Consider the following 82,784-nt stretch of genomic DNA (forward strand, 5'->3'; position numbering starts at 1 on the left):
CTCGTGGTGGCGCTGTTCTTCGGGCTCGACCCGTCCTTCGGGATGCTGCTGGTGCCGTTCATGGTGTTCTTCCTGGCGCTCGGGTTCGGGCTGTTCGGGATGTGGACTTCGTCGGTGGTGCCGTCGATCAACTCGTTCGACTACGTGATCACCGGGGTGGTGACGCCGCTGTTCCTCGTCGCGGGGACGTTCTTCCCGGTGGACGCGCTGCCGGACTGGGCGCGGTACGCGGCGCGGGTGAACCCGCTGTACCACTGCGTGGAGCTGGTGCGCCACGCGGTGTTCGGGCTGCGCCCGCTCGCCGACCTCGGCCATCTGGGGGCGCTGGTGGCGTTCGCGGGCCTGATGTGGATACTGGCGGTCCGGGGCATGCGGCGGCGGCTGATCGACTGATCGGGACGTCTTCCTGGATGATTGACCGGGCGCGTACCCTGTCTCTACGCTGACGCGAATCTTATTCACATTTCGCCAGGCAGAGAGGTCGGCCCGCATGAGCGAGGGCATCACCGAGCGGGACCGCGGCGCGCGGCTGTCCGCCTACGCCGCTTTCGCGGTCCAGGGACTGTGCTTCGCCTCTCTGGTGACGCAGGTGCCGCAGATCCAGAAGACGCACCACCTCAGCGACGGCACGCTCTCGCTCGTCCTGCTGATGGTGCCGCTGATCGCCGGCGTCGGCAGCGTCGTGTCCGGCGCCCTGTTCAAGCGGCTCGGCAGCGGGCTCGTCCTGCGGTTCGCGCAGCCCGCCGTCGCCGTCACCATCGTGCTGATCGGCGCCACCGGCGACAACGACATCGCCCTCTACGGCGCCGTCGCACTGTTCGGCCTCTTCGTCGGCGCGGTGGACGCCTCCATGAACGCGCAGGCCATCGCCGTGGAACGCCGGTACGGCGTCAGCCTGATCACCGGCTTCTACGCGGTGTGGTCCGTCGCCGGGATCCTCGGCGGCCTGTGGGCGTCCGCGACCAACAAGATGGACCTGTCCCTCCTCGTCGGCTTCGCGATCGCCGCCGCGATCGGCATCGTCGTGTCCCTCGCCACCGGCCTGCGGCTCTACCGCCGCGCGGAGGAGGGCGACGGGCCGTCCGCCGAGGAGCTGAAGGCCGCCGAGCGCAGCGTCCCGTGGCGCCCGATCCTGATCGTCGGCGCCGCGATGGCCGTCGCCTACCTCGCCGACTCCGCGATCTCCAGCTACGGCGCCAAGTACCTGGACGACGAGCTGTCGGCCAGTGCCTGGGTCGCCCCGCTCGGCTACGTCGCCTACCAGATCACGATGGTGATCAGCCGCGCCGTCGCCGACCTCGCGGTGCGCCGCTCCGGCCCGGTGCAGGTCGTCCGGCTCGGCGGCCTCGTGGGCATCATCGGCATGGTCGGCGTCGTCGCCGCGCCGAACGCCGCCGTCGCGATCGCCGCGTTCGCCGTCGCCGGCCTCGGCCTCAGCGTGATCGCGCCGGTCTCCTTCTCCGCCGCCGGCCGCGTCGACCCGACCGGCCTCGGCGTCGCCGTCGCGCGCGTGAACATCTTCAACTACGTCGGCTTCGTCCTCGGCGCCGCCGTCGTCGGCGCGATCGCGCCGGTCAGCCACTCCCACGGCCTGCGCCTGGCGTTCATCGTCCCGGCCGTGCTCATCGTGGTCGTCTTCATCACCGCGAAGGGCTTCGACCCGAAGCCCGTCGAAGGCGCCGACCCCAACGCCCCCGCCATGGAACGCCCCCTAGCCTGACCCCCACCCCCAACGGCCCCGAGCCTGAGCCCGCCGGCTCGAACCCCAACCCCGGGCGGTCCGAACCCCAGCCCGGCTTGAAGCTCAGCCCGGCGGCTTGAAGCCCAGCGGCTTGAAGCCCAGCGGTTTGAGGCTCAGCCCGGCGGCTTGAAGCTCAGCCACCATCACGGGCAGGCACGCGGAGCGAGCCCTGGCGAGCGCAGCGGGCCTGCCCGACGACGGACGAGGCGTTTCACGCGGAGCGCCAGCGGAGCGTGAAACGCCTCGTCCGTCGCAACGGGGGTTCCAGGGGGTCGCCCCCCTGGGCTAACACAGGGTTACACAGCTTCTTCCAGCGCGGTGACGGCCTTCTCGCCTTCGGTCTGGGCCTGCTCCGGTGTCAGGTCCTGGAGCGCCCGGCTCAGCGCCACCTCGGCGGCGTCGGCGGCGGCGCGCAGGGTGACGGCGTGCTCCTGGGCGCGTTCGAGGTCGCCCAGGCCGACGCAGTCGAAGGCCACTTGCGCGTCGTGACCGGCCATCTTCAGCTGCCGCGCGGCCTCTTCCAGACTCATCCATACCTCCTACACCGGGGATCGTGGTCCTACCCTTCCCTCCCTCTGGTAACCGCTTTGCCGAGCAGCTGCGCCGCCTTGACCAGGTGACTTTCGGCAATCCGGGCATAACCCAGCACGAGGGCGGGGGGTGCGCCGTCCGCCCGCTCCTTCGACCACATGTCGCGGGCGCCTGCGGCGGACACCCCGGACCGTGCGGCTCGCGCGAGGACGGTGTCCTCGTCGGCTCCGGGAGGGAGTTCCACATAGAGGTGGATGCCCGCTGAGACGCCGCGAACCGTCGCGCCGGGCAGGTTCTCGGCGAGCGCCGCGGCGAGGGCGTCGCGGCGGGACCGGTAGCGGCGCCGCATGGTGCGCAGATGGCGGTCGTAGCCGCCGCCGCGGATGAACTCGGCGAGGGCGTACTGCTCGATGACGGGCGCGCCGAGGTCGGTGTGGCCGCGGTGCTCGCGCAGCCGCGTGGCGAGGGCGGCGGGGGCGACGGCCCAGCCGAGGCGGAGGGCGGGGGCGAGGGACTTGCTGACGGAGCCGAGCAGCACGACGCGGTCGGGGTCGACGCCCTGGAGGCAGCCGACGGGCTCGCGGTCGTAGCGGAACTCGGCGTCGTAGTCGTCCTCGAGGATCAGGCCGTCGACGTCGCGGGCCCAGGCGATCAGCTGGGCGCGGCGGGACGCGGAGAGCACGACGCCGGTCGGGTACTGGTGCGCGGGCGTGACGAGCACCGCGCGCGCGCCGGTCCGGGCGAGGGCGGCGACGTCCACGCCGTCGCCGTCCACGGGGATGCGGACGATCCGCATCCCGGTCGATTCCAGCATCGGGAGCTGCCGGACGCTGGTGGGGTCCTCGACGGCGAGGACGCGGTGGCCGTCGGCGAGGAGCACCCGGACCAGCGCGGACAGCCCGTGCGCCACCCCGTTCATGATCACCACGCGGCCGGGGTCGGCGACGGCGGCGCGGACGCGGCCGAGGTAGCCGGCGAGCTCGGTGCGCAGCGGCCGCACGCCGCCGGGGTCGGGGTAGGTCAGCTCGTCGCTCGGGAGGGTGCGCAGCGCGGCGCGGGTGGCGGCGATCCAGCGTTCGCGGGGGAACGCGGACAGGTCGGGCTGGCTGGGCCACAGGTCGTAGGGCACGCCGGGGTCGGGCGGGATGTCGCAGGACGGGAGCGCGGCGGGGTCGTGGGCGGGGGCCGGGGCGGGGGGCGCGGGGGCGGGGTCGTCGGGGCGGGCGAGGGGGGCGATGCGGGTGCCGTCGCCGCGCCGGGCGATGAGGAACCCTTCGGCGGTCAGCTGCTCGTAGGCGGCCACGACGACGCCGCGGGACACCTCGAGGTCGCGGGCGAGGTCGCGGCTGGACGGCAGCCGGGTGCCCGCGGTCAGCCGCCCGGCCCGCACCGCCGCGCGGAAGCCCGCGGCGATCTGCGCGGCGAGCCGTCCCGCGCCGCGGTCGAGGGGGAGATGGAGGTCGGTCACATGTCTCTCAGCGCCGATCGGGCGTTCATGCGTCACTTGCCCGGGATTGGTCCATGATCGAAGGAGGGCATTGGCTCTGCCTTCCGGACCAAGCGGCTCGTAGCGTTCGGGTCATGAAGCTGATCTCGACCCTGCCCGGCGGGGGCGGCGCGGCCGCCGCCGGCGCCGCGATGTTCCTCGTCGGCACGCTGACCGCGGTGTCCGCGACGATCTCGGACTACCCCGTCTTCGGCGGCCAGGCCGTCCGGTACACGGTGGCCGCGCTGATCCTGCTGGCCGTGGTCCGGTGGCGGGGCGGCCCGGCGCGGCGTCCGACGGTGCGGGAGTGGGCGCTGCTGGCGGCGCTGGCGGGGACGGGCCTGGTCGCGTTCAACGTGTGCATCGTCGCGGCGACCCGGGACACCAGCCCGGCGACGATCGGCACGGTGATCGCGACGGTGCCCATCGTGCTGGCGCTGGTCGGGCCGCTGCTGGAGGGCCGCCGGCCCGCGCCGGCGGTGGTCGTGTCGGCGTGCGTGGTCGCGGCCGGGGCGGCGCTGGCCAACGGGCTCGGCGGCGGCAGCGTGCGGGGGCTGCTGCTGTCGCTGGGCGCGCTCGGCGGCGAGGTGTGCTTCTCGCTGCTGGCCGTGCCGCTGCTGCCGACGCTCGGCCCGGTGCGGGTCTCGGCGTACTCGGCCGCGATCGCCGCGCCGATGCTGCTGGCCGTCGGGCTGGTCACCGACGGGGCGTCCGTGCTGCGGATGCCGACCGGCGCCGAGTTCGCGGGGCTGACGTACCTGTCGGTGATCGTGACGGTGGTCGCGTTCCTGCTCTGGTACGGGGCACTCGGCCGGCTCGGCGCGGACCGGGCGGGGCTGTTCGCCGGGGTGATCCCGGTCAGCGCGGTCGTCACGACGGTGGTGCTCGGACTCGGACGGCCCGGGCCGGCGGACCTCGCGGGAGCGGCACTGGTGGCGCTGGGGGTCGTCCTCGGGCTGCGGCGCCGGGTCGTACCCTGTGAGGCGGCCCCCATCGGAATCGCGCGAGGATCTGCCTGAGATGCCTGAGTTCTCCTACACCGACCTGCTGCCGCTCGGCCCCGACGAGACCGACTACCGGCTGCTGACCTCCGACGGCGTGTCCACGTTCGAGGCGAACGGGCGGACGTTCCTGCAGGTCGAGCCGGAGGCCCTCCGACTGCTCACCGAGACCGCGATGCGCGACATCGCGCACCTGCTGCGGCCCGCGCACCTGGCGCAGCTGCGCCGGATCCTCGACGACCCGGAGGCGTCCCCGAACGACCGGTTCGTCGCGCTGGACCTGCTGAAGAACGCGGGCATCGCGTCCGGCGGCGTCCTGCCGATGTGCCAGGACACCGGCACCGCGATCGTGATGGGCAAGCGCGGCCAGCACGTCCTGACGGACGGCGGCGACGAGGAGCACATCTCGCGCGGCGTGTACGACGCGTACACCAAGCTGAACCTGCGCTACTCGCAGATGGCGCCGCTGTCGATGTGGGACGAGAAGAACACCGGCAGCAACCTGCCCGCGCAGGTCGAGCTGTACGCGGCGCCGGGCGACGCCTACAAGTTCCTGTTCATGGCCAAGGGCGGCGGCAGCGCGAACAAGTCGTTCCTGTACCAGGAGACCAAGGCCGTCCTGAACCCGAGGCGGATGATGTCCTTCCTGGAGGAGAAGATCCGCTCGCTCGGTACGGCCGCGTGCCCGCCGTACCACCTGGCGATCGTGGTGGGCGGGACGTCCGCCGAGTACGCGCTGAAGACGGCCAAGTACGCCTCGGCGCACTACCTGGACACGATGCCGACCGAGGGTTCGCCGCTGGGCAACGGGTTCCGCGACCTGGAGCTGGAGCTGCAGGTGTTCGAGCTGACGCAGAAGCTCGGCATCGGCGCGCAGTTCGGCGGCAAGTACTTCTGCCACGACGTGCGGGTGATCCGGCTGCCGCGGCACGGCGCGTCCTGCCCGGTGGCGATCGCGGTGTCGTGCAGCGCGGACCGGCAGGCCCTCGCCAAGATCACCGCGGAGGGCGTGTTCCTGGAGCGGCTGGAGACCGACCCGGCGCAGTACCTGCCCGAGACCACCGACGAGCACCTGGACGATCAGGTGGTGCAGATCGACCTGAACCGTCCGATGGCGGAGATCCGGGCCGAGCTGACCAAGTACCCGGTGAAGACGCGGCTGTCGCTGACCGGCCCGCTGGTGGTGGCGCGCGACATCGCGCACGCCAAGATCAAGGAGCGGCTGGACGCGGGCGAGCCGATGCCGCAGTACCTGCGCGACCACGCCGTCTACTACGCGGGCCCGGCGAAGACGCCGGAGGGCTACGCGTCGGGCTCGTTCGGGCCGACGACCGCGGGCCGGATGGACTCCTACGTCGAGCAGTTCCAGGCGGCGGGCGGCTCCATGGTCATGCTGGCGAAGGGCAACCGGTCCAAGCAGGTCACCGACGCCTGCAAGGAGCACGGCGGCTTCTACCTCGGCTCGATCGGCGGCCCGGCGGCGCGGCTCGCGCAGGACTGCATCAAGAAGGTCGAGGTCCTGGAGTACCCGGAGCTCGGCATGGAGGCCGTCTGGAAGATCGAGGTCGAGGACTTCCCGGCGTTCATCGTCGTGGACGACAAGGGCGGCGACTTCTTCGACATGGGGGCCGGGCAGGTGACCCTCATGCCGACCGTGCCGCCACGAAGGTGACGGAGCCCGGTCGACGGCCGGAGTCGCCGCAGGATTCAGAGCCGTTCCAGGTCCGTCGGCGCCCTGGAGTCCTCACCCGCGGACTCCAGGGCGCGGTCCAGCGGTCGTCTCCTGCCCGATCGCCTCAGCGATCGGGACATCTCTCAAATGATCAGGAACGTTCACGTCGATGATGACCGGCGGTTCGGCGCAACGTCCGCCTTGGAGGCCCGAACGACCTGCGTTCGTCCAGGTCCTTCTCTGCCCAGAGTTCTCGAAAAGTCCGACCGGTTCCGATCAGTTCCACGTCCGGCGAACCGGTAGCCGAACGGTTCGACCCCTCCAAACCAGGCACCCTCCTCGCGAAGCCTGCGCGAAGCGTCCAGGGACCGCGCCTGGATGGTGTCGAGCTCTCCCTCGGCGAAGGCGGCGATGATCCGGGCGAACATCTTCCCCATGGGGGTGGAGAGGTCAAGGGACTCGGAGGTCGAGACGACGACTTTCTCCCGCTCGTTGCACCAGTCGACGAGTTCGGCGAAGTGGCGGGAACGGCGGGTCAACCGATCGAGCCTCCAAACGTAGAGCACGTCGAACTCGTCGGCCCGGCGGGTCAACCACTTGCCCAGTTCAGGTCGCTTGAAGGGACTGACGCCCCCCGACACGTCCAGATCCTCCGCCCAGCCGACGATCGTGCCCATGACGGCCGGTCCGATGCTCCAGTGCTCGATGTGCTCCCGCTGACGCTGCGGCGAGCGAGGAGTCGACATGCGGGGTGTTCAGGGGCGGCAGGTCACATATTGGGACTAAATCCCATCTGGTCCAGACGTCTCCCCGATGACCGCGCGGCCACTCCGGTATCTTTTCCGCCATGTCTCAGTCAGAGCGCCTCGTGCTGGCGACGCGCTACCGGCTGGTCTCGGAAATAGGTCAGGGCGCCAACGGCACCGTCTGGCGGGGCCATGACGAGCTCCTCGATCGCGCGGTGGCGATCAAGGAGCTGCGGCTCCCCGAGGACCTTTCCCAGGACGACCGGGTGGTCTTCTTCCGCCGTACGCTGCGGGAGGCGCGCGCGCCCGCACAGCTGCGCACCCACTCGATCGTCGAGGTCTACGACGTCGTCACCGAGCAGGGACGGCCGTGGATCGTGATGGAGATGATCGAGGCGCCGAACCTCGAGCAGCTCATCGAGCGCGACGGCCCGCTGCCGCCCGAGCGCGTCGCGCACATCGGCCGCCGGCTGCTGGACGCCCTGAACACCGCGCACAAGGCCGGGATCGTGCACCGCGACCTGAAGCCGAGCAACGTGCTGCTGGACGGCGACCGGGTCGTGCTCACCGACTTCGGGCTGGCGTTCTCCTCGGGCTCGGCGAGCCTGACCAAGACCGGGCACTTCATGGGCTCCCCCGCCTACGTCGCCCCGGAGGTCGCCGCGGGCGAGAAGGCCACCCCCCGCTCCGACCTGTGGTCGCTCGGCGCGACCCTGTACGCCGCGCTGGAGGGCCGCCCGCCGTTCGAGCGCGACAACGTGATGGCGACGCTGAGCGCGCTGGCGAACGAGTCGACGCCGCCGCCGCAGAACGCGGGCGCGCTCGGCCCGGTGATCACCGGGCTGCTGGAGAAGAACCCGACGCGGCGGCTCAGCCACGCGCGCGCGGTGGACCGGCTGGAGCGCGCCATGGCCGGGCCGCGCGCCGCGCGCCGGCAGGCGACCCCCCGCTACCGGATGATGGCGGTGATCGCGCTGATCGGCGCGACCGTGGCGTCCTGCGGGATCGGCGCGACGGCGCTGATCGTCGGGATGATGCGGGAGAGCCCGGGGCCGTCCCCGACCTCGCATGCCTCGGTACCGGCCGGCCGGCCCGGCGAGGCCGCCCCGCCGGCCGGTGTCGCGAGCAGCACGCTGGTCGTGCGGGCCCGCACCGGCTCCTGCAAGATCTTCGTGTCGGTGCCCGGCACCGCGATGCGGGTGCTGAGCGACGAGACGCTCGCCCGAGGCGAGGCGCGCCAGTACGGCGAGGCCCACATCAACGCCGTGATCTACGACGCGTCCGCCTGCGACGTGTGGGTGAACGGCCAGGAGAAGCCGCTGGGCAAGGCCGGTGAGCGCGTCAGCTACACGGTGACGAAGGGCTCCGGGGGCTGACCGGAGCCGGTCCCGCGCGGGAATGCGCGGGCGCCCCGCGCCGCTGCCTTGAAGGACGGCGGTGACGATTGCGCGGGGGCTCCTCGGGGACGTCCCCCATGGAGGTGGCTTCATGTCGGAGCAGGAATTCCGGGTCGAGCACGACTCCATGGGCGAGGTCCGGGTGCCGGCGGCGGCGAAGTGGCGGGCGCAGACGCAGCGGGCCGTCGAGAACTTCCCGATCTCGGGCCGCGGGCTGGAGCCGGCGCACATCGCCGCGCTGGGGCAGGTGAAGGCGGCGGCCGCGGCGGTCAACGCGGAGCTGGGCGTGCTGGACAAGGACCTCGCCGAGGCGATCGGGGAGGCGGCCCGCGAGGTCGCGGACGGCAGGTGGAACGACCAGTTCCCCATCGACGTGTTCCAGACCGGGTCGGGGACGTCGTCGAACATGAACGCCAACGAGGTCGTGGCGACGCTGGCGCAGGAGCGGCTCGGCAAGCTGGTCCATCCGAACGACCATGTGAACGCCTCCCAGTCGTCCAATGACGTGTTCCCGTCGTCCATCCACATCGCGGCGACCGGCGCGGTGGTGAACGAGCTGATCCCGGCGCTGCGGCACCTGCGCGACGCGCTGGCCCGCAAGGCGGAGGAGTTCGCGACGGTCGTGAAGTCGGGCCGCACGCATCTGATGGACGCGACGCCGGTGACGCTCGGGCAGGAGTTCGGCGGGTTCGCGGCGCAGGTCGGGCATGGTGTGGAGCGGCTGGAGGCGGTGCTGCCGCGGCTGGCGGAGCTGCCGCTCGGCGGCACGGCGGTCGGCACCGGGATCAACACGCCGGAGGGGTTCGCCGCGCGCGTCATCGCGGAGATCGCGCGGGCCACCGGGCTGCCGCTGACCGAGGCGCGCGACCACTTCGAGGCGCAGGGCGCGCGGGACGGGCTGGTCGAGGCGAGCGGCGCGCTGCGCACCGTCGCGGTCAGCCTCAACAAGATCGCCAACGATCTGCGCTGGATGGGGTCGGGGCCGCGCGCCGGGCTCGCCGAGATCCGGCTGCCGGACCTGCAGCCCGGCTCGTCGATCATGCCGGGCAAGGTGAACCCGGTGATCCCCGAGGCGGTGACGCAGGTGGCGGCGCAGGTCATCGGGAACGACGCGGCGATCGCGTTCGGCGGCGCGGCGGGCAGCTTCGAGCTGAACGTGATGCTGCCGATGCTGGCCCGCAACGTGCTGGAGTCGATCAAGCTGCTGGCGAACGTGTCGCGGCTGCTCGCGGACCGCTGCGTGGACGGGATCGAGGCGGACGTGGACCGGCTGCGCGAGTACGCCGAGTCGTCCCCGTCGATCGTGACGCCGCTGAACCGCTATATCGGCTACGAGGAGGCGGCGAAGGTCGCCAAGCAGGCCCTCAAGGAGCGCAGGACGATCCGCGACGTCGTGATCGAGCGCGGCTATGTGGCGGACGGGAAGCTCACCGAGGAGCAGCTGGACGCGGCGCTGGACGTCCTCGGCATGACGAACGCGTCCCGCGGCTGAGGGCTCAGCGCCTCCTGGAGCCCTTCGGCGCGCGCGCGGCGGCACAAGCAAAGGCGCGGCGGATTAGGCCGTGAGACGGCGTCGTGGCGGCGCGGAGACGGAAAGAGGGGCCGGCCCACCGGGCCCGCCCCTCCTTCGTGCGCTCTAGTGCGTCGGCCTAGTACCAGCCGCTGGACTGCGAGTGCGCCCATGCACCGCAGGGCGTGCTGTAGCGGTCCTTGATGTAGCCGAGGCCCCACTTGATCTGGGTGGTGGCGCTGTTCTGCCAGTCGGACCCCGCGCTCGCCATCTTCGAGCCGGGCAGCGCCTGCGGGATCCCGTACGCGCCGGACGGGTTGGCCGCGTGGGTGTTCCAGTGGCTCTCCCTGTTCCACAGGTTCACCAGGCAGCCGAACTGGCCGGAGCCGCTCATGCCGTAGCTCGGCAGCAGCTTCTTGGCGATCTGCTGCGCCTCGCCCGCGGGCACCGGGTCGCCGGACGGGCCGCCGCTGCTCCCGCCGCCGGAGTCCTTCTTCTTCGTCGGCGTCGGGGTGGGGATCGGCTTGCCCTTGGCCTGCAGCTTCGGGCCCTTGGACGGGTCCTGACGGGTCGCACGGGAGGCGCGCTCGTAGGCCTCCTTGCGGCGCATCTGCTCCATGACCATGGGGTCGACCTTGGGTGCTGCGGCGGCGTCGGCCACCCGCTTCGGCTGGACGGTCTTGGTGCCGCCGTCACCGGACCCGCCGGTCATCGCGAACGCGGCGCCACCGCCGCCGAGCACGACCAGCGCGCCCGCGGCGACCGCGGCGATCTTCAGGCCGTTGCCGCCGGAGCGGCGGGCCGAGCCGCGCGAGGAGCGGGAGCCGCCGAGCCGGCGCGGGCCGCCGGGGCGGTGGCCGGAGCCGGCGCCGGCCGCGGCGCCGAAGGCGATCTCGTCGCGGTGCTCGCCGGCGTCCTGGCCGGCGGGGCCGGGCGCGCCCATGGCGAAGGCGCCGGTCGCGCCGGCCGGGGACTCGCCCTGCTCGACGGGCTGGAAGCCGAGGGTGTCGCCGGCGGGGGCCGCACCCGCGGCGGGCCGCACTCCGGCGACCTTGACGTCGGCGTCACCGGGCGCGGCCGGAAGGGGCTCGGCGGCACCGGTCAGGGGGGTCTCGGCGGCGGCCGGGGCCGCGTGCGACCACGGCTCCTCGGGGGCAAAGCTCTGTCGTTCGTCTCGCCTAGGGGACCCGGGACGGTCTCCGAACAAGGCGGTCCTTCCGACGGTCGCACGCGCATGGGCACGCGGGCGAGCTGCTTCCACCCCGGCCCGGCGGCGCGTCCGGCCTGCGGACGGCTCCGGGCCCCGAGCGGCCCGCGCCCGCGCGCTGTCACAGGGGGTGCGTGGCGGGCTGTGCCGCTCTGGGGGTGCTTACGAGGACACACAATGCCCGAGTCCGCGCCCTGCTCCGCAACCGAAACGAGATGAATGCTGCGCGTGGTGCGCTTGTCAACTCCCCGTTCGCCACCCCGAAAACGGGAGGAGACCTGCGGTTCTTCCGAGCCGCGGAGGTTCGTGTGACCTTCATCACACATCTACGATCCGGCGTTTAATGATCACTTTCCGTGGCGGAATCCGCGGCCTGCGGATTCCGCCGCGCGGCGCGCGGACGCCCCGCCGGCCCGCCCTCGCGGAGGGGCCGGCGGGGCGCCCGGTGCGTCCCGTCCCGCGGCCGTCAGGCCCCGACGTCGCCCAGCATGTCCGTCACCAGCGCCGCGATCGGCGACCGCTCCGAGCGCGTCAGCGTGACGTGCGCGAACAGCGGATGGCCCTTCAGCTTCTCCACCACCGCCGCGACGCCGTCGTGCCGGCCGACCCGCAGGTTGTCGCGCTGCGCCACGTCGTGCGTCAGCACCACCCGCGAGCCCGCGCCGATCCGCGACAGCACGGTCAGCAGCACGCCGCGCTCCAGCGACTGCGCCTCGTCCACGATCACGAACGAGTCGTGCAGCGAACGGCCCCGGATGTGCGTGAGCGGCAGGACCTCCAACATGTCACGCTCCACGACCTCGTCCATGACCTCCTGGGTCGTCACCGCCGAGAGCGTGTCGAAGACGGCCTGCGCCCACGGCGACATCTTCTCGTTCTCCGAGCCGGGCAGGTAGCCGAGCTCCTGGCCGCCGACCGCGTACAGCGGCCGGAACACCACGACCTTGCGGTGCCGCCGCCGCTCCATCACCGCCTCCAGGCCCGCGCACAGCGCGAGCGCCGACTTGCCCGTGCCGGCCCGGCCGCCGAGCGAGACGATCCCGACGTCGTCGTCCATCAGCAGGTCCAGGGCGATGCGCTGCTCGGCGGACCGGCCACGCAGCCCGAACACCTCCCGGTCGCCCTTCACGAGCTTCACCGACTTGTCCGGCAGCGTCCGGCCGAGCGCCGAACCGCGCTCCGACAGCAGCCGCAGGCCCGTGTGGCACGGCAGATCCCGCGCCTCCTCCAGGTCCGCGCCGCCCGTCTCGTACAGCTCCTCGACGAGCCCGGACGGCACCTCCAGCTCCCGCATCCCGGTCCAGCCGGACTCCACCACGGCGAGCTCGGCCCGGTACTCCTCGGCGGCGAGCCCGACCGCGGACGCCTTCACCCGCATCGGCAGGTCCTTGGAGACCAGCACCACGTCGCGTCCCTCGCGGGCCAGCCACGCCGCCACCGACAGGATGCGGGTGTCGTTGTCGCCGAGCCGGAAGCCGTCCGGCAGCACGCTCGGGTCGGAGTGGTTCAGCTCGACCCGCAACGTCCCGCCCTGGTCGCCGAGCGGCCCCTGCACCGACACGGCCTCGTCCAGCCGGCCGTGCTCCAGCCGCAGGTCGTCCAGGGTGCGCAGGGCCTGCCGGGCGAAGTAGCCGAGCTCCGGGTGGTGGCGCTTTCCCTCGAGCTCGGAGATGACGACGATGGGGAGCACGACCTCGTGCTCGGCGAACCGGGTCATCGCCCCCGGGTCGGCGAGCAGGACACTGGTGTCGAGGACGTACGTGCGCCGGTCCGGAACGGGCGTTCCGGCGGGGATCCCGGACTCGGGACGGCGCGGGGAGGTTGTGGCCACTCGATCTCCCTGACTATGGGGGATGTACCGGTGGCGCGACAGTCCGCCCCCGTGCGGCCGGTGCCCCGTGACAAGGGGCGGCCTGGGGCGGTGGTCCCTGCGTTGGAGGCGTCAGGAAGACCGTCAGGTACCGTAGCGCCGGTGCCGCGCGGCGTAGGAACGCATGGCCCGCAGGAAGTCGACCTTGCGGAAGTCCGGCCAGTGGACCTCGCAGAAGTAGAACTCCGAGTGGGCGCTCTGCCAGAGCATGAAGCCGGACAGGCGCTGCTCCCCCGAGGTGCGGATGACCAGGTCCGGGTCCGGCTGGCCGCGCGTGTAGAGATGCTCGGCGATGTGCTCCACCTCGAGGACCTCGGCGAGTTCCTCGATGCTGGTGCCACGGCTCGCCTGCTCGATGAGCAGTGAGCGCACCGCATCAGCGATCTCACGCCTACCTCCATACCCAACGGCGACGTTCACAATCAGGCCGGGAGCGCCGGATGTCGCCTCACCCGCGTCTTTCAGGACGCGGGCGGTCTTATCGGGCAGGAGGTCGAGGGCGCCGACGGGCTTGACGTGCCACCCGTCGTCGGCGAGCTTGCGGACGGTGTTCTCGATGATCTCCAGCAGCGGGTCGAGCTGGTCCGCGGGGCGGTTCAGGTTGTCGGTGGACAGCAGCCACAGCGTGACGTGCTCCACCCCGGCCTCGGCGCTCCACTGCAGCAGCTCGGAGATCTTGTCGGCGCCGCGCTGATGCCCGTGGTTGACGTCGGCCAACCCCATCGACCTGGCCCAACGCCGGTTCCCGTCGAGGATGACCCCGACGTGGCGGGGGGTGATGTCGGTGGGCAGCGACGCCTCGACGCGGTGCTCGTACATGCGGTAGACGGCGTCGCGGACGGCCGCGTACGGCCCGCTGTGGCGGATCGCGTTGGTCAGCCGGGCACCGGCGGACGAGCCGCGGCGCGCCCCGCCGTCGCGGGCCCTGCCGCCCTTCGCGGTCTGCTCGCGCCGTGACGTCCCAGTACGCCGAACCCCCATGTGGGCATCCCTTCGAGCGATCCTCCCGGATGGGAACGGACGCTCAATTATGGCCCGACGGCGACACTTTTCCCGCCGTTCCGGTGATGTCAGGCTAGCGCGGGGGACGCGAGGTCCAGCCGCGCCGAGCCGTCCCGGCCGTGCGGGACGTCCCCGACATCCCGGGCGTTCCAGGCGCTCCGGCCCGGTCGGCGTCGGCGAGCACGGCGGCCAGGAACCGGGCGAGGTCGGCGGAGGTGAGCACGGCGCGCACGCCCCGCCCGCTCGCGCCCCACGCCTCGATCACGGCCCGGCGCGCCACCCGCCACCGCCCGGCGGCGGACCGGTGCCGCCCGACCCACATCGAGGACGTCCGCAGCGTGCAGCGCAGCTCGCCGGTGCTCATCACGTCGCCGCGGTCGCGGTAGCGGAAGGCGAACAGCTCGGGCTCGCGGGCGGCGGCGCCGTGCGGCGGGTCGGGGAAGCGGTCGTCGGGGTCGGGCCAGCGGGCCGCCTGCGGCGAGCCGTCGGCGCGGGCGGCCTCGACGCGGCGGGCGAGGTCGGCCAGGAAGTAGCCGCACCGCTCCCCCACGGCGCCGAAGGAGTCGCCGTCGCGGCGCAGCTCCAGGGTGACCTCGAACGGGGTTCCGCCGCGGTCCAGCGAGGCGATCGGGACGACGTCCAGCACCGAGCCGTCCAGGCAGCGCAGCGCCCTCACGCTCCGTCCCCCTCCCGGCGGCGTACCGGCGCGGCCGATCCGCGCTATCCCCGCACATTAGGCGAGGTCAGCACCATGATCACACCCCGTGGACGTCGTGATCGCGTAATGCTCGCCGGGACGGCCGGCCTCAGGGCTTCGGACCGGCGGCGCGGGCCCGCTCCACGTGCTCCAGGGCGCTGCGCAGCTCGCCGAGCCACTCGTCGGTGTTCTTGCCGACGAGCCGGACGCACCAGGCGAGCGCGTCGCTGCGGCTGCGGGCCACCCCGGCCTCGACGAGGGTGTCCAGGACGCGGCGCTCGGGCTGGCGGAGCCGGGTCATGACCGGCACGGACAGGGTCGTGAACATCTCCCGGCGGCCGCCGCACTCGACGCCCCAGGAGACCTTGTGGCCGAAGGCGTGCTCGGCCTCGCGCGCGATGGCGATGCGCTGGTCGCGGGTGTCGGCGCGGAACCGCTGGACGTGCCCGGCGACCAGCGCGTCGCGCTCGGTCTCGGAGGCGTCCTTCGCGGCCTGCGGCTCGGGCAGCCGGCCGACCACGCTGACCTCCTCGCGGTCGACGACGACCTCGGGCGCGCCCTCGAACCAGCCGTCGGGCAGCCGCCCGGCGAACCAGCCGCGCAGCCGGTCCGCCGCTTCGCTCGTATTCATGTAATCAAAATTACAACGCCTTCGGACGACCCACCAGCCCCCGGCGCGATTGACATCGACCATCTTTTGAGAGCTACTCTCATTTCATACAGACTCTCGTTTGGAGGTATGTCTCATGAAGGTGGGATACGAACGGCGCTGGTGGGGGCTCGGCGCCCTCGCGCTGTGCATGCTGGCGCTCGGCTTCGACATGACGATCCTCAACGTCGCGCTGACCACGCTCTCGGAGAAGCTGCACGCCGGCACCAGCGAGCTGCAGTGGATCGTCGACTCCTACCTGCTGGTGTTCGCCGCGCTGCTGCTCCCGGCCGGGCTGCTCGGCGACCGCCTCGGCCGCAAGCGCATGCTGCTCGCCGGGCTCGCGATCTTCGGCGCGGCCTCCCTCGCCGGCGCCCTGTCCGGCGGCACCGGCGGCGTCATCGCCGCGCGCGCCTTCATGGGCCTCGGCGCCGCGATCGTCACCCCGCTGTCCATGTCGATGCTCCCCGCGATCTTCCCCGCGGAGGAGCGCACCCGGGCCGTCGCGGTCTGGTCCTCGGCGACCGCCCTCGGCCTGCCGCTCGGCCCCCTCATCGGCGGCTGGCTGCTGGAGCACTACTCGTGGGGCTCGATCTTCCTGCTGAACGTGCCGATCGTCCTCGTCGGCGGCATCGCGCTCGCCCTGACCATGCCCGAGACCCGGGACCCGGCCGCCCCCAAGGCCGACGGCACCGGCTCCCTCCTGTCGATGGGCGGCCTCGTCGCCCTCGTCTACGGGGTCATCGAAGCCCCCGTGCGCGGCTGGGGCCACCCCGTCGTGCTCGGCGTCCTCGCCCTCGCCGCCGTCCTGCTCGCCGCGTTCGTGCTGTGGGAGCGCCGCGCCCCGCACCCGATGATGGACGTCCGGCTGTTCCGCGACGCCCGCTTCAGCTGGGCGATGGTCGCCGCCGTCACCGCGAACCTGCTCATGGGCGGGCTGCTGTTCGTGTTCCCGCAGTACCTGCAGGCCGTCCTCGGCAACGACGCGTTCGGCACCGGGCTGCGGCTCATCCCGATGCTGCTCGGCCTCATGGCGGGCGGCCTCACCACCGACCGGATCGTCCCGCGCACCGGCCACAAGCCCGTCATCGCCGCCGGCCTCGCCGTGCTCGCCGCCGGCCTCGGCTGGGGCGCCTTCACCGAGGCCGGCGACCCCTACGGCTCCATCGTCCCGTGGCTGCTGCTGGTCGGCCTCGGCTGCGGCCTGTCCCTCATCCCCGCGATGGACGCGCTGATGGCCGCGCTCCCCGCCGACCAGGCCGGCCGCGGGTCCGGGCTCGTCCAGACCCTCCGCCAGACCGGCGGCACCCTCGGCGTCGCCGGGCTCGGCAGCCTGCTGTCGGCCGTCTACCGGGACCGCGTCGCGACCGGCGGGCTGCCCGCCGCGGCGGCGGACGCCGCGCACGACTCGGTCGGCGGCGCCGTCGCGGCCGCCGCGAGGCTCCACGACGGCGCGCTGCTGGTGTCCGCCCGCGACGCCTACGTCCACGGCATGGACGCGGTCCTCGCCGCCTGCGCCGCCGGGTCGCTGGCCGTCGCCGTCCTCCTCCTCGCCTTCCAGCCCGGGCGGCGGCGTGCGGACGCCGCCGCCGATGAACCACAATCGACGCATGAGCACGTCGCACCCTGAGCACGCCCTCGACCGCCTGGAGGAACGGCTCGCCCGGCTGCCGCTGAGGGAGCGCAAGAAGCTGAGGACCCGGAGGGCGATCCAGGACCACGCCCTCCGGCTCTTCACCGAGCAGGGCTACGACCAGACCACCGTCGAGCAGATCGCCGCCGCCGCCGAGATCTCGCCGAGCACGTTCTTCCGCTACTTCCCCACCAAGGAAGACGTCGTCGTCACCGACGAGTACGACCCGATCATGGCGGAGATCTTCCGCGACCAGCCGCCGGAGCTCTCCACGATCGAGGCGCTGCGCGCGACGCTCCGCGAGATCCTGCCGCAGATGCTGGACGTGGACCTCGACGTGGTCAACACCCGGCTGCGGCTGACCGCCGAGGTCCCCGCGCTGCGCAGCCGCACCTTCGAGTCGATGCGCGAGGGCACCTCCGCGATGCTGAGCGAGGCCGTCGGCGCCCGGGTGGGCCGCCCGCCCGCCGACCGGGAGGTGCAGGCGTTCACCTGGGCCGTCATCGGCGTCATGCAGGCCGCGATGTACCAGTGGATCGACGGCAACGCCACCGCCCTCGACATGCCGGAGCTCATCGACCGCAACCTGGAGTTCCTCAGCCGCGGCTGCCCGCTTTAACGCCCGGTTCGAATCTCAGCCGCCGTCACGGGCAGGCACGCGGAGCGAGCCCTGGCGAGCGGAGCGGGCCTGCCCGCCGACGGAGGAGGCGTTTCGCGCGGAGCGCTAGCGGAGCGGGAAACGCCTCCTCCGTCGCAACGGGGGTTCCAGGGGGTCGCCCCCCTGGGTTAACCCGCTATGCGGGCGGCTGTTTGGGGGCTGACTCTGACGGCGCCCTTGAGGTTGCGGGTGTAGACGTTCTGGATCATCACGTCTAGGCCCGTGCGGGGTGCGACGACCATCTTGCCGTTGCCGATGTACAGGGCGATGTGGGAGATGTAGCCGGGCGCGGTCGGGTCGTTGGCCCAGATCAGCATGTCGCCGGGGACGGCCTTGCTGTAGGGGATGACCCAGCCGGCGCGGGCCTGGTCGGCGGCGACGCGCGGCAGGCGGATGCCGGCCCGCGCGAACGCGTACTGCATCAGCCCGGAGCAGTCGTAGCCGCCCTCGGCCTCGGACTCGCCGCCCCACACGTACGGCCAGCCGATCCGCGAGTACGCCGCCTTGATCACGGTCTGCACCTGGGTCGCGGTCATCACCTGGCCGTGCGAGGTGGGGGCGTTGCCCGAGCCGGCCTTCGGAAAGTCGAGCTGCGGGTTCACCGCGACGGCCTTGGCGTGCTTCGGCAGCACCTTCTTCAGCTTCTTGATGAAGGCGGCCGGCTTGGTCTTCGGGACGCTGATCAGCATCGCGTTGCCGGTCGGCATGCCGAGGCCCTGCGCGGTGGCGTGCGAGATGACGGCGTCGACGTCGCCGATGCCCATCGTGGCGTACGCGCCGACGCGCAGGTTCGACTGGTGCTGGTTGCCGCCGACGGGCACCTGGCTGCCGAGCTTGACGCCGCCGTCGCTGCCCATCGTGAAGGAGATGGCGACGTCGCCGGCGGCGACGTTGCGCCACAGCGGGTCGGACTGGGCGGTCGGCTTCGGCGTGTAGTTGCGGAACGTGGACGGGTCGACGCCCATCAGGCCGACGCGCTTGCCGGCGACCATGCCCTGCACGGCGTCGACGACCTCGACGCCCTTCACGCCCTTGGCGGCGCGGATCCTGGCGATGGTCGCGGCGGGCAGCGTGGCCGGGGCGGCGACGAGCACGTGCGGGGTGAGGCGCTTGCCGAGCGGCGCGACCGCGCTGGGCGAGAGGCCGGTGCTGCCGGACGCGGCGACGTAGCGGGCGCGCTTCTCCTGCGGGGAGGGCGCGGGATCGCCGCCGTCGTGGCCGCGGGCGATGAGGACCGCGGTGTTGGCGGCGAGCGTGGTCAGGACCGAAACGCCGATGATCGTCGGGAGGATCCGGCGGTTCGGCTTCCGCACTGCCACGCTCCTTTGAGGTCGGCCTTCCCGGCTCCCACGACTATGACCCAGAGGAGCGGCAACCGTCCAGATACCCGGCGCACCAGCGGGCACCCGTGCCCGCCGGGCCCCATCGGGTCAGCCCCGTCTCCGCTACCCATTGGTAACACCAAGCGGGAACGAGAGCAAGGTCACGGTGCCACAAAATGGACGGCTAATCCAATTGCCCACGTAGTTCGCGGGTCAGCTCGGCGGGCGTCGTGACGGGCAGCCGGCAGGTGAACATCCGGCACACGTACGCGGCGGGCGCGCCGTCCACCGGCTCGCGGCCCTCCAGCAGCGGGACGCCCTCCGTGCCGGGCTCGCCGACGCTCACCACAGCGCCGGGTGCGGGCGACATCAGCGCGGTGCGGTGCAGCGCGCGGGTCCGCTCGTCGTCGCGGCCGCCGATGATCGCGATCTCCACCGGCCCGGCCGCGTGCGCCTCGGCGACCGCGAGCCCCCAGCCGGCGAACCGGGCGTGCTGCTCGGCCAGCGGCCCGACCGGGCCGAGCGCCGCCTCCGCCGCCTGCCGGTGCCAGTCCGACCCGGTCAGCGCCGCGAACGACAGCAGCGCCCCGGCCGCCGCGAACTGCCCTGAAGGAGCGGCGTTGTCGGTCGGGTCCTGCGGGCGGCGGAACAGCCGCTCGGCGTCGTCGGCGGTGTCGTAGAAGCCGCCCGACCCGTCCGCGAACCGTTCGAGGACGGTGTTGAGCAGCTCGCCCGCCAGCCGCATGTGCGACGGGTCGCCGGTGACGCCGTGCAGGGCGAGCAGGCCCTCCGCGACGTCCGCGTAGTCCTCCAGGACGCCCGCGTTCCCGCCGGCGGCGCCGCCGCGCGAGGTCCGGGCGAGCCGCCCGTCCCGCTCGTGCACGCCGATCAGCAGCCGCGCGACGTCCTCGGCCGCGCGCACCAGGTCCGGGCGGTCGAACAGCGCCCCGCACTCGGCCAGCGCCGCGATCCCGAGGCCGTTCCACGCGGCGACGACCTTGTCGTCCCGCGCCGGGGGCACCCGGTGCGCGCGGGCCTCCAGCAGCAGCGTCCGGACGCGCTCGTACCGTTCGGCGTCGTCGGGGTCGCGCAGGAGCTGCAGCACCGACGTGCCGTGCTCGAACGTGCCCGTCACCGCGAACAGCCGCTCGGCGTACGCGCCGTCGTCCTCACCGAGCACCTCGCGCAGCTGCTCGGGCGTCCAGACGTAGTACTTGCCCTCGACGCCCTCGCTGTCGGCGTCCAGCGCCGACGCCAGGCCGCCTTCGGGCGTCCACAGGTCGCGCAGCATCCAGTCGCACGTCTCCAGCGCGACGCGCCGCGCGAACGGCGAACCGGTCAGCCGCCACCAGTGCGCGTACACGCGGGCCAGCAGCGCGTTGTCGTAGAGCATCTTCTCGAAGTGCGGGACGACCCACTGCGCGTCCACCGAGTACCGCGCGAAACCGCCGCCGAGCTGGTCGTACATGCCGCCGCGGGCCATCGCCTCGAGCGTGTGCCCGGCCATCGCCAGGGCCTCGGCGTCGCCCGTGCGGGCGTGGTGGCGCAGCAGGAACTCCAGTGCCATCGACGGCGGGAACTTCGGCGCCCCGCCGAACCCGCCGCGCGCCGCGTCGTAGGACTGCGCCAGCACCTTCACGGCGTGCGCGAGCCGCTCCGGGCCGGGCGCCTCGCCGCCCGCGAGGGCCGTCCCGCGCGAGGTCAGCGCGGCGACGACCTGCTGCCCCTGCCCGGCGACCTCGTCGCGCTGCTCCGTCCACGCCTTGCGGACGGCCTGCAGCAGCGCCTGGAACTGCGCCCGCGGGAAGTACGTTCCGCAGTAGAAGGGATGCCCGTCCGGCGTCATGAACACGGTCATCGGCCAGCCGCCCTGGCCGGTCATCGCCTGCGTGGCCTCCATGTAGACCGCGTCGATGTCGGGGCGTTCCTCCCGGTCCACCTTGACGTTCACGAACATCTCGTTCATGAGACGGGCGGTCTCGCCGTCCTCGAAGGACTGGTGCGCCATCACATGACACCAGTGACATGCCGCATATCCCACGGAGAGCAGCACCGGGACGTCCCGCCGGCGCGCCTCGGCGAACGCCTCGGCGCTCCACTCCCACCAGTCCACCGGGTTTCCGGCGTGCTGCAGGAGGTACGGGCTGGTGGCGTCCTTGAGCCGGTTCATGCCCCCGATCCTGCCCGATCCGGCGGCCGCTGCACGGACCGGGCCCGCCGCGTTTCGGCGGGCCGCCGCAGGCCACGACGGCCCCTATGATGACGTCCCCGACCACCGTGTCCGTCCGCGGACGGACAGTGACCTCGACACGCGCCAGGACTTCGACTCGTGCCCCCCGCTCCCGCACACGATGAAGTTTGGAGCTTCACCCATGACCGAGACCCGGCCCCCGCTCCCCGCCTCCCTCGACGACGTCGACGGCTGGTTCCCCAAGGTCGACCAGCGGCTGTTCACCTGGTTCCTGGACCGCCAGGAACGCCTCGGCCAGCCCGGCGACCTCGTCGAACTCGGCTCCTACCTCGGCAAGAGCGCCATTCTCATGGGGCGCCACCTGCACGACGGCGAGACCTTCACCGTCTGTGACCTGTTCGACTCGCAGGCCCCCGACGACTCCAACCAGGCCGAGATGGAGAAGTCGTACGCCACCCTGACCCGCACCGCCTTCGAGGCGAACTACGGCGCCTTCCACGACCGCCTGCCGGAGATCGTGCAGGCGCCGACGTCGGCGATCCTCGACCACGTCCGGCCCGAGACCTGCCGGTTCGTGCACGTCGACGCGTCCCACCTGTACGAGCACGTGCGGGGCGACATCCAGGCCGCGCACGTGATGCTGCCCGTCGAGGGCGTCATCGTCTGCGACGACTACCGCTCCGAGCACACGCCCGGCGTCTCCGCCGCCGTCTGGGAGGCGGTCGCCGTCGAGGGCCTGCACCCGGTCTGCGTCACCCCGCAGAAGTTCTACGGGACGTGGGGCGACGTGAAGCGGATCCAGGACGACCTGCTGGCCTGGCTCGGCGACCAGGACGACCTCTGGCACGAGGTGCAGCAGGTGGCCGGGCGCGGGCTGCTGCGCGTCAAGGGCCGGCCCGCCCCGAAGACCAAGAAGAGGAACGAGGTGCGCGACCTCAAGGAGCGCCTCGCCCGGGTCGAGGACCAGCGGGCCCGCGCGCAGCACGAGCTCGACTCGGTCCGGCACTCGCTGAGCTTCCGGGTCGGCCGCGCCGCCACCGCCCTGCCGAGGGCGATCCGCCGGGGCGGCCGGCGGCACTAGCCGTCCAGCGCCGCCAGCGCGGTCTCGATCGCGCGGTGGAAGGTGGGATAGGCGTAGATCATCTCGCGGAGGGCGCCGGTGGGGGCCTCGGTGTGCACGGCGACGGCCAGCGCGCCGAGGACCTCCCCGCCGGCCGGCCCGGCCGCGGTCGCGCCGACCAGCACGCCCCACTCCGTGCTCTCCACGAGCTTGATGAAGCCGTCGTTGCCGACCTTCTGGATCCAGCCGCGCGTCGACTCCGGAATCGGCGCGAGGCCGGTGCGGACCGGCAGGTTCTGGTCGCGGGCCTGCGCCTCGGTGAGCCCCACCGAGCCGATCTCGGGGTCGGTGAACGTCACCCGCGGGACGGCCCGGTAGGCGGCCTGCGGCCCCTCCTCGCCGAGGATGTCGCGGACCGCGACGGACGCCTGGTACATCGACACGTGCGTGAACGCGCCCTTGCCGGTGATGTCGCCGATCGCCCACAGCCCGTCGGCGGCGCGCATGTGGCCGTCCACGTCGACCTGCCGCGCGTTCTCGTCCAGGCCGACGGCGTCCAGGCCGAGGCCCTTCAGGTTGGGGCGGCGGCCCGTCGCGACGAGCAGCCGGTCGGCGGTCAGGGTCTCCTCGCCGAGGTGCAGGTTGAACTGCCCGTTGGCGTACGAGGCGGAGTTGACCTTCGCGTCCGTCCGCACGCCGATGCCCTCGCGCTCGAACACCTTGCGCAGCAGCTCGCTCGACTCCGGCTCCTCGTTCACCACCAGCCGGCCGGCGGCCTCGACGACCGTCACCCGGCTGTCGAAGCGGGAGAAGACCTGCGCCATCTCCACGCCGACGACGCCGCCGCCGAGCACGAGCAGCGACTCGGGCACCTCGGTGGCCTGCACGGCCTCCCGGTTCGTCCAGAACGGGACGTCGGCGAGCCCGTCGACCGGCGGCGCGGACGGCGAGGTGCCGGTGTTCAGCAGGATGCCGCGGCGGGCCCGGAAGACCCGGTCGCCGACCGCCACCTCGCGCGGCCCGGTGATGCGGCCCTCGCCGCGCACCAGTTGCGCGCCCTTCCCGGTGAGCCGGTCGGCGGCGGCCGTGTCGGTCCACGAGTCGGTCGCCTCGTCGCAGATCCGGGCGGCGACCGGAGCCCAGTCGGGCCGGATGATCGAGTCGCCCGCCATCCCGGGGATGCGGGTGCCGTCGGCGATCAGTCCCGCGGCGCGCACCATCATCTTCGTCGGGACGCACGCGTAGTACGGGCACTCCCCGCCGACCAGCCGGGACTCCACGGCCGCCACGGACAGCCCCGCCTCGGCCAGCCGGCCCGCCGCGTCCTCCCCGCCGGGCCCGAGACCGATGACGACGACATCGACTTCTTCAGCCATGCCCGGAGTACTGCCCAGGTTGGGCGGGGTCTCACTGTGGCGGGCGAGGTTTTGCGGCCCGCCGGGGCGGCAGCGGGATCCGGTCCAGGTCGTGGACGAGGGTGACCTCGCCGCCGAACTCGGCGGCCGCCTCGTCCGCGAACCGGTGCTCGTCGTCGGCCCGGTAGCGCTCGGAGAAGTGGGTGAGGACGAGGTGCCGCGCGCCGGCGTCCGCCGCGATCCGGCCCGCCTGCCCCGCCGTGAGGTGCCCGAACCGCGCGGCGAGCGGGGAGTCCTCGTCGAGGAACGTCGACTCGATCACCAGCATGTCGACGCCGTCCGCGAGGTCGCGCACGCCCTCGCAGCGGCGGGTGTCCATGATGAACGCGACCTTCTGCCCGGGGCGCGGCGTGCTGCACTCGTCCAGGGTGACGGTCCCGCCGTCCGGCATGGTCACCCGGCCGCGCTCCTGGAGTTCGCGGACGAGCGGCCCCCGTACGCCGTTCGCGGCGAGCCGCTCGGGCAGCATCGTGATGCCGTCGGGCTCCTCGACCCGGTACCCGTAGGCCTCGACCGGGTGCGACAGCCGCCGCGCGACCAGCGAGAACGGCGCGCCCTCCAGGTCGAGGGCGGTCCGGTCGCCCGACACCGGCCACTCCCGGATCACCTCGGTGTCGTGGAACGCCGACGCGTGCCGCAGCCGCTCCCAGTACTGCGCGCCGCTCGCCGGGAACACCGCGTTCACCGGGTGCTCGACGCCGTCGCGCGCGATCCGCTGGACGATGCCGGGCACGCCGAGGCAGTGGTCGCCGTGGAAGTGCGTGACGCAGATCCACGTCACGTCGTGCGCGGCGACCCCGGCGTGCGCCATCTGCCGCTGCGTCCCCTCGCCCGGGTCGAACAGCACGCCCTGCCCGTCCCAGCGCAGCAGGTAGCCGTTGTGGTTGCGGGCCTTGGTGGGGACCGCGCTGGCGGAGCCCAGGACGATCAGATCGCGTACCGACATGCCCCCATGGTGCCGGGTGCGGGGGCATGCAAGCGCTTGGTTATTCTGACCGCGTCCTGGACCGATGCGAGCAAGGGAGAGCCGCGTGGCCGGAAGCAAGCGCGACAAGATCAAGATGACCGCCGACGAGACCGCCGCCTACCTCGCCGGCAACTTCAAGGTCCAGGTCGCCACCATCGGCAAGGACGGCGAGCCGCACCTCGTCACCATGTTCTACGCGCTGCTCGACGGGAAGATCGCGTTCACCACCTACCACTCGTCGCAGAAGGTCGTGAACCTGCGCCGCAACCCGACGATGACCTGCCTCGTCGAGGACGGCGTCGAGTACAACGAGCTGCGCGGCGTCGCCCTCTACGGCCGCGGCCTCGTCATCGAGGACCGCGACGAGCTGCACAAGGTCGGCTACGTCGTCGGCTCCCGCATGGCCGGGCTGCCCGTCCCCGAGATCGGCGAGCCCATCGACCCCGGCATGGCCGCCGGCATCGAGCAGGCGATGTCCAAGCGCGTCCTCATCGTCATGGACCCCGACACCATCGTCAGCTGGGACCACTCGAAGGCGTGATCCCGTCCCGGCGGCGCGCCGCCGCCTCAGCCTTGCCGGTGGGGACGGAGTCGTAGAGCGCGATGGCGCGGTCGAGGGCGGCGCCCTCGGCCGCGGCGTCGCCGCGCCGGCGCGCCGCGTCCGCGAGGTGCACGAACGTGTCGCCCTCCCGCTCGGGCGACTCCTGCGCCCGGACGATCTCCAGCGCCTGGCCGAAGAAGTTGGTCGCCGCGACGGGGCGCCCGGCGCGCAGGTACGCCTCGCCGAGCGTGGTGAGCGCGCGGGCGCGGTCCGGGTCGTCGGAGAGCGCGGCGAACTCGTCCGGCAGCGGGCCGAGCAGCCCGATCGCGCGGTCGAGGGCGCCCGACTCCAGCAGCGCCCGGGCCAGGTTGTGCCGCGCGAGCAGCACCGTGCGGCGGTCGCCGTCCCGCTCGGCAAGCCGCAGGCCCTCCTCCAGCGCCTCGACGGCCTCCGCCCACCGCTCCCGGTGCAGCAGCGCCAGGCCCTCGGCCTCGAGCTCCGCCTCGCCCGCGGCGGCGCCGGCGAGGTAGTGGTCCAGGACGCGCCGCAGCGCCGCGTCCCGCTCCTCCTCGCCGTCCTCGCGGGCGGCCCATTCGCGCGCGTAGTCGCGGACGGGCCCGGGCAGCCGGTACCGGCCGCCGCCCGCGTCGGCGACGAGGCCCCGGCCGGCGAGCGTGCCGAGCAGGTCGCGGGCGGCGGACGCGGGGACGTCCGCGACGGCGGCGGCCGCACCGGCGTCGAAGTCGTCGCCGGGCTGCAGGCCCAGCAGCCGGAGCAGCCGGGCCGCGTCCGGCGGGAGCGACCGGTAGGAGTCCTCGAATGGCGCGCGCACGTCGGGGTCCTTTCCCGGCGCGGCGGCCCGCAACCGGTCGGGCCGGCGCCGGGGCATCCCGAGGCTCAGCGCCCGGCGGGCTCGGCGGCCTCCGGCGGCCCGGCGGGCTCGCCGAACGGGACCGAGGCGGACGGCATCGCCGGCACGCCGAGGACGCGGCCGCGCCGCCGGTAGGCGCGCACGTCCCACAGCGCCAGCGCGGCCACCGCGATCGTCGCGCAGACGTGCAGGGTCAGCGGGTTCAGCGCGAACGAGATCGCCGCGAGGCCCGCGAGCGCGACCAGCGTGGCGAGCCGGGCCCGCGTGAAGTCGCCGAACACGGCCCGCTTGAACAGGGCGTGCCCGAACACGAACAGGGCCGGGCCGCCGGTCGCGACGGCGGCGAACCCGGCGGTCATGTGCCCGCCGGGGTGCGCCATCACCATCTCGTCCGCGACGGCGCCGACGATGATGCCCGCGACCATCACGATGTGGATGAAGGTGTAGGCGGAGCGGCCGAGCCGCCCCGGGTCCGCGGATGCGGCGATCCGCTCGCCGGCCTTCTCCGCCGTGTGGTCGAAGTAGATCCACCAGAGCGCGACGGCGCCGGCGAACGCCGACACGAACCCGGCGGCGACCGCCGCGCGAGGCGTGTGACCGCCCAGCGTCGTGCCGGTGACCAGCAGCGACTCGCCGAGCGCGATGATGACGAACAGCTGGCAGCGCTCCGCCATGTGGCCGCCGTCGATCGTCCAGTCGGCGGTGCTGGAGCGGCCCAGCAGCGGCGTCGCGTACCCGTGCCACGGCGCGAGGTACTCCAGCGCGACGGCCGGCAGCCACAGGCCCGCGCGGACGTCCGCGGCGTCCACGAGCGCGCCGCCGATCCACAGCGCGGCCGACACCGCCTGCCAGAACAGCACCCGCTGGAAGTTGCGGCCGAGCTCGTGCGCCCAGGTCGCGGCGACGACGAAGACCGTCCGGCCCACCTGGAGGATCACGTAGGCGGCCGCGAACCACACCCCGTCGCGGCCGAACGCGCCCGGCAGCATGGCCGCCATGAACAGCCCGGCGACCATCACGCCGACCAGCATCAGCCGGATCGCCGGATGGTCGGGGTCGAACCAGTTGGTGGTCCAGCACGTGTACATCCACGCCCACCAGACCGCGAGCAGGAGCAGCAGCGTCTCGCCGGCGCCCCGGACGGTCAGGTGCTCCAGCAGCCGGTGCGACAGCTGGGTCACCGCGAACACGAAGACCAGGTCGAAGAAGAGCTCGAAGAAGGTGACCCGCGCCGCGCCGGTGCGCGGCCGCAGCAGGGCGTCCGCCCTGGACGGCCGGGCTCCGGGCACGGCGGGACCGGCGGCGTGCCCGGGGTGCGCGTCGCTCATGGGGGGATGACCGGCCGGTGCGCCGCGCTAGGCGGTGCCGGCGGACTCCTCGCCCGCCTTGCGGTCGGCGGCCGCGGCGGCCTTGGCCGCCTGCGCCCGCTCCCAGTCCTGCTGCTTGAGGTCGGCCTCCCGGGGCGCCTGGATCTTCTTCATCTGCTTGTTCATCGAGCGGACGAGGAACACCAGCGCGACCAGCAACGCCAGGAACACCGCGAAGCCGAGGAGGCCGGGGCTGACCGTGTCGTTGTTGAGCGGAATGGCGTGGGCGAGCGGAAGCACTACAGACACACCTTCTCCCGGATGCCGGCGAACAGGTCGCCCTCCGGCAACTCGGTGTCGACCAGGGACCTGGCCAAATGGTAGTCCTCGGTCGGCCATGCCTCGCGCTGGACGTCCAGCGGGACGCGGAACCAGAACCCGTTCGGGTCGATCTGGGTCGCGTGCGCGAGCAGCGCGGCGTCACGGGTCTCGAAGTGGTCCGCGCACGGCACCCGGGTCGTGACCTCCCACTTCGCGCGCTTCTCCTTCTCCTGCTCGAAGCGCTCGATCCAGTCGTGGTAGGGCGACTCCAGGCCCGCCTTCTCCATCGCGGTGTGCAGCGCGAGGATGCGGTCCTTGCTGAACGTCATGTGGTAGTAGAGCTTCAGCGGCTGCCACGGCTCGCCCGAGTCCGGGTAGCGCTCCGGGTCGCCGGCGGCCTCGAACGCCTCCACCGACACCTCGTGGCACTTCACGTGGTCGGGGTGCGGGTAGCCGCCCTTCTCGTCGTAGGTCAGCATCACGTGCGGGCGGAACTCGCGGACGGCGCGCACCAGCGGCTCGCTCGCGGTCTCCAGCGGCTCCAGCGCGAAGCAGCCCTCCGGCAGCGGCGGCAGCGGGTCGCCCTCGGGGAAGCCGGAGTCGACGAAGCCGAGCCAGCGCTGCCCGACGCCGAGGATCTCCCGGGCGCGCGCCATCTCCGCCTCGCGCACCTTGCCGATGTCGGCCTTGACCTCGGGGCGGTCCATCGCCGGGTTGAGGATGTCGCCGCGCTCCCCGCCGGTGCAGGTGACGACCAGGACCTCCACGCCTTCCGCGACGTACCTGGCCATCGTGGCCGCGCCCTTGCTGGACTCGTCGTCGGGGTGCGCGTGCACCGCCATCAGGCGCAGCGGCTCGGCACCCCCGTCCGGCCCGGCGCACGTCGTATCGTCGATGACCTCGGACACCTGGGGTTCTCCCTCTCAGCGAGCGGTTCGTGGCGTGAAAACGGACCCCGGTACGGAGCACCCGCGCCTACAGACGAGAATTGTCCCTGACAACGTCCGCACACCGCACGGAGATTCCCCGCGATGACAACGAGCGTGTCGGCGCCCGAGGCGCCCGCCGAGCCCAAGCGGGGCCGGCTCGGCCTGGTGATCATCGGGATCGTCTGCGCGGTGGCGGCGGGCGGCTTCGGGTTCATCGCCGCGCACGTGGGGCAGACTCCCGGCATCGACGCGCAGCTGATCACCTACGACGCGGGCCCGTCCTCCATCGAGGTGAACTTCTCCGTCGCCAAGCCGAAGGGGGACGTGGTGCACTGCACGCTGCAGGCCCTCGACGCGGACATGACCGTGATCGCCAAGCGGGACGTCACGGTCCCGGCCGGCACGGCGAAGGCGGGCATGACGGAGACGCTGCCGACGCCGGGCAAGGCGACCAGCGCCCAGCTGCAGGGGTGCCGCAAGGCGTGACGCCGCGGCGGCCGGACGGTTGGCCCGGTTCGTCCGTTCGGCGAGTGAAACCCGGTTGGCCGGTTGCGCACGCCGAGTTCAGGGAACCTTTACCCGCACACACCGGATAGGCTAGAGGTTTCACCCGGCCGCACTTCATGTCGATGTGGCGCCCGCCCGGGAGGGCCGGCGAGGATCGCAACATGTGGATGAGGAGTACCCGTGACCGAGACCCGCGCTGACAACGTCACCTGGCTGACCCAGGAGGCGTACGACCGGCTCAAGTCCGAGCTGGACCACCTGTCGGGCCCGGGCCGCATCGAGATCGCTCAGAAGATCGAGGCGGCGCGGGAGGAAGGCGACCTGCGCGAGAACGGCGGCTACCACGCGGCCAAGGAGGAGCAGGGCAAGATCGAGGGCCGGATCCTCCAGCTCCAGGGCATCCTGGAGAACGCCCGCGTGGGCGAGGCGCCGCGCACCGAGGGCGTCGTCGGCCCGGGCATGACCGTCACGGTCGTCTTCGAGGGCGACGACGAGGAGGTCACGTTCCTGCTGGCCTCCCGCGAGGAGGTCGGCGCCCCCATCGACGTCTACTCGCCGAAGTCGCCGCTCGGCGCGGCGATCAACGGCAAGAAGGTCGGCGACAAGGCCACCTACTCGCTGCCCAACGGGCGCAGCATGACCGTCGAGATCCTCGACGCCACCCCCTACGGCGGCTGACCGCCGCCGCGACCGCCGCTCCCCCCGAGCGGCGTCACCGGCCGGGAGAGCACACCGCGGTCCGCCGCCCCGCTCAGCGGGGCGGCGGACCGTCGCTTTGCGCGGATCCGGCCACCTTCCGCATCAGCGGGAGGGTGCGGTAGGGGATCTGGGTCGCCAGCGAGATGACCGACGAGGCGCGCTCGACGCCCGCGACGTCCACGATCACGTCGATGACGCGCTGCAGGTCGGCGTTGCTGCGCGCGACGACGCGGCAGAGCATGTCGCCGGGGCCGGTGATGGTGTGCGCCTCGATCACCTCCGGGACCTGGGCGAGCCGGCGGGCGACGGGGTCGTGCCCGCCGGCCTGCCGCAGCTGCACGGTGACGAACGCGGTGACGCCGTAGCCGAGCGCGGCCGGGTCGAGCTCGGGGCCGAACCCGGCGATGACGCCGTCGCGCGACAACCGGTCCAGGCGGGCCTGGACGGTGCCGCGGGCGACGCCGAGGCGGCGGGACGCCTCCAGCACGCCGACGCGGGGCTCGGCGGCGAACATCTCGATCAGCCGGCCGTCCAGCTCGTCGATGGGCACGGCGTCCTCCCCGGGCTCGTGTGGTCCTGGTCACGGTGTACAGGGTTACCGGTCGTTTCCGTGGATGACTGTACAGAGTGCTCAGTGATTTCGACGACTCTTGCGCACCTTGTAGGCGTATGCCCAGATTGGTGGGCATGGATGAGTTTCCGGTCAAGGGCATGGACGCCGTCGTGTTCGCCGTCGGCAACGCCAAGCAGGCGGCGCACTACTACTCGACCGCGTTCGGGATGCGCCGGGTCGCCTACCGCGGCCCCGAGAACGGCAGCCCCGACGAGGCGGTGCACGTGCTGGAGTCGGGCGGCGCCCGGTTCGTGTTCCGCGGCCCGGTGAAGGCGGGCACGGAGATCGGCCGGCACATCGCCGAGCACGGCGACGGGATCGTCGACCTCGCGATCGAGGTGCCGGACGTCGAGCACGCCTACCGGCACGCGCTCGCCAAGGGCGCGACGGGCATCGAGGAGCCGCACGTCCTGGAGGACGAGCACGGCAAGGCGACGGTCGCGGCGATCGCCACCTACGGCGAGACCCGGCACACACTGGTCGACCGCTCCAACTACACCGGCCCGTACCTGCCGGGCTTCGAGGCCGCCGGCCCGATCGTCGAGCCGCCGGAGAAGCGCTTCTTCCAGGCGATCGACCACTGCGTCGGCAACGTCGAGCGCATGGACGAGTGGGCCGAGTTCTACCACCGCGTCATGGGCTTCACCGACATGGCCGAGTTCGTCGGCGACGACATCGCCACCGAGTACTCGGCGCTGATGTCCAAGGTCGTCGCGGACGGCACCCGGAAGGTGAAGTTCCCGCTGAACGAGCCGGCGGAGAGCCGGCGCAAGTCGCAGATCGACGAGTACCTGGAGTTCTACGGCGGGCCGGGCGTGCAGCACATCGCGCTGGCCACCAACGACATCCTGGCCTCGGTCGACCGGATGCGCGCCGCCGGCGTCGAGTTCCTGGACAGCCCCGACTCCTACTACGAGGACGCGGAGCTGCGCGAGCGCATCGGCGAGGTGCGCGTGCCGATCGAGGAGCTGAAGAAGCGCCGCATCCTCGTCGACCGGGACGAGGACGGCTACCTGCTGCAGATCTTCACCAAGCCCGTCCAGGACCGCCCGACGGTGTTCTTCGAGCTGATCGAGCGGCACGGGTCGCTCGGCTTCGGCAAGGGCAACTTCAAGGCGCTGTTCGAGGCGATCGAGCGCGAGCAGGAGCGCCGCGGCAACCTGTGACGCGCGCCGAGCCGGCCCGTCCGGCCCCGGGGACCTCGGTGTCCGGGGCCGGTCAGGGGCCCGGCGAGCGGACGGCGGCGCGGGCGGGCACACTGTGTCGTCATGACCGAAGCGCCGCACAACGCCGAGCCGCCCAAGGAGCCGGGGACGCCGCCGAGCCCCGAGCCGCCGGAGCCGGCGGACCAGGGCTGGGCCTCCCCCGACGCGCCGTCCGCCGACGCGCCGTCCGCGGCGGCCGCACCGTCCCCTGAGGCCGCGCCGTCCCCCGAGGCCCGGCCGGACGTGCCCGCGCCCGCGGAGCCGGCGGACGACCGCCCGCCGCCGTACCAGGGCGCGTACGGCGCGCCTCCCGGGAGCCCGCGGCCGGGGTTCGCGCCCCCGCCCGGATACCCGGCGCCCGGTTCCGGCCAGGCCGGATACGGCCAGGCGCCCTATGGGCAGCAGGCCCCGTACGGCCAGCAGGCGTCCTACGGCCAAGCGCCCTATGGGCAGGCGCCTTACGCTCAGGCGCCTTACGGGCAGGCCGCGTACGGTCCTCCGTCCTACGGCCCGGGACAGGCGGGCGTGCTCGCCCCGCGCGGGAAGCGGCTCGCCGCCGGGGTCATCGACAGCTTCATCGTCGGCATCTTCGGCGTGCCGGTCATGCTCTTCGCCATCCGCTGGGACCGGATGCGGGAGATCGCCGAGAGCGGCCAGACCATGCGGAACCCGATGGACATCTACAGCATGCCGCGACTGCTCATCGGCTACGTCTTCGTGTTCCTGGTCGGCTTCGCCTACTACACGATCCTGCACGCCCGGTGGGGGCAGACGCTCGGCAAGCGCGCCGTCGGCATCCGGGTGGTGCGCGCCGGCGACCACGCCGCGATCGGCTGGGGGCGCGCCGCCGCCCGGCAGGCGTTCGTCTACGTCGGCTCCGTCCTCACCACCATGATGAACCTCCTCGTCCCGTTCGGGGGCCTCATCGGGTTCGTCGTGATGCTCGACAACGCGTGGATCCTGTGGGACCGCGACCGGCGGGCCGTCCACGACATGGTCGCCGGGACGGTCGTGGTGCAGGCTCCGGCGTGGGCGCCGGACCCGTACGCGCGTAGCTGATCCCCGCCGCCGGGGCAACCCTTGATCATTCGGGCGGTAAACATTCCGGTGTGCGCCGACGCGGCGAGGTTTGGACGGACGCGGCGCGGCGAACCTCTCAGACATGACGCAACCGCCCCATGACCCCCAGTCCGGGGACCAGCCGGAAGAACGGCCGCACGGGCAGGAACCGCACGGGCAGCCGGGAGGACCGGAACAGCCGGGCCCCTACACGGGTCCGCCGTACGGAGGGCAAGGCCAGCAGCCGTACGGCGGACAGCCGGGGTACGGCCAGCAGCAGCCGGGCTATGGGCAGCCCGGATACGGCGAGCAGCAGCCGTACGGGCAACAGCAGCCCTATGGCGAGCAACAGGGATGGGGCGGGCAGCAGGGGTACGGGCAGCAGCCCTCCCCCGGCTACGGCGAACCCTACGGAGGGCTGCCCCGCTACCAGGGCGGCCCGGGCGAGTACACCGACCCGTCCGCCGGGCTGGCGAGCCGGTGGGCGCGCCTCGGCGCCGCCATCATCGACGGCATCATCGTCGGGATCGTCGTCGGGCTGATCTCGCTGCCCTTCGTCAACTGGGACCACGTGTTCCACAACAACGGGACGATGTACGACGGCGCCCGGGTCGGCACCAACGCGATCAGCGTCGTGCTGAGCTTCCTGTACTTCTGGCTGATGACGGCCAGGTGGGGCCAGACGCTCGGCAAGATGCTGCTGAAGATCCGGGTCGTCCGGCAGGACGACGGCCTGGCGATCACGAACGGGCAGGCGGCGGGCCGGGCGGCGTTCTACACCGTCCTCGGCGGCATCTGCGGGTGCATCGGGCTCATCGACGTGCTGTGGATCCTGTGGGACCCGCGCAAGCAGGCGCTGCACGACAAGGTCGCGCGGACGGTGGTCGTCAAGGCCGGCGCCCACCTGCCCGACCCGTACCTGCACCGCTGAGCGCGTCCCGGAGTTGCCGGGCACGGCCCGGCACGGGCAGGCTGGGCGGCGTGCATATGGCCGGAAACTCCCCCAGCCCCCACCGCCGCCCGGGCGCCGTGCTCCGCGGCACCGTGTTCCGTGGCGCCGTGTTCCGCGGAGCCGCGTTGCGCGGCACCGCCGGGCTGGCCGCGCTCGCCGTCGCGGGCTCGCTGACCGCCGCCTGCGAGGTCTCCATCGGCAAGGGCGGGTCGGGGTCCGGGTCGTCCTCGGCCGGGTCCGCCGCCGCGGGCCCCGCCGGCCCGACGACCGCCGGCGACCCGTACGTCCCGGGCGACGGCAACGGCGGGTACGACGTGCAGAACTACAACCTGAAGCTGAACATCACGCCGGACGCGTCCACCGAGCTGGACGCGACGGCGACGATCACGGCGACGGCCAAGGAGAAGCTCGGCCGCTTCAACCTGGACCTGACCGGCCTGACCATCTCCTCCATCACCGTGGACGGCAAGCCCGCGCGGCAGCAGCGGGCGGGCGGCGAGCTGGAGGTCACCCCGGCCGAGGAGCTGGCGAAGGGCGCGAAGTTCACCACGGTGGTGAAGTACTCGGGGACGCCGCGCACCATCTCCGACCCGATCCTCGGCACCTACGGCTGGGTCCGCACGTCCGACGGGGTCTTCATCGCCTGCGAGCCGAGCGGCGCGCACACCTGGTTCCCCGCCAACGACCACCCGAGCGACAAGGCCACGTTCGACTTCGAGGTCACGGTGCCGCAGGGCCTCACGGCGATCGCCAACGGCGAGCCCACCACGCCGGTGACCGGCTCGGGAGGCGGCGGCGCCCCCGGCCTGCCCGGCGCCCCCGGCGGCCCCGGCAGTCCGGGCGGTCCCGGTGCCGGGCAGTCGCCGAGCGGCGACCCGTCGGTCGTCCCGGCCGCCGACCGCCGCGCCACGACCACCACGACCTGGCACGTCAAGCAGCCGATGGCGACGTACCTGGCGACGGTGGACGTCGGCCGGTTCGCGGTCCGCACCACCAAGACCGCGAGCGGTATCCCGGTGATCACCGCGGTCGACCCGAGCGTCGCGGGCGCGGACGTGGACGCGTTCGCCAAGCTGAACGCCGACGTCATCGACCAGTGGTCCAAGCTGTTCGGCCCGTACCCGTTCGACTCCACCGGCGGGCTGATCGACAACGCGCAGGTCGACTTCGCGCTGGAGACCCAGACCCGTCCCGTGTACGGGGGGTTCGGGCTCCAGCCGACGGTCGTCGCGCACGAGCTGTCGCACCAGTGGTTCGGCGACAGCGTGAGCGTCGGCCGCTGGCAGGACATCTGGCTGAACGAGGGCTTCGCGACGTACGCGGAGTGGCTGTGGGGCGAGAAGACCGGCGGGCCGAGCGTCCAGCAGCAGTTCGACCAGCGGTACCGCGGCGGCGCGGGCGGCGAGCTGTGGGACGTGCCGCCGGGCAACCCGGGCCGCCGCCAGATGTTCGGCCGCTCGGTGTACGACCGGGGCGGCATGACGCTGGTCGCGCTGCGCTCCCGGATCGGCGAGCCGGCCTTCTACCGGCTCCTCCAGACATGGACCAAGCAGCACAAGTACTCGACCGGCACGACGAAGGAGTTCATCGCGCTGGCCGACAAGGTGTCCGGCAAGAAGCTGGACGAGTTCTTCGACGCCTGGCTGTACCGCAAGGGCCGCCCCGCGAAGTGAACCGCCCGGTGAGCCGTGCGGTGAACGGCGCGGTGAACGAGGCGGTGAACGGCGCGGTGATCCCGGGGTGATCCGCGTCCGGGGGCGGTGAAGGAACGGCAAGGGACGCGGAAAGACCGGCCGGTTCCCACACCGGGCGGGCCGCGCGTACGGCACCATCCTGCAGTGAACGGACCTTCCGGACCGTCCGCCGTCCAGGCGGGCGGGCCCGGTCCGCCTGTCCGGAGCGGCGGGCGGCGAAGCCTTGTCCCTTGCCCGACTCCGCCCGCCCCCGTTCCGGTCCGTCCGCGAAATCCGTCCCGGACCACACCAATTCGAGATGGAAACGCGCTTGAACACCGCCCGGACACCGGAAATTCTTGATCCACTTGTGTCGTCTCACTCGAGGACGAGGTCGATGAGCAGAACCCCCAGAGCTCTTACCGTCGTCGCGCTCGGCGCGGCGGCGGGCCTCCTGGTGTCGGCGGCGGCCCCCGCCGGCGCCGACGCCGTGCGGTTCACCCCGGGCGCGCCCGGGGCGGGCGACCCCTACTTCCCGGACATGGGCAACGGCGGCTTCGACGTCTCCCACTACGACATCGCGCTGCGCTACGACCCGAAGACCAAGGCGATCCAGGCCGTCACCACCGTCACCGCGCGGGCCACGCAGAACCTGTCGCGGTTCGACCTGGACTTCCAGGGCCCGCTGAAGATCTCGTCGCTGACCGTGGACGGCCACAAGGCCGCCTACACGCGGTCCGGCGCCCAGGAGCTGGTGATCACGCCCCGCAAGGGGCTGCGCGAGCACCACCGGTTCCAGGTCCGCGCCGTCTACTCCGGCGTCCCGCAGACGATCAACGACCCCGCGCTGGGCGTGTCCGGATGGATCCCGACCGCCGACGGCGGGATCATGCTGAACCAGCCGATCGGCGCCGCCACCGTCTACCCGGTGAACGACCACCCGACCGAGAAGGCGACGTACAGCTTCACGCTGACCGCGCCGAAGGACCTCACCACGCTGGCGAACGGCGACCTGACCGGCAAGCGGACCAAGGGCGGGCTGACCACCACCCGCTGGGAGATGCGCAGCCCGATGGCCAGCGAGCTGGCGATGGTCGCGTTCGGCAAGTACGACGTGGTCACGGGCCGCACGAAGGGCGGCGTCCCGAACCTGACCGCGACCGACCGCGCGATGGCCATCTCCGCCGCGGACGCCAAGAAGTTCAACCAGCAGACCGCCGAGGTCGTCGACTTCGAGTCCGGGATGTACGGCCGCTGGCCCTACAGCTCCACCGGCGGCGTCACGGTGAAGGCGGGCGTCGGCTACGCGCTGGAGACGCAGGGCCGCCCGGTGTACGACCTGGGCCGCCACCCCGGCACGGTCCCGTCCGGCGACCTCCTCGCGCACGAGCTCGGCCACCAGTGGTTCGGTGACTCGGTCTCGCCGAAGCGGTGGGCCGACATCTGGCTGAACGAGGGCTTCGCGACGTACTCGGAGTGGCTGTACGGCGCGGCGCACGGCGGCAAGACCGTCCAGCAGTACTTCGACGCCGACTACGCGACTCCGGCGGGCGACGACCTGTGGAAGGGCAAGGTCGCCGACCCGGGCCGCGACCACATCTTCGACGGCCTGGTGTACGACCGCGGCGCGATGGCGATCCACGTGCTGCGCCAGACCATCGGCGACAAGGCGTTCTTCAAGCTGCTGAAGGCGTGGCCCGCCCGGTACCGCTACGGCAACGCCTCGACGAAGGACTTCGTCGCGTTCGCCCAGCAGGTCGCGCACAAGGACCTGAGCGGCTGGGCCGGCAAGTGGCTCTACGCCGAGGGCAAGCCGGCCCTCTGACCCGTCCCGAACGACGTTCACTTGCGGCGTGTCGGCCTTGAAAGCCCCGTCTTGAGGCCGACACGCCGCAAGTCAACGGGGGTCAGCTCAGCGTGAGGGTGTAGCCCTTGGCGCGCAGGCGGCCGATGACGTCCTCGGAGTGGTCGGCGCCGCGGGTCTCCAGGTGCATCAGCACCTCCGCCTCCTCGACGTGCAGCCGCGCGGCGACGCGCTCGTGCATCACGTCCAGCACGTTGACGCCCAGCTCGGCGAGTTCGCTCAGCAGCGTGACGAGCGCGCCGGGACGGTCCTTCAGCCGGCACCGCACGACCAGGTACCGGCCCGCGCCCGCCAGGCCGTGCCGCAGCACCTTCGACAGCAGCAGCGGGTCGATGTTGCCGCCCGACAGCAGCACGACGACCGGCGGCTTCACCGCGTACGAGTGCTCCAGCAGCGCCGCGACCCCCGCCGCGCCCGCCGGCTCGACGACCTGCTTGGCGCGCTCGAGGCACAGCAGCAGCGCCTGCGAGATCGACTCCTCGGTCACCGTGACGACCGCGTCGACCAGCTCGCTGACCAGGCCGTAGGTGATGTCGCCGGGGCGTCCGACGGCGATGCCGTCCGCCATCGTCGGCTGCAGCTCGATGCGGACGGGCTGGCCGGCCGCGAGCGACGGCGGGAACGCGGCGGCGCGCTTGGCCTGCGCGCCGACGACCTTGACGCCCGAGTCGCGGCCGAGCTCCTTCGCGGCGCCCTTCACCGCCCCGGCGATCCCGGCCATCAGCCCGCCGCCGCCGACCGCGCCGACGACCGTCGCGACGTCCGGGCACTGCTCGAGGATCTCCAGGCCGATCGTCGCCTGCCCGGCGACCACGTCCAGGTGGTCGAACGGGTGGATGAACACCGCGCCGGTCTCCTCGGCGTGCTGCTGCGCGGCGACGAGGCAGTCGTCGACGGTCGGGCCGGGGAACAGCACCTGCGCGCCGTACCCCTTGGTCGCCGCGATCTTCGGCAGCGGCGCGCCGACCGGCATGAACACCGTCGACCGGCAGCCCAGCATGGACGCGGCGAGCGCGACGCCCTGCGCGTGGTTGCCGGCGCTGGCGGCGACGACCCCGCGGGCCCGCTCGTCCGCGCTCAGCCGGGCGATCCGCACGTACGCGCCGCGGATCTTGAAGGAGCCGGTGCGCTGCAGGTTCTCGCACTTCAGCAGCACCGGCCCGCCGATGAGCTCCGACAGCACCCGGGAGGCGATCAGCGGGGTGGGCACCGCCACGTCGCGGAGGAGGTCCCGCGCGGCGCGTACCTCGTCGATGAAGACGGCACTCATCCCACGATCTTCCCACGCGCCGGCCCGCGCTCCGGCGGGCCGCTCCGCGCGGCCGGCGGTCAGTCGCCGGCGTTCCAGTAGCGGTCCTGCACGAGGATCAGGGCGGCGGCGCCGATCAGCCCGGCGGTCTGCCCGAGCGCCGCCGGGACGATCTGCGTCTTGCGCGCGAACGCCATCCACGCGTGCGCCCGGAACGCCTCCTCGACCGGGTCGAACAGCAGCGCGCCCGCCTGCGAGACGCCGCCGCCGATCGCGACGACGTCCAGGTCGCACAGGTGGGTCGCGGACGCGATCGCGACGCCGATGGCGTGGCCCGCGCGGCGCATCGCGGCGACCGCGACCGGATGGCCGCGGCGCGCGTCGGACGCCAGCTCGACGCCGGTGACGTCCTGGCCGCCCTGCCGCCAGCCCTCCGCGCGCGCCCACGCGACCAGGCCGGGGCCGCGGGCGATCGCCTCCAGGCAGCCGTGCCCGCCGCACTCGCACGGCGGGCCGGACGGCTCGACGACCACGTGCCCGATGTGCCCGGCGTTGCCGCTCGCGCCGTCCACCAGCCGGCCGCCGAGGATCAGGCCGCCGCCGACGCCGGTGGACACCACCATGCCGAGCAGGTTGCTGCGGCCGCGCCCCGCGCCGCGCCAGTGCTCGCCGATCGCGACGCAGACGGCGTCGTTGTGGACGCGGACGGGCAGCCCCGGGTACCGGGCGCGGAGCCGCTCGCGCAGCGGGAACCCGCGCCAGGCGGGGATGTTGAGCGGCGACACCTCCGCGGCGGGCCAGGTCATCGGGCCGCCGCAGCCGGCGCCGACGCCGCCGAGGGGCGGGAAGCCCGCGTCGGCGTGCACCTTGTCGAGCAGGCCCTGGAGCGTCCGCCACAGGCCCTCGGCGTCCAGGCCCTCGCCGTTCGGGGTGGCGACGCGGTCGTAGGCGACGACGCGCCCGCCGGGTTCGACGACGGCTGCGGCCAGCTTCGTCCCGCCGACGTCCACCGCCAGGACCGGGGCGGCCCTGCCGCCGCCCGTTCCCGCGACCTCGACCGGATCAGCCGCGGCCATCACCGGTCCCCCGCCCGGCCGAAGGCCAGGATGGACGCGGTGAACCCGTGCACGTGGTTGCGCCCGGCGACCGGGCCGATCTCGCCGGCGGCGAAGAACCCGCCGACCCCGGCCGGGCCGAACGCCCGGTCGAGCACCTTCGCGTCGTGGTCGGAGTCGGGGAACATCGCCTGCCCCCGCCCGTTGCAGGAGATCAGCAGGGCGCCCTCGACCGGCGCCAGGTCGAACCGCTCCAGCAGCGCGGTCAGCTCCTCCTCGGCGGCGCCCGCGTCGCGGACCTGGAACCGGACGGTCCGCCCCACGTCCACCACGTCGCCGATCGCGATCGCGCCGCTGTCGGTGTCGGCGCCGACCACCCCGCGGACCAGGAAGTCGCCGCGCTCGTGCTCGTCGGCGTACTCGTCCATCGCGACGCCGATCAGCAGGCCGCGGCCCGCCAGCTCCTGCTCGTCCTCGGGCAGCTCCAGGACGATCTGCTCCAGCTTCTCCAGCGCCGGCACACCCGCCAGCTCGTACAGGACGTTCTCGTCGGCCTTTGTCACCACCATGTCGGGGCCGATCGGGCGGGCGCCCTGGCTGACGACGGTCGCCGCGGTCACGGCGCCGCCGATCACCACGCCGACCGCACCGTCCTCGTGCACGTCGCCGTCGACGAACAGGCGCGCCTCGCCGTGCTCGCCCGCCTCCGCGAGGCCGCCGACCAGCGCGAGGCCCGGCAGCGCGTCGTCGGAGCGCTCGACGAACGCGTCCACCGGGAAGCTGTAGGGGTCGGCCAGCAGCAGCCCGACCACGTCGTCGTCCTGCCCCTCCGGCATGCCGACCACGATCAGCTTGTCCTCGGCCTTCAGGGTCTCCAGCCGGAACGCCTCCAGCCGCGCACCGGGCAGCACCGCCGCCCACGCGCTGACCGCGCCCGCCTCCTCCACGCCCCGGCCCCCGCCGATCACCCCGGACGCGCTGCAGCCGATCATCAGCGCGGGCGCCGCCGCCAGGGCCGCCCGCCGCGCCGCGGCCGCGATCTCCTCCGGATCGTCCCCGGAGATGAAGACGCAGACCAGGTCGGGCGCCGCGGACAGCGGCGCGAGCGCCTGCTCGACCGCGGACACGGCGGCACTGGACAGATCGGGGCCGAGGGCCAGGCCGTCACCGAATCGCGCCATCGGCGCCGCCTCCCTCTCTCCGTTCACCGGGTCGCATCACATCTCCCAGTCTCCCCCGCCGGACGCATCTGACCCAACACCCGGTCCCGGCACCGGTCCCGCCGCGCCCGGGCGCGGGGGGCGAAGGAATCCGCGGCGCACAGGTGCGATCGCGCGCACCGGCGACGTAGTGTCGATCGCGTGCGTTCATCCACACCACGCGAGACCACACTGGGCGAGCTGCGCACCAGCGGCCACGTCCAGCGATCGGTGAAGGCCGAGATCCGCCACAACCTGCTCGCCCGGCTGCGCGCCGGCGAGCCGCGCTTCCCCGGCATCCTCGGCTTCGACGACACCGTTCTCCCCCATCTGGAGCGGGCCCTGCTCGCCGGCCACGACCTCGTCCTGCTGGGCGAGCGCGGGCAGGGCAAGACGCGGCTGATCCGCACCCTCGGCGGGCTGCTGGACGAGTGGACCCCGGTGGTGGCCGGCTGCGAGATCAACGACCATCCCTACGACCCGGTGTGCGTGCGCTGCCGCCGGCTCGCCGCCGAGCGGGGCGACGAGCTGCCGGTCGAGTGGCGGCACCGCGACGACCGCTACGGCGAGAAGCTCGCCACCCCCGACACCAGCGTCGGCGACCTCATCGGCGACGTCGACCCCATCAAGGTGGCCGAGGGCCGCACCCTCGGCGACCCGGAGACCGTGCACTTCGGTCTCGTGCCGCGCACCAACCGCGGCATCTTCTCCATCAACGAGCTGCCCGACCTGGCCGAGCGGATCCAGGTGTCGCTGCTGAACGTGCTGGAGGAGCGGGACGTGCAGATCCGCGGCTACGCGCTGCGGCTGCCGCTGGACGTGCTGCTCGTCGCGTCCGCCAACCCGGAGGACTACACCAACCGGGGCCGGATCATCACCCCGCTGAAGGACCGCTTCGGCGCGGAGATCCGCACCCACTACCCGCTGGAGCTGGACGCCGAGCTGGCGCTGATCCGGCAGGAGTCCGACTTCGCGGACCTGGCGGGGCTGCCCGCCGAGGTGCCCGACCACCTGATCGAGATCATCGCCCGGTTCACCCGGCTCGTCCGGGAGTCGACGGCGGTGGACGCGCGGTCGGGCGTGTCGGCGCGGTTCGCGCTGGCGGGCGCGGAGACGGTCGCGGCGGGCGCGGTGCGGCGCGCGGCACTGGCCGGCGAGGAGCGCGCCGTGGCGCGCGTGTGCGACCTGCCGGCGGTGGTGCCGTCGCTGATGGGCAAGGTGGAGTTCGAGGTCAGCGAGGAGGGCCGCGAGCAGGAGGTGCTGGAGCACCTGCTGCGCCGCGCGGTCGCCGAGACCTACCGGCGCACGCTCGGCCCCGCCGACCTGTCCGGGCTGCTGGACAAGTTCGACTCCGGCGACACCGTCGACTCGGGCGAGCTGGTGCCCTCCACCGAGCTGCTGCGGCGGATCGGGCAGGTGCCCGGCCTCGCCAAGATCATGGAGCGGCTCGGCATGTCCGGGGAGTCCCCCGAGCAGGCCGCGGCCGCGCTGGAGTTCGCCCTGGAGGGGCTGTTCCTGACCCGGCGGCTGTCCAAGGACGTGCAGGGCGGCCGGGCCGACGGGACGGCGACGTACCGGACCTGAGCGCGGGTCCTGGAGGCGCCATGTCCGAGGAGGTTCGATGAGCCGGTACAGGTACGGCGCGTACGAGGACGGGCCCGACCCGCTGGCGCCGCCCTACGACGTCCGCGACGCGCTGGACGCGATGGGCGACTCGGTGCTGGACGGCACCCGTCCCGACGAGGCGCTGCGCGATCTGCTGCGCCGCGGGCTGCCGAACGCGCAGGGCCGCCGCGGGCTGGACGACCTGCTCCGCGAGGTGCGGGAGCGGCGGCGCGCGCTGCGCGAGCGGGGCCGTCTCGACGGCACGCTGGAGGAGGCGCGGGCGCTGCTCGACACCGCGATCGGGCAGGAGCGGGCGGAGCTGTTCCCCGACCCGTCCGACGACGCGCGGCTGCGGGAGGCGGAGCTGGACGCACTGCCGTCCGACACGGCGCAGGCGATCCGGCGGCTGTCGGACTACCAGTGGCGGTCGGAGGCGGCGCGGCAGACGTTCGAGCAGCTGAAGGACCTGCTGCGGCGCGAGGTGCTGGATTCGCAGTTCCAGGGCATGAAGCAGGCCCTGCAGAACCAGGACCCGGCGGCGATGCAGCGCGTCAAGGACATGATGGCGTCGCTGAACGAGATGCTGGAGAAGGACGCGCGGGGCGAGCACACCCAGGCCGACTTCGACCGGTTCATGGACGAGTACGGCGACATGTTCCCCGACCGTCCGGAGAACCTGGAGGAGCTGGTCGACCAGCTCGCCCGCCGCGCCGCCGCGATGGACCGGCTGCTGGCCTCGCTCAGCCCGGAGCAGCGCGCCGAGCTGGCGGGGCTGATGGAGCAGGCCATGCAGGACGCGGGCCTGGAGATGGAGATGACGCGGCTCGGTGACGCGCTGCGCGCGCGCCGTCCCGACCTGGGCTGGGGCCAACCGGAGCAGATGGACGGCGACAATCCGCTCGGGATGGGCGACGCCACGACCGCGCTCGCGGAGCTGGCGGACCTGTCGGAGCTGGAGGCGGCGCTCGGCCAGGACTATCCGGGTGCGCGGCTCGACGACGTCGACGAGGACGCCGTCCGGCGGGCGCTCGGCCGGCAGGCCGTCGACGACCTCGACGCGCTGCGCCGCCTGGAGAAGGAGCTGGAGAAGCAGGGCTACCTGCGGCGCAACCGCGGCAAGCTGGAGCTGACGCCGAAGGCGGTGCGGCGGCTCGGCGAGACGGCGCTGCGCCGGGTGTTCTCGCAGCTGACGACGGGCCGGCAGGGCGACCACGACCAGCGCGACGCCGGCCAGGCGGGCGAGCTGACCGGGTCCAGCCGGGAGTGGCGGTTCGGCGACGAGCAGCCCCTCGACGTCGTCCGGACGGTGAGCAACGCGATCCGCCGCAGCGCGATGGAGGGCCCGGTGCTCGGCGATGCGGCGGGCCTCGTCGCGGCCCCGCCCGCGTCCCCCGAGGGACTGACGGCGGTCGGCGCGGACGCGGTCGAACCGCGGCGTCCGGCGAGGGTGCGGCTCGGCGTCGACGACTTCGAGGTGCACGAGACCGAGCGGCGCACCGGCGCGGCCGTGTGCCTGCTGGTCGACCTGTCGTACTCGATGGTGCTGCGCGGGACGTGGGCGGCGGCCAAGCAGACCACGCTCGCCCTGCACACCCTCGTGACCAGCAAGTTCCCGCAGGACGCGATCCAGATCATCGGGTTCTCCAACTACGCGCGCACGCTGCACCCCGAGGAGATGGCGGGGCTCGACTGGGACATGGTGCAGGGCACCAACCTGCACCACGCGCTGATGATCGCGGGCCGGCATCTGGACCGGCACCCCGACTTCGAGCCGATCGTCCTCGTCGTCACCGACGGGGAGCCGACCGCGCACCTGCGCCCGGACGGCCGCTCGCTGTTCGACTACCCGCCGTCGACCGACACGCTCGTGCTGACGCTCGCCGAGGTCGACAAGATGACCCGGCGCGGCGCCACCATGAACTTCTTCATGCTGGCCGACGACCGGCGGCTGGTGTCGTTCGTGGAGGAGGTCGCGCGGCGCAACGGCGGCCGGGTGTTCGCGCCGGACGCCGACCGGCTCGGCGAGTACGTCGTCAGCGACTACCTGAGGGTGCGCCGGGGCCGCCGCTAGCCGGAGGCCGCTCACGGGGCGGCCCGGATCACGGTGCGGGCACGCTCCGGCACCCCCCGGGCACCCGGGCGGGTGAAGGCATAAGGTCGGCACCATGTCGACCTCCGACCGCATCCTGCTCATCCTGCACATCGGCTTCGCGATCTTCACGCTGGGCCCGCTGACCGCCGCGACGATGTCCACGCCGCGCTACATCCGCAACCGGAACGCCACCGTCGTGCGGTACCTCAACCGGACCACGCAGATCTACGGCGTCGGCACGCTGCTGATCTTCCTGTTCGGGCTGTGGCTGGCCAAGGGCGACTTCGCGAAGGTGTGGCTGTCGGCGTCGATGACGCTGTTCATCGTCGCGCTGGTGCTGCTGCTGATCGTCGAGCGGGACCAGCGGAAGGCCGTGAAGCTGCTCGACGAGGCGGGCCCGGCGCCCGCCGCCACGGCCCCCGCCGCGGAGGCCGGGGCCAAGGAGGAGGACGGCGAGCCCGCCGCGGCGAAGGCGGAGGAGAAGCCCGTGGCCGGCAAGGCCGCGGCCGCCGGCCGCGAGGTCGCGCCCGTCGAGCGGGGCCGCATCGCCGCCATCTCCGGCGTCATCGCGCTGATCTGGCTGGTGATCCTCGTCCTGATGGTCTGGAACGCCTGACGTCCCGCGGGGCGCGCCCCTCCGGGGTCAGGGGCGCGCCTTCGTCCGCGCCTTGATCCACTGCAGGATCTCGGCCGTGATGCCGTCGACGTTCAGCATGTCCCCGGCGTGCATGACGCCCGGGACCGTCTGCACCTTCACCGGGACGCCCGCGGCGCGCAGCGCGCTCGCGAGGCCCTGGCTCTGCGTCACCGGCACGAAGTCGCCGGTGGCGTGCAGCAGCAGCATCGGCGCGTCGCCGGCGGAGGCGTGCGTGGTGCTGTCGGCGTCCTCGACGCGCTTCCAGCACTGCGCGGCCTCGCCGGTCACGTCGGCGGAGCCGGGCACGCAGCGGACGAGGTCGACCACGGCGCGGCGCAGCTTGCGCTGCTGCAGCGACGCGCCGGTCAGCGCGCCGTCCTTGTAGGCCAGGAACGGGTTGTTCGGCGGCGACAGCGCCACGACGCCGCGCACGAGGTCGGTGCCGGTGCCGCGGGTGCCGAGCTGCGTCGCGAGCTGCCCGCCGGACGACGAGCCGAGCACGACGATGCGGTCGGGGTCGAGGTTCCAGCTGCGGGCGTGCTTCTTCATGAACTGCAGGGCCGACAGCGCGTCGTCGCGCTGCGCGGGCCACTGCGCCTTCGGCGCGAGCCGGTAGTTCGCCGCCAGGACGACGTAGCCGGCGTCGCTCAGCTTCCGCGCGAAGTACTTCCAGCTGTCCTTGCTGCCGCCGAGCCAGTAGCCGCCGTGGATGATCAGCACGCCGGGCCGGGACGCGCTCTTGGCCGCCTCGCCGGCGGCCCCGACCCCGTTGCGCTGCGCGCCGCCGCCGCGGGTCTTGACGCGCCGCGCCGGCGCCGGCTGCCAGTAGGCGTCGACGCGCTGGCTCGCGGACGGCCCGTAGCTGTACGTCGCGGACTTCGGCAGCCGCGGGGTGACCATGACGGCCTTGGCGCGGACGACGCCGTCGGTGCCGCCGCTCCCGGCCTCCGGCTCCCCGCCGGGCGGCTGCGTCGACGGCGTGCCGGACGGCGATCCGGTGCCGGGCGGGCCGGTGGGCATGTCGGTCGCCGGGTCGCCCGTCGGGGCGCCGGACGGGACCGACAGCGAGGGCGTCGGGCTCGGGCCGGGCGTGGTGGCCTGCGCGCCCATCGGCACCGCCACGGCGGAGACACACGTCGCGGCGAACGCCGCCCCACTGACCAGTACTTTGCGCACCCCGGGCCCCTTCGTGAACGAACCTGGCGGGCCGAGTATAGATGTTTGATCATGCGGAGTGCGGGAAGGCTACGCCGTTCGCCCGTTTCCGCCCGCCCCGAAGCCACAAAACACCAGCCCAGGGGCTTGAAGCTCAGCCACCGGTCACGGGCAGGCACGCGGAGCGAGCGCCAGCGAGCGCAGCGGGCCTGCCCGCCGACGGACGAGGCGTTTCGCGCGGAGCTCTAGCGGAGCGCGAAACGCCTCGTCCGTCGCAACGGGGGGTTCCAGGGGGTCGTCCCCCCTGGGTCAAGCGAGCGCGAGTTCGAGGTCGCGGAGAAGGTCTCCGGCGTCCTCGATGCCGACCGAGAGGCGGACGAGGTCGGACGGGACCTCCAGCGGCGAGCCGGCGGCGGAGGCGTGCGTCATCCGGCCCGGGTGCTCGATCAGCGACTCGACGCCGCCGAGCGACTCGCCGAGCGTGAACAGCTTCGTCCGCTCGCACACCCGGACGGCGGCCTCCTCCGACTCCATCCGGAACGAGACCATGCCGCCGAAGGCGCGCATCTGCTTGGCGGCGACCTCGTGGCCGGGGTGGTCGGGCAGCCCCGGGTAGAGCACCTGCCGGACGGCGGGGTGCCGGGTCAGCATGTCGGCGACCTTCTCGGCGTTGGCGCAGTGCCGGTCCATCCGGACGCCGAGCGTCTTGATGCCGCGCAGCGTCAGCCAGGCGTCGAACGGGCCCGCGACGGCGCCCATGGCGTTCTGGTGGAACGCCAGGCGCTCGCCGAGCCCGGCGTCGGAGACGATGAGCGCGCCGCCGACGACGTCGGAGTGCCCGCCCATGTACTTGGTGGTGGAGTGCACCACGACGTCCGCACCGAGCTCCAGGGGGCGCTGGAGGTAGGGCGAGGCGAAGGTGTTGTCGACGGCGAGGAGCGCGCCCCCGTCGTGCGCGATGCCGGCGAGCAGCGCGATGTCGGCGATGCCGAGCAGCGGGTTGGTCGGCGTCTCCACCCAGATCAGCTTCGTCTCGGGGCGGACCGCGGCGCGCACCGCCGCCGCGTCGCCGAGCGGCACCGGGTCGAACGCGACGCCCCACGGCTCGGCGACCTTCGCGAACAGCCGGTAGGTGCCGCCGTAGGCGTCGTCCGGGATGATCACATGGTCGCCGGGCTTGCAGACGGTGCGGATGAGGGCGTCCTCCGCGGCGAGCCCGGACGCGAACGCCAGCCCGCGCGCCCCCGCCTCGATCTCGGCCAGGCATACTTCCAGCGCGGTACGCGTCGGATTGGCCGAGCGGGAGTACTCGTAGCCGCCGCGCAGCCCCCCGATGCCGTCCTGCTTGTACGTGGAGACCTGGTAGATCGGCGGGACGACCGCCCCCGTGGCGGGGTCGGGCTCCTGCCCCGCGTGGATGGCCAGGGTCTCGAACCCCCGGTGAACCTCGTTGTCCATGGGTACGAGGCTATCCACCCTCCGCCCCTCCTCTGGGAGGAGGCGCTCCCCCGCAGGTATCAGCCCCCATTTCAGCACGCGGGTTGACGGCAGGAGCGCGTGCGTTCCCTACCGTTTAACCAGTATCCCGAGTTGACCCTTTATTTAAGGAAGACGCATGTTCGCTCGGCTCGCGCGCTTCGTCGTGAGACATCCATGGTGGACCATCGTGGCCTGGTTGGTGGCCGCCGGTCTCATCATCACGCTGTCCCCCAAGCTGTCCACCGAGTCCGACCAGGGCGACTTCCTGCCCTCCAAGTACGAGTCGGTCCAGGCGGCCAAGATCGCCCAGCAGGCGTTCCCGCAGCAGGAGGACACCTCCTCCATCGTCGTCGTCAAGCGCTCGGACGGAGGGAAGATCACCCCGGCGGACACCCGGGTGATCGACAAGGCCGCCGCGTCGATGAACGCGCACAAGCCGGCCACCGTGCTGAACTTCCTCACCGGCGCGCAGCTGGTGGCGCCCAACAAGGCCGTGCAGGTCATCTCGGTCCCGATGAAGGGCACCGACCAGGCGGCGAGCAAGAAGCAGGGCGACGCGGTCAAGGAGATACGCAAGGATCTGCCGAGCCTGCTGCAGGGCAGCGGCCTGCAGGCCAAGGTCGGCGGTGACGTCGCCGGCTTCGTCGACAACGAGGACTCCTTCAACAAGTCCTTCGAGATCGTCGGCATCGCCACCTTCGTGCTGATCATCGGGCTGATCCTGGTGATCTTCCGGGCGCCGATCGCGGCGGTCCTGCCGATCATCGTGATCATGGTGACGATGCAGGTCGCGATGGGCCTCATCGGCATCGCCTCGAAGCTGTTCAACTTCTCCGGCGACGACAGTCTCAGCACGATCATCCTCATCGTGCTGTTCGGCATCGGCGCCGACTACTACCTGTTCGTGATGTTCAGATTCCGCGAACGGCTGCGGGCCGGCGAGGACAAGAAGACCGCGATGATCAACGCGGTGGAGCGGGTCGGCGAGGTCATCTCCTCGGCCGCCGCCGCCATCGCCGTCACCTTCCTGGTCCTGCTGCTCGCGACGTTCGGCGTGTTCAGCGCCTGGGGCCCGGCCCTGGCGATCTCCGTCGTGACCATGGGCATCACCTCGCTGACCCTGTTCCCGGCGCTCGTGTCGCTGCTCGGCACCGCGGTGTTCTGGCCGTCCAAGGCCTGGAAGAAGCAGCCGAAGGAGCGCGTCTCCGGCGCCATCGGCCGGGGCGTCGGCCGCCACCCGGCCGTCGCCGCGCTGGCCGCCGGCGGCGTCATGGTCGTGCTCGCCATCGGCGCGCTCGGCTTCAAGTCCGACTACGACTTCGCCGCCGGGTTCCCGCAGAACACCGAGTCCGCGCAGGCCACCAAGGACATGGAGAAGGGCTTCCCGCCCGGCCTCACCCAGCCCGTCCAGGTCTTCATCAAGAGCGGCGACGGGCGGCCGGTCGGCAAGCAGCAGATCGCCGAGTTCAGCCGCAAGGCCGCGACCGCGCCCGGCGTCGGACGCGTCAACCCGGCCCAGCCCGGCAAGAACGGCGTGGTCCAGGTCGGCCTGGTGCTGAAGAAGAACCCGGCGTCCAACGAGGCGATCAGCCTGGTCAAGGACAAGCTCGCGCCCGCGGTGCACAAGATCGCACCGGCCGGGACGCGCGCCTACGTCGGCGGCCCGACGGCGACCTACGCCGACATCAACGCCGTCAACAACCGCGACCTGTCGGTCATCCTGCCGGTGGCGGCGGTGCTGATCGCGCTGATCCTGGCGCTGCTGCTGCGGTCGGTGGTCGCGCCGCTCTACCTGGTCGTGGCGGTGCTGCTCGGCTTCGCCTCCACGCTCGGCTCCGCGGTGTACGTCTTCCAGTACGCGCAGGGCAAGGAGGGCGTGATCTTCCAGCTGCCGATCATCCTCTACCTGTTCGTGCTGGCCATCGGGACCGACTACAACATCCTGATGACCGCGCGGCTGCGCGAGGAGGCCAAGGAGGGGCACAGCCCGCGGGAGGCGGCCTCGCGCGCCGTCCGGCACGGCGGCCCGACGGTCGCCGCGGCGGGCCTCATCCTGGCCGGCACCTTCTCGGTGATGCTGCTGGCGCCGGTGTCCATGCTCAAGCAGATGGGCTTCTCCGTCGCGATGGGCATCGCGCTGTCGGCCTTCGTGATGTCGACGTTCCTGGTGCCGGGCATCACCGCGATGCTGGGCCACCGCGCCTGGTGGCCGGGCCACGGGGACCGGCCGAAGAAGCAGCTCCGGGACCCGGGGCCGGTGCAGGACCAGTACGCCCCCACGGGCTACCCGTCCTAGGACGGAAGGCCCCCCGCGACGTCGGGTTGCGGGGCCCCGGTCGGAAATGCCGCCCACGGACCGGGGCCCGCAACCCGACTCCCTCGAAGGCGAAGCGCCGGAGACCGCAGCGGTCTCCGGCGCTTCGCCGCGTCCGGGCCCGGGGCCCTCGGGACGTCAGTTGTCGGGGTCGGCCAGGTAGGCGAGGAGGTCCTGGCGGGTGATGAGGCCCTTCGGCTTGCCGTCCACGAGGACGACGGCGGCGCCCGAGCGCTCCAGCACGCCGACGGCCTTGCTCACCGGCTCCCCGGACCCGATCGTCGGCAGCGGCGGCGACATGTGCGCCTCGACCGGGTCCAGCAGGCCGGTGCGCTCCTTGACCAGGACGTCGAGCAGCTCGCTCTCGACGACCGAGCCGATCACCTCGGCCGCCATCACCGGCGGCTCCTCCTTCATCACCGGCAGCTGCGACACCTCGTACTCGCGCATGATCGAGATCGCGGTCTGCACGCTCTCGTACGGGTGGACGTGCACGAACTCCGGGAGCGTGCCGCCCTTGCGGGTCAGCACCTCCGCCACGCGGGCCTCCTCGGTGGAGGACGGCAGGAACCCGTAGTCCTCCATCCAGCTGTCGTTGAAGATCTTGCTGAGGTAGCCGCGGCCGCCGTCCGGCAGCAGGACGACGATGACCGCGTCGGGGCCGGCCGTGGCGGCGACGCGCAGCGCGGCGACGACCGCCATCCCGCACGAGCCGCCGACCAGCAGCGCCTCCTCGCGGGCCAGGCGGCGGGTCATCAGGAAGGAGTCCTTGTCGGAGACCGCGATGACGTCGTCGCAGATGTCGCGGTCGTAGGTCTCCGGCCAGATGTCCTCGCCGACGCCCTCGGTCAGGTAGGGGCGGCCCGAGCCGCCCGAGTACACCGAGCCCTCCGGGTCGGCGCCGATGATCTTGACGCGGCCGCCGGACACCTCCTTGAGGTACTTGCCGGTGCCGCTGATCGTGCCGCCGGTGCCGATGCCCGCGACGAAGTGGGTGATGCGGCCCTCGGTCTGCTCCCACAGCTCCGGCCCGGTCGTCTCGTAGTGCGACACCGGGTTCTGCGGGTTGGTGTACTGGTTCGGCTTCCACGCGCCTGGGATCTCGGCGGCGAGCCGGTCGGAGACCGAGTAGTAGGAGTCGGGGTGCTCCGGCGAGACGGCGGTCGGGCAGACGACGACCTCCGCGCCGTACGCGCGCAGCACGTCCACCTTGTCCTTGGCGACCTTGTCCGGGCAGACGAAGACGCACTTGTAGCCGCGCTCCTGCGCGACGATGGCCAGCCCGACGCCGGTGTTGCCGGAGGTCGGCTCGACGATCGTGCCGCCCGGCCTGAGCGCGCCGGACGCCTCGGCGGCGTCGATCATCCGGACCGCGATGCGGTCCTTCACCGAGCCGCCGGGGTTGAAGTACTCCACCTTGGCCAGCACCTGCGGGCCGCGGTCGCGCGGCGTGCCCCCGGTCACCTTGCGCAGCCGAACGAGAGGGGTGTTGCCCATCAGCTCGACGAGCGAATCGTGTACGTGCACCGCGACGTCCTTGTCGTTCAGTGTGTCGGAATTCGGCGGGTCGCGTCCCCGTTCCAGCGAGTACCAGTGGGTAACCGGACCGCGGCGAAGGAGGGATGCCCCGGGTCCGACGGTAGCCGAGATCGGCCGCCGCGGGTATCGATCACCGCCCGCGGGGGTACAACTCAATCACGGAGGGTCAACGGAACATGCTGAGAGCGTTCACGGCGCGCCGGATCGCGGCCGCCGCGGCCTACGGAGGCGGGGGCATCACGGCCCTCGGCGGGATCACGTTCGGGCTGCTGGTGGCCGAGGCCAAGCTCGCCCGCAGGATCATCCAGGCGACGCCGAACGGGGATCCGCCGGTGGCGGACGGCCTGTACGGCGGGGCGCTCTCCGGCACGCCGCTGTCGCTGGTGATGCTGGGCGACTCGACGGGCGCGGGGCTCGGCGTGCACACCGCGGGCGAGACGCCGGGCGCGGTGCTGGCGGCGGGCCTGTCGGCGGTCGCGGGACGGCCCGTCCGGATGACGAACGTGTCGCGCTCGGGCGCGCAGTCGGCGGAGCTCGGCGCCCAGACCGACCAGGCGCTGCAGGTCCGGCCGGACATCGCGGTGATCATGATCGGCGCGAACGACGTGACCAACCGGGTGCCGCCGGGCACCGCCGTGCGGTACCTGTCGGACGCGGTGGAGCGGCTGCGCGCGGCGGGTTGCCAGGTGGTGGTCGGGACGTGCCCGGACCTCGGCACGATCAAGCCGGTGATGCAGCCGCTGCGGTGGATCGCGCGGCGGGCGAGCCGGCAGCTGGCGGCGGCGCAGACGATCGCGGTGGTGGAGCAGGGCGCGCGGTCGGTGTCGCTCGGCGACCTGCTGGGCCGCGAGTTCGCCGCCGATCCGCTCAGGATGTTCAGCGAGGACCGGTACCACCCGTCCGCGCGGGGGTACGCGGCGGCGGCGGGGGCGCTGCTGCCGTCGATGGCGCACGCGCTCGACCTGGAGCCGGACCTGGACGCGCTGCCCGCGCCGCGGCTCGGCGAGGGCGTGCTCCCGGTGTACCTGGCGGCGGCCGAGGCCGCGGAGGTCTCCGGCACGGAGGTGTCGGGCGCCTCCGTCGCGGGCCGCGAGCGGGGCCCGCGGGGGCGGTGGGCCCGGCTGCTGCGGCGCCGCTCGGAGCCGTCCGCCGACACCACGCCGGCCCCGACCGTGGCGCCGGACGTCGCCTGACGCCGGGGCCCGCGCGAGGGATCTTCGTGCAGGTGAGTAAGCGGACACTTATTAGACTCACCGTCAACACAGCCCGGGGGGCCGGGTTGCGCGCCGGTCCGGCGCGCGAGCTAGATTGCTGGTGACCGGCGAGTAACACCCGTCCGCCGCGACGGTCGCGCCGGGTCCGGAGACGGCCGCTGAGACAGGAGACCCGCACATGCCCGAGGCAGTCATCGTCGCCACCGCGCGCTCGCCCATCGGACGCGCCTTCAAGGGGTCGCTGAAGGACATCCGGCCCGACGACCTCACCGCCCAGATGATCACCGCCGCGATGGCGAAGGTCCCCCAGCTCGACCCGTCGCAGATCGACGACCTGCTGCTCGGCTGCGGCCTGCCCGGCGGCGAGCAGGGCTACAACATGGCCCGCGTGGTGTCGGTGCTGCTCGGCTGGGACAACGTGCCCGGCGCGACCATCACCCGGTACTGCTCGTCCTCCCTGCAGACGACCCGGATGGCGCTGCACGCGATCAAGGCCGGCGAGGCGGACGTCATCGTGTCGGCCGGCGTCGAGACCGTCAGCCGGTTCGCCAAGGGCAGCAGCGACGGCCTCCCCGACACCCAGAACCCGGTGTTCGCCGACGCGCAGGCACGCGCCGCCAAGGCCGCCGAGGGCGGCGCGGGCGTGTGGCACGACCCGCGCGAGGACGGCCAGGTCCCCGACATCTACATCGCGATGGGGCAGACCGCCGAGAACGTCGCCGGGATGCGCGGCGTCAGCCGGCAGGCGCAGGACGAGTTCGGCGTCCGCTCGCAGAACCTGGCGGAGAAGGCCCTCGCCAACGGGTTCTGGGAGAAGGACATCACCCCGGTCACCCTGCCCGACGGCACCGTGGCGGCCAAGGACGACGGCCCCCGCCCCGGCACCTCCTACGAGAAGGTGTCGCAGCTGCAGCCGGTGTTCCGCCCCGACGGGACGGTCACCGCGGGCAACTGCTGCCCGCTGAACGACGGCGCCGCCGCGGTCGTCATCATGAGCGACGCCAAGGCCGCCGAGCTCGGCATCACCCCGCTGGCGCGGATCGTCTCGACCGGCGTCACCGGCCTGTCCCCCGAGATCATGGGCCTCGGCCCGGTCGACGCGTCCCGCAAGGCGCTGGCCCGCGCCGGGATGACGATCGGCGACATCGACCTGGTCGAGATCAACGAGGCGTTCGCCGCGCAGGTGCTGCCGTCCGCCGAGGACCTCGGCATCGACCTGGACAAGCTGAACGTCAACGGCGGCGCGATCGCGGTCGGCCACCCGTTCGGCATGACCGGCGCGCGCATCACCTCCACGCTCGTGAACAGCCTGAAGTTCCACGACAAGCAGTTCGGGCTGGAGACCATGTGCGTGGGCGGCGGCCAGGGCATGGCGATGGTCCTGGAGCGGCTCTCCTGAGGACCGGCCCGCGGTGGCCCGCACCGGCGCGCTCCGGCGCCCGGTGCGGGCCACCTGCGCTTTTCCGGGGATTATCCCCGTTACGAATGATCTACGTAACGTAATAGATAGGTCCCCGTTAGGGGGTTGTCACATACGGGCCCGTGTTGCAGAGTGCCAGGAAGAGCCCCGCGACCTGGAGGTGCCAATTGTCACTGAACCACTCGCCGGAGACGCACAGCAAGCTGATAGCCCGCATCCCGCAAGTCACAGGACGTGACATCCCCGAGTGGTTCTCCACGATCGAGAACGGTCCCTCTTTCACCCGCTGCGAGGAACGCAGCACCTGGCTGGCCGAGGAGCACAACCTCTCCCACGGCTACGCCGCCGCTCTCGTCCGTGAACACGAACGCGCGCGCCGCGAGCGCCACTACTGAGGCGCCGCGCGCCGCCGGACGACCGGCCGCACGGCGGCCGAAAACCTCATAAGGACCTGGTGGGATCCCGCCAACGGATGCCCCCGCCGTCGTGCCGCCGCGCCGAGCGGTCGCCACGACACCGGCGCAGAGATCCCACGCGCGATCAGCCCCCGCCGACAGCGGCGGGGGCTGATCGGTGCGCGCACGGGTGCCCCTGGTCGGACTCGAACCGACACAATGGCTCTTTTAGGGAGCCCGCCTCTGCCATTGGGCTACAGGGGCGGCGTCATCATACCGGGACGGTGACCAGGGACACGGCGAGGCGAACGAGCCCGGCCGCGTCCCCGGCCCGGTCACCGCCCGGCGGACGGCCCGCCGCTACGCCGACTCGGTCGTGCGGCCCGCCGCGAGCTCGAACTCCTGGCGCGGCCACTCCAGCTCGCCGAGCGAGACGATCTCGCGCCGGAAGAACAGCGCGAGCGTCCAGTCCGCGGTGATCCGGAACTTCCGGTTGACGGTCGGCATCCGCGACAGGTGGTAGGTGCGGTGCATGACCCAGGCGGGCAGCCCGCGCAGCTTCATCCCGTAGACGTTCGCGACGCCCTTGTGCAGGCCCAGGCTCGCGACCGACCCGACGTACTTGTGCTCGTAGCGCTTGCGGGGCCGGCCGTGCAGGTCCGCCGCGATGTTGTCGCCGAGCCGCTTGGCCTGCCGCACCGCGTGCTGGGCGTTCGGCGCGGTGAACTCGGCGAACCCGGACCGGTCCGGGACGGCCGCGTTGTCCCCGGCCGTGTAGACGCCCTCGACGCCCTCGACGGTCAGCTCGTCGGTCGCCTTGATCCGGCCCTTGTCGTCCAGCGGCAGGTCGCTGCCCTTGACGACGGGGTGCGGCTTCACCCCGGCCGTCCAGACCAGGGTGCCGGCGTCGAACTCCTCGCCGTCGCTCAGCACGATGTGCCGCTTCTCCGCGGACTTCAGCATCGTCTCGAGCTTCACCTCGATGCCGCGCCGGCGCAGCGCCTCGGTCGTCCACCGGCCCATCTCGGGGCCGACCTCGGGCAGGATGCGGTCGGTCGCCTCGACCATCATCCAGCGCATGTCGGACGGGTCGATGTTCGGATAGAACTTGCAGGCGTCGCGGGCCAGATCCTCCAGCTCGGCGAGCGCCTCGATGCCCGCGAACCCGGCGCCGACGAACACGAACGTCAGCGCGCGCCGCCGCACCTCCTCGTCATCGGGGTTGGAGGCGGCGATGTCGAGCTGGTGCAGCACGTGGTTGCGCAGGAAGATGGCCTCCTCGACGGTCTTGAAGCCGATCCCGCACTCGGCGAGGCCCGGGACGGGCAGCGTCCGCGAGATCGAGCCGAGCGCCACCACGAGCAGGTCGTAGCCCATCGTCCGCTCCGGCACGCCCGCGGTCTGCGCGCCCGCGGGACGGAGGGTGATGCTGCGCGAGGCGTGCTCGATCCTCGTCACGTAGCCGTTGACGATCCGGCAGTGCGGCAGGACGCGCCGCAGCGGCGCGACGACGTGCCGCGGTTCCAGGTTCCCGGCCGCCGCCTCCGGCAGGAACGGCTGGTAGGTCATGTAGGACTGGGGGTCGATGACGGTGACGGCGATCTCGCCGCGCCGCAGCTCGCCGCGCAGCCGCTTCTGCAGCCGCAGGGCCGTGTACATGCCGACGTAGCCGCCGCCGACGATCACGATGTGCTTGCGCTCGGAAGGCATAACGGGAGCGATACCCGCATACGCGTGCGGATCACGCCGAGTGCGTCACAGCGGAAAGATCACCGGAAGCCGCGAACTTCCCCGGGCACCCCGGCATCTCACCGTATGTACCAACAGAGAGAGGACGGACCGGGACAGGGCCGGACGGGGGCGCCAAGCGACCGCGGACGGCGACCGGGAACAGAGGGCCGGTCGACCTCGGGACCGGGCCGCTTGGCCCAGGCCCTGCCCCACCGTCGATGACTCCCACCACGAAGGGGATGCGCGAGCATGCAACGAATCATCCTGGGAACTCTGGCCGCCGCAGCACTGGCCGCCGCGCTCACCGGATGCGACGCCAGTTTCAGCGCCAGCCCCAGCTCCGCGAACAACAGCACGAGCCCCAGCACGTCCACCCAGAACGGCTCCCCTCACAATAGCGGACCGACCCGCGGCGGCGGTACCTCCACCGGGACCGGAAGCGGCAACGGCGCCTCCGGGATCCGGCACTGCACCACCTCCGACTTCAACGTCTCGGTGTACTCCAGCGGGGACCCGGGCGCCGGCCAGCGGTACGCCACGCTGCAGCTGGAGAACCACTCCCGGACGGCCTGCACCACCGGCGGCTGGTCCGGCCTCGGCCTGGTGAACGCCAACGGCGCGCTCCCCACGAAGGTCATCCGCGAGGGCAGCGCCAAGACCGTCACGATCCCGGCCGGCGCCTCCGCCTACGAGGAGCTGCACTACGGGGTCGTCCCGGGCGAGGGCGAGAACGGCGCGCAGTGCGAGCCGACCGCCAAGGCGGTGCACATCATCCCGCCGAACCAGACCACGTACCTGTCGGCCAGCTGGGTCGGCAGCCCCGTCTGCCAGCACGGGCAGATCCGGCTCACCCCGATCAAGCTGGGCAAGCTCTAGCGGTAGTCGCGGGCCCGCACGAACACCGCGTCCAGCATGTCCTCGGTGACCCGCCCGGTGAAGGTGTTCTGCTGGCTCGGGTGGTAGCAGCCCAGCAGCAGCACCGGATCGCGCCGCGCCGCCGAGGGCGGCGGCACCAGCTCGACCTCCGCGCCGTGCCCGAACTTCGGGCGCGGCCGCGGCACGCCGTACCCGGCCTGCTTCAGCGCGGGCCACACGCCCTGCCAGGCGAACCCGCCGAGGCAGACGATGCACCGGACGGAGCCCGCGACGTCCTCGACCTCGCGCGCCAGCCACGGCAGGCACGTCGTCCGCTCCACGGGCGTCGGCTTGTTGTCGGGCGGCGCGCACCGCACGGTCGCGGCCATCCGGGTGCCGATCAGGCGCTGCCCGTCGTCGGCGCGCACGCTCGTCGCCTGCGACGCCAGGCCCACCCGGTGCAGCGAGGCGAACAGCCAGTCGCCGGACCGGTCGCCGGTGAAGATCCGGCCGGTGCGGTTGCCGCCGTGCGCCGCCGGCGCCAGCCCCACAATCATGATCCGCGGTTCCGGGTCGCCCCAGCCGGGGATCGGCCGCCCCCAGTACTCCTCGTCGGCGAACGCGCGGCGGCGCTGCACCGCGACCTTCTCGCGCCACTCCACCAGCCGGTCGCACGCCCGGCACACCGACTGCCGCGCGCACAGCTCGCCGAGGTCCGGCGCGGCGGCGGCGAGCTCGATCACCTCGCCGGCGCCGTGCGCGACGGGAGTGTCCGGGGCGGCGGGGTCGTCCGGCCATCCCGTCCCAGGTGGAACGTAGGGAGCGCGAGCATCGGTCATGCCTTCGATCCTCGCACGCCCAGCCGGGCCCCCCGGTACGATGCGGGTCCGCCGGTCGGGGGCGCGGGGTGTCCGGCGCGCGCCATTGCCGAGCGGAGGCATGCCTTGTCGCAACCGGGCTGGTATCCCGACCCCTACGGAACCGGCAGCCTGCGCTGGTGGGACGGACGGGCCTGGACCGACCGCCTCAACCCCGAGCCCGACCGTCCGCCGCGTCCCCGCACGTCAGAGCAGGGGCACCGGCAGCCGGCCGGGCAGCCCGCCGGGTACGGGGGGCAGCCGTCGTGGGGCGGACCGCCCGCCTTCCGCGGCGTGGCCGCGACCGTGCACGGACTGCGGCTGCACGCCGACGAGCAGGGCGTCGCGTACGGGCAGACGGCGCTGGCGTGGCCGCACGTCGAATGGGTCGCCTACTGGGCCGCGCAAATCCCGGCCGGAACCGGACAGGCCCCCGGCACGCGGTGGATCTTCCAGGCCGGCCGCCACCCGTTCCGCGGCGGCCCGCGCGTCGAGGTCGTCATCGAGGCGGGCGGGACCCCGGAGCCGGAGACGGTCTGGGGCCGGCTGATCCAGCTGTGCCAGGGGTGCGCCGAGCCGCGGCTGGTCGGCGAGCTGGCCGGACGCGTCCGCGCCGGCGAGTCGGTGGACGTCGCGCAGGGCCTCACCGTCCACCCGGGCGGGGTGCGCGGCAACCGGGTGTCGCTGAGCTGGTCGTCGATCTCCGGCGCCACGGTCGACGGCGGGCGGGTCTGGATCCGGCAGGCCAGCAGCCCGTCGCCCGTCCTGTACGTGCCGCAGCAGAACCCGAACGCGGTGCTGATCCCCGCGCTGCTGTCCGCCCTCAAGGGCTGACCCGGGCGCGGGACCGGTCAGACCAGCGACCAGGCGATCCCGTCGAGGATGTCGCGCTCGCTGACCACGACCGCGCCGAACCCGTACTCCCGCATGATCCGGTCGAGGATCAGCGCGCCCGCGCCGATCACGTCGACCCGGCCCGGGTGCATGACGCCGATCTCCGCGCGCTCGGCCCGGGTCGCGTGCAGCAGCCGCCGCGTCACCTCGTGCACCTGCGCGGCGGTGACGCGGGACAGGTGGATCCGGGACGAGTCGTACTCCGGCAGGTCCATCGCGATCCCGGACACCGTCGTGACGGACCCGGCGAGGCCGACCAGCGTGCGCGCCTCGTCGACCGGGACGGTCCGGCGCACCTCGGCGAGCGCGGCGTCGACGTCGGCGACGGTGCTCGCGATCTGCTCCGGGGACGGCGGGTCGCCGTCGCGCAGGTGCCGCTCGGTCATCCGGACGCAGCCGATGTCGATCGAGCGGGCCGCCTCCACCGCCGAGCTGCCGAGCACGAACTCGGTGGACCCGCCGCCGATGTCGACGACCAGGTAGGGGCGGGCGGGGCGCAGCTCGGCCAGCTCCCGGGTGGCGCCGGTGAACGACAGCTCCGCCTCCTCGTCCCCGCTGATCACCTCGGGGACGACGCCGAAGATGTCGACGACGCCGCTGACGAAGTCGGACCGGTTCTCGGCGTCGCGGGTGGCGCTGGTCGCGACCACCCGGGTCTTGATCGGGCCCTCGCCGGTCTCCTCGCCGTGCCGCTCGATCAGCTCGGCGTACCCGCGCATCGCGGTGAACGTCCGCTCCAGCGCGGCGGGCGACAGCCGGCCCGTCTCGTCGACGCCCTCGCCCAGCCGGACGATCTCCATCCGGCGCTCGACGTCGGTGAGCGTGCCGCCGCCGTCCGGGCCGGCGGCGATGTCGGCGATCAGCAGGCGGACCGAGTTGGTCCCGCAGTCGATGGCGGCGACGCGCGTCACTTGGCCTCCTCGGCGTCGGGGGCGTTCTGGGCTGCGGGGTCCTTCTGGGATGCGGGGTCTTCGTGCACGTTATCGGGGTCCGCGCACACGCACGGGCCGGAACGCCACCAGTCGGGCAGCGCCGCCAGCGCCTCGCGGCCGAACGGGTTGGCGCCCGGCACGGCCAGCTCGTGCGCGACCAGGGCGTGCAGGCACTTCACGCGCTCGGGCATCCCGCCCGCGCTCTGCATGCCGGCGGGCAGCGGCTCGATGCCGTCCTCGCGGGCCGCCTCATCGCGGCGGCGCAGGTAGTCCTCGTGAGCGGCGGTGTACCCGGCCTTGAGCGCCGGATCGTCGGCGAGCCGCGCCTGCATCTCCCGCATGACGCCGCCGCCCTCCAGCGTGCCGATCGCCGACGCCGCCTTCGGGCAGGTCAGGTAGAACAGCGTCGGGAACGGGGTGCCGTCGGGCAGGCGCGGCGCCGTCTCCAGCACCGCGGGCAGCCCGCACGGGCAGCGGTAGGCGACCCCGCGGATGCCGCGCGGTTCCCGGCCGAGCTGCGCCGCCACCGCCGCGACGTCCCGCTCGGACGCCGGCTCGCTCGCGGCGGCCGCCGCCCCGGCCGTGCCGGCCGTGCCGTTCGTTGCGGGGCCGGAGGTCGCGCCCCCGGATCCCCCTGTGCACCGTTCGTCGATCATTCGTCCCCACCCGCGGCTGTTGACCCGTCCGCACCGCGCCGCCGTCGCGTCCGCGCCCGGCCCCACCCGCCGGTCGCGGCCGCCCTCCCCGCCGTGCGGCGGGGCGGGGTCAGCGCGGCCTGTCGGCGGTCTCCACGGACCGCCACAACGTCTCGTACCACGGAGGCCGGCTCGCCGGGCCGTCCGTGCGGGCCGTGCGCCCGTCGTCTCCGCCGCCGTCCAGCACGATGTAGCACGTCACGTCCGGGCGGCAGTAGTGGAGCCGTCGCGTGGCCTCACGCTCAATGTACGACTTGTCCCCCAGTTGCTGCTTGCGTTGGGCGAGTTCGTCGACCTTTTCCCGTGCGGCGGCCTGCTTGCGCTGGAGGTCGGAGATCTCCTTGCGCTGCGCGATGTACTCGCGCACAGGGTAGGCGAGGCTCAGCGCGATCGCGCACATCACCACCGCGAGGATGGCGGCGCGGCTGGTCAGCGCCGGGCTCGCGCGGCGCGCGCCGGCCCCCGGGGAGTCCTCCCCCCGGGGGCCGTCCCGCTCGTCCCGGGCCATCGGCCCGTCAGGCGCCCTGCGCGTCGAAGCGCGGGAACGCGGCGGCGCCGGCGTAGCGCGCCGCGTCGTCCAGCAGCTCCTCGATGCGCAGCAGCTGGTTGTACTTGGCGACGCGGTCGCTGCGGGCCGGGGCGCCGGTCTTGATCTGGCCGCAGTTGGTGGCGACGGCGAGGTCGGCGATCGTGGTGTCCTCGGTCTCGCCGGACCGGTGGCTCATCATGCAGCGGTAGCCGCTGGTCTGCGCGAGCGACACCGCGTCGAGCGTCTCGCTGAGCGTGCCGATCTGGTTGACCTTCACCAGCAGCGCGTTGGCGGCGCCGGCCTTGATGCCGCGGCCGAGCCGCTCGGGGTTGGTGACGAACAGGTCGTCGCCGACGATCTGGACGCGGTCGCCGACGGCGGCGGTGAGGCCCTCCCAGCCCGTCCAGTCCTCCTCGTCGAGGGGGTCCTCGATGGAGACGAGCGGGTAGTTGCCGAGCAGCTCGCCGTAGTAGGCGGCCATGTCGTCGGACGAGCGCTTGGTGCCCTCGAACGCGTACCGGCCGTCGGCGTGGAACTCGCTGGCGGCGACGTCGAGGGCGAGCGCGATGTCGCGGCCGGGGGTGAAGCCGGCCTTGCCGATCGCCTCGACGATCAGGTCGAGCGCGTCGCGGTTGCTCGGCAGGTCGGGCGCGAAGCCGCCCTCGTCGCCGAGCCCGGTGTTCAGGCCGCGGGACTTCAGCACCGACTTCAGCGCGTGGTAGGTCTCGGCGCCCCAGCGCAGCGCCTCGGCGAAGGTCGCGGCGCCGATCGGCGCGATCATGAACTCCTGGACGTCGACGTTGCTGTCGGCGTGCGCGCCGCCGTTCAGGATGTTCATCATCGGGACGGGCAGCAGGTGCGCGTTCGGGCCGCCGACGTAGCGGAACAGCGGCAGGCCGGCGGAGTCGGCGGCGGCCTTGGCGACGGCCAGGCTGACGCCGAGGATCGCGTTGGCGCCGAGCTCGGACTTGGCCGGCGTGCCGTCCAGGTCGATCAGCAGCTGGTCGATCAGCCGCTGGTCGGACGCGGGGTAGCCGACGAGCTTCTCGTCGATGGTCTCGTTGACGGCCTTGACGGCGTTGCGGACGCCCTTGCCGCCGTACCGCTCGTCCTTGTCGCGCAGCTCGACGGCCTCGAACTGCCCGGTGGAGGCGCCGCTCGGGACGGCGGCGCGGGCCTCGGTCCCGTCGGCGAGCAGTACCTCGACCTCGACGGTCGGATTGCCGCGGGAGTCAAGGATCTCCCGGGCGAGTACGGCCTCGATGGACGACACGGGCAACCCCCTGGTGGTGCGGGACAGATCGGTGCGGTCACCGAGCCTATCCCGCGCGCCCCCCGGCCCGCCCCACTGGCTCGCCGTTGCGGTCGCGGTGCGGCCGCGGGGCGGTCGTTACACGACCGTGCCGCGCAAGCGACTTGACGGAATCATTGCCCACCTTATCTACTAAGCACGTCAAACACACTTGATAAGTAGGGATTACTGACAATGCATCGCAGACCCCGATGGCGCGCGGCCGCCGCGGCACTGATCGTCCTGGCCGGCGCGGGGACCCTCAGCGCCTGCGGCGACGACGGCGGCGACGGCAAGTCCGGTGCGGACGCCCAGCTCAGGCTCGGGTACTTCCCGAACATCACGCACGCCACCGCGCTCGTCGGGGTCGAGAAGGGCATCTTCGCCAAGCACCTCGGCAAGGCCCCCAAGACCGCCACGTTCAACGCCGGGCCCGCCGCCGTCGAGGCGCTGTTCTCCGGCGCGATCGACGCGACCTTCGTCGGCCCGAACCCGTCCATCAACGCCTGGGCGCAGTCCCACGGCAAGGCGGTGCACGTCATCTCCGGCGCCGCGTCCGGCGGCGTCGCCCTCATCGTCAAGCCGGGGATCAAGAGCGCCCAGGACCTCAAGGGCAAGAAGATCGCCACCCCGCAGCTCGGCAACACCCAGGACGTCGCGGTCCGCTACTGGCTCAAGCAGCAGGGCCTCACCGCGAACAAGGACGGCAGCGGCGACGTCAAGATCGTCCCGCAGGAGAACGCGCAGACCCTGCAGACCTTCCAGCAGGGCTCCATCGACGGCGCCTGGGTCCCCGAGCCCTACGCCTCCCGGCTGATCCTCGAGGACAAGGGCGTCAAGCTGCTCGACGAGTCCTCGCTGTGGCCCGGCGGCAAGTTCGTCATCACCAACCTGCTGGTCAGCCAGCAGTTCGAGAAGAAGCACCCGGACCAGGTGAAGAAGCTCCTCGAAGGCGTCGTCGAGGCCACCGACTACATCAACCAGAACAAGGCGGACGCCGAGAAGGTCACCAACGAGGCGCTCACCAAGCTGAGCGGCAAGCCGCTCAAGCAGGACGTCCTGGACTCCGCGTTCAAGTCGATCACCTTCACCGTCGACCCGGTCGCCTCCTCGCTGACCGCCGGCGCGCAGCACGCCGAGCAGATCGGGCTGCTGCAGAAGACCGACCTGAACGGCATCTACAGCCTCGGCCCCCTCAACGACGTGCTCAAGGCGAGCGGGAAGGCACAGGTCAGCGACAGATGACAGAGGCCGTTACGGCCGCCCCGAGCCGGACCGCCGCCGCGGTCCGGCTTCGCGGCGTCTCCAAGGCGTTCGGGTCCGCCAAGACCAGGCTGCTCGCCCTCGACCAGGTGTCGCTCGACGTCGCGCCCGGCGAGTTCGTCTGCCTGCTCGGCGCGTCCGGATGCGGCAAGAGCACCCTGCTGAACCTCGTCGCCGGGCTCGACAAGGTCAGCGCCGGCACCATCGACGACGGCGGCGCCCGCGTCGCGCTGATGTTCCAGGAGCCCGCGCTGTTCCCGTGGCTGACCGTCACGGCGAACATCGAGCTGGCGCTGAAGATGCGCGGCGTCCCCCGGCCGGACCGGCGGCCCCGCGCCGCCGAGCTGCTCGACTCGGTGCACCTCGCCGGGTTCGCCAAGAAGCGCCCGCACCAGCTGTCCGGCGGCATGCGCCAGCGTGTCGCCCTCGCGCGCGCGCTCGCCCTCACCGTCGACGACACCGACGCGACCCAGGGCACCGTCCTGCTCATGGACGAGCCGTTCGGCGCCCTCGACGCCATGACCCGCGACCTGCTGCACGACGAGATCGAGCGGGTCTGGCGGGACCGCGGCCTCACCGTCCTGTTCGTCACGCACAACGTCCGCGAGGCCGTCCGGCTCGGCGACCGGGTCGTGCTGCTCAGCAGCCGGCCGGGCCGGGTCGTCGAGGAGTTCCCCGTCCCGATGGACCGGCCCCGGCGCATCGACTCCCCCGAGGTCGCCTCGCTCGCGGCGACCATCACCGACAGGCTCCGCGAGGAGGTCGGCCGCCATGGCGCATGACACGACGAGCAGGCACGACGCACCGCCCGAGACGGGTGCGCCCGGCGACCGGCTGAACCGGGAGCTCGCCGGCCTCGACGCGCTGGAGCTCGGCGGCGGCACCGGCCGGCGGCTGCTGCAGCGGACCTGGTCCGCCGCCTGGCCGATGGCCGCCGCCGTCGTCATCGCCCTCGCGGCCTGGCAGGCGGTCGTCTGGAGCGGCTGGAAGGAGCCGTGGGTGCTGCCCGGCCCCCGCGACACCTTCCCGGTGCTGTGGGACCAGGTCGCCTCGTCGCGGTTCTGGAAGGCCGTCGCGCTGACCATGCAGCGCGCGATCATCGGGTTCGCGATGTCGATCGCCGTCGGCGTCGTCGTCGGCGGGCTGGTGTCGCAGTTCCGGGTGCTGCGCCGCGCGTTCGGCTCGCTGATCACCGGGCTGCAGACGATGCCGTCCATCGCCTGGTTCCCGCTCGCCATCCTGCTGTTCAAGCTCAGCGAGAGCGCGATCCTGTTCGTCGTGGTGCTCGGCGCGGCGCCGTCCATCGCCAACGGGCTGATCGCCGGCGTCGACTACACCCCGCCGATCCTGCTGCGCGCCGGGAAGGTGATGGGCCTGCGCGGGCTCAACCTGTACCGGCACCTGGTGCTGCCCGCGTCGCTGCCCTCGTTCGTCGCGGGGCTCAAGCAGGGCTGGGCGTTCGCCTGGCGCAGCCTGATGGCCGGCGAGCTGCTGGTGATCATCGGCAGCACCACCTCGCTCGGCGTCCTGCTGTCGCAGGCCCGCGAGCTCAACGCCACCGCCGACATGATCTCCTACATGATCGTCATCCTGGTCATCGGCATCCTGATCGACCAGCTGTTCGGCGTGCTGGACCGCGCCATCCGCGGCCGCTGGGGGCTGGAAGACTGACGGGCCGGGCCGACCGATCTTTTACCCGCCCCCCACGGTCGCGTTTGCCCTGCTCAGGCAAGAAACACCGGGTATCGGCAACATACCCGGGAGGTCGTCATCGGTGTCCGGCTCCGCCGTGCCGCAGCGGTCCTGACCCGCTGGGCGTGGCGGGTCGTGCTGCACGGCTCGCGGGTCCGGTTCCGGGTGACCGTGACGGCCGCGGTCGCCGCGTTCCTGCTGTCCACCGTCCTGTACATCATCGTCGTGGTGCTGATCAGGCAGGAGGCCAAGAGCGACGTCAACGACGACCTGTCACGCGAGGGCCGGCGCATCGCGACGCTGATCCACGCGAACGTGCTGCCCGCACCCCAGGTCTTCACCGCCGACGACATCCTCGCGCAGGTGGTGGACGACCACCACCGCATCATCGCGGCGAGCAGCCGGATGCAGGGCCGTCCGCCGCTGGCCTTCCCCCGCCCCCCGCCCGGCAACGACCGCCGCGACGGCCGCAGCTGCGCCGTCGACGCGCCCGGCGGCCCGTGCTTCCAGATCGTCGAGTACCGCGTGGGCCTGCCCGGCGCCGGCCAGGAGTTCGTCTACACACTCACCCCCGAACCCGGCCTGTTCCCGCGCCCGATGCTCGCGATCCTGCTCGCACTCGGCATCCCCGCCACCACCGGGCTCGCCGGCTACGGGACGTGGCTGTCGGCGAGCCAGGCGCTGCGCTCGGTCGAGGCGATCCGCCGCGAACTGGACGAGATCACCGCCACCGACATCCAGCGCCGCGTCCCGGTGCCGGCCCGCCGCGACGAGATCGCGGTCCTCGCCGACAGCATCAACGCCACCCTCGACCGGCTCGAAGAGGCGGTCGCCCGGCAGCGCGCCTTCGTCGTCGACGTCTCCCACGAACTCCGCAGCCCCCTCGCCGGACTGCGGATGGAACTGGAACTGGCGCTCGCCGACCCCGACGCCACCGACCTGCCCGAGACGCTGCGCGCCCTGCTCAACAACACCGACCGCGTCGGCGCCGTCGTCGACGACCTGCTCGCCCTCGCCCGCCTGGAAGCCGACCGCAACTTCCCCCGCGAGACCGTCGACCTGACCGAACTGGCCGACCAGGAGGTGCTGCGCCGCCCCCGCCGCGCCCGCGTCACCGTCCTGTCGGAAGGCCCCGTCACGGTCAGCGCCGGACGCTCCGAACTGGCCCGGCTGCTGTCCAACCTCATCGACAACGCCGACCGGCACGCCCGCTCCGCCGTCACCGTCATCGTCGGCACCGAGGAACCCGCGACCGCCGTCGTCGAGGTCATCGACGACGGCCCCGGCATCCCCCCCGAGGACCGCGAACGCGTCTTCGAACGCTTCACCCGCCTCAACGAGGGCCGCCACCGCGACGCCGGCGGCACCGGCCTCGGCCTCGCCATCTCCCGCGACATCGCCGCCGCCCACGGCGGCTCCCTCATCCTCCTCGACCGCCCCAACGAAGACGAGGGCGCCCGCTTCGTGCTGCGTTTGCCCAGGGGGGCGACCCCCTGGAACCCCCGTCACGGCCGGTAGGCCGTTTCCCGCTCCGCTGGCGCTCCGCGCGAAACGGCCTGCCGGCCGGCGGGCGAGCCCGCTCCGCTCGCTGCACTCGCTCCGCGTGCTCGCCCGTGCCCCCGGCTGGGCTCTGCTCTTCCACCACAGCCATCAGCCGGGTCCCCGTCAGGCGAGGTCGGCCGCTGTCAGCGAGACATCGACCTTCTCGGCCGGCCCGACCCCCATGGCCCTGGCGAGGTTGCGGTAAGTGCGGGCCTCGTCGTGACGGCTGCGGCGCTCCAGCGTGCGTGCCAGGGCCTCGTGGGCCCAGCCGTTGCACGGGTCGAGGTCGACGAGACGGCGGAACGCCTCCTCCGCGCGGCCGAGCTGAGCGCTGTGGAAGTACGCGCGGGCCAGCAGCTCGACGGCGGCCCGGTTGCCGGGCTCCTCCGCCACGATGGGGGCCAGCAGCCGGGCGGCACCGGCATAGTCCTTCGCGTCGAAGAACAGGCTCGCGCGCTGGAAGTCCTCGTAGGTGATCACGTGGCCCCCTCTCATGGGTTGCATGACGCAACCAAGAACCGCAAAGCCACCCCCTTTGTTCCACCCGAAGGCCCGGGGAGATCGAAGCTCAGCCACGGGTCACGGGCAGGCACGCGAGGCGAGCCCTAGCGAAGTCCGAACCCCACCCCAGGGAGATTGAAGCTCAGCCACGGGCCACGGGCAGGCACGCGGAGCGAGCGCCAGCGAGCGCAGCGGGCCTGCCCGACGACGGACGAGGCGTTTCGCGCGGAGCGCTAGCGGAGCGGGAAACGCCTTGTCCGTCGCAACGGGGGTTCCAGGGGGTCGCCCCCCTGGGAAAACACAGCCCCCTGGGCTAGCTCAGTTCTTCGCGGAGGCGGTGGCGTTCGTTCTCCAGGGCTTCGATCTGGCCTGCGAGTTCTTCGCGGGCGGCCAGGTTCTGGCCGGCGTCGACGAAGTCGGTGGCGTCGGCGGACGGGGCGGGCACCTCGGCGCGGAGCCGGGAGATGTCCGCGTCGAGGTCGCGGATCCGGGCGCGCTTCTCGTCGTCGTTCATGTGCGTCTCCTTAGCGGGGGTCGTTCTGCGTCCATGCCCGGGTGAGGGCGGGGATCACCTCAGATCCGGATCACGGTCTTGCCGCGCGCGCCGCCGGCGCGGTTGTCGGCGAGCGCGTCGCCCGCGGCTTCGAGCGGGACCTCGCGTTCGACCATCACGCGGAGCTCGCCGGCGTCGATGAGGTCGGTGAGGCGGTCCAGCATCGCGGCGGACGGCGCGCCGACGTGGTTGATGCCGCGGAGGTCCTGCGCCTGCATGGCGTCGGGGTTCACCGACCAGGTGGTGCTGACGTAGGTGCCGCCGGGGCGCAGCAGCTGCGCGAGGCGTTCGGTGCCCTGGGTGTCGCTGACGACGTCGAGGATCACGTCGATGCCGTCGTTGTGGACGCGGAGGACCTGGTCGTTGAGGTCGCCCTCGGAGTGGTCGACGGTCTCGTCGGCGCCGAGGCGGCGGACGGTGCCGACCATGTCCTCGCGGGCGGTCGCGATGACCTTGGCGCCGGCGAGGGCGGCGAGCTGGACGAGGGCCTGGCCGACGCCGCCGGTCGCGCCGACGATGAGGACGGTCTGCCCGGTGTCGAGGGCCGCCTCGTCCACCATGGCCATGGCGGTGCCGCAGGCGGTCGGCACCGCGGCGGCCTGCGTGTAGATCATGCCGGCGGGCATCCGGGCGACGGGGCCGTCCTCGGCGGCGAGGGCGTACTCGGCGTAGCTGCCGATGCCGCGTTCGACGTCGCGGAACATGCCGTACACCTGCTCGCCCTGCCCGAGCCGGGTGACGCCCGCGCCGACCGCCTCGACGACGCCGGCGCCGTCCTGGCCGAGGATCAGCGGGAAGCGGGCGTCGGCGGAGTCCTTGAGCATCCCGTCGGCGATCTTCCAGTCGACCGGGTTGAGGCCGGCGGCGATCATCTTGACGAGGATCTCGCCGGGGCCGGGCTCCGGGCGCGGCAGGTGCGTGGGCGCCGGTGTGGCGCCGTACTCGGACACGGCGATGGCTCGCATGACGATCGTCCCCCCGATGGACTGCGGTCTGGGATCACCCGTCCGATGATCTACCCCGGTACGGAACGATCACACAGGTGCGCAGGTCAGCCGGGTATTCCGTGGCGGGGGCCGCCAGCCTCGTCGCGGGGTTTGCGGCCGCCGCCGCCCTTGCTCGGGCGCAGGGTGATCGTGTCGCCGGGCTGCGCCGACGACGGGGAGAACTCGGCGACGGTGCCCTTGGGGTAGTCGGATTTGACCGGGTCGCCGATCTGGACGGTGAAGCCGGCGCCGCGCAGCTTGGCGGCGGCGTCATCGACCTTCATGCCGCGCACGTCGGGCAGTTTGGCGCTCTCCTCGCCCGAGCCCTTGCTGAAGAAGTTCGACGGCGGCCGGACGAACGACGACGCGGGCGTGCCGGCGAGCGCGCCGATCATGCTCTGGTGCCAGATCGGCGCGGGGATCGTCGCGCCGTAGACGGGGCCGTAGCAGTTGCCGTCCATGCACAGGTCGCTCATCGGGTGCTTGTAGCCGCCGCGCGGGTCGCCGACCCAGACGGCGGAGGCGAGGTCGGGGGTGTAGCCGGCGAACCAGGCGGCGGAGAAGTTGTCGACGGTGCCGGTCTTGCCGGCGGCGGGGCGTCCGATGCCCTGGCCAGCGGCCGTGCCCTTGGTGAGGACGCCGCGCAGCACGTAGTTGACGGCGTCGGCGGTGTCCTTGTCGACGGCCTGCTTGCAGTGCGCGCTCGGCACCTTGAGGCGGTGCCCGGCCGCGTTGGTGATCTGGCTGATCACGACCGGCGAGCAGTAGCGGCCGCGAGCGCCGAACGCGGCGTAGGCGGCGGCGAGCCGGACGGGCGAGACGGGGTTGATGCCGAGGGTGAACGACGGGTACTGCTGCAGGGGCTTGCCGGTGGCCTGCTTCATGCCGAGCTTCTCCGCCATCTTGACGGTCTCGCAGAGCCCGACCTTCTTCTCCAGCGCGAGGAAGAACGTGTTCACCGAGTGCTGGGTCCCGGTGACGATGCTGAACGGCTTGCCGCCCTCGCCGTCGCCCGCGTTGTGCAGCGAGGCGCTCGGGTCGCCGACGCGGTCGCCCTTGCAGTCGCGGTACCCGACGGGCGTGTACTCCTTGGGCGCCATCAGCCGGGTGCCGAACGGCAGGCCCTCGTCGAGCGCGGCGGCCAGCGTGAACACCTTGAACGTCGACCCGGCCTGCATCCCGATGCTGGACCCGTGGTCGGCGTCGGCGGCGAAGTTGATCCAGGTCTTGCCGCGCACCTTGTCGGAGCCGAGCTTGCGGTCGACGACCATCGCCTTGATCCGGCCGGTACCCGGTTCCACCATCGCCTCGGCGGCGGCCTTGTGCGCGGAGTTCTTCGCCGGGACGTGCGCGTCGACGGCGCGCTGCGCGGCCTTCTGCGCGCGCCGGTCCAGGGTGGTGCGGATGGTGAGTCCGCCGCGCTTCAGCAGCTTCTCCCGGTCGCCGGCGGTCTTGCCGAACACCGGGTTCGCGAGGATGTCGCGCTGCACGTAGTCGCAGAAGAACGGCGCCGCGCTGGTGACGCAGCCGCTCTTGACGTCCTGCACGTGGAGTTTGACGGGCTGCCGCTCGGTGGCGGCGGCGGTCGCCTGGGTGATGTAGCCGAGGTCGGCCATCCGCTGCAGGACGGTGTCGCGGCGCTTGCGGGCCGCCTCCGGGTGCCGGGTCGGGTCGTAGGCGAACGGGTACCGGACGACCCCGGCGAGCAGCGCGGACTCGGCGAGGTTCAGCTTCGAGGCGTGCTTGGAGAAGTACCGGCGGGACGCGGCCTCGATGCCGTAGGCGCCGGCGCCGTAGTAGGCGATGTTGAGGTAGCGGCGCAGGATCTCGTCCTTGGAGTACCGCTTCTCCACCGCGACCGCGTACCGCAGCTCGCGGATCTTGCGGGCCGCGGAGATCTCCTTGGCGGCGTCGCGCTCGGCGCTCGTGTCGGCCTGGGTGAGCAGCAGGTTCTTCACGTACTGCTGGGTGATGCCGGACCCGCCCTGCGTCACCTCGCCGTTGCCGAGGTCGCTGGCGAGGGCGCGCAGCGTGCCCTGCGCGTCGATGGCGCCGTGCTGGTAGAAGCGGCTGTCCTCGATCGCGACGACCGCCTTGCGGACCGACGGCGCGATCGCGGTGAGCGGGACGTCCACCCGGTTCTGGTAGAAGAACGTGGCGAGGACGGAGCCGTCGGCGGCGAGGATCCGGGACCGCTGCGGCACCCCGGAGGTGTCGAGGTCGGCGGGGACGCTGTCGAACCAGCGCGCCGAGTCGCGGGCGTTGACCCCGGCCGTGCAGGCCGTCGGCAGCACCATCAGCGCGACGAGCAGCCCGGCGACGCCGCCGAGCACGCCGAGGCCGCGCAGCGCGCGGGCCTTCTCGGCGGGGGTGGTGGAGGCGCTCAGCAGCCGGCGGCGACGGCGCACCGGTGACCGGTTCCCGTCCCCGCCGCCGTCCGCGGCCCCGTTCGGCACGGGCTCACTGTAGACGGGCGTCTCCGGCCGGACCACCCCATCGGCGATGTTCCGCCCGTAATCCCACGAACCCGTACCGTCCCTGGGGACCGTCCCGCGGCCCCCCGGACCCCCGGCGCGGCTGGTGAGACCGGGTCTACCGCTCGCGTCGTTCCCACGCTCTGACACGATCGCGGAATACCCGCGAAACGGCTCGCAACTCCGCCTCGGGGTCGAGGTTGCGATCAGCGGCCTCCCGAACCAGGGCGAAAAGCCGTATTCCCAGGTCGTTCCCGGTGTCGGCGGCGGTCGGAAGGAGATCGTCCGGGGCGTCCATCCGGTCTGCGCGGCGCTGCAGCTTGGCCGCCAGCGACAGCGCCGGCTGGCCCATCGGGACGCCGTCCAGGGCCGAGGCGTCCGCGCCGCTCTTCGCCGCCCGCTCGGCCGCCTTGATCTGCTCCCAGTTCGCGTTGACCTCGTCGGCGCCGGACACCGCCACGTCCGCGAACACGTGCGGGTGCCGCCGGACGAGCTTGTCGACGATCCCGGCCGCGACGTCGTCGACGGTGAACGCGGTCTCGTCGGTGCGCTCGGAGGCCACCTCGGAGTGGAACACCACCTGCATCAGGACGTCGCCGAGCTCCTCGCGCAGCGCGCCGTAGTCGCCGGTCTCGATGGTGTCGAGCACCTCGTAGGACTCTTCGAGCAGGTACGGGACGAGCGACTCGTGGGTCTGCTCGCGGTCCCACGGGCAGCTGCCCCGCAGCCGCTCCATCACCGCGACGAGGTCGAGCAGCCGCGCGCCGGGCAGGTCGTAGGAGCCGTGCAGCACCTCGACGTCCAGCGGGTCGTGCACGACGAGGGCGCCGATCTCGCGCATCAGGTCCTCGTCGCCCTCGGGCGCCGCGACCCACACGACGTCCCCGGCGCGGGCGGCGGCGACCAGCGCGGCCGGGTCCGGCGCGCCGGTCTCCTCGGCGGTGACGCCCGCGTCGCGCAGGTACGGCAGCAGCGGATGGCCGGGCCGGACGAGCACCCGCCCCGCCGACCGCAGCGCGTCCCACGCCTTCCAGGTCAGCAGGCCGGGCGCCACCCGGTGCGTGGTCGCCAGCAGCGTCAGGCTCATGCGCGTCCCCTGTGGAGGGCGACCCCCCACACCCCCCGGTTCGCTCCGCTCATGCGTTCGCCCTGTGGGGGGACGACCCCCCACACCCCCCGGTTCGCTCCGCTCATGCGTTCGCCCTGTGGGGGGACGACCCCCCACACCCCCCGGTTCGCTCCGCTCATGCCTCGCCGGTACCCGTTTCGGCAGACGACAGCCGGTACACCACCGGGCCGATGTCGACCTTCGCCGCGTCGTACCGGCCGAACCGCGGATTGATCTTGATGTGCATGCCGGCGGCGGTCCGCTGGAACAGCTCGCCCCACTGCTGCGCGGCCTGCATCGTCAGCGGGCTCTGCGCGTTGCTCAGGTCGGCGCCGAACCGCTGCATCACCGCGGTCTGCGTGGCGATGAACCGCGCCAGGTCGCGGCTGCGCGAGCGGGGCAGCCCCGTCGCCAGCGTGATCGAGCCGGCGCCGCCCCGCTGGTCCATCAGCGCGGCGGTCCGGTCGGCGAGGCCGTCCGGCACCTGCACGCCCGCCTGCCGGGCGACCTTGTCGGCGACCCGGAAGTTCACCAACAGGCTCAGCGCACCCTGCATGTCCGTCTCGGACTCCTGGTCGCCGAGGCCCGGCGCGAGGCCACTGGAGTTCGCCCGGATCTGGTTGGCGACCGGGTCGTCCTTGAACTGGCCGCGCCAGTCCCGGACGGTCTGGTCGAGGGAGGTGACGGTGATGCGGTCGCCGCCGACGAGGGCGGCGGTGCCGACACGGGTCTGGCCGCCGCAGCCGGCCAGCGCGCCGGCCGCCACCACGGCGGCCACCACGACCTTCACGGACTTACCGGGCACGGAATCCTCGTCTCGTCGTTCGTCGCTGTGCGTCGCCGGACGCGTCGGGACGGCCGTGGTCCTGATCACCGGCGATCGGTGCAGCCTATCCCCGCCCGGCGGACGCGGGCGAGGGCTCCAGGAACAGCGCCTCGACCAGGTCGGTCGCCCACTTCAGCAGCTCCTGGTCGCGCAGCGGGCGGCCGCCGAGCGGCGCCGTCTTCGGCGCGGGCACCAGCAGCGTGTCGGTGGCGGGCTTCAGGATGCTCTTCGGGTACAGCCGCTGCAGCCGCACCTGCTTGGAGTCGGGCAGGTCCACCGGCGCGAACTTGATGAAGTTGCCCTGCACGGTGACGTCGCTCAGCCCCGCCTTGCGCGCCTTGGCGCGGAACCGCGCGACCTCCAGCAGGTTCAGCACCGGGACGGGCAGCGGCCCGAACCGGTCCTTCAGCTCGTCGTGCACGGCGCCGATCTCGTCCTCGGACGTGATCACCGCGATCCGCCGGTAGGCGTCCAGCCGCAGCCGCTCCCCCGGCACGTACTCGTGCGGCAGGTGCGCGTCGACGGGCAGCTCGACCTTGGTCTCGACGGCCTCCGGCTCGGCGCCGCCCTCCTTCAGGTCCCTGACGGCCTCTCCGACCATCCGGACGTACAGGTCGAACCCGACGCCCGCGACGTGCCCGGACTGCTCCGCGCCGAGGATGTTGCCCGCGCCGCGGATCTCCAGGTCCTTCATCGCGACGTACATGCCGGCGCCGACCTCGGTGTGCTGCGCCAGCGTCGCGAGCCGCTCGTGCGCGGTCTCGGTCAGCGGCTGCTCCGGCTGGTACAGGAAGTAGGAGTAGGCGCGCTCCCGGCCGCGGCCGACCCGGCCGCGCAGCTGGTGCAGCTGCGACAGCCCGTACATGTCGGCGCGGTCGACGATCAGCGTGTTGGCGTTCGGGACGTCCAGCCCCGACTCCACGATCGTCGTCGCGACCAGCACGTCGTAGTTCTTCTCCCAGAAGTCGACCATGACCTTCTCGAGCTCGTGCTCGTTCATCTGGCCGTGCGCGATGGCGATCCGCGCCTCCGGGACGAGCTGCGCCAGGTTCGCCGCGACCTTGTTGATCGACCGGACCCGGTTGTGCACGAAGAACACCTGGCCCTCGCGCAGCAGCTCGCGGCGGATCGCCGCGGCGATCTGCTTCTCCTCGTACGGGCCGACGAACGTCAGCACCGGGTGCCGCTCCTCCGGCGGCGTGAGGATCGTGGACATCTCCCGGATGCCGGTGAGGCCCATCTCCAGCGTCCGCGGGATCGGCGTCGCCGACATGGCGAGCACGTCGACCTGGGTGCGCAGCCGCTTCAGCTCCTCCTTGTGCTCGACGCCGAACCGCTGCTCCTCGTCGATGATCACCAGGCCGAGCTTCTTGAACTTCGTCCGCGCCGACAGGATGCGGTGCGTGCCGACCACCACGTCGACGGTGCCGTCGGCGAGGCCGCCGAGCGTCGCCTCGATCTCCCCGTCGGTCTGGAACCGGCTGATCGGCTTCACCACGATCGGGAACGCCCCGAACCGCTCGGCGAACGTCGACAGGTGCTGCTGGACGAGCAGCGTCGTCGGCACCAGCACCGCGACCTGCATGCCGTCCTGGACGGCCTTGAACGCCGCGCGGACCGCGATCTCGGTCTTGCCGTAGCCGACGTCGCCGCAGATCAGCCGGTCCATCGGGACGGGCTTCTCCATGTCGCCCTTCACCTCGTCGATGGCGGCGAGCTGGTCGGGCGTCTCCACGTAGGGGAAGGCGTCCTCCAGCTCGCGCTGCCACGGGGTGTCGGCGCCGAACGCGTGCCCGGGGCTCGCCATCCGCGCCGAGTACAGCCGGATCAGCTCCCCGGCGATCTGCTTGACGGCCTTGCGGGCGCGGGACTTGGCCTTCTGCCAGTCGGCGCCGCCGAGCCGGTGCAGGCTCGGCGCCTCGCCGCCGACGTAGCGGGTCAGCTCCTCCAACTGGTCGGTCGGGACGAACAGCCGGTCGCTCTTGGCGTACTCCAGGATCAGGTACTCGCGGGTGGCGCCCTGGACCGTCCGGCTGACCATCTCCACGTACCGGCCGACGCCGTGCTGCTCGTGGACGACGTAGTCGCCGGCCTTGAGCTGGAGTGGGTCGATGCCGCCGCGCCGCCGCGACGGCATCCGCCGGACGTCCTTGGTGGACGACTTCTGCCCGGACAGGTCCGTCTCGGTCAGCACCGCGAGCTTGACCGGCTCCCAGACGAAGCCGTTCTCCAGCAGCCCGGTGGTGACGGTGACGACGGACGGCTCGGGCGGCGCGCCGACGGCGGCGAGCCGCGCGCCGATGCCCTCCTCGCCGACGAGCTGGACGAGCCGCTCGGCGGGCCCGTGCCCGGCGGTGACCATGACGACGCGCCAGCCGGCGTCGATCCAGCCCTTGAGGTCGCCGACGACGCGGGTGGTGTCGCCGCGGTACGCCTCGGCGGCGTGCACGCCGAGGTTCAGCGCGTCGCCCTCGGGGTTGAGGGCGGTGACGCTCCAGCGCGGCAGGCCCAGCTCGGTGCTGTGCTCGCGGACCTCCTCCAGCGACCGGAACGCGGCGGCGCCGAGGTCGATGGGCGCCTCGCCGCCCGCGGCGGCGTTCACCCAGCTGGCCTCGAGGAACTCCTGGCTGGTGCGGACGAGCTCGACCGACCGGGTGCGGATCCGCTCCGGCTCGCACACCAGCAGCGCCGAGCCGTCCGGCAGCAGGTCGGTGAGCAGCTCCATGCTCTCGGCGAGGACGGGCGAGAACGCCTCCATGCCCTCGACGGTGTCGCCGTCGGCGATCCGGCCGAGGATCTCCTCCAGCGCCGGGTGCTGCTCGGCGAGCAGCTTCGCGCGCTCGCGGACCTTCTCGGTCAGCGGCAGCTCGCGGCACGGCGGCGCCCACAGCCCGTCCTGCGCGACCTCCAGGGACCGCTGGTCGGCGGCCTTGAAGTAGCGGATCTCCTCGACGGTGTCGCCCCAGAACTCCACCCGCAGCGGGTGCTCCTCGGTGGGCGGGAACACGTCGAGGATGCCGCCGCGCACCGCGATCTCGCCGCGCTTCTCGACCAGGTCGACGCGGTGGTAGCCGGCGTCGACGAGGCGGCGGACGGCGTCGTCCATGTCCGCGTCGCCGCCGGAGGCCAGCCGGACCGGCTCCAGGTCGGCGAGGCCCGCCACGATCGGCTGCAGGACGGCCCGGACCGGCGTGACGACGACGTCCAGCGCGCCGCCCTTGCCGGGCACGTCCGCACCCGCCTCCTCCTCGGTGGGCGCGTCGGCCGCGTCCGGGTGGACGAGGCGGCGCAGCACGGCGAGGCGCTGCCCGACCGTGTCCGAGCGGGGCGACAGCTTCTCGTGCGGCAGCGTCTCCCAGGCCGGGAAGTGCGCCACCCGGCCGGCGCCGATCAGGCTGGTCAGCGCGGCGGTGAGGTCCTCGGCCTCGCGGCCGGTCGCGGTCACCGCCAGCACCACGCCGTGCCGTCCGCCGGGACCGCCGGAGCGCGCGCCGACCGCGCGGCTCAGCGCCGCGGCGAGGATCGGCCAGGTGGCGGCGGGGGCGACGACCTCGGTGTCGGTGCGCGCCCGCTTGAGGGCGCGCTCGAGTTCAGGGTCGGCGCATGCAAGGTCAACAAGTCCAGAAAGCGTCATCTTCGCCCGTAAGTTCGCATTCACCCCGAGGGGCAGGGCAGCCCGAAGAACCGGAATCCGTCGGCGGACCCGGCACCGCGTACCAGACTACGCGCCCCCGCGCGCCCCTCGCGCTCGCGGCGCCGCAGGCGGCGGCCCCGGCCCGCCGCCCGGCGGAGGGCGACACGGCGGTTACCAAGAATAGGCAAATAGCGGACAGAGCGCAGTCGGACGATTACGCTGCGAGACTGTGACCGATCTGCGTACGCCGCCGGTCAACGACGGCGATCTCTTCTCAGAACGCGCAAGGCAGTACGCACTGGAGAAGCCCCTGCAGCGGATCCACATCCTGGAGGCGGGCTGCGGCTGGGGCGCGGGGCTGGACCCCGGCGACCGCGAGTACCTGGTGACCGGGGTCGACCTGGAGTCCCCGGAGCTGCGCGCGCACGCCTGCGAGCGGCCCGACCTCGACGAGTGGCACCTCGGCGACCTGCGCACGGTCCCGATGCCGCCGCGCGCCTACGACATCGTCCACGCGACCTACCTCGTCGAGCGGGTGCCGCACGCCGAACTCGTCCTCGACCGGTTCGTCGCCGCGCTCAAGCCGGGCGGGCTGCTGCTGGTCCACCTGCGCGACCGCAACACCGCGTTCGGGTTCCTCGACCGGCACCTGCCGCGCTGGATGCACGCCTCGGGACGGCGCCGCAAGTCCCGCCCCGCGCGGGTGCCGCGCGGGGCCCACGCCCGCGCCCCCGAGGGGCCGGCGGAGGGGACGGCGGAGGCCGCCGCGGCGCCGCCCGGCACCGAGGTCGCACCGGCGGCCGGGACGGACACCGGGACGGACTCCGCCGGGCGGGAGGAGCGCGCGGCGCGCCGGGAGCAGCGGCGGGCCCCGGCACCGCGCGCCGCGCGGGCCCGCAGGCCGCAGCCGCCGCCCGCGATCTACGACAAGGTCGCGTCCCGGCAGGGCATGCAGTGGTACTGCGTGATGCGCGGGCTGATGATCGCCGAGGAGTACACCTCCCGGCAGGCCATCGACGCGCTCGGGGCCGGAACCGGCCTCACCGACCTGCTGTGCCGGCTGGTCGCGGCGGCGAGCCGCGGCCGCCTCACCGCAGACCACAGCGACGTCACCCTCGTCATCCGCAAGCCGGAGAACCGCTTCGCCCGCGTGATCTGACGGGGCCGGGGATGCGGGCACCGCCGCGACCGCAGTAATTTGGCGGGAAATCGACCCTTGACCTGCATCGGCCCGGCGTGTGCGCCGGGCCGGATCGGAGACCGCGGTGACCGCCGAAGCCGGCCTTCCCGACACGCTGCGCGACCTGCCCGGGTGGGCGCCGGACGCGGTGGAGCTCGCCGACCTGGAGCTGCTGCTCGCGGGCGTGTACCGGCCGCTGACCGGCTTCCTCGGCTCGTTCGACGCCGCGATGGTGATCGCCGGGGGCCGGCTCGCCGACGGGACGCCGTGGCCGGTCCCGGTCACCCTGGCGGTGCCGAAGGAGCTGACCGCGCACGAGCGGCTCGTCCTGCAGGACCCGGAGGGCGTGCCGCTGGCGGTCCTGAAGGTCGCGGAGGCCTGGCAGGACCCGACGTCGCAGGGCTGGCGCCTGGCGGGGCCGCTGGAGCCGCTCCGCTCCCCCGCGCACGGACCGTTCCACTCGCTACGCCGCCGGCCCGACGAGCTCGACCCGGTGGACGGCCCGGTCCTGGCCGTCGCCGCGCGCGAGCCGCTGCACCGCAAGCAGCTCGGCCAGATCCGCCAGGTCGCCGAGCAGCTCGGCGCGGGCGTGCTGGTGCTGCCGCTGCTGAGCGGCGAGCACGACGAGTCGCTGGTGCGGGCGCTGCTGAGCGTCCGCAAGGAGCTGCCGGACGGGACGCGGATCATCCCGGTGCCGCTGCCCTCGCGCGGGGACCACGAGCGCGACCTGCTGCTGCGCGCGCACGTCGCCGCCGCGTACGGCGCCTCGCACCTGCTCGCCGAGCAGGAGGCGGAGGGCACCGCGGTCCCGGTGGTCGTGCCGGAGCCGTGGGCCTACGACGCGGACGTGGAGATCTGGCGCCCGGTCGCGCGGATCGAGCCCGACCACGTGCAGGCGGAGCTGACCCCCGAGCGGCTCGGCGAGCTGCTGGACGCGGGCGAGCCCGTCCCGGACTGGTTCACCCCGCCCGGGGTCGCCGCCGAGCTGGCGCGGGCCCGGCCGCCCAAGCACTCGCGCGGCATCACGGTGTTCTTCACGGGCCTGTCGGGCTCGGGCAAGTCGACGGTGGCGCGCGGCCTCGCGGACGCGCTGGTCGAGCGCGGCGGCCGGACGGTCACGCTGCTGGACGGCGACGTGGTCCGGCGGATGCTGTCGGCGGGCCTGACGTTCTCCAAGGCCGACCGCGACCTGAACATCCGGCGGATCGGGTTCGTCGCGGCGGAGATCACCCGGCACGGCGGGGTGGCGATCTGCGCGCCGATCGCGCCGTACGCGGCGACCCGCGCGGAGGTGCGGCGGATGGTCGCGGCGGCGGGCGACTTCATCCTCGTGCACGTGTCGACGCCGCTGGAGGAGTGCGAGCGGCGCGACCGCAAGGGCCTGTACGCCAAGGCGCGGGCGGGGCAGATCCCGGAGTTCACCGGGATCTCCGACCCCTACGAGGTGCCGGAGGACGCCGATCTGGCGCTGGACACCTCGGCGATGACGCCGGACGAGGCGGTCGGGCGGGTCCTGGAGCTGCTGGTCGCGGGCGGCTGGGTCGCCCCCGAATAGCCCGCTTTCACCCCTTGTGTCGTAGATCGTCACTCTAGTCACGTTTGTTGGAGTGCACCCGGGTTAACAGACCCGGGTGCGGTCTCGTATCGTGTAGGCGAGTTTTCCTATATAGCAGGTAGGTCATGCCGTCGTAGGGGGTGAAGGCGCGTGGACTTCGACTGGACCATGGCCCTCGGCTCGTTCCTGGTCGCCATCGTCGTCGGGCTGACGGGGATGGGCGGCGGGGCCCTCATGACCCCGATGCTCGTGACGTTCTTCGGCGTCAGCCCGCTCGCCGCCGTCTCCAGCGACCTCGTCGCGGCGGCCGTGATGAAACCCGTCGGCAGCGCCGTGCACTACCGCCAGGGCACGATCAACATGCGGCTCGTCGGCTGGCTGTGCGCCGGCTCGGTGCCCGCCGCGTTCTGCGGCGTGCTGCTCGCCCGCGCCCTCGGCCACGGCGACGGGGTGGAGAACCTGATCAGCAAGGCGATGGGCGTCGCGCTGCTCATCGCCGCCGGCGGGCTCGCCGTCCGCGGCGTGCTCGCGCGCCGCGACCGCGGCCGCCCCGGCGCCGGGGACGGCGAGGCGCCCGCAATCCGCGTCAAGCCCGTGCCGACCGTGCTGATCGGGCTCGTCGGCGGCTTGGTCGTCGGCATCACCTCGGTCGGCTCCGGCTCGCTGATCATCGTCGCGCTGCTCGCGCTCTACCCGGCGCTCAAGGCCAACCAGCTCGTCGGCACCGACCTGCTCCAGGCGGTGCCGCTGGTGTTCGCCGCCGCGCTCGGCCACCTGCTGTTCGGCGACTTCCAGATGCAGGTCACCGCCGCGCTGCTGGTCGGCTCGATCCCCGGCGTCTACCTCGGCTCGAAGATCTCCTCGCGTGCCCCCGGCGGCCTCATCCGCCGCGTGCTGGCGCTCGTGCTCGTCGCGTCCGCGCTGAAGATGTTCGGCGTCGGCGCCGTCCCGATCGCGTGGACGCTGGTCGTGCTCGCCGCCGGGACGGCCGCCGTCTGGCTCGCCGGGCGCCGCCGCGCGGCCCGTCCGGCGGGCGCCACCCGCGCCCGCGTCCCCGCGTCAGCCGACGAGCTGGTTCCCTGACTCCACGCCGCCCGACGCAATGGTGCCGGACGTCGCCGGTACCGCCGCCGACCCCCCGCCGCCGCGCGGCGGGTCGCCCTTGCGGAGCATCCGCCACAGCATCACCGCGGAGATGAGCCCGCCGGCGCCCAGGCAGTACGGGGCGATCGCCGCGTGCCCCGGGTCGGCGACCAGCAGGCCGAGCAGCACCGCGAGGCCGGCGAGGCTCTCCACCCCGCGGATCACGAACACCGACCGGGACTGCTTGCGGGCCGTCGCGAGGCTCGCCAGCGGCAGCGTGCACGAGAAGCACACCGAGTACACCGCCCAGCCGCCGAGCGCGGCCTTGTTCACCGAGAACGAGTGCCCGGTCACGACCGGGCCCAGCCAGCCCGCCAGCAGGATCCCGCCGAGGCTCATCACCAGCGCGATCCCCGACATCAGCGTGCACGCGCGGACCGCCTGCCGGGCCCGCATCGGCCGGCCGGCCTTCTCCGCCTTCGCGAAGTCGCCCAGCAGGAACCAGCCCGCGCCGTTGACGAACGTCAGCGCGGGCGACAGCAGCAGCCGCGCCGCCTCCACCCCGGCGAGCACGGCGGTGGACGCGAACCCGGCGATCATCACGCGGGCGAGCAGCAGCGCGGTCGGCCGGATGCCGGCCTGCACCGACCGCCACCAGGAGAACGCGAGGATCTCCCGGAACGCGGTGCCGCGCAGCGAGGCGAGCGCGTACTCCTCGCGCGGCAGCCGCACCCGGGCCAGCAGGATTGAGGCCGCCGACCCCGCGCACATGGACGCGAGCAGCAGCTCCACCGAGGCGTCCGCGCCGGCGCCGAGCGAGGCGCCGAGCACCGCGAGCGTCGTCACCAGGTAGGTGGCGTCGTTGACGGTCAGCCGCCAGAACTCCATCCGCGCGGTGAAGATCCGCCGCCCGGTCTCCTCCAGCAGCCACAGGGCCACCGAGAGCGCGAACAGCGCGATGCCGAGCGGCCCGGCGAGATGCATGACGGCCGCGACGGCCGCGCCCACGGCCGCGCCGACGGCCACCGTGCCGGCGACCGACAGCAGCAGCGCGCCGCGCACCCGCGGCTCGAACCGGTCGAACACCGTGAGGGTGTCGCCGACCCAGCTGGTCTGCACCGAGGTGATCATGACGATGATCGAGAAGAGCAGCGCGTACGCGCCGTAGCCGGACGCGCCGAGCGTGCGGGCCGCCAGCGACTGCACGACGAGGCTGCCGCCCGCGGTGACGAACTGCACGGCGACGGCGCCGCCCGCGGACGCCAGCAGCCGGCCGGCCTTGCCCGCGATCCGCTTCCCCTTGCCCTGCCCGGCGGGCCCGGCGGCCGCCGGGTCCGAGACCGCGGGCAGGTCGATCGCCGTCTCGACCGAGCTCTCAGGGGTGCTGAAGCTCCGTCCCGAAGCCCCCTGGGTCACCTGTCCAGGTCGTAGTGCATCAGGGACGAGTCGCCTTTTCCCTTGCCGGACCCGCCGCCCGACTCGGGCTTGCCCCGGCCCTTGCCGGACACGGGCTTGTCGGCCGCGGGCTTGTCCGCGGACGGCTTGTCGGCGCCGGGCGCCTTGCCGCCGAGCAGGTACAGCGGGTCCTCGGCGGTGCGGGTCGGGTCCCCGCCGTCGGGCCACAGGTCGGCGGCGATGTCGGAGGCGGGCCGCTTGTCGGCCTCGGCGGGCTTGTCGGCGCGGCCCTTCGGGGCGGCCTTGCGCGGCGGCTTGGCCGCAGCCGCCGGGGGCGGCGTCTTCGGCAGGCCGGACGCCCCGTTCCCGGTGGACGCGCCGCTGCCGTTCGCGCCGCCCGCCACCCGCGTGCCGCGCGGGCCGGACGACGAGCGGGACGGCGACGCCGGCGTGCCGGCCCCGTTCGCCCCGTTGCCCCCGCCGGCCCCGTTCGCCCGCGGCGAGCGGCCGCGCTCGGGCGGCAGCGGCGGCGGGGAGGCGGGGACGGCCTGGGTGGCCG

At 73.0% G+C, this 82,784-nt stretch carries 70 protein-coding genes, 1 tRNA gene and 1 pseudogene (1 of these 72 cut by a window edge); 33 read left to right on the top strand and 39 right to left on the bottom strand.

Features of this window, described 5'->3' with window-relative positions; genetic code table 11:
• Together J4709_RS40165 and J4709_RS40170 are read left to right on the top strand one after the other, a co-directional pair.
• Positions 1–393, top strand: partial view of an ABC transporter permease gene (locus J4709_RS40165; protein ID WP_208249688.1) — the 3' portion only. 405 nt of this gene lie to the left of the window's left edge; 393 of the gene's 798 nt are visible here — the last part of the coding sequence; the start codon falls outside the window, past its left edge; the stop codon is at positions 391–393.
• 97 nt (positions 394–490) lie between these two features.
• Entirely contained in the window at positions 491–1,720 is a 1,230-nt protein-coding gene (locus J4709_RS40170) for an MFS transporter (protein WP_208249689.1), read from the top strand.
• A 317-nt stretch (positions 1,721–2,037) separates the two neighbouring features.
• On the opposite strand, the gene J4709_RS40175 is transcribed toward J4709_RS40170, so the two are convergent.
• Together J4709_RS40175 and pdxR are read right to left on the bottom strand one after the other, a co-directional pair.
• Positions 2,038–2,271, bottom strand: a complete 234-nt coding sequence (locus J4709_RS40175) for a hypothetical protein (protein WP_208249698.1) — start codon at positions 2,269–2,271, stop codon at positions 2,038–2,040.
• A 29-nt stretch (positions 2,272–2,300) separates the two neighbouring features.
• Positions 2,301–3,740 carry a MocR-like pyridoxine biosynthesis transcription factor PdxR gene (gene pdxR / locus J4709_RS40180; protein ID WP_208249700.1) on the bottom strand — a complete coding sequence of 480 codons (1,440 nt, stop codon included), beginning with the start codon at positions 3,738–3,740 and terminating at the stop codon, positions 2,301–2,303.
• Between the two features lie 113 nt (positions 3,741–3,853).
• On the opposite strand from pdxR, the gene J4709_RS40185 reads away from it, so the two are divergent.
• Together J4709_RS40185 and J4709_RS40190 are read left to right on the top strand one after the other, a co-directional pair.
• Positions 3,854–4,777, top strand: a complete 924-nt coding sequence (locus J4709_RS40185; protein ID WP_208249702.1) for a DMT family transporter — start codon at positions 3,854–3,856, stop codon at positions 4,775–4,777.
• 1 nt (position 4,778) lies between these two features.
• On the top strand, positions 4,779–6,431 hold the full coding sequence (locus tag J4709_RS40190) for a fumarate hydratase (protein ID WP_208249704.1): 1,653 nt from the start codon (positions 4,779–4,781) through the stop codon (positions 6,429–6,431).
• Positions 6,432–6,592: 161 nt separating this feature from the next.
• Here the strand turns inward: J4709_RS40190 and J4709_RS40195 are convergent, their stop codons facing one another.
• Entirely contained in the window at positions 6,593–7,177 is a 585-nt protein-coding gene (locus J4709_RS40195; RefSeq protein WP_208249706.1) for a recombinase family protein, read from the bottom strand.
• 101 nt (positions 7,178–7,278) lie between these two features.
• Here J4709_RS40195 and J4709_RS40200 point away from each other — a divergent pair, with 101 nt between their 5' ends.
• Together J4709_RS40200 and J4709_RS40205 are read left to right on the top strand one after the other, a co-directional pair.
• The gene (locus J4709_RS40200; protein WP_208249708.1) at positions 7,279–8,553 is read left to right on the top strand and encodes a serine/threonine-protein kinase; all 1,275 of its coding nucleotides are present in this window, start codon (positions 7,279–7,281) and stop codon (positions 8,551–8,553) included.
• Between the two features lie 112 nt (positions 8,554–8,665).
• The gene (locus J4709_RS40205) at positions 8,666–10,066 is read left to right on the top strand and encodes a class II fumarate hydratase (RefSeq protein ID WP_208249710.1); all 1,401 of its coding nucleotides are present in this window, start codon (positions 8,666–8,668) and stop codon (positions 10,064–10,066) included.
• Between the two features lie 157 nt (positions 10,067–10,223).
• Here the strand turns inward: J4709_RS40205 and J4709_RS40210 are convergent, their stop codons facing one another.
• The 5 genes from J4709_RS40210 to abmR all read right to left on the bottom strand — a co-directional run bounded on the left by J4709_RS40210 (position 10,224) and on the right by abmR (position 15,491).
• Positions 10,224–11,126 (bottom strand): aggregation-promoting factor C-terminal-like domain-containing protein, encoded by a 903-nt coding sequence (locus J4709_RS40210; protein WP_208249712.1) that lies wholly within the window; start codon positions 11,124–11,126, stop codon positions 10,224–10,226.
• A gap of 631 nt (positions 11,127–11,757) precedes the next feature.
• Positions 11,758–13,122: an RNA 5'-3' helicase PhoH2 gene (phoH2, locus tag J4709_RS40215; protein WP_372442217.1), complete on the bottom strand. Its 1,365-nt coding sequence runs from the start codon at positions 13,120–13,122 to the stop codon at positions 11,758–11,760.
• Between the two features lie 123 nt (positions 13,123–13,245).
• A complete protein-coding gene (locus J4709_RS40220) occupies positions 13,246–14,142 on the bottom strand; it encodes an isoprenyl transferase (protein WP_208249713.1) in 897 nt (298 codons plus the stop codon).
• Between the two features lie 94 nt (positions 14,143–14,236).
• Positions 14,237–14,839, bottom strand: coding sequence for a hypothetical protein (locus tag J4709_RS40225; protein WP_307801978.1), 603 nt, complete (start codon positions 14,837–14,839; stop codon positions 14,237–14,239).
• A 130-nt stretch (positions 14,840–14,969) separates the two neighbouring features.
• On the bottom strand, positions 14,970–15,491 hold the full coding sequence (gene abmR / locus J4709_RS40230; RefSeq protein ID WP_208249715.1) for an ATP-binding transcription factor AbmR: 522 nt from the start codon (positions 15,489–15,491) through the stop codon (positions 14,970–14,972).
• Between the two features lie 115 nt (positions 15,492–15,606).
• On the opposite strand from abmR, the gene J4709_RS40235 reads away from it, so the two are divergent.
• Positions 15,607–17,139 (top strand): MFS transporter, encoded by a 1,533-nt coding sequence (locus J4709_RS40235; protein ID WP_232384787.1) that lies wholly within the window; start codon positions 15,607–15,609, stop codon positions 17,137–17,139.
• Positions 17,120–17,761, top strand: coding sequence for an acyl-CoA-like ligand-binding transcription factor (locus J4709_RS40240; RefSeq protein ID WP_208249722.1), 642 nt, complete (start codon positions 17,120–17,122; stop codon positions 17,759–17,761). The genes J4709_RS40235 and J4709_RS40240 overlap by 20 nt, the downstream gene beginning before the upstream one ends.
• 167 nt (positions 17,762–17,928) lie before the next feature.
• Here J4709_RS40240 and J4709_RS40245 read toward each other — a convergent pair whose 3' ends face one another.
• Both J4709_RS40245 and J4709_RS40250 read right to left on the bottom strand, forming a co-directional pair.
• The gene (locus tag J4709_RS40245) at positions 17,929–19,113 is read right to left on the bottom strand and encodes a C40 family peptidase (RefSeq protein WP_208249723.1); all 1,185 of its coding nucleotides are present in this window, start codon (positions 19,111–19,113) and stop codon (positions 17,929–17,931) included.
• Positions 19,114–19,306: 193 nt separating this feature from the next.
• Positions 19,307–21,292, bottom strand: coding sequence for a thioredoxin domain-containing protein (locus J4709_RS40250; protein ID WP_208249725.1), 1,986 nt, complete (start codon positions 21,290–21,292; stop codon positions 19,307–19,309).
• A 202-nt stretch (positions 21,293–21,494) separates the two neighbouring features.
• Between J4709_RS40250 and J4709_RS40255 the strand changes: the two genes are divergently transcribed.
• Complete coding sequence (locus tag J4709_RS40255) at positions 21,495–22,394, top strand: class I SAM-dependent methyltransferase (RefSeq protein ID WP_208249727.1); 900 nt, start codon at positions 21,495–21,497, stop codon at positions 22,392–22,394.
• On the opposite strand, the gene J4709_RS40260 is transcribed toward J4709_RS40255, so the two are convergent.
• Together J4709_RS40260 and J4709_RS40265 are read right to left on the bottom strand one after the other, a co-directional pair.
• Complete coding sequence (locus J4709_RS40260) at positions 22,391–23,749, bottom strand: dihydrolipoyl dehydrogenase family protein (RefSeq protein ID WP_208249729.1); 1,359 nt, start codon at positions 23,747–23,749, stop codon at positions 22,391–22,393. The two genes, J4709_RS40255 and J4709_RS40260, sit on opposite strands and share 4 nt — an antisense overlap.
• A gap of 31 nt (positions 23,750–23,780) precedes the next feature.
• Positions 23,781–24,734 carry a ribonuclease Z gene (locus J4709_RS40265; RefSeq protein ID WP_208249731.1) on the bottom strand — a complete coding sequence of 318 codons (954 nt, stop codon included), beginning with the start codon at positions 24,732–24,734 and terminating at the stop codon, positions 23,781–23,783.
• Between the two features lie 85 nt (positions 24,735–24,819).
• Between J4709_RS40265 and J4709_RS40270 the strand changes: the two genes are divergently transcribed.
• Positions 24,820–25,296 (top strand): pyridoxamine 5'-phosphate oxidase family protein, encoded by a 477-nt coding sequence (locus J4709_RS40270; RefSeq protein ID WP_208249732.1) that lies wholly within the window; start codon positions 24,820–24,822, stop codon positions 25,294–25,296.
• On the opposite strand, the gene J4709_RS40275 is transcribed toward J4709_RS40270, so the two are convergent.
• The 4 genes from J4709_RS40275 to mca form a co-directional block, all read right to left on the bottom strand.
• Entirely contained in the window at positions 25,271–26,128 is an 858-nt protein-coding gene (locus J4709_RS40275; protein ID WP_208249735.1) for a hypothetical protein, read from the bottom strand. The two genes, J4709_RS40270 and J4709_RS40275, sit on opposite strands and share 26 nt — an antisense overlap.
• A gap of 65 nt (positions 26,129–26,193) precedes the next feature.
• A complete protein-coding gene (locus tag J4709_RS40280) occupies positions 26,194–27,495 on the bottom strand; it encodes a low temperature requirement protein A (RefSeq protein ID WP_208249736.1) in 1,302 nt (433 codons plus the stop codon).
• Positions 27,496–27,522: 27 nt separating this feature from the next.
• Positions 27,523–27,783 (bottom strand): hypothetical protein, encoded by a 261-nt coding sequence (locus tag J4709_RS40285; RefSeq protein WP_232384788.1) that lies wholly within the window; start codon positions 27,781–27,783, stop codon positions 27,523–27,525.
• Complete coding sequence (gene mca, locus J4709_RS40290) at positions 27,774–28,637, bottom strand: mycothiol conjugate amidase Mca (RefSeq protein ID WP_208249859.1); 864 nt, start codon at positions 28,635–28,637, stop codon at positions 27,774–27,776. The genes J4709_RS40285 and mca overlap by 10 nt, the downstream gene beginning before the upstream one ends.
• Before the next feature lie 189 nt (positions 28,638–28,826).
• On the opposite strand from mca, the gene J4709_RS40295 reads away from it, so the two are divergent.
• On the top strand, positions 28,827–29,210 hold the full coding sequence (locus J4709_RS40295; protein WP_208249738.1) for a DUF4307 domain-containing protein: 384 nt from the start codon (positions 28,827–28,829) through the stop codon (positions 29,208–29,210).
• A 201-nt stretch (positions 29,211–29,411) separates the two neighbouring features.
• Positions 29,412–29,909, top strand: coding sequence for a transcription elongation factor GreA (gene greA, locus J4709_RS40300; protein ID WP_208249740.1), 498 nt, complete (start codon positions 29,412–29,414; stop codon positions 29,907–29,909).
• A 73-nt stretch (positions 29,910–29,982) separates the two neighbouring features.
• On the opposite strand, the gene J4709_RS40305 is transcribed toward greA, so the two are convergent.
• Complete coding sequence (locus J4709_RS40305; RefSeq protein WP_208249742.1) at positions 29,983–30,480, bottom strand: Lrp/AsnC family transcriptional regulator; 498 nt, start codon at positions 30,478–30,480, stop codon at positions 29,983–29,985.
• Positions 30,481–30,617: 137 nt separating this feature from the next.
• On the opposite strand from J4709_RS40305, the gene hppD reads away from it, so the two are divergent.
• The 5 genes from hppD (at position 30,618) to J4709_RS40330 (ending at position 37,257) form a co-directional block, all read left to right on the top strand.
• The gene (hppD, locus tag J4709_RS40310) at positions 30,618–31,709 is read left to right on the top strand and encodes a 4-hydroxyphenylpyruvate dioxygenase (RefSeq protein WP_208249744.1); all 1,092 of its coding nucleotides are present in this window, start codon (positions 30,618–30,620) and stop codon (positions 31,707–31,709) included.
• A 102-nt stretch (positions 31,710–31,811) separates the two neighbouring features.
• Positions 31,812–32,807, top strand: a complete 996-nt coding sequence (locus tag J4709_RS40315) for an RDD family protein (RefSeq protein ID WP_208249746.1) — start codon at positions 31,812–31,814, stop codon at positions 32,805–32,807.
• Positions 32,808–32,910: 103 nt separating this feature from the next.
• Positions 32,911–33,738 carry an RDD family protein gene (locus J4709_RS40320; RefSeq protein ID WP_208249748.1) on the top strand — a complete coding sequence of 276 codons (828 nt, stop codon included), beginning with the start codon at positions 32,911–32,913 and terminating at the stop codon, positions 33,736–33,738.
• A 128-nt stretch (positions 33,739–33,866) separates the two neighbouring features.
• A complete protein-coding gene (locus tag J4709_RS40325) occupies positions 33,867–35,432 on the top strand; it encodes a M1 family metallopeptidase (RefSeq protein WP_307801981.1) in 1,566 nt (521 codons plus the stop codon).
• A gap of 397 nt (positions 35,433–35,829) precedes the next feature.
• The gene (locus J4709_RS40330; protein ID WP_208249751.1) at positions 35,830–37,257 is read left to right on the top strand and encodes a M1 family metallopeptidase; all 1,428 of its coding nucleotides are present in this window, start codon (positions 35,830–35,832) and stop codon (positions 37,255–37,257) included.
• 82 nt (positions 37,258–37,339) lie between these two features.
• On the opposite strand, the gene ilvA is transcribed toward J4709_RS40330, so the two are convergent.
• The 3 genes from ilvA to J4709_RS40345 are packed head-to-tail and all read right to left on the bottom strand — an operon-like array spanning position 37,340 to position 40,781.
• Complete coding sequence (ilvA, locus tag J4709_RS40335) at positions 37,340–38,566, bottom strand: threonine ammonia-lyase (protein WP_208249753.1); 1,227 nt, start codon at positions 38,564–38,566, stop codon at positions 37,340–37,342.
• Between the two features lie 59 nt (positions 38,567–38,625).
• Complete coding sequence (locus J4709_RS40340; RefSeq protein ID WP_208249755.1) at positions 38,626–39,621, bottom strand: ROK family protein; 996 nt, start codon at positions 39,619–39,621, stop codon at positions 38,626–38,628.
• Positions 39,621–40,781, bottom strand: coding sequence for an FIST signal transduction protein (locus tag J4709_RS40345; protein ID WP_208249757.1), 1,161 nt, complete (start codon positions 40,779–40,781; stop codon positions 39,621–39,623). Before J4709_RS40345 ends, J4709_RS40340 begins: the two co-directional genes overlap by 1 nt.
• A 180-nt stretch (positions 40,782–40,961) precedes the next feature.
• Between J4709_RS40345 and J4709_RS40350 the strand changes: the two genes are divergently transcribed.
• From J4709_RS40350 to J4709_RS40360, 3 genes are all read left to right on the top strand, one after another.
• Positions 40,962–42,383, top strand: coding sequence for a sigma 54-interacting transcriptional regulator (locus J4709_RS40350; protein WP_208249766.1), 1,422 nt, complete (start codon positions 40,962–40,964; stop codon positions 42,381–42,383).
• Between the two features lie 37 nt (positions 42,384–42,420).
• Positions 42,421–44,475 (top strand): vWA domain-containing protein, encoded by a 2,055-nt coding sequence (locus J4709_RS40355; protein WP_208249767.1) that lies wholly within the window; start codon positions 42,421–42,423, stop codon positions 44,473–44,475.
• A 94-nt stretch (positions 44,476–44,569) separates the two neighbouring features.
• The gene (locus tag J4709_RS40360) at positions 44,570–45,112 is read left to right on the top strand and encodes a hypothetical protein (RefSeq protein WP_208249769.1); all 543 of its coding nucleotides are present in this window, start codon (positions 44,570–44,572) and stop codon (positions 45,110–45,112) included.
• Between the two features lie 27 nt (positions 45,113–45,139).
• On the opposite strand, the gene J4709_RS40365 is transcribed toward J4709_RS40360, so the two are convergent.
• Together J4709_RS40365 and J4709_RS40370 are read right to left on the bottom strand one after the other, a co-directional pair.
• Complete coding sequence (locus tag J4709_RS40365; protein WP_307801983.1) at positions 45,140–46,309, bottom strand: alpha/beta hydrolase; 1,170 nt, start codon at positions 46,307–46,309, stop codon at positions 45,140–45,142.
• 288 nt (positions 46,310–46,597) lie between these two features.
• Positions 46,598–47,746, bottom strand: coding sequence for a cystathionine gamma-synthase (locus J4709_RS40370; protein WP_208249777.1), 1,149 nt, complete (start codon positions 47,744–47,746; stop codon positions 46,598–46,600).
• 208 nt (positions 47,747–47,954) lie between these two features.
• On the opposite strand from J4709_RS40370, the gene J4709_RS40375 reads away from it, so the two are divergent.
• On the top strand, positions 47,955–50,063 hold the full coding sequence (locus J4709_RS40375; protein ID WP_307801985.1) for an MMPL family transporter: 2,109 nt from the start codon (positions 47,955–47,957) through the stop codon (positions 50,061–50,063).
• Positions 50,064–50,219: 156 nt separating this feature from the next.
• On the opposite strand, the gene J4709_RS40380 is transcribed toward J4709_RS40375, so the two are convergent.
• Positions 50,220–51,608 (bottom strand): cystathionine beta-synthase, encoded by a 1,389-nt coding sequence (locus tag J4709_RS40380; protein ID WP_208249779.1) that lies wholly within the window; start codon positions 51,606–51,608, stop codon positions 50,220–50,222.
• A gap of 188 nt (positions 51,609–51,796) precedes the next feature.
• Here J4709_RS40380 and J4709_RS40385 point away from each other — a divergent pair, with 188 nt between their 5' ends.
• The 3 genes from J4709_RS40385 to J4709_RS40395 all read left to right on the top strand — a co-directional run bounded on the left by J4709_RS40385 (position 51,797) and on the right by J4709_RS40395 (position 54,649).
• On the top strand, positions 51,797–52,813 hold the full coding sequence (locus tag J4709_RS40385; RefSeq protein ID WP_208249780.1) for an SGNH/GDSL hydrolase family protein: 1,017 nt from the start codon (positions 51,797–51,799) through the stop codon (positions 52,811–52,813).
• A gap of 199 nt (positions 52,814–53,012) precedes the next feature.
• A complete protein-coding gene (locus J4709_RS40390) occupies positions 53,013–54,233 on the top strand; it encodes an acetyl-CoA C-acetyltransferase (RefSeq protein WP_208249781.1) in 1,221 nt (406 codons plus the stop codon).
• A gap of 188 nt (positions 54,234–54,421) precedes the next feature.
• Entirely contained in the window at positions 54,422–54,649 is a 228-nt protein-coding gene (locus tag J4709_RS40395; protein ID WP_173096312.1) for a DUF4287 domain-containing protein, read from the top strand.
• A gap of 191 nt (positions 54,650–54,840) precedes the next feature.
• Here J4709_RS40395 and J4709_RS40400 read toward each other — a convergent pair.
• Both J4709_RS40400 and J4709_RS40405 read right to left on the bottom strand, forming a co-directional pair.
• Positions 54,841–54,913, bottom strand: a tRNA-Leu gene (locus J4709_RS40400).
• A gap of 96 nt (positions 54,914–55,009) precedes the next feature.
• The gene (locus J4709_RS40405) at positions 55,010–56,359 is read right to left on the bottom strand and encodes an NAD(P)/FAD-dependent oxidoreductase (protein ID WP_208249782.1); all 1,350 of its coding nucleotides are present in this window, start codon (positions 56,357–56,359) and stop codon (positions 55,010–55,012) included.
• 270 nt (positions 56,360–56,629) lie between these two features.
• Here J4709_RS40405 and J4709_RS40410 point away from each other — a divergent pair, with 270 nt between their 5' ends.
• Positions 56,630–57,256 carry a DUF4232 domain-containing protein gene (locus J4709_RS40410; protein WP_208249783.1) on the top strand — a complete coding sequence of 209 codons (627 nt, stop codon included), beginning with the start codon at positions 56,630–56,632 and terminating at the stop codon, positions 57,254–57,256.
• Here J4709_RS40410 and J4709_RS40415 read toward each other — a convergent pair.
• Positions 57,253–58,074: a uracil-DNA glycosylase gene (locus J4709_RS40415; RefSeq protein ID WP_208249784.1), complete on the bottom strand. Its 822-nt coding sequence runs from the start codon at positions 58,072–58,074 to the stop codon at positions 57,253–57,255. The two genes, J4709_RS40410 and J4709_RS40415, sit on opposite strands and share 4 nt — an antisense overlap.
• Positions 58,075–58,179: 105 nt before the next feature.
• On the opposite strand from J4709_RS40415, the gene J4709_RS40420 reads away from it, so the two are divergent.
• On the top strand, positions 58,180–58,926 hold the full coding sequence (locus J4709_RS40420; RefSeq protein ID WP_208249786.1) for a DUF2510 domain-containing protein: 747 nt from the start codon (positions 58,180–58,182) through the stop codon (positions 58,924–58,926).
• A 17-nt stretch (positions 58,927–58,943) separates the two neighbouring features.
• Here J4709_RS40420 and J4709_RS40425 read toward each other — a convergent pair whose 3' ends face one another.
• From J4709_RS40425 to eno, 4 genes are all read right to left on the bottom strand, one after another.
• Positions 58,944–59,897 (bottom strand): Ppx/GppA phosphatase family protein, encoded by a 954-nt coding sequence (locus J4709_RS40425; protein ID WP_208249788.1) that lies wholly within the window; start codon positions 59,895–59,897, stop codon positions 58,944–58,946.
• Positions 59,894–60,574 (bottom strand): DUF501 domain-containing protein, encoded by a 681-nt coding sequence (locus J4709_RS40430; protein ID WP_208249791.1) that lies wholly within the window; start codon positions 60,572–60,574, stop codon positions 59,894–59,896. The genes J4709_RS40425 and J4709_RS40430 overlap by 4 nt, the downstream gene beginning before the upstream one ends.
• A gap of 109 nt (positions 60,575–60,683) precedes the next feature.
• Positions 60,684–61,121, bottom strand: coding sequence for an FtsB family cell division protein (locus J4709_RS40435; protein WP_208249793.1), 438 nt, complete (start codon positions 61,119–61,121; stop codon positions 60,684–60,686).
• Between the two features lie 7 nt (positions 61,122–61,128).
• Complete coding sequence (eno, locus tag J4709_RS40440) at positions 61,129–62,415, bottom strand: phosphopyruvate hydratase (protein WP_208249800.1); 1,287 nt, start codon at positions 62,413–62,415, stop codon at positions 61,129–61,131.
• Between the two features lie 213 nt (positions 62,416–62,628).
• Here eno and J4709_RS40445 point away from each other — a divergent pair, with 213 nt between their 5' ends.
• The 4 genes from J4709_RS40445 to J4709_RS40460 all read left to right on the top strand — a co-directional run bounded on the left by J4709_RS40445 (position 62,629) and on the right by J4709_RS40460 (position 66,906).
• Positions 62,629–63,678: an ABC transporter substrate-binding protein gene (locus J4709_RS40445; RefSeq protein ID WP_208249802.1), complete on the top strand. Its 1,050-nt coding sequence runs from the start codon at positions 62,629–62,631 to the stop codon at positions 63,676–63,678.
• Positions 63,675–64,478, top strand: coding sequence for an ABC transporter ATP-binding protein (locus J4709_RS40450; RefSeq protein ID WP_208249804.1), 804 nt, complete (start codon positions 63,675–63,677; stop codon positions 64,476–64,478). The genes J4709_RS40445 and J4709_RS40450 overlap by 4 nt, the downstream gene beginning before the upstream one ends.
• Positions 64,468–65,367, top strand: a complete 900-nt coding sequence (locus J4709_RS40455; protein WP_208249806.1) for an ABC transporter permease — start codon at positions 64,468–64,470, stop codon at positions 65,365–65,367. The genes J4709_RS40450 and J4709_RS40455 overlap by 11 nt, the downstream gene beginning before the upstream one ends.
• 156 nt (positions 65,368–65,523) lie before the next feature.
• On the top strand, positions 65,524–66,906 hold the full coding sequence (locus J4709_RS40460; RefSeq protein WP_208249808.1) for a sensor histidine kinase: 1,383 nt from the start codon (positions 65,524–65,526) through the stop codon (positions 66,904–66,906).
• 147 nt (positions 66,907–67,053) lie between these two features.
• Here J4709_RS40460 and J4709_RS40465 read toward each other — a convergent pair whose 3' ends face one another.
• From J4709_RS40465 to mfd, 7 genes are all read right to left on the bottom strand, one after another.
• Positions 67,054–67,410: a tetratricopeptide repeat protein gene (locus J4709_RS40465; protein WP_372442218.1), complete on the bottom strand. Its 357-nt coding sequence runs from the start codon at positions 67,408–67,410 to the stop codon at positions 67,054–67,056.
• 334 nt (positions 67,411–67,744) lie between these two features.
• A complete protein-coding gene (locus J4709_RS40470) occupies positions 67,745–67,945 on the bottom strand; it encodes a hypothetical protein (RefSeq protein WP_208249812.1) in 201 nt (66 codons plus the stop codon).
• Positions 67,946–68,004: 59 nt separating this feature from the next.
• Positions 68,005–68,949: an NADP-dependent oxidoreductase gene (locus J4709_RS40475; protein WP_208249814.1), complete on the bottom strand. Its 945-nt coding sequence runs from the start codon at positions 68,947–68,949 to the stop codon at positions 68,005–68,007.
• 86 nt (positions 68,950–69,035) lie between these two features.
• Positions 69,036–71,426, bottom strand: coding sequence for a transglycosylase domain-containing protein (locus J4709_RS40480; RefSeq protein ID WP_208249824.1), 2,391 nt, complete (start codon positions 71,424–71,426; stop codon positions 69,036–69,038).
• A 136-nt stretch (positions 71,427–71,562) separates the two neighbouring features.
• Positions 71,563–72,531, bottom strand: a complete 969-nt coding sequence (locus J4709_RS40485; protein WP_208249825.1) for a nucleoside triphosphate pyrophosphohydrolase — start codon at positions 72,529–72,531, stop codon at positions 71,563–71,565.
• A gap of 157 nt (positions 72,532–72,688) precedes the next feature.
• Positions 72,689–73,357: a hypothetical protein gene (locus tag J4709_RS40490; protein ID WP_208249827.1), complete on the bottom strand. Its 669-nt coding sequence runs from the start codon at positions 73,355–73,357 to the stop codon at positions 72,689–72,691.
• A gap of 85 nt (positions 73,358–73,442) precedes the next feature.
• Positions 73,443–77,012 (bottom strand): transcription-repair coupling factor, encoded by a 3,570-nt coding sequence (gene mfd / locus J4709_RS40495; protein ID WP_208249829.1) that lies wholly within the window; start codon positions 77,010–77,012, stop codon positions 73,443–73,445.
• A gap of 229 nt (positions 77,013–77,241) precedes the next feature.
• Here mfd and J4709_RS54035 point away from each other — a divergent pair, with 229 nt between their 5' ends.
• The 3 genes from J4709_RS54035 (at position 77,242) to J4709_RS40515 (ending at position 80,830) form a co-directional block, all read left to right on the top strand.
• Positions 77,242–78,171, top strand: coding sequence for a class I SAM-dependent methyltransferase (locus J4709_RS54035; RefSeq protein ID WP_307801989.1), 930 nt, complete (start codon positions 77,242–77,244; stop codon positions 78,169–78,171).
• 106 nt (positions 78,172–78,277) lie between these two features.
• Positions 78,278–79,747, top strand: a complete 1,470-nt coding sequence (cysC, locus tag J4709_RS40510) for an adenylyl-sulfate kinase (RefSeq protein WP_208249832.1) — start codon at positions 78,278–78,280, stop codon at positions 79,745–79,747.
• 150 nt (positions 79,748–79,897) lie between these two features.
• The gene (locus tag J4709_RS40515) at positions 79,898–80,830 is read left to right on the top strand and encodes a sulfite exporter TauE/SafE family protein (protein ID WP_307801990.1); all 933 of its coding nucleotides are present in this window, start codon (positions 79,898–79,900) and stop codon (positions 80,828–80,830) included.
• On the opposite strand, the gene J4709_RS40520 is transcribed toward J4709_RS40515, so the two are convergent.
• Complete coding sequence (locus J4709_RS40520) at positions 80,807–82,246, bottom strand: lipopolysaccharide biosynthesis protein (protein ID WP_208249834.1); 1,440 nt, start codon at positions 82,244–82,246, stop codon at positions 80,807–80,809. The two genes, J4709_RS40515 and J4709_RS40520, sit on opposite strands and share 24 nt — an antisense overlap.
• A pseudogene (locus J4709_RS40525) lies at positions 82,243–82,784 on the bottom strand (hypothetical protein); the annotation flags it as partial. The pseudogene J4709_RS40525 and the gene J4709_RS40520, both read right to left, overlap by 4 nt.

Source organism: Actinomadura violacea, from assembly GCF_017573465.1.
In the GTDB taxonomy this organism is placed as follows: Bacteria; Actinomycetota; Actinomycetes; order Streptosporangiales; family Streptosporangiaceae; genus Spirillospora; species Spirillospora violacea.

What these genes read in the sequence shown, in the direction of transcription:
- J4709_RS40255 (WP_208249727.1), top strand. Translation starts at nt 21,495, where the DNA reads ATGACCGAGACCCGGCCCCCGCTCCCCGCCTCCCTCGACGACGTCGAC.
- J4709_RS40200 (WP_208249708.1), top strand. Translation starts at nt 7,279, where the DNA reads ATGTCTCAGTCAGAGCGCCTCGTGCTGGCGACGCGCTACCGGCTGGTC.
- J4709_RS40455 (WP_208249806.1), top strand. Translation starts at nt 64,468, where the DNA reads ATGGCGCATGACACGACGAGCAGGCACGACGCACCGCCCGAGACGGGT.
- J4709_RS40390 (WP_208249781.1), top strand. Translation starts at nt 53,013, where the DNA reads ATGCCCGAGGCAGTCATCGTCGCCACCGCGCGCTCGCCCATCGGACGC.
- J4709_RS40195 (WP_208249706.1), bottom strand. Translation starts at nt 7,177, where the DNA reads ATGTCGACTCCTCGCTCGCCGCAGCGTCAGCGGGAGCACATCGAGCAC.
- J4709_RS40330 (WP_208249751.1), top strand. Translation starts at nt 35,830, where the DNA reads ATGAGCAGAACCCCCAGAGCTCTTACCGTCGTCGCGCTCGGCGCGGCG.
- J4709_RS40355 (WP_208249767.1), top strand. Translation starts at nt 42,421, where the DNA reads ATGAGCCGGTACAGGTACGGCGCGTACGAGGACGGGCCCGACCCGCTG.
- J4709_RS40190 (WP_208249704.1), top strand. Translation starts at nt 4,779, where the DNA reads ATGCCTGAGTTCTCCTACACCGACCTGCTGCCGCTCGGCCCCGACGAG.
- ilvA (WP_208249753.1), bottom strand. Translation starts at nt 38,566, where the DNA reads ATGAGTGCCGTCTTCATCGACGAGGTACGCGCCGCGCGGGACCTCCTC.
- J4709_RS40435 (WP_208249793.1), bottom strand. Translation starts at nt 61,121, where the DNA reads ATGGCCCGGGACGAGCGGGACGGCCCCCGGGGGGAGGACTCCCCGGGG.
- J4709_RS40410 (WP_208249783.1), top strand. Translation starts at nt 56,630, where the DNA reads ATGCAACGAATCATCCTGGGAACTCTGGCCGCCGCAGCACTGGCCGCC.
- J4709_RS40240 (WP_208249722.1), top strand. Translation starts at nt 17,120, where the DNA reads ATGAGCACGTCGCACCCTGAGCACGCCCTCGACCGCCTGGAGGAACGG.
- mca (WP_208249859.1), bottom strand. Translation starts at nt 28,637, where the DNA reads ATGGCGGTGCACGCGCACCCCGACGACGAGTCCAGCAAGGGCGCGGCC.
- J4709_RS40415 (WP_208249784.1), bottom strand. Translation starts at nt 58,074, where the DNA reads ATGACCGATGCTCGCGCTCCCTACGTTCCACCTGGGACGGGATGGCCG.
- J4709_RS40360 (WP_208249769.1), top strand. Translation starts at nt 44,570, where the DNA reads ATGTCGACCTCCGACCGCATCCTGCTCATCCTGCACATCGGCTTCGCG.
- J4709_RS40445 (WP_208249802.1), top strand. Translation starts at nt 62,629, where the DNA reads ATGCATCGCAGACCCCGATGGCGCGCGGCCGCCGCGGCACTGATCGTC.
- J4709_RS40295 (WP_208249738.1), top strand. Translation starts at nt 28,827, where the DNA reads ATGACAACGAGCGTGTCGGCGCCCGAGGCGCCCGCCGAGCCCAAGCGG.
- J4709_RS40220 (WP_208249713.1), bottom strand. Translation starts at nt 14,142, where the DNA reads ATGGGGGTTCGGCGTACTGGGACGTCACGGCGCGAGCAGACCGCGAAG.
- J4709_RS40280 (WP_208249736.1), bottom strand. Translation starts at nt 27,495, where the DNA reads ATGAGCGACGCGCACCCCGGGCACGCCGCCGGTCCCGCCGTGCCCGGA.
- J4709_RS40385 (WP_208249780.1), top strand. Translation starts at nt 51,797, where the DNA reads ATGCTGAGAGCGTTCACGGCGCGCCGGATCGCGGCCGCCGCGGCCTAC.
- J4709_RS40450 (WP_208249804.1), top strand. Translation starts at nt 63,675, where the DNA reads ATGACAGAGGCCGTTACGGCCGCCCCGAGCCGGACCGCCGCCGCGGTC.
- J4709_RS40405 (WP_208249782.1), bottom strand. Translation starts at nt 56,359, where the DNA reads ATGCCTTCCGAGCGCAAGCACATCGTGATCGTCGGCGGCGGCTACGTC.
- J4709_RS40185 (WP_208249702.1), top strand. Translation starts at nt 3,854, where the DNA reads ATGAAGCTGATCTCGACCCTGCCCGGCGGGGGCGGCGCGGCCGCCGCC.
- J4709_RS40370 (WP_208249777.1), bottom strand. Translation starts at nt 47,746, where the DNA reads ATGGACAACGAGGTTCACCGGGGGTTCGAGACCCTGGCCATCCACGCG.
- mfd (WP_208249829.1), bottom strand. Translation starts at nt 77,012, where the DNA reads ATGACGCTTTCTGGACTTGTTGACCTTGCATGCGCCGACCCTGAACTC.
- J4709_RS40265 (WP_208249731.1), bottom strand. Translation starts at nt 24,734, where the DNA reads ATGTCGGTACGCGATCTGATCGTCCTGGGCTCCGCCAGCGCGGTCCCC.
- J4709_RS40345 (WP_208249757.1), bottom strand. Translation starts at nt 40,781, where the DNA reads ATGGCGCGATTCGGTGACGGCCTGGCCCTCGGCCCCGATCTGTCCAGT.
- J4709_RS40315 (WP_208249746.1), top strand. Translation starts at nt 31,812, where the DNA reads ATGACCGAAGCGCCGCACAACGCCGAGCCGCCCAAGGAGCCGGGGACG.
- J4709_RS40170 (WP_208249689.1), top strand. Translation starts at nt 491, where the DNA reads ATGAGCGAGGGCATCACCGAGCGGGACCGCGGCGCGCGGCTGTCCGCC.
- J4709_RS40340 (WP_208249755.1), bottom strand. Translation starts at nt 39,621, where the DNA reads ATGGCCGCGGCTGATCCGGTCGAGGTCGCGGGAACGGGCGGCGGCAGG.
- J4709_RS40485 (WP_208249825.1), bottom strand. Translation starts at nt 72,531, where the DNA reads ATGAGCCTGACGCTGCTGGCGACCACGCACCGGGTGGCGCCCGGCCTG.
- abmR (WP_208249715.1), bottom strand. Translation starts at nt 15,491, where the DNA reads ATGAATACGAGCGAAGCGGCGGACCGGCTGCGCGGCTGGTTCGCCGGG.
- J4709_RS40235 (WP_232384787.1), top strand. Translation starts at nt 15,607, where the DNA reads ATGAAGGTGGGATACGAACGGCGCTGGTGGGGGCTCGGCGCCCTCGCG.
- hppD (WP_208249744.1), top strand. Translation starts at nt 30,618, where the DNA reads ATGGATGAGTTTCCGGTCAAGGGCATGGACGCCGTCGTGTTCGCCGTC.
- J4709_RS40475 (WP_208249814.1), bottom strand. Translation starts at nt 68,949, where the DNA reads ATGCGAGCCATCGCCGTGTCCGAGTACGGCGCCACACCGGCGCCCACG.
- J4709_RS40250 (WP_208249725.1), bottom strand. Translation starts at nt 21,292, where the DNA reads ATGAACCGGCTCAAGGACGCCACCAGCCCGTACCTCCTGCAGCACGCC.
- J4709_RS40430 (WP_208249791.1), bottom strand. Translation starts at nt 60,574, where the DNA reads ATGATCGACGAACGGTGCACAGGGGGATCCGGGGGCGCGACCTCCGGC.
- J4709_RS40175 (WP_208249698.1), bottom strand. Translation starts at nt 2,271, where the DNA reads ATGAGTCTGGAAGAGGCCGCGCGGCAGCTGAAGATGGCCGGTCACGAC.
- J4709_RS40205 (WP_208249710.1), top strand. Translation starts at nt 8,666, where the DNA reads ATGTCGGAGCAGGAATTCCGGGTCGAGCACGACTCCATGGGCGAGGTC.
- J4709_RS40470 (WP_208249812.1), bottom strand. Translation starts at nt 67,945, where the DNA reads ATGAACGACGACGAGAAGCGCGCCCGGATCCGCGACCTCGACGCGGAC.
- J4709_RS40260 (WP_208249729.1), bottom strand. Translation starts at nt 23,749, where the DNA reads ATGGCTGAAGAAGTCGATGTCGTCGTCATCGGTCTCGGGCCCGGCGGG.
- J4709_RS40320 (WP_208249748.1), top strand. Translation starts at nt 32,911, where the DNA reads ATGACGCAACCGCCCCATGACCCCCAGTCCGGGGACCAGCCGGAAGAA.